We start from the raw sequence: 115,343 nt of genomic DNA on the forward strand, positions 1-115,343 counted from the left end.
CAAGTTTTTTCTTATCTCTTGCCTGCGTAGTTACTCTTAATTCCTGCAGTGACTATTTAGAGGTAGAAAACCTTTCCAATACCGCTGAGAAACAACAGTTCGACTCAGCACCGGACACTTTTGCCGCCCTTGTAGGGGTTTACAACAGTGCCATGGGTGACAATACTTACGGACAGAGAATGAATCTCATCCTTTCTCAATCCGGAGACGACCTCAGAACCTCCGGAGATTATAATGCCAATGACAGAAGAGGAGTCAGCTGTTTCGGAGCAGTTCCTACCAATACGGAATTATTAAGACCTTTCCTGGATACGTATACAGGGATTGAAAGAGCCAATCTTGTGATCAAAAATATTCCTCTTTCTCCTGTTTATCAAACCGGATCTGCAGCCGATAAGAAACTGATGGACCGCTACCTGGGAGAAGCATTGACACTAAGAGCATTGTTTTATTATGATCTTATTAAAAATTGGGGTGATGTTCCTTTTCAGGATGTCCCTTCTGCAGATCTGCCATCCGTTTATATTCCGAAAACAGACCGTGATGTCATCTATGAAAAACTTCTTGATGATTTGGCAAAAGCATCAGCACTGGTACCATGGAAATCAGAAGGAGGAACTACTGCACAAAGACTTTCCAAAGCAGCAGTAAAAGGATTAAGAGCCAGAATAGCATTGGCAAGAGCCGGATATTCTTTGAGAAGAAGTCCGCAACTCATGACGCAAGGAACAAATCCTCAGAAATATTATCAGATTGCTTATGATGAATGTAAAGACATCATCACTTCCGGGCAGCATAAGCTGAACCCAAGCTATGAAGGGCTTTTCAGATCTTTGCACACCAACACTCCGGATACGACGAACGAAATTATTTTTGCGGTCGGAGCTTTTGGCGGAAACTCTAGAACAGATTCAAAAATCGGATATTATAATGGCTTAAGGCATGATGATTCTGATTGGAAATCAGCCGGAGGGATCAGTGCTATTCCTACCTATTTCTATGAATTCAGCAAATATGATTTGAGAAGAGATGTTAATATTGCCATTTTCAGGGTAAGCACTTCAAAACAGGAAGATCTTCAGACTTCTATCAACTGGAATGACGGAAAATTCAGAAAGTCATGGACGAGCATTACCGGAACTTCTCAAAACTTAGGAATCGACTGGCCATTGCTAAGATATGCTGATATTTTATTAATGTTTGCTGAAGCGGACAATGAACTTCACAGCGCGCCTTCTCAGGAAGCCATTGATGCTGTAATGGCTGTAAGACAAAGAGCTTATACAGGTAATTTGGGTCAGATAGGAACCATTCCTACTTCCAAAACTGAATTCTTTAAATATATTGTTCAGGAAAGATTATTGGAATTCGGAGGTGAAGGGTTGAGAAAATATGATCTGATCCGCTGGAACCTTCTGGAAACAAAGATCAATGAAACCAGACAGAAACTCACAGATTTCATGAACGGTACCGGAGCTTATGCTAACGTTCCCGAGTATATTTTTTATAAAAAACCAGCTTCCACCGTTGTCAATTATGTTCCGACAAAAACGGCTCAGCAAAATGTACTGGATATGGACATTTATGTAAACGGAATCAACAAGGCTGATGTTTTTTATAATCCCAATCAAAGTGTGGCTACTCCTACAGGGTATACAAAAGTAAACTGGAGACTGGCTATGACACAACCTTACATTAGTGGAGATCCGGTGAAAAGTTATGCGTATTATTTCCAGCCTAACAAAAAGGAACTTCTTCCTATTGCACTGGATGTGATTAACTCAAATTATAACCTTACCCAGGATTACGGATACTAGATAGTTCAACATTCATATCAAAATACAGGCTGTCTTCCACCAGGATCAGTCTGTATTTTACCCAAAAACTGCTTTATGAAATATTCCATATTTTTTAAAAACACAGCTCTGTTTTCTATTGCTCTGATCGCTTTATTTTGCCTTCTTTCTTTCAAAACCAAGGATAAAACCATCGTGGTTTCGAAAGACGGAAAAGGTAATTTCACAACCGTCCAGCAGGCAATCAACGCTATTGAAAACAGTTCTTTAACGAGAACAAAAGTTTTTATTAAAAACGGAATTTATAAAGAAAAGATCACCATCCCGGAAACAAAAGGAGCCATATCGTTGGAAGGTGAAAATCCAGAAAAAACGATCATTACTTATGATGATTATGCCTCAAAAAAGAACGCTGAAGGAAAGGAAATCGGAACTACAGGTTCATCCACAATATTTATTTACTCAAATGATTTTACAGCGAAAAATATTTCATTTGAAAACAGTTCCGGAAGGGTCGGACAGGCAGTTGCCGTATTAACCTCCGGTGACAGAATTATGTTTGAAAACTGCAGATTCCTGGGAAATCAGGATACTTTATATTTAAAAGGAGCTCAGGATCTTGAAGACAAGACAAAACCGTCAAGAAATTATTTTAAAAACTGTTATATCGAAGGAACAACGGATTATATTTTTGGAGCGGGAACAGCTGTTTTTGAAAACTGCATCATTTACTCCAAAGAAACGGCAAGCTATGTGACAGCAGCTTCTACTCCACAGGGAAATGAATTTGGGTTCGTTTTTATCAATTCAAAAATTATTGGAAATGCGAAAGACCATTCCGTTTATCTGGGAAGACCATGGAGACCTTTTGCCAGGACGGTTTATATCGACTGTGAGCTTAACTCAACGATACAACCTGAAGGATGGCACAACTGGAACAAAACGGAAGCAGAAAAGACCACATTGTATGCAGAAAGCAACTCAAAAGGAGCCGGAGCTACTATTGCTCAAAGAGTTCCGTGGTCGCATCAATTAAATAAAGAAGAAAGAAAAAAATACACTCCGGAGAATATTCTTAAAGGAAATGATCACTGGAATATAAGAAAGAGCTTACAATAATTCGGACTCATTCACACGAAAACCTTCAATCATGACAAAAAACTTCATCAAACTATTCACCACAGGGCTTTTATGCAGTATTTCTACGCAAGTTAATGCGCAGGAAGTATTGAGTTTCCCCGGTGCTGAAGGTTTTGGAAGATTCACGACAGGCGGACGTGGCGGAAAGGTCTATTTTGTAACCCATCTGAAAGACGATAACTCTGAAGGAAGTTTAAGATTTGTTTTGAATCAAAAAGGTCCGAAGTATATTGTATTTAAAACCAGTGGAACCATTTACCTGCAGTCTCCATTAAAAATAAAAGAAGGCGACCTCACCATTGCCGGACAAACCGCTCCCGGAGATGGAATTACGATTGCCAATTATGAAACATTTGTAGCTGCGGACAATGTTATTATCCGTTTCCTAAGATTCAGAATGGGAGATCAGAAAAAATTTGAAGGCGATGCTTTGGGAGCAAGATTTATTAAAAATCTGATGGTAGATCATTGCTCGATGAGTTGGTCTACAGACGAAACGGTGTCCATTTATGCTAATGAAAAAACCACTCTTCAATGGTGTCTCATTGCGGAAAGTCTCAGAAATTCTTTTCATCAGAAAGGCGCACATGGCTATGGTGGAATTGCGGGAGGTAAATGGGCATCCTTCCATCATAATATCTATGCGCATCACGACAGCAGAAATCCAAGACTGGGAGAATACGCAGGAAGTCAATTCGCGCTGACAGACCTTACCGATTTCAGGAATAATCTGATCTACAACTGGGGACACAACAGCATCTATGGAGGTGAAGGAATGAACGTGAACATCATTAATAATTATTACAAACCCGGCCCTGCAACCCTAACCAGACAAAGAATTGTCGCCATCGATAAAAATGAAAACCCGAAAGCCGAAGTCTATCATATCTGGGGGAAATACTATATCAACGGAAATGTGATGGAAGGAAGTCCGGAAATCACCAAAGATAACTGGACAGAAGGTGTTTTTAGTCAGATGAAACCATCCTATAAATTAACAGAAAAGGATAAAAATTCCATTAAAATCAATCAACCTCATGATATTGAGAATAATATCAAAACCCATTCTGCGGAGGAAGCTTACAGGAAAGTACTCAAATCCAGTGGAGCAAGTCTGGTAAGAGATGCTGTTGATCGTCATGTGATAAAAGATATTGAAACCGGAAGCTTTACTTACACAGGCTCAAAAGGAAGTAAAAACGGAATCATTGATTCTCAAAATGACACAGGCGGATTCCCTCTTTTAAAACAGACACAACCTCTCCCCGATTCGGACAACGACGGAATGCCGGATGAATGGGAAGTCAAACATCATTTGAACCCAAAATCAGCCAATGCCAACGGCCGAGATCTGGATAAAAACTATGACAATATAGAAGTCTACATGAATGATATTGTCCGTACAATAACCGATGAACAAAACTAATAACCATGAAAACTCATCAACAGAAATCGGTAACCCAACAGGAAAAAGTATGAAACTCAGTTTATTTAAAATAGTCATAGCAGGCGCTTTTATCAGCACTCAACTTTCAGCGCAGACTTCTGTGATTGAAGCCATTAAGAAAAACCCGAAAGCACCATTTTCTTACGCTGAACTTTCTGTAAAAGAAGGCGGAAAATGGGAAGGCAATCAATACATAGGAGGAACTTTCAAAAACGTTCAGGAACTCACCCTTCCGGAAGCCCATACAGATCATTCTTCTTATATCAGATACGAAGGAATCGGTCTTGAAAACAATCAGGTTGGCTACAGACTTTATCTGGACTGGAGAAATGCCACCGATATTTTCGGTAAAAAAGTAACAGGAATTGTACTGCCGGAAGTAGGTCAAGACGGCTTTGAATCTTATCACCACGATGCCGCATGGGGTCAGGATATTCTGAAATCCGGACGTACTATTGGAATTGGTTCTTACGGAAGATATGATGAGCAGAATGATTACGTTGAAACCTTTAAAATAGTAAAAAGCACGAATGCAAAAGTAGTCAACGAAAAAGATCAGTCTTATGCCCTTATTACTTACAAAGGCTGGAAAACCTGGGGCAATGCTGTAGATTTGCAGTCAAAACTGACGATTTTCTCCAAAGACCGTTTCGTAAAAGTAGATTTGAATCTGAGCAATAGTCTTTCAGGTCTTTGCACCGGAATCGTTGCTTTCAAAGACGTCCCTATGAAACAGGGAATCAGTAAAAATAAAAAATGGGCTTATATTGCCACTTACGGACAACAAACTCTGGCCAAAAAAGAAGATAATCTGGGAATGGCAGTCTTCTATCCGCTTGAAAGCTTTGATAAATATGTGAAAACAAAATCTACCCATACCATCGTCTTCAAAAAAACTAAAAATGTATCCTATTACTTTATGGGCGCCTGGTCTCAGGAAACTAACGGCTTAACAACCAAAGAATCTTTTTACCAGGATCTGGATCAAAAACTGGATATTCTCGATCAAACTCATCAACTTTAAAGTTTAACATTATGAACTTTATCAACAACACTATTAAAATCTACACTGTGGCCGCTGCCTGTTCCGGATTCTTTTTTTCCTGTGCACAAAAGCCATTGCAAAATACTTCATCAGACATACAAACGGAAGCCAACGGAAAAATTTCGGCTAAGCTTCCATGGTCTCAAAGGATGCTCCTTTCTGAAATAAAAAGATTTCCGCAAGCCTGGATGCTGGATTATAACAAAGCCCCGAAATGGAGCTATCCAACAGCAATTGTTCTGGAAGGCGCAGAAAGATTATATGAAAAAACCGGGAACAAAGAATATTATCAGTATATCACAACCTTCGGTGATACCATGGTAAAAGAAGATGGAAGCATTGTTTCTTACGATCTTTCCAAATACAATATTGACATGCTGAATTGTGGAAATGTCCTTCTTTACCTTTACCAGCAAGAGAAGAAAGATAAATATTTAAGAGCTTTACAAACCCTGCGCTCTCAGATTGACGGTCAGCCAAGAACTTCAGAAGGCGGATTCTGGCACAAGAAAATTTATCCCAACCAGATGTGGCTGGACGGCTTATACATGGGCGAACCCTTTTATGTACACTACACTCACTATTTTTCAAAAGGAGAAGATGCTGAAAAAGCCTATAATGATATCATCAACCAGTTTGACCTGATTCAAAAGCATCTTTTAGACAAAAAAACAGGGTTACTCTATCATGCCTGGGACGAAAGCCGTCAACAGCAATGGGCCGACAAAGAAACAGGACTTTCACCCAATTTCTGGTCGAGAGCAATGGGCTGGTACGGAATGGCGATGGTAGATGTTTTGGACTATTTACCTCAGAATCACCCCGGAAGAGCAAAATTACTTTCCTATTTAAAATCGTACTGTGATGCTGTCATCAAAGTACAGGATTCCCAAACAGGACTTTGGTATCAGGTACTGGATAAAGGCGGAGAGAAAGGAAACTATCTGGAAGCTACTGGTTCTTCGATGTTTGTGTACACCATGATAAAATCTGTAAACAAAGGATATTTACCCCAATCCTATAAAGCTTACGCAAAAAAAGGCTATGAAGGAATTATCAAAAACCTAATCACAGTAGATGAAAATGGCATAGTAAGCTTAAATAAATGCTGTGCAGTAGCCGGACTAGGCGGAACACCTTACAGAAGCGGTTCTTATGAATATTACGTGAATGAAGAAGTCCGTTCCAATGATCCGAAAGGAACAGGTCCTTTTATCCTGGCAAGTTTAGAATTTGAAAAATAAAAAAAGATTGAGAACTCCTCATCCTTGTCAAGATAACTTTAATGTTTAATTGATTCTATGAAGACAAAAAGTATTGTAAATATCATTGCGATTACAGCGTGTTCAGTGGCTTCAACCTATCTTCAGGCACAGGAAAAAAATTATGTTTCCGAAGTCTGGACTGCTGATCAGGGAAAAAGCTACAGAAACCCTGTTTTATATGCAGACTACTCTGATCCGGACGTTATCCGCGTGGGCAGCGATTATTATATGACGGCATCCAGTTTCAATGAAACTCCGGGACTTCCTATCCTGCATTCTAAAGATATGATCAATTGGAAACTGGTTAATTACGCCATTCAGGATATCCTTCCTCTGGAACACTTCTCTACTCCAAAAAGAGGTGATGGAGTCTGGGCGCCAAGCATAAGATTTCACAAAGGAGAATTTTATATTTATTGGGGAGATCCGGATTTTGGAATTTACATGGTGAAAACCAAAGATCCGTTGGGAACCTGGGAAAAACCGGTCTTAGTAATGGAAGGAAAAGGATTAATAGATTCCTGTCCGTTCTGGGATGAAGACGGAAACGCCTATCTTATTCATGGTTGGGCGGGAAGCCGTGCAGGAGTAAAAAGTATTTTAACACTCAATAAAATGAATCCTGAAGGGACAAAAGTTCTGGATAAAGGCGTTCATGTTTTTGACGGCCATGATGCTCATCCTACTGTTGAAGGCCCTAAACTATATAAAAGAAACGGCTACTATTACATTTTTGCTCCTGCTGGCGGTGTAGCTACAGGATGGCAGTTGGTATTGAGATCAAAGAATATGTATGGCCCTTATGAAGAAAAAATAGTATTGGAACAAGGCTCAACAGCCATTAATGGACCTCATCAGGGAGCATGGGTAGATACTCCTTCCGGTGAAGATTGGTTTTATCATTTTCAGGATGTGGATGCCGGAGGAAGAATCATTCACCTGCAGCCGATGAAATGGGAAAAAGACTGGCCGGTAATGGGAATAGATTATAATAAAAACGGAATTGGTGAACCTGTTTCAACCTATAAAAAGCCTGATGTTGGACAGTACTACCCTGCTTCAACGCCTCCTGAAACCGATGAATTTGATGGTGAAAAATTAGGACTGCAATGGCAATGGAGTGCCAATGAAAATATTGTATGGTCATCCAAACTTCCCGGACAAAAATTTTTAAGGCTCTTCTCTATAAAAGTTCCGGAAGGTGAAAAAAATCTCTGGAATGTCCCCAATCTCTTAACCCAAAAATTTCCAGCTCCGAATTTTGCAGCCTCCACTAAGGTGAAGCTGACTCCGGAAGATGCCAAAGAAGGAAAAACTGCCGGATTATTAATCATGGGATTAGATCATGCATCATTAGTGATCACCAACAAACCTGACGGTTATTATCTCCAACTCAGAAAAGCCGAAAAAGCGGACAAAGGCGGGGAAGAAAAAATACTGTTTGAAGCCCCATTAAAAAGCAACGAAGTCTATTTAAAAGTCAATGTAAATGAACCTAATGGCTTATGTCAATTCAGCTACAGTGAAAATGGCAAAAATTTTATCAAAGCCGGTGAGATTTTTCAGGCAAAACCCGGAAAATGGATTGGAGCAAAAGTAGGTTTGTACAGCATCAGTATAACAAAAGCACCTCGTGGAGGATATGCAGATTTTGAATGGTTCAGGATTACTAAGAAATAAAATGGAAAACGCTCGCAGATAATACTGATAACGCAGATTTTAATGATAAATTGATACGCAATCATCTGCAAAATCAGCACAATCTGCGAGAGAGTAAAAATAAAATCATGTTGGAAATCCAATAAAAAAGTAATGAAAAAAAGCTTATACAAAACCGTTTCATTTTTATTCAGTGTAATATTGTTATCAGCATGCCAGTCGCAGGATAGTGCAAAAAAAACGATATCGAAACAGAATAAAAAAGTAACCCATATCTATCTTATCGGAGACTCTACGATGGCCGATTACACCGGAGATTATGATCCAGGGAAAGAGTATATGAAAGTACGCTATCCCATCACAGGTTGGGGGCAGGTATTTCAGCCTTTCTTTACAAAAGACAGCATTGAAACTCTGAAACCAGCTATCAACACAGATTCCGTAGTTGTTATTGACAGGGCTCATGGCGGAAGAAGTACACGAACTTTTTTTCAGGAAGGAAGATGGCGGTATGTGTATGAACATCTTCAGCCTAATGATTATGTGATCATGCAGTTTGGGCACAATGACGGTTCAGAAAAGCATCCTGAGCGTTATGTGAATATTCAGGGGTATAAAGAATTTTTAAGATTATTTGTCACCCAGACCAAACAAAAAGGCGGAAATCCAGTTATAGTAACTCCCGTAGCAAGAAATTATCCCTGGAAAGACGGAAAGCTTGAAAATGTACATGGTGAATACTGGCAGGCTCCCACTGATATCGCTAAAGAAATGAACGTTCCTTATATTGATTTAAACAAACTATCCATGGAGTATTTTACTAAAAAGGGACAGGATTTTACCACCAGTCATTATTTTATGAATCTTCCGGAAAATACTTACGAGGCTTATCCTAAAGGACAGAAAGACAATACCCATTTTCAGCCTGAGGGGGCAAAAATAGTCGCTTCACTGGTGTATCAGGAATTTAAGAATATAATTAAAACTCAAAAAAAATAACATGAAGAAGTCACTTACCATAATCAGCTTAGCAGTAGCAATGATGTTTTCCGGGCATGCCTATGCTCAGAATCTGGATATTTATAAAAACATTGAGTTTACAATGCCTCATGTTGTGGAAGCATCTTTTCCGGCCAATACCGTTTCCATCACTCAATTTGGTGGAGTTTCAGGGGGAAATGTAAAAAATACACAGGCATTCAAAAAAGCCATTGATGACCTTAGCAAAAAAGGAGGTGGAAAACTGGTTGTCCCTAGAGGAATGTGGCTCACTGGGCCTATTGAACTGAAAAGTAATATCAACCTTCATATAGAAGAAGGCGCTTTCATTATTTTCAGCAAAGATAAAAATGATTACCCATTGGTAGATGTAAGTTTTGAAGGATTAAATACTACGCGTTGCCAATCGCCTATTTCAGCAAAAAATGCAACCAATATTGCCATCACAGGCAAAGGAGTCATTGATGGAAGCGGAGATGCCTGGAGAGCCATCAAAAAAAGTAAAGTGGCAGAGTCGGAATGGAAAGAAATCATCAAATCCGGTGGAATATTATCTTCTGACGGCAAAACATGGTATCCTTCAGAAAGCTATAAAAAAGGTTTTGAAAGCAGCTCAAGCTTCAATGTTCCTGATAAAATATCCAAAGACGAACTGAACACGGTAAAAGACTTTCTGCGTCCGGTAATGGTGAGTCTGGTGGGTTGTGACAAAGTATTGTTAGATGGTCCTACCTTCCAGAATTCCCCGGCGTGGAATCTTCACCCTCTGATGTGTTCCAATCTGATTTTAAGAAACCTTACCGTAAGAAATCCATGGTTCTCTCAAAATGGGGATGGTGTAGATCTTGAATCCTGTAAAAATGTACTGATCTACGACAATACTTTTGACGTGGGCGACGATGCGATCTGTATTAAATCAGGGAAAAATGAAGACGGCAGAAAAAGAGGAATGCCTACAGAAAATGTCATTATCAAAAACAATATCGTCTATCACGGTCATGGAGGATTTGTTGTAGGAAGCGAAATGTCCGGAGGTGCCAGAAATATTCATGTTTCCGACTGTACTTTTATCGGAACAGATATCGGACTTCGTTTCAAAACGACCCGTGGAAGAGGTGGAATTGTTGAGAATATTTACATCAAAAATATTGATATGATTAATATTCCGACACAGACGATCGGTTTTAATATGTTTTACGAAGGTTCTTCCCCGGTTTTAGAAGACGGACAGAAACAGGAAGGAAACAAATCCCCTGAAAAAGTATATCCGGTAACGGAAGAAACTCCGGTTTTCAGAAATATATTCTTTAAAAACATCAATGCAGTCAACTCTTACGAAGCTATCACCCTATTTGGCCTTGCCGAAATGAACCTTAAAAATATTGTGATTGAAGATTCAAAATTCGATACCAAAAAGGCATTGACTATTGTAGATGCAGATGGAATCCAGTTAAAGAACGTAACCCTGAAATACACGGAAGGAACGGGAGCAACGGTTTATAACAGTAAAAACATCAACCTGTCTACCGTGAAATTTGAATCACCGGTAAAACCCTATATCAAAATCTTAGGAAACAAAACCGGAGCTGTAGCTGTACCAAAAGATATGCTATCTGATAAGAGTACTGTTTCCATAGGAACGGATGTAACTAAGAACTCAGTAAAATAGTTGATTATCGCAAAGATGCAAAAGATTAAATGAACAGTGCTTTTAAGACGCAAAGATTTTATCTTCGATAAAATTGGAAGCCTCTCATTTTGCTGAAAATCTTTGATTTTCTTGCGACTTATAAACAAAATAAAGGATAAAAACTTTGCGCCTTTGCGTATTCCAACGCTTCATGCATCTTAATGGCTTAAAAATTCTTAATGGTTTCAATGTAAAAATCTAACAAAATGATTTTTAATAAAAGACATACTTATATTTCTATTTTCTTCGTAGGGACGATGGCATTCGGGCAGGTAAGCAGACCGAATGCTTCTCCTTACACCAATGAAGGAACTTTTGAAAAGTTAAAGAAGAAATATCCTTTCATTACCTCTATTGATCGCCCGGTTCCTCCAAATATCAGCATAGACAGGGATATTGAATACAAAAATATAAATGGTACATCATTAAAAGCCGATGTATACTACCCTATTGATGATTCAAAAAAGCATGCAGGAATTGCAATGGTTCATGGTGGCGGATGGATTTCCGGAAGCAAGGAAAATGAGAAATATATGGCTATGGAATTAGCTTCAAAAGGATTTGTAGTGATTGCTGTAGGTTATCGTCTTGCGGATGCCGCAAAATATCCGGCCGGAATTGAAGACATAGAAAACGCTATTCAATGGTTGCAGACTCATCACAAAAAATATTTTTTAAATAAAAAGAAAATAGCCGTTTTGGGCGAATCTGCAGGAGCTCAGATGGCCACTCTGATTGGCGTACAAAAGAAAAATAATATCAAAGCGATCATCAATATTGATGGAATTGTATCCTTCATTCATCCTGATGCAGAGGAAAGTACTTACGCTTCCTATTGGCTGGATGGAGACAGGAATACCAACCTAAAAAACTGGACAGAAGCTTCACCGCTGGAATATGTGGACAAAAATACACCGCCTACTCTTTTTATCAACAGTTCTCAACCCAGATTTCATGCCGGAAGAGACGATATGATGAAAAAATTAAAGGCGTACAACATTCCTACTGCATTTCATGAAATAAAAGATTCTCCACATTCATTCTGGTCTGCAGAGCCATGGTTCACCGAAACATTGAACTATACTGTTGATTTTTTAAATAAAGTGTTGAAATAGTTTTTAACCGGAGCTTATGAAAAAATTATTTGTAATTCTGTTTTTGCCAATAGTTCAGTTTCTATGGGGACAGAGCAAACCTTACATCACCCTTACAGTGGCTCAGGACGGAAGTGGAGATTTTACCACCATTCAAAAAGCAATCAACTCTGTAAGAGATCTTGGTCCGGCAGAAGCTTTAATCAAAATCAAAACAGGAATCTATCATGAGAAAGTGATTATTCCCTCTTCAAAGCATAAAATCACGCTGGAAGGGGAAAATAAGAGCAATACGATAATTACCAACAATGATTTCTCAGGAAAACCAGATGCCTTTCATGAAAAGATGACGACTTTTAACTCGTATACTCTTCTGGTAATGGGTGATGATATTAAGATCAGCAATCTAACCATTCAAAACAGCTCATGCAACGAAGGCCAGGCGGTTTCGCTTCACGTAGAAGGAGATCGTTTCGTGATTAAGAATTCTGATATCCTTGGCTGTCAGGACACTCTTTATTCCGCTTCCAACCATAGCAGACAGTATTTTGAAAACTGTTATATAGAAGGAACGACCGATTTTATTTTCGGACAGGCCACTGCTGTTTTTAAAAATTGTACGATTAAAAGTCTAGCCGATTCTTACATCACTGCCGCTGCCACAGAAATGGACAGAAAATATGGATTTGTCTTTTTCGATTGCAAGCTTATTGCTAAAGATGAGGTGTCTAAAGTATATCTCGGAAGACCGTGGAGACCTTATGCTAAAACGGTTTTCATCAATACGGAAATGGGAAAACATATTCTTCCCGAAGGCTGGAATCCCTGGAAAGGAGACAAAATGTTTCCCGACAAAGAAAAAACAGCTTACTACGCAGAATACGGAAGTAAAAGCGAAGGGGGAAATCCTTCAAAACGGGTGAGCTGGTCACATCAACTGACAGCAAAGGACCTTAAAAATTACACCTTAGAGAAAATCTTTGACAACTGGAACCCTAATTAGATAACTGTTGGATAATCGCAAAGACGCAAGGTTTTGTTAGCATCATACTCTTTTAAGACGCAAGAAAATCTGAGATTTTCAGCAAGGTATGTTGCTACCAATTTTATCGGAGATAAAATCCTTGCGCCTTATAACATAAACTTTGAAAAAAACTTGCGCCTTTGCGCTTCCCCAACCTTTTTGCTCAACAATGTGAATCCTCGGTTTGAAAGACAAAAGAATTATAATAAGCAAAATAAAAATGAATAAAAAACTTACCCTTCTCATCATTTTCATCTCCATCCTCAGCTATGCACAGCAACCTACGTTATTCCTCATCGGTGATTCTACCATGGCCAATAAAGAAAATCCGGATAAGAATCCAGAGCATGGATGGGGACAGATGCTTCCATCCCTTTTGACAACAGGAATATCCGTTCAGAATCATGCCACCAACGGAAGAAGCTCCAAAAGTTTCAGAACGGAAGGCCGATGGAATAAAGTTTTGAACCAACTTAAGAAAGGAGATTTTGTCATCATTCAATTCGGACACAATGATCAGAAAGTGAATGACTCTGCCCGTTTTACCAATCCATACACCCAGTACAGAACCAATCTTGAAAGATATGTAAACGAAGCAAGAGCTAAAGGGGCTATTCCCATCCTTATGACGTCAATTGTGAGAAGGAATTTTAACGAAAAAGGTGTTTTGGTGGATACCCATAAAGAATATCCTCTGGTGGTAAGAATGGTTGCCAATGATCTTAAAGTACCTTTTGTTGACCTACAGCTTTTATCAGAACAGCTTGAAGTTTCTTACGGACCGGAAAACTCAAAGAAACTGCATCTGCATTATAAAAAGGGAGACGACCCTTTTTATCCGGAAGGAAAAGATGATGATACCCATTTATCAAAGCTGGGAGCAGAATCTATTGCAAAACTGGCAGCTACTTCTTTGAAAGGCTTGAAAACGGGTTTGGAGAAGTATATAAAATAAAACGGATTGCAGATCGTACAAAATTGTAATTAAAAAAAGATAAAATGGATTTCAGAAAAGAACCTTTCTTCGATGGGCATACTGCATGGGAAGATGTAGGAAATGGGATTTCCAGACAGTTTATTGGATATAATTCCCAGGTGATGATGGTTATTGTAAGGTTTGAGAAAGATGCTATAGGAGCTTTGCATCAACATTTTCATTCTCAGATCACGTATGTCGCTTCCGGAAAGTTTGAAGTTACCGTAGATGGTGAAACAAAAGTTTTAAAGGAGGGAGATGGATTTTTTGCACAGCCCAATATTTTTCATGGAGTAAAGTGTCTTGAAGAGGGAAAACTCATTGATTCATTTACACCTTTTCGGGAGGATTTTATCATTTAATTAAAAGAATGTTGGAAAAACGCAAAGGCGCTAAGTTTTTTTTTGAAATACCATCCGTTTTTAAGACGCAAAGATTTTATCTCCGATAAAATTGTAAACTACATCCTTTGCTGGAAATCTCATGTCGAGCAAAGTCAAATGTTCTTAGATCTTAAAGAGTATAATGCATACAAAACCTTGCGCCATTGCGATAATCCAACAAAGAACCAAGCATTAAAAATATAAAATACTACCATTTTTAGTGACCAATCTAAAACAACAAATAAATTTTTAAAAAAATATAAAATGCAACCGATTGATCAAACAAAATATTTAATATTATAATTATATAAATATTAATATATTAAAATATAAAATACTTTAATATTAATACTATAATTTTACACCAAGAACAAATCACAAAATATAAACTATGAAAACAACGTTCAAGGCGGCCTTATTAACAGCCGCTCTAAGCTCTGCTTTTGCCTTAACCGGATGTGGTCAGGAAGAAATCAACAATGATCTGGCACAAAGCGAACTCAATATTAAAAACTCTTTATCACAAAAGATTGTTCCTCTGGCCAATTGCGTAGCACCGGGATGGGCATCTCAAAACGGTGGAACTACCGGTGGCGGAACAGCAGCAGAAACAACAGTATCAACCTATGCTCAGTTAAAAGCAGCCATTGAAAATACTGCTGTAAAAGTGATCAAAGTAACCGGAACCATTACCATCACTACCCGTTTATCTCTTCAGGATCAAACAGGAAAAACAATCTACGGAACAGCCGGAGCGAAGCTGGTTTCTACAGATCAGACTAAAGACGGATCAGGTATTATCAATATTAAAAGATGTAACAATATCATTATCCGGAATCTGATTTTTGAAGGTCCGGGAGCTTATGACACCGATGGTTGGGATAATGCCATTCTGGATGACTGCCGAAACGTATGGATAGATCACTGTGAATTCAGAGATGGCGTTGACGGAAATTTTGACATCAAGAATAAATCCGACTATGTTACCGTTTCCTATACGAAATTCCATTATCTGAAAGCTCCCAAACCTGGAGGCTCAGGAGGAACGGATGATCACAGATTCTCCAACCTTATCGGATCCAGTGATGGTGCCACTGCTGATGCAGGAAAACTGAATGTAACTTTTGTCAGATGCTGGTGGGCACCTGGATGCAGAGAGCGTATGCCAAGAGTACGATTTGGTAAAATCCATATCCTGAACAGTTATTTCAACAGTTCTGTAAGCAATAAATGTATTGCAGCTGGAGTTCAGGCCAATATTCTGGTAGAAAGAAATGTTTTTGAAAATGTAAAAGAGCCTATCAACCTGATGAGTGGACTTACAGCGGTAACCCAATCCGGAAGCAGTTTCATCAATGTTACCGGAAATACAGCAGGAAGCGGAACAGCATTCACTCCGCCATACAGTATCACAAAACTTAATGTAGCAGATGTAAAGGCAGATGTAACAGCTAATGCAGGAGCTACTTTAGGAGGTAATGTTTGTGATCAGTTTTAACACAAGACTTCAGTATTAGTAGTCATAAAAGGAAGAGGGCGTCTCAGAAATGAGATGCTCTTTTTTTATTTGAAAAAAAATAAGCGGGCCGAAACCCGCTCCTGTTAAAGATCAATTATTCACTTAATTTATTTTTCTCAAGCCATTTCGGGTATTCCTTGGCTAAAAGCTTTTCTGCAAAATCACCAAACCAGCTGTAACCGTTTCTTCTTTCTTCTGAGACTTCATTGTAGTTATATTTTACACTTCCGTCACGGTCTCCAAACAAAGGTTTATTGGTATGAATATCATAAAACCTTGCCCAGATCACGGAATTTTTATCTTCAGCCAATACTCTTATCGCTTTTCCATTCTGTTTGGTCACATTGTAGCTATACCCTTCTATTTTATTCTGTCTGAACCATTGTATGGCAACTTTGATTGATTTCTCAATCTCAGGAGTCACCGGCTGCATCATTAAAAACCTTATAATTCCTACCGATTCTCCGGTGGCTAATGAAATGGGTTCGAAAGCTCTTGCCTTATCCGGCTGCAGTGTAATCTCATGATATTGATCTGCCCAAATGGATGGAATTCCTTTCTGCAGAACCTGCGTTTTTAAAATACACCTAATTCCTTTTTGTACGGCAACTTTTGATTTTTCTTTTAATGATGAGGAAACCACATCAAAATTATTCTTTCCTTCCGCTGCGTTATAAAGAACCGTCAAAGCGTTGATCATCGCATTATCATTATAGGTCACCTGCTTTCTGTAGAGCCCCGAATTAGGGTAATACTGAGGGAAACCTCCGTTTTCATACTGCATAAGAATGAGGTAACTGATTCCTTTTTCCGCTGCTTTTAAATAATCCGGATTTTTGGTTGTTGAATATGCTTTAATCAACGCATTGATTTCCCTTGAAGTAGCATTGTTATCAATCGTAGCGTGATCATCACCTGTTGATTTTATCTTTTTTAAAAGAGCTTTATCAATCGGCAGATTATAATTAACCACCGATTTATCCTGAAGCTGTTTTCCCCAGCCACCATTAGGAAGCTGATACATCAGCATTTTCTCCGCTAATGTATCTTTCACCTGGGATGAACAGTTAACCGCTAATATCCCTAATGCCAATGTGTATATTTTTAGATTCATTTTTATTATTTAAAATTAAATTGAGCATTTTACTCTAAAACACTTCCACCCTACAACTCTCAAACCCTCAAACCCTCTCACTTAATAACTTTCACCACCAAAGGTTTCGCAATGATTTCCGACTGTTTTTCAAGCAAATTCTCCCAATCTTTCTGTGTCTGAACCTGTCCGCTTTTCTGCCACGCAAATCCAGCATAATAGGTTAAGACTTTTGAAGGTTTGGTCACAACATACAGATTACTTTCATCTGGAATTTCAGAGGTGAAGGCAAGTGATTTTTCAACAATTCTGGGATTTATTACAATTCCTTCTCCTACAAATGCATCATCTATTTTTTCCCAGTGAAGATAGTATCCGCTTTTATCATTCAGTTGAGTTTTTCCTTCATTTTTATGCAGAGTAATTCCGACAGTAAAATTCGGAATGGGCTTTTTCGTTTCAAAAGTGGATTCAAATTTTGAGAAGTTGGAACCCAGATCTAAAGAAATTCTTTTGGTTTCTTTCACTCCATATTCGCTCCATGGTTGGTAAGTAAGTTCAAAAACAGTTCTTAAAGGACCTTCGGCGATTGTTTTGGATGATATAAAGTTTTGGGAGGTCTGAAGTTTTTCATTTTCCCATATTCCGATTCCGCCCGTTCCACGGCTGTTTCCTACATGATATGGATCGTATCCCTCACCTCTTGTATCTTTATGATAATACATAGGATCTGTAAGATAACCTTTATACCATTTGTTGATCACAGGCTGATCCGTTCTTTTCAGCCAGATGTCTACACCGCTTGAAAGGGTACTGCTTTTTATTCCCTGCAAAGCTTCCTGCTGGCCTTTCGGACCATACACTCTGAAGGCAATCTTGTCGTTTTCCCAGGCATAATCATCTACTCTTTCAGGAACCAATCTGGAATAAGTAGAAATCCTGCTTACCGGAATCTGAGCTTTTCCGTCTGCTACAATAGTATAAGTATTTGTTTTTCCTGCATCAATATTCGCCTGAAAAAGTAATTCTTCCCCCTTTCCACCCCCATCATAATCAATCCATTGAATGGGAATCCAGTTTCCTTTTGCATCTTTTATTCTAAGGTCTTTTTCAGTATGCTTCCTTAAAAATGATTTCAATAAAGTTTTGGGAACGGCTACCACTTCATTTCTGGCAAACTCCGAAGGATTTGTAACCTGAACAATATTTTGAGCAGATAAAAATCCGAAAGCAATGCAACCGATTGCACAACTTAAGCCCCGAAAGGCAGTTTTTGATATCAACATAAATTTAATCAATTAGTTAATCGATCAAAAATATAAATAATTTGCTAATATATCACTGAAGTTCATTTAAATTTTTAAGATTAAATCCATATGAACAACCATACTCCATATAACAAATTTCAATCTGTTGATTTCAAGTAAAAGCTAAAAATATCTGCTACTTTTTATTCATCATTCAATTTTTATCAAATTAAATTGTACATTTGTTTTTCTATTATGCAAAAATTTCTCAGAGTCTTTTTTGTTTTTTCTTTACTTCTGATATTTGTTTCAAATGTCAGCGGAGTAACGACATGTCTTGATCATGCCAGACACGCCAAAAGTAAAGTGATCTATAAAAAAGGTTCAAAAGAAGAGAAAATTCCTACTTTTTCTCAGGACGACGAATGTCAGTGTGCGCTTCATATGCATATGACCAATATTCTTCTCCCTGAACCTTTAAATTTGGATTTTGCTATCGACACTACTAATGATAACGAGATGCCACAACCGAAAGCCATTTCTTATCGTTGTCTTCTGGACTTTTTCAGTTCCAGAGCTCCCCCATCCCTATTTTCTGCGGTAGCGTAATTTATGCTGCCCTAATATTTCGTTTACAGATTTTTTAGTCTGTACTGTAATTCCGTGGATACCTGTGTCTTCACACCAGCAAGGATATCCTTTTATTAATGGGCACATTCACTGCCCGTACATCCCTGTTCATGACTACCAGTAATTTTAATTATTCGGGAATAATTCATTGTATTTCCCCAAATTCTATGAAACTTTTCAGCGTAAGTTTCATCACTGCATCATCATTTCTTTGTGCCCAATCCCGTTCTGAAGATTCATTATCTACAGTGGTTCAAACTGTTGAGGTCATCGGAAGAAAATCTAAAGATTACACTTCCGACTACTCCTTTGCCGCCACTAAGGTTGCGATGAAAAACAAAGATCTACCCTTAACACTCAACACCGTTACCAAGGAACTGATCACCGACCGTCAGGCTTTCCAGCTTGGAGATGTCATGAAAAATGTGAACGGAGTTTCTCCTTCCAGCTACTATAACCAATCCAACATCCGTGGGATCAGCCAGAATGAGGAAGGTCAGATCATCAATGGAATGCGGACAAGGCAATATTATTTTCTACAGCCGATGACTTCCAATATCGAACGTGTAGAGGTTTTCAAAGGTCCGGCAAGCATTACCATGTCCAGCGTAGATCCTGGAGGAACAATTAATATGGTCACGAAGAAACCATTGTCAAATCCACGTCACGAAATCAGTTTATCAGGAGGAAGTTTTGATACCTATCGTGTCACTACAGATCTTACAGGTCCTTTAAATAAGAGTAAAACTTTACTTTATCGTTTTAACGGAGCGTATCAGAATGCTCATTCATTCAGGGATCATGTTAAAAACAGTGGTATCCTGATCTCTCCTTCCATCACCTTTGTTCCGAATGAAAAAACATCCGTGAATGTGGAAATGATTTTTAATGATCTCTATGGAAACCTTGACAGAGGACAGCCGATTTTCGGGGCAGTGGCAGGAAAAACAGATTTATACAGTACTCCAAGAAGTCTGAATTTAGGGGCTCCGGATGATTTTTTTAAAACCAGAGAACTCATAATAATGGGAACGGTTGCCCATCATTTTAACCAATCCATCAGTTTCAATGCTTCCTATATGAAGCAATATTGGAGAGAAAACCTGCAGGAGCACAGAACAACCAACTCTTTTGTGCCTGATATGGATAACAAACCGGTTTCCAGCCTTGCCATGATGCAGTTTGTACAAAGAAAGCAAAACTGGGCCACGGACAACATTAATGCTTATTTTAATTTTAAATTCAAAACCGGGGCTGTGCAGCATCAGGCTTTGATAGGCTATGACAGTCAGATCTGGGAAAAACGTAAAGGCGGGCAACAGAATGCCGCAAGAGGTTTTCTTTTGAAGTACGGTTCTGTAGCTTCTTCTTACAATCCCACAAAAGCTTCGGAATATCAAACGGTTAATTATAACGGAACGATTATTCCTAAACCGAATGTTACTCCATTTGATCTGAATCCGGGAGCTGCAAATTATCAGGGTGTGGATTTTAATACGCTTAATGTGATCACGCCATTACCTTCTGCTCTTACCACAACGCATGCAGCTTATATCCAGCATCTTTTTACCTGGAAAAAGTTTAAAATCTTATCGGGAATCCGTCAGGAATGGTTTCAGGATATCACCAATTTTAAAGAAAACAATGCGACCTCTTTTACCAACAACAAACTTCTTTACAGATTCGGTATTACTTATAGTGTAACGGATCATATCAATGTGTATGGAACTTATTTAACAGGATATCAGCCTCAATCCAATACGGTAACGTTGATGCCCAATACCTCCGGTCTTACAGGATCTGCAGCAAGATTCAAACCTTTAACTTCTGATCTTAAAGAATTGGGAATCAAAGCACAGCTTTTTGGAAGAATTTCTCTTAATCTTGCGGTGTATGAGATTAACCAGAAAAATATTTTAATCAATGCCAATAATCCTTCAGAACCTGATGAGATTGTACAGCGTGGTGCAGACCGAAGCCGGGGATTTGAAGCTGAGTTTTCCGGACATATTCTTCCTCAATGGCATATTTACGGAGGCTACAGCTATATTGATGCTAAAATACTGGATGACACCAACCGTGATCTTGTAGGAAAAAGGAAAGAAAACACTTCTAAAAATTCGGTGAATATCTGGACTCGTTACAATTTTTCAACTATTGAATTCCTAAAAGACTTTGGAATTGGTGCCGGAATGCTTTATCAGAGTTCTAAAGTTCCGTGGTTCACAAGGAGTTTTGAACTTCCTGCCTATACGACAATAGATGCTGCTTTATATTACACACCGGCAAAATCTGTTCAGCTTTCTTTTAATCTGAATAATATCACCAACAAAGTCTACTGGATCGGGGCTCAGAACTATTTAAGGTTATTTCCGGGAACTCCAAGAAATTATTTACTAACTGCTACTTATAAATTTTAAACTATGGCTATTTCAAACTTACAACTGATGGTAAGAAAAACCTGGCAGGATTTGTTTAAAGGAAAACAAAATCTGCTCACCACTATTGCCGTACTCCTGTTCTGTATGCTGAGTATTGGTATAGGATATACAAAATACACAGACTCTTTTTCGAAAATAAAAGAATACCGGAAAGAAGTCAGAGAAAGCTGGGAGCACAGACCAGATAAACATCCACACCGTATGGCTCATTATGGCTATCTGGTTTTCAGAATCGGGCATCCCTTAAATATTTTTGACAACGGACTGGATGATTATTTAGGAAATGTCATATTTCTGGAGGCCCATAAACAGAATACCGCCAACCTTTCGGAAGCAGGAAGTTCCGGAACTTTGGTCCGATTTGGAGCATTTAGCAGTGCCTTTATTCTGCAGAGTATTGTGCCATTGATTATTCTTTTTCTGGGATTTGGATTAATTGTTCAGGAACGTGAGAATGCCACTTTAAAGATCATCAGTGTGCAGGGAACTTCCGGAAGAGATATTATCTGGGGTAAAATACTGGGACTCTGGCTGTTTTCTTTATGTTTCCTGATTCCGGTTATTCCTATTGTTTTCATGGCTGCATTTATGTCTGAGACTACCAATACAGCGGATATTGTATTACGATTATCATTTCTGTTACCTGCTTATATGATCTATTACTTTTTTATCTGTACGTTGACCGTAGTAGTTTCTGCAAATAGTAAAAATACCTCATCAGCGTTGATCAGCCTTATTGGTTTCTGGCTTCTTTTTATTATTGTTTTGCCTAAAGGAATTCAGTTTGCAGCACAGAATTTATATCCTGCGCCATCCCGGATTGCTTTCGAAACTACTCTTGAAAAAGATATTTTAAAATCCGGTGACAGTCATAATCCTGATGATCCGCATTTTAAAAAAATTAAAGATTCATTACTGACAAAGTATCAAGTGAAAACAACCAATGAACTTCCTTTCAACTACGGTGGATTTGTCATGAAGGAAGGAGAGAAAATAAGTTCACAGATTTACATCAGACATCAAAAGGAATTGCAGACCATATACAACAAACAGCAAGATCTGACAGATTTTTCAGGGTTGATCAATCCTGCGATTGCTATTAAAAACTTTTCCATGATTGCTACAGGCACAGATTTCTTCTCCTATAACCAGTTTCAGAAGCAGGCAGAAGAATATCGCTATCAGATGGCTCAGCATTTAAATGATTTGCAGATTGAGCAGATCAGCAATATTAAACCGGAAAACGGCGGGCCGCCCGCTGTCATCGACAAACACAACTGGGAAAAGTTCCCGGATTTTCAGTACCGGTATACTTCCGTTCTGGATAACCTGAAACAACAGCCAATACCTGCTGCTGCATTAGTTCTATGGATGGTTATCTGCGTTATTGCGATCGAAATAAGTGGAAGAAAATTAAAATTAATCTAAATGAATCGTTATTTATATACCCAATTTTACCGTAACAAAGCCTATATCATTGCACTGCTGTTTTTATTGATAGCCGGACTGATGGCCATTTATACAGGAAAAAAATTTTTAGACAGGAACGAAGATATTATCTCCAAAAGCGGAGCATTTCAAAAAGAAAGTATAGAAAGGAATACAAAATTTCACAAAGATGATCTGGGGCTGGTTCTTTATTATATTAAATTCAATCTGGTGAATGAAACACCCAAACTGGCTGCTTTAAATATCGGAATGCGTGACCTGAATCCATCTATTCAGGGAGTAACCATCCGAAACCTGGAGGAACAACGCTACAATGCTGATTTTTATAATCCTGCCAATGCAGCGGTTGGAAATTTTGATTTCAGTTTTGTTATTGTTTTCCTTTTTCCACTGGTGATTGTAGCATTCTGTTATAATCTGATTTCAGAGGAAGAAGAAAGAGGAACGTGGAAACTACTTTCCGTACAGAGTGGTAATTTGCAAAAGCTTCTGGATCAAAAGATGTTCATCCGTCTTTTGGCGGTGACAGCTGTTTATCTTGCATTAATTATCATCGCTTCGATCTGGATAAAAATACCTTTAGACTCTTCCTATATTGCTTTTCTGATCAGTGGATGGCTGTATATTCTGTTCTGGTTTGCTTTGTGCAGATGGATTGTTTCTTTCCGTAAATCATCAGCTCAGAATGCATTAATCCTTTTGATTGTATGGGTGGGGATCAATTTTATTATTCCTATGAGCAGTAATATTCTGATACAAAAGATCTATCCGGTTCATGAATCTCTTAAAGCCGTAATGGAACAGAGAGAGGGCTATCACAACAAATGGGATGAGGCCAAACACCCCACTATGGAAAAGTTTTACAAAGCCTATCCACAATACAGCAATTTTAAAGTAGAAGAAAATGATACCTTCACATGGACCTGGTATTATGCCATGCAGCATATGGGAGATCTTGAATCTGCAAAATCTTCAGAACAATACACGGAAAAAATGCAGAAACGAAATCAGGCTGCAAACTATTTAGGATATCTCCTTCCGAATCTTCATACTCAGCTTGTAGAAAGTCATCTGGCAAAATCTGATATGCAGAATCATTTGCAGTATGCTTCCTCCCTCAAGAAATTCCATGAGAAAAAAAAACTGTTCTTCTACCCTCTTATTTTCTCGGGCAAGAATGCAGAATCTATCAACTGGGCGCAGCAAACCATACAGGCTTTTAAATTCTCCGAACATATACAATGGATAAAGATCCTTCTGCCATACCTCATCTTCATTGCTTTGTTCATCATCCTTTCACAATACAAATACAGAAAACTATGTTAAAAACAGTCAACCTACATAAAAAATACAACGATTTCACCGCCCTTCATTCTCTTAATCTGGAAGTAAAAAAAGGAGAAATTTTTGCGCTGCTCGGACAAAACGGAGCTGGAAAAAGTACAACGATTAATATTCTTCTGGGACTTATTAAAGCGACTTCCGGAGATGCTTTCATTAATGATATTTCGGTAAAAGAAGAACCACAAAAGATAAAAAAGCATCTGGCTTATATTCCTGAAACCGTTCTTTTATATCCTAACCTTACAGGAATAGAAAACCTCGATTTCTTCTCTAAAATTGCAGGGTTTGATTATCAGAAAGATGAACTGGCTGCATTACTCAAACGCACAGGATTACAGGAAATAGCGCATAACAAAGCTTTGGGAGGATATTCCAAAGGGATGCGACAAAAAGTAGGAATTGCCATTGCATTGGCTAAAGATGCGAAAGTACTTCTCCTGGATGAGCCTACCAGCGGGCTGGATCCCATAGCTACAGCAGAGTTTACAGAAATTGTACGTCAGCTGGGTAAAGAAGGAAGAACGGTTTTAATGGCGACTCATGACATCTTCAACGCGGTGAGTGTAGCCACCAATATTGGCATTATGAAACAGGGAGAACTGGTACAGAATTTACCTTCCAAAGCATTTACAGCACAGGAATTACAGGAGCTGTATCTGAAAACAATCTGATGATCCTGTTACTTTAGCAAGTAACTTTTCATATTAAATATCAATTGGTTGATGCCCGGTGACGTTTTCGTTACCGGGCATTTTTCATATCACATTATTTATGTCAATGCTTTTTTATACTCTGATAAAGCTCTTTCACGGGCAAAGGTATGTTCTACGATGGGAGAAGGATATGCTGGCGTATTCCATTCCGGAAGCCATTTTTTGATGTACAGTAAATCTTTATCAAATTTTTCTGTCTGAGCCGTTGGATTAAAAACTCTGAAATAAGGAGCCGCATCACAGCCGCTTCCTGCTGCCCACTGCCAGTTTCCATTGTTTGCAGACAGATCGTAGTCGTTGAGTTTTAAGGCAAAATAAGCTTCTCCCCAACGCCAGTCGATCAGCAGATGTTTACATAAGAAACTCGCCACAATCATTCTTACCCGATTATGCATACAACCCGTCTGATTCAGTTCTCTCATTCCGGCATCTACGATTGGATACCCTGTCGTTCCTTCGCACCAGTGTTTAAACTCCTCTTCATTATTCCGCCAGTGGATATTATCATATTGTTTTTTGAAAGACTGATGAACCACCTGAGGAAAATGATATAAAATCTGCATAAAAAACTCACGCCAGATCAGCTCCGAAAGCCATACCGCATTATGTTTCAATGCAAAAGCCACACATTTCCTGATGCTGATGGTTCCAAAGCGTAAAGCAATGCCGAGCTGTGTGGTATGTTGCAGCGCTGGATAATCACGAAACTGATCATAGTTATCTATAATAGAAGCCTTCAGAACCGGCTTTTTAAAATCAAAATCCGTTTTTTTGAAACCGATTTCCTTTAAAGTCAGAATCTCAGAATATTTCTGTGGAAAAAGGTTTTTAAAATTTAATTTAACAGATTGATAATGTTCGGGTGTTAACGCTTCCTGCCATTTCTTGGCAAAAGGGGTGTAAACGGTATAAGGAGAACCGTCTTTTTTAATAATCTGGTCTTTATCAAAAATCACCTGATCTTTATAAGCTTTAAAAGGAATATTCTTTTCCTTAAAAAAATAATAGACTTCCTTATCTCTCTCAATCGCCTGAGGTTCATAATCTCTGTTACAAAAAACACCTTCAATAGTATACTCTTCAGATAGTTTTCTGAATATTTCTATGGGCTTACCATAATAGGTATTGACTTTTGAGTGGTATTTTTTTAATGAAGCATTGATATCCCTCAAGGCCTGATAGATATAATCAACCCTGCGGTCTTCTTTATCTTCCAGCTTTCCCAGAATATCAGTATCAAATATAAAAATGGGGATTACCGGAGCATCAGACTGGAGTGCATAATGAAGTCCGATATTATCCTCCAACCTCAAATCACGTCTGAACCAGAAAAGGGTGATTGTATTTTTCATACTCAAAGATAATTTGTTTATCTTATTTTATACAAAAAATAACTGCATTATCACAAACAGTTTCAAAGATATTGTAACGTTGGATGGAGTAATGAAATGTCCTAAATGATTAAAGTATTCCTCAGCAAATTTCAAGAGCAACTCTTATGACAAGTTCTTCGTTTTCAAATCAAATATCTTCGTACTCAAAATCAAATTTTATAGATGCCTCAACCATCAACATTCCATCTTCAGCATTTAGAAAACTCAATCTGGTGAGATCTACAGGATTATGACTACTTCTTACATAGACAGAGCCATCTGCATACCCTTCTTCCGGATTTACAGGAAACACAACAGATTTTCCGATGTAAGCATATAGTGGTTCCGGCAGTGGAACAAAGTCAAGTTCTATAGCGGTGTCTACAATACTGTTATCAAGAACAAATTTCGAGACAGGAATGAAAATTTTATACAAAGATTCTTCCTGAAGACGGATTATTCCGGTTTGGAATTCAAATTTTTGCACAGAAAATTCATGGGTAAAATCCTTATAATCCTCTATATTACCTACATCATTTCTTTCTTTTGAATAAAATTGCTCTACTTCAATATAGCTTTCCCCTTTTTCAAACTTATTAATAATTTCCTCTGCCCAGGGTGTGGTAGGTTGACCACCATATTTCCATAATATATACATCATTTTATAGTCATCCGCGTAAGAACTCCATTCCATACCAGGCTTATCCTGTTCTAAAAGAGTGTTAGGGTCAAAGCCCTGTTGTAAAACAGTTTCTACTTCTTCATAATTCTGAAATAAGAGTAAACGTGAAAATTCTTCTGTATTCATGAGTGCAGTTGGTTATTTTTTAATTTTCATCCTGGTGAATGAGTTAAAACGGTTACTCGCTGATGTTAAACGGTACCCATTTTTCGTTTATTTTCTTTCTTTCTGCTCCGGTATTCAATGGCATTTTATACAAATCATTAATGGTAGCATCCAAAGTAACCGCCTGCAGTAAAGAAATAACTTTGATATTATCTTCGCTATGATGATCTTCACCACATAGAAACTGCCAGTATCCATCTGAATCATGGGTCACATATAAGATCGGTTTGGATTTATTAAAAACATGCATACATACAAAACATGCCGTGTTTTTAGGGTCTTTGAATTTAAATTCGATTTCCTTAGAACTGTTTTTACTTTGTCCCGATAGACTGGCTATGCCTAAGGGAAGTAGAATTGTGGTTATTAGTTTTTTCATTGTTTTTAATTGAAACTACAAGTATAATTAAATATATCAATGTAATAATGGGGAAAAACCACATATTTGATCATAATAAATTTCTACAAACAGTTCAATTCTTCAAATAATTCTAATAATTTTCCGACATTTGTCCCGATTTTTAAATGAATAGAACTCAGCAATGGAAGAATTTGAAGTACCGGTAATGTATAAGGGTCAAGAACTGCTTTTCAATGGAAAGCTGGCTACATTCTCTTATGGGTATAAACTGTATGTAGACGTAGATGGAACTGAAGTCGTTATTGAACGTGATGATCACGGTGATTTACGGGCTCTCCTTCCGGATGCTGCTGCGGAAAAAAATATAGACAAAGGACTTATTGAAGCCATTATAGAAGTATTTAAAGAACTTCAGGTTTTATAATTGGTTCTGAATAAAAAAAGAGACTTTTCAAAAGTCTCTTTTCATTCCAATATATTGAGTTTCGTTTATTCAAAAACTACATAATTTACCTTATCTACACCTGTATTTCCGGTTTTTTCATGATAAGCATACAGAACAAGTTCATAATTTCCTGGAGAATTGATTGTGTGATTTCCTTCAAAAAGATTGGTTGAAACTAAAGACATATCAATATTCTTCACCAATTTTCCATCTTTCTTCAAAATTCCCTTCACTTCTATTTCATCAGAATTCCATACGCCTCCTTTATCAATGACACATCCGCACATCATCACAATATTTGCCTGAAACAGGAAAGGTTTATCTTTAATACTTTTCAGGGCAATATACTGATGGGTCCTTGGTTTCAGAATATCAATAATATACCCAGGAATTTCAAGGATTATTCCTTCCCCCAGAATATGTTTCCCGGGAATCAGCCATAACTCTGTACTTACCACTGCCTGCGCCTGCTTGCTGTTCAAAGGAGAAACCACTTCTATATTCACAAATGTAGGTTCATCAATATCTATGGCAGCCATAAAACCTCCTGTCTGTTCGTCTGCAATGGAGTTTCCTCTGATTTTAGGTGTTTTCATGATCAGATCTGTATTTCCGGTGCTTCCGGTAGTATTTCCTTCTGCCAGAATCCTTTGATTAAGCTTGTTTCTGATGATAATATGAGCTCCACCCAATGAAGTTCCAATAAACTTCGCATCTCTTGCTTTGGCTCTGATCATGATTTTCGTTTCTGTTGCCGAAATCAGATTCGTAGAAAAAAGAAATGCTGTAATGAAAATTAATGCTTTCATGATTGAATTGATTTTAAATATTCCTGTTTAAACCTGTGGTGAAAAGATTCATTTTTTAATTCCTGATCAATATGATCCAGATACGTGAAAATCGACAGATCTTCTGATAATACCTTCAAAATTGCTTTTTCACAACTGTCCCAGATCTGCTCGAGCTGAGGAAGCATTTCAATAGCTTTGGGAGATAATGAAATGATCTGTTTCCGTTTATCCACATTATCTTTTTTGATGATGAGATAACCGCTTTCATTCATTTTTTTAACAATAACCACCACTGAAGGATGCGAATATCCCAACGGCTCCGCAATATCGGTAATAGAAACTTCACCCTTTTTTTGCAACAGCATAAAAACCAGATACCAATTAGGTTCCACATCAATTCCAAATTCTTTATAAAATTTCCTCACATCATGAGACATCCGGTCACTGATTCTCTTCAATCTGCTATCCAACGCTTTATATCCTAGTTCTTTAATAAAGTCAAAATCCATCTGAAATATATTTGCTGTAAATATATAAAAATACAAAGTCAACTATATAGTTGACTTTGTATTTTTTGGAATTAAATTTTAACTTAGTAAAAAGCCCTCTCCTAAAAAGATATTTATTTAAAACTTTTCCTGTATTCTCCGGGAGTTACTCCTCTGTATTTCTTAAAAAGTTTGGAAAGATGGCTTTCATCACTGAACTGGAGCTCATAAGCAATCTCACTTAGCCTGACACTGCTGTATTTTAAATAGGTTTCCACCAGTTTTAGTCTATAATCCAGCAGATAATCCTGATAAGAAATACCTGTCTGCTGTTTAAAATATTCTCCGAAATAATTCCCGGAAATCCCAAAATGATCGGCAATAGTCTGAATTCCGGTTTTCTCACGGTCTTTAATATGTTGTTGAATATAAGCGATGATTTTCATGATGGAGAAAGCTTTCCGATTTTCCTGCAGATCTGAAGTTTCACTCTGAATGATATTCCGGGCAATCAGATTCAGAAGGATCGACATGCAGTTGCGGATAATTAAATAATCATCAGCTTTATTTTTGAATTCATTGGCTATCTGCAGAATAATGGTTTCTGCAAAGTTCTCATCATTTTTATTCCTGAAAACACACCCTGCTCTTGCATGATAATTATGACTGATATATTGTAATTTATACAAATTTTCACAACTTTCAATACGGTCTGCTTCCAGACGAATTTTATCAATAAACTCCACCGGACATTGAATACTGATAAGCTGAGCAGACTCACTTTCAAAACGATAGACCTCATGTTGTGGAATAATAAAGAGCTTACCCTGAGAAAAATTAATATTTCGCCCACCATAAGTAAGCGTTCCTTTTCCTTTGACAATATAAACGAATGAGAGAAAAGTGTTTGTTTTAAATACAATCTCTTCTTTCAGTTCTAATTCTCTTACATCAATCTCTTCAAGAGGCAATCCTTTCATGACACACTGTATTTTCCTCCAAAAGTACAATTTTAGCAGAACACAAAGCGGGTAATTTTGCATAAAAAAATATGAACGTACATCCGAAACGGTGGCAGGCACTCAATTTTTTGATTGCAGGTGCTTTTCTTTCACCACTGGATTATTTTATTGTCAATATGGCTCTGCCTTCCATCAAAAAAGCATTGAATGCCAGTGATCACCAACTTCAGATGGTTATAGCCATTTATGGACTTACCTATGCGGCACTTGTTGTGTGTGGCGGGCGGTTGGGTGATATTTACGGTCGCAAAAAAATTTTCATATCAGGACTATACACTTTCCTGTTTTCATCTCTTGCCTGCGCTTTCTCTCCGGATGTTACCTGGTTGATTATTTTTAGATTGTTTCAGGGAGTGGGTGCATCATTGCTTGCTCCACAGGTATTGGCTTCGATAAAAGACCTTTTCAGCAGTCAGGAACAGCCTAAAGCTGTCAGTCTCTTCAGCTCGGTATTTGGTCTTGCTTCGGTAATCGGGCAATTGTTTGGCGGAATTCTTTTAAGCTTACATTGGGGGCATTTTTCATGGGAAATGGTATTTCTTGTGAATGTACCTATTACGGTGATCTGCATTCTCGGGATCCATTTTACGATGGATAACGGTAATAAGAAAGAGCAAACAGAGATAGATTTTGTGGGAGCATTGTTATTAATCCTCGCATTACTCATGCTCATCTGCCCTCTTATTTTCGGTCAGAAATTCGGATGGGCGTGGTGGATTTTCGGAATTCTTATACTTGGAATTGTAGTATTAATTTCATTTTTACAATATGAAACGAAACAGCTTCAAAATAATCACCCGATACTGATAGATCCGGCTTTATTACAGCAGAAACCTTTTGCATTAAGTCTGCTCATTATTTTCTTTTATAATTTCACAGCAGGTTTGTTTATTTGCTATCCTTATTATCTTCAGCAGTTTCTTCATCAAAATTCAATGCAGACAGGATTTGCCATCATTCCTTATGGGCTTGCTTTTTTTCTGGCCCCACTGGTTACTTCCAGAGTCCAAATAAAACCCTCCAAAATGATCTACTTAGGACTAGGTTTATTAATGACAGGTTTTCTGATGAGTTCGGTTACTTTTTATTTTCAGCAGAAGCCCTCGTTTGTCACTCATATTCCCTTATTTATTGCCGGATTTGGACATGGTACCATTATGCCTGTTATGATGCGGACGGCTATTTCTCTGGTTTCAAAAGATAAAGCTGGGCAGGCTTCAGGGCTGGTAAGCATAGGGATTCAAATTGGGAGTGTCACCGGAGGAGCTGTTATTGGTACGCTGTTTTTTAATCTAATCCCAATTTTAGGATTCACAGAAGCCTTTGCTGTCGCTGTAGGAATGATAGGTATTTTTCAGCTGGCTGGGCTTTGGGCAGGAAACAGATTAAGGAAAATTATTGACTGAAAGATAAGTTTAAAATCAAAAAATATATACATTTAATTATGAACAATACAGAAAAGATCATTTGGGAAATAGTAGAATTTCACCGGAATATCGAAAAATGGTTTCAGGGAAAAGCCGAAAATCAGGAAAGTCTTTATCAGGAGTTATTATCCGGATTTTCACAAGATTTTAAAATGATTAATGGAAACGGAGATACTGTTACCCTATCGATGCTTGGAGAATGGCTTCCCACCGTATTTGGGAAATTTCCGGAGCGAAACATTCAGGTGGAAAATATTGAAGTCAATCATTCTGACCATCACGGACTTGCGACCTATATTGAAACACAGGTCACTGGAGAAATCATAACTAAAAGAAAATCATCTGCAGTCTTTTTGCTCGATAAAGAAAAGGCGCTATGGCTTCATCTTATCGAAAAATGGATATAAACAATAACAGCCCTGATCATCTAAGAACGTCCAGGGCTGTCTATTTTTTGAAACAGCTATTTTCCTATTCGGACCAAGGAGAATGTAAAATACAGTCGCAGAAGTTTTTTCTTTCAAAATTCGGGATCATGAAGGCACAGACATCTGCTTTTATATTTCCGAAAGTAGTTTCTGTTTTATGCTCAAAACCACCGAAAAATGTAGGAATAATCTTCTTTTTGAAATCATTTCTCGGAAATGCTCTGATAATCTCTTCCCGATGTTCTGCACTCAGGTTTTCATATCCTTCTCCCATTACATCCAATCCTACTCCTGAATACATTAAAGCAACCTCATTTTCTTTATGTTCTGCAATTCCAATGGTGGTGTGAAGCGCAATAGTATCCCAAACCAACTGAAGTTTATCCTGAGCTATCCCATGGCCTTTCAAAAAATCTCTGGCTGCATTGGCTCCGTCTACCTCAAATCTCAGATCAGGGCTGCTGTAATGAGAAACAAGTCCCAGATCATGAAATACGGATGCCACGTACAATAATTCCGAGTCATGTGCTTTGTTTTCACGCTTAGCATTTAAGGAAGAAAATAAAAAAACACGCAGAGAGTGATTGTAGATAAATTCTGTTCCGTGTTCCAGGAGAAGTTCTGTGGCTTCGGTTGCAATTTTACTGTCCGGGATGATGATTCCCGCGACTTCTTTCATACGATGTACTGACATATCTTTATATAATTTTATCCAAAGATATCCTGATTACAAAGGCCTGGAAATAGCAATAAATACCGATGAGATGTCAAAATTTCCGTCGAAACTATACTCCGATATGAATGAACTTACTGCGATAATTTGCCGGAGATATTTCTGTATTTTTTTTAAAGAAATGACTAAACTGTTCCGATGTGCCGAAATGAAGCTGATAAGCAATCTCTTTTACAGAATGGGAACTGAACTGAAGAAGTCTTTTGGCTTCCGCGATAATCTGCCCGTTGATGATTTCTTTGGCACTTTTGTCAGAACACCTCTTACACAATTCGCTTAACCTTCTTGGCGTAATATTCAATCTCTCCGAATAATCATTCACTGCATGAAGGCTGTGATACTGACTGCTCAGTAATTCCATAAACTTGCGGTAAATGATATAATCCTGGCTGTCAAAAGTTTCTTCTTTTACCATTTTCACATTCGCCAGCTTGATCATTATAATTTTTAGGTAGGCAGCCAGAACATCCATCTGGTTGGTATAAGATTCCGTTTTATACTCCGTTAGTAAGCTTTTACATAAGCTTAAAAATTCATCTGTTTCGGTTTGATCCGGGATCAACTTTTGATTGGCCGCAGCATTATTAAACAGAACTGCCTTGCAATTGCTGGCACTGGAAGGAACTCTTTCCCAAAAACAGTCGCCAAAAGAAATATGATAGCCACAGACTTCAGAATCATTTTCAAATCTGCAGATCTGGCCTTTTGACAGTAAAAAAATTTCATGATCTGCAATATCAAAAGAATGCTCATCTATCGTCAGTACTCCTTTACCCTTTTCAATGATTACAATATGATGATAATTAAGCCTCACAAAATCCACTAAATACGGTAGATCATCTTCCAATCGTTTTACGGAAAAAGACTGGTCAATAACAGATTCTGATACAATTCCAGAGACTGGTTTCATAAAAGGAAATTTTTAATAAAGATAAAAAGTATTTTAAAATGCAAGATTAGGTAACAACCATGAGCCAGAACATGTCAAAAAACGCTTAAAAGATGTCAAAAATCCCTTAAAAAGAAATTAATTATGATTTCCTGAAGACTTTCATCTGACCCGCCATAATCGCCAGTAAAATCCCAAAACAGGCAAAAAGACCATATGAATATCTAAGATCAAAACTTTCCGCAATATATCCGATAAGAGGAGGGCCCATCAGAAATCCTAAAAACGATATGCTGGAAACAAATGATAAAGCAATACTTGGAGCCACTGTACTTACCTTTCCTACTGTGCTGTAAACGGACGGTACACTCAGGGAACTTCCAAGACCAATGATCATAAAAGCAATAATGCAGATCCACAGTTCTGGGAAGAAAACACTTAGAAAAAGTCCGCTGCTCATTAATATGCCACAACACTGCAGAACGATCTTTTTCCCATATTTTTCAATGATTTTATTCCCGATAAAACGACCTAAAGTCATCATTAAGATAAAACTTGTATATCCCAATATAACAAGGTTTTCAGGTGCTTTAACTATAGTCTGAAAATAAACCCCGCTCCAGTCGAACATCGCTCCTTCAATCGCCATACTCAGAAAACCTATAATCCCCAAACCAATTAGTGTAGGATTCACCGCTTTAAAAATTGAACGGGTCTGCGGTTCTGCTTTATGAATAATATTCGTCAGATTCTTTGTGCTGTACAACCAAAGTATACCCACCAGAATGAAAATGACAGCAAAATGGTAAAAAGTTCCTACATGGAGATTAATCATTAACAAACCTATGACTGCTCCTGTAAGCCCAGCAAAACACCAGGCGCCATGGTATGAAGAAAGAAGGGTTCTTTTCGTGATAGATTCTATTTCAATAGCCTGAGTATTGATAGCAATATTGCACATGTTTCCGGAAACTCCAAAGAAGAACAATACAACCCCTAACGTCCAGTATGAAGGAGATAAACCAATCAATAAGAGAAAAAAAGGATACAGCATAAAGCATCTTTTAATAATTCCGCTGCTTCCGTAGATACTGATCAGTTTTCCGGCCAGAACCATTGTTGAAAGCTGTCCTATCGGCATCAGAAGCAAAAGTGTTCCCAATTGGGCTTCATTAATGGAAAGGGCCGTTTTTATAATAGGAATCCGGCTCGCCCAGGAAGAAAAAACAAGCCCATGGGCAAAGAAAAGTAAAAAACAGGCTGTTGGCATTTTGGCATTAAAAGATTCTTTCTCGTTCATTATGACAGTTTGATAAAAATTCCGTTTGCAAATTTAGCCACGCTCATCCATTAAAATCTAGTTCATTTTTGTCATTTTTATGTTCCATTTTAACCAATAATGGAAATGCCAGCCTCATTATGGCGGAAAATCACTTTGTTTTTTGAATACAGATTTTTATTTTCAAGTCTGTTTAAACTTAACCACAAAAGTTTTATTTTCTAAACACCCTGGTACACTTTAGAAAGTTTAAGGAAATACCGTGTAATTAAGTTCACATAAGATGAAAATTTTTGATTTTCAACAAAACTTTAGGATACTTTTATACACAAAGCATCTAACTTTAAATAGTTTAAGTGTTTAAAAAGCTTTTGTGACTTTTGTGGTTTTATAACGTTTAAATAACTTTTTCATTAATTTCGTTGTATAAATAATGAGCCATGAAAGAAAAATGGATTGCTTATCCAACTATTTTGGAAGGAGAAACCGTTGAATTAATTCCTCTTGAAAAAGAACATTTTGAAGAATTATATGCTGCGGCTGCAGATAAAGAACTTTGGGAACTGATTCCTACCGATTGTTCAAAGGAAACCCAGTTTTATAAAACATATGAATTCGCTTTATCAGAAAGAGAAACAGGAAATCAATATCCTTTTGTCATCCGTCATAAAGAAACCCGAAAACTTATTGGCTCCACACGCTTTTTTGAAATTTACCCTGCAGACCGGAAACTGGAAATCGGATGGACCTGGATCACCAAAGAATTCTGGGGAACAGCCATCAACCTTGAGTGCAAACTACTGCTCCTCACCTTCTGTTTCGACATCCTGAAAACCAACAGAGTACAATTAAAAACAAAAGACAACAACTTCAGATCCAGAAAAGCCATCGAAAAAATCGGCGGTGTATTTGAAGGTATTTTACGTAAAGACAAAGTTCTCAACGATGGTACTACAAGAAATGCAGCTTATTACAGTATTTTGGATGATGAATGGACCACCGCAAAATGCAAAATTGAAGCTTTGATCAAAGAAAAGCAAAGTGTTGACTAAAAGTATACAATAAAAAAACACCCGATATTTGAACCGGGTGTTTTTTATCTAGTTGAAAGACTGTCTGTAACTCAGAGGTGTTTTATCGGTTTTCTTTTTAAACAGCTTATTGAAAGACTGCGGATGTTCAAATCCGAGAGCATAAGCTACTTCGGATACAGAAAAACCAGTGGTGGTAAGATATTCTTTAGCCTTCTCAATCAGCTTTTCATGAATATGCTGTTGAGCATTCAATCCTGTAAGATTCCGAAGCATATCACTCAGATAATGAGGCGACAGATTGAGTGTAGAGGCCAGGAATTCTACCGTAGGAAGCCCTTTATTTAAGGTTTCCTGCTGATTAAAATAGGTTTCCAGCACAACATCCATTTTGGTCAATAAATCATTATTAACGGCTTTTCTTGTGATAAACTGTCTTTTATAAAAACGGTTGCTGTAATTGAGAAGAACATCAATATAAGAAACAATAACGTCCTGGCTCACTTCATCAATAGCGGTATTCAGTTCATTTCCAATATTGTCCAGTAACCCTGTAATGGTTGTCTTTTCCTGATCCGATAAATGCAGTGCTTCATTCGTATCATAAGAAAAGAAGCCGAAGTTTTTGATATTCTTTGCCAAAGGATAACTTCTGATAAAATCCGGATGCACCAGCAAGGTATACCCACAGTATTCTACATTCTCATCAGTAGAAAGAACCTGTCCGGGAGCCGTGAACATCATTCCTCCTTCATTAAAATCATAATATCCCTGTCCATAGCCCATTTTTCCGTTGGTAGAATATTTATAAGAAATTTTATAAAAATTCAGGATAAAACTTCGCTTCAGCATATCCTTTTTGATACTCATTTTCGTGTTATCCACAAGGCTTACCAGGGGATGAAGCGGTTTAGGGAGCTGCAGCATGCTGTGCAGTTCTGATATGGATGAAATTTTCAAAGGAGCATTATCTTTCTTTTCCATGATATAAAATTATAAATTATTTGGTGGAAAAGGCAGCATAAAGAAGATTTACTTTATACTACCTTTAAAAAATCCGGATTAAAGGAACTGTTTTCCTAACTGGTCTCTGAATACTTCATCACCCAATTCTAGGCGCTGAGCATACAAAGCTTTGGCATCTTCTCCGGCTACATATCTCAGATTTCTTTTGCCATCAGTAGCTGCTTCATATACTACTTCTGCAATCTGTTCAGGAGTAGAAGCCACTTCCATCATTCCTCCCATTTTGGAAAATAACGATCCAATCATTTCTTCATAGGCAGGACTTGATGCAGAATCTAAGGAACGGCTTACAAAATCAGTCTTAATTCCTCCGGGAGAAACGGTTTTAATATCAATACCAAACTGATTCAGCTCAAAAGCCATACTTTCGCTCCAGCCTTCCAGTGCCCATTTTGTAGCATGGTAAATAGAGTTTAAAGGGAAAGCAATCAACCCACCAATGGAAGTAGTAGAAATAAACATTCCGTTGTTTTTCTCTCTGAAGTATGGGATGAAAGCCTGTGTTACACGGATAACGCCTAATAAATTGGTGTTTAGCTGTCTTGCAATCTGATCATCTTTTAACGCTTCCAATGGTCCCATAAGACCATACCCTGCATTATTAAAAACCACATCTACATCAGTCAGTTCCAAGGTTTGCTTTACTGTAGACTGTATTTGGTCAAAATTGGTTACATCAAGAGGAAGTACTGTTACGTTTTCCAAAGCCGCAAGATCAGCCGCTACTTCAGGGTTTCTCATGGTAGCGATTACTTTCCATCCTTTGTTTTGAAATAATTGGGCAGTTGCTTTTCCTAATCCTGTAGAAGCACCTGTTATAAAAATTGTTTTCATTTTTCTTGGTTTAAAATTACAGGACAAAGTTCTGCATTAGAAGAAACGCAGGAGTTGCCAAAATGGGGTAAGCTGTAGCCAAAACGGATGGAGGATAAAATAAAAAGTATTGAATCAAAAAAAATCCTTTAGCCGACAATGCAAACTAAAGGATTTCACTTCGGAAATATATATGGCGTATTTCCGGAATTAAAAATCAATATATAATAAACGTTTCTTTACATCGTCTCAGCTGTAACCTTCTTCATCTCATATCCTTCATAATCAAAAACCTCCTGCATAGACAATCCAAGTGCCCGGCTCACTCCTTCTCCGTAGAAAGGATCAGCCCTGTAACAGTTTCTGACATGGCGGATCTGTATAAACTTCTGAGCACCTCCCACTGCTTCTGCTGTGTTCTTAAATAAAACCGCTTTTTGCTGATCAGACATCAGCCTGAAAAGATTTCCCGGTTGAGAAAAATAATCATTATCTTCACGATGATCCCAATGTCCGGCATCACCATCAAGCTTTAAAGAAGGTTCGCTAAAATCATGCTGTTCCTGCCACTGACTAAAACTATTCGGTTCATATCCTAACGTACTTCCAAAATTTCCATCCGTTCTCATAGCACCATCGCGATGATAAGAATGATATGGACATTTAGGAGCATTAACAGGAATCTGATGATGATTAACCCCTAATCGGTACCGCTGAGTGTCTCCATACGAGAATAAACGCCCCTGAAGCATTTTGTCTGGTGAAAAACTGATACCCGGAACAATAGAAGCAGGATTAAAAGCAGCCTGTTCCACTTCTGCAAAATAATTAGCCGGATTTCTGTTCAGTTCAAGTTCTCCTACCGGAATAAGAGGATAATCTCCATGAGGCCATACTTTTGTTAAATCAAATGGATTGATAGGATAACTATTGGCGTCTTTTTCTTCCATGATCTGAACATACATTGTCCATTTAGGAAAATAACCTTCCTCAATGCTTTCGTACAAATCCTTCTGATGGCTTTCCCGGTCAGTTCCGATAATTGCCTTTGCCTCTTCGTTGCTCATATTCTGAATTCCCTGCTGTGTTTTAAAATGAAATTTAACCCAAAACCGGTTATTTTTATCATCAATAAAACTGAACGTATGGCTTCCAAAACCGTCCATATGGCGGTAAGATTTGGGAATACCACGGTCACTCATGGTAATGGTAACCTGATGAAGAGATTCCGGCAGTAAAGTCCAGAAATCCCAATTATTATCTGCACTTCTCATGTTGGTTCGGGGATCTCTTTTCACGGCATGATTTAAATCCGGAAACTTTAACGGATCACGAAGAAAGAAAACAGGCGTATTATTTCCGACAAGATCCCAATTGCCCTCTTCCGTATAGAATTTTATAGCAAAACCACGGATATCCCTTTCCGCATCGGCAGCTCCTCTTTCACCTGCTACTGTAGAAAAACGGACAAATAATGGTGTTTCCTTTCCAACAGAAGAAAAGAGATTTGCTTTTGTATATTGGGTAATATCATGGGTTACCCTGAAAGTACCATAAGCACCTGATCCTTTAGCATGCATTCTTCGTTCAGGAATGACTTCACGGTCAAAATGAGCCATTTTTTCTAAAAACCAGATATCCTGTAATAAAGCTGGACCACGAAGTCCTGCGGTTTGAATGTTCTGATTGTCTGATACCGGAGCTCCGGTTCGGTTTGTTAATTTATTTTCGTTCATGTTGTATAATTTATAATTCAAAATTATAGGATTCATACCATGGCAGAGTCATCCAGTTTATACAAAAGAAAGCAGTCCAAAAACTGATCAGCCCGAGCTATCGACCGCCTCTTCATTCATTTGTTTTTTGTAAGTTTGTCTCCATCTATTTTTATGGCAGAATATATTCTTGACAACATCAATATCAGTACACTTTCCGTATATGACCTGCTGAAACATACCTCAGACAGTACATTTATCGGAATCAGGGATTTTCGTGAGATTTATCCTGTGGCTATTGAAAACAATACAGGAATATTTACAAAACAATCTTCACTGCAGGATTTTCCGATGGTCAGTATCAGCAAAATCAACAGTTCATTACTCTGTTCCTGTACCTGTGACCACGAGAAAAACCAGCTTTGTACTCATCAGGCAGAGATTATTCACTGCATTATTGAAGATAAAAATTATCGATTGTTTTTTGATGAAACGCTACGCAAGAAAATATTTCTCCCTAAAGCCAGAGGATATGGTCTGGAAAACGAGCCGGATCTGGATCAGTATTTTGAATTGGAATACAAAGATGGCCAAATTGAAATATTGCCCAAAATCAAGGAAATGCTTCCTGTAGATGATGAAATGCTGACAAGAGATCTACTTCCTCAGCATCTTTCTAAACTGGATGAACTGGCAGTATTGGAATCGGGTAAAAAGCAAATATTGGTCATAGGTAAGCACCGTTATTACAATCATATGACCTTCTCTCTGATGGAGACAGAGATAACGCAGACAGGAAAAATCAAAAATCCGGTCACTCCCGTAGATGCCATGCAGCTGATATGGAAAGCAGAGAAACCGGCAGACATTAAATTTTATACTGCCATCACCTCTTTTCAGAATAATTACAATGAAGATTACAACCCGTCAGAACTGAAAGCTTTAAAGCTCATTGTACAGAATCCTCTGGAGCTGGAAGTCTATTATCATGGCCGGGAAATCGCAGAAACCATTTCTGCAAAGTCACTTTCTCATATTGAATTAAACACTTTAGATGCGGAGGTTCAATTATCTGTATTTAAGAAAGATCCATTTTTTGAAATCAGCGGAGAATTACTGTTTAATGATATTGCTCTTCCATTTAAAAATATTGTTCTAAGAAATGACTATTTTGTCTATAACCGTAACGTTTTCAGCTTTGTAGATGATCCGGACATGCTTAAAATCATCAGGCTTTTTAAGGCTAATAATGAAATTTTACTGGTTCATTCTTCGAAATATGAAGCATTTATGCAGAATACCCTCTCCTCTTTGGAAGAGCGTATTCATATTAATTACAGCTACATACAACCCGCAACAGAAGTACAACTTGAAGACAAGAATTATCAGACTGAAAAAGTCATTTATCTCCGTCAGCAGGAAAATTATATCGGAATTACTCCCGTCATGAAATACGGTGATGTAGAAGTTCCGGTGTATTCCAGAAAGCAGATTTTTGATACAGATCAGAATGGAAATCCGTTTAAAATAGAAAGAAATGAATCAGCCGAAGCCCGCTTTACTTCATTGGTGATGCAACAGCATCCTGATTTTGAAGAACAGATGGATGGCTATCAGTATTTTTACCTTCATAGGGATAAGTTCCTGGATAACAACTGGTTTCTTGAAGCATTTGAGACCTGGAGAAATGAAGGAATCATCATACTTGGTTTTAATGAATTAAAAAACAACAAATTAAATCCACATCGGGCTAAAATCAATATTCAAATCACCAGCGGACTGGATTGGTTTAATGCTCAATTAAAAGTAGGATTTGGGCCTAAAGAAGCTTCTTTAAAGCAGCTTCACCGTGCCATCCGGAACAAGAGCAAATTCGTCCAGCTGGATGATGGAAGCATGGGAATTCTCCCTGAAGAATGGATGGAAAAAATATCTGCTTATTTTCGGGCAGGAGAAATTGATGAGGAACTTTTAAAGATTCCAAAAATCAATTTCACAGAGGTTACCTCATTGTTTGAAAAAGAAATCCTGAGCCATGAGATTCAGGAAGAGCTTACTTCTTATTCTACGAAGTTTTCAAAAGTAAAAGACATTCCGGAAACAGCTATTCCTGCTGAACTGAATGCTGAGCTGAGAGATTACCAGCATGACGGACTGAACTGGCTTAATTTTCTTGACAACTTCAACTTCGGTGGATGTCTTGCAGATGATATGGGATTGGGAAAAACGATCCAGATCATTGCTTTTATTCTTTCACAGCGGGAAAAACGAGGCCATACCACCAATCTGATTGTGGTTCCTACTTCCCTGCTTTTCAACTGGCAGGAAGAGATGAGCAGATTTGCACCTTCTATAAAAGTTCTGCTTCATTATGGTGCAGACCGACCGAAAACAATAGCTCATATGCCTGACTATGAAGTGGTTCTTACTACGTATGGGATGCTTCTTTCAGACATTAAGTTTTTGAAAAATTTCAATTTCAATTATGTATTTCTGGATGAATCACAGGTGATTAAAAATCCTAATTCAGAAAGGTACAAAGCAGCACGTCTGCTTCAGTCTAGGAACAGGATTGTACTGACCGGAACTCCTGTTGAAAACAGCACTTTTGATCTTTACAGCCAGCTTTCTTTTGCCTGTCCCGGACTGTTGGGAAGCAAACAGTATTTTAAAGATATTTATGCCATTCCTATTGATAAATTTGAGTACAGCAAACGTGCTATAGAACTTCAGCAAAAGATAAAGCCATTTATCCTCAGAAGAACAAAGAAACAGGTTGCCAAAGAACTTCCGGATAAAACGGAAACAGTAATCTACTGTGAAATGAATACGGAACAGCGTAAGATCTACGATGCTTATGAAAAAGAACTTCGTGAATTTATTGCCGCCAATGACGATGATGATCTGAATAAAAACAGTATGCACGTTCTTACAGGCCTTACAAGGCTCAGACAGATCTGTAATTCCCCCATTCTGATGAAAGAGGGATATTCCGGTGAAAATGCTGTTAAAATCGAAATTCTGATGGAGCAAATCCTTGGAAAGTCAAAAGATCATAAAATTCTTGTTTTCTCACAATTTGTCGGAATGCTTGATTTGATCAAAACTGAGCTTGAACGCCATAACATTCAGTTTGAATATTTAACGGGTCAAACGAAAGACCGAGGTGAAAAAGTAGCTCATTTTCAGAACAATGATGAGATCCGTGTATTTCTGATTAGCTTAAAGGCCGGAGGCGTTGGGCTCAATCTTACCCAGGCAGATTATATTTACCTTGTAGATCCATGGTGGAATCCCGCCGCTGAAAACCAGGCTATTGACCGCAGTTACCGTATAGGACAGACCAAAAATGTAATTGCAGTAAGGATGATCTGCTCCAATACTGTGGAAGAAAAGATTCTTACCCTTCAGAAAAAGAAAAAAGAACTGGCTCAGAATCTGTTGACCACAGACGGAAAGAAGCTTCAGGGATTGTCTAAACAGGATTTGATGAATTTACTTGGATCTGATTCCTAATACAATAAATAAAAAACCGACAGGTAAAGGACCTGTCGATTAAAAAACAAAAATTGATATGGATATGATTTAGATATGATGTGTCTATTTTTTAATAATCTTTTCTGTAAAGAATTTCTGATTCTTAGTCTTAATTTTGATCATGTAAGTTCCCGGAACAAAATTGTCCATTGAAACTGTCATAGAATTCCCTTCCAGCATCTTTTGTCCGGACATATTGTAAATTTCGTATTTCTCCAATCCTTCTTTCATCTTGATTGTTACAGAATTTGCAGTAGGATTTGGATATATTGTAACAAGAGCTGATGCCTCTTTAGAAACTTCAATGGTTGAAAGACTCTCAGGCTGAATATTTAAAGTATAATCTTCTGCCTGACCGATAAACCAATCTGAAGGACATGGAAGATTCTTCAAAGCTCCCATCCATGAATTGGATTCATAGGCTTTTACCAGTCTGAAACGGGTTTCTCCCAACTGCGCTCCTGCCGGAATGGTGATATTACCTGTTGTAACCCCAGACTCATGACCGGAAACCGGATTGGAGTTATCCAGATAGCCAAGATTAAATTGCTCATCAGCATCAAACTGATTATTATGGTTAAAATCAATATAAGCATAAGCTGATACGGTAGTTTGACCATGTGTACCTCCTGTAACGCTTATAGGATAGCTATTTCCACGGTTCACATAGAACACTGTTGCTGTAAAGTTTTCAAGGACATCAGAATTCCCATCAAGAGCACTGTTTCTAACAACTCCGGCAAATTCTACTGTACTGATCTCACTCACGGTCAAACTTGTAATATTTTCAGTTCCACAGTAAGGAGACGGGAAACTCGCTGTATTTCCAATGATATTAACAGTATAATCTTCCGTCTGCCCTGCTCTTAAACTGCTGTCACAAGCTGAACTGATAGAATTCGGAGCAGCAGGATTTGAATAGGCCTGAACATTCGTATTTTTAAGAACTCTCATTCTTGTGCTTCCACTGGCTGCAGTAGCAGGAATCATGATGGTATTGCTAATGGTAAAAGCATTGGCAGGATTAGCCGCTTCAAGCCTTCCGATATAAAAAGTTTCTCCGGCATCATCAAAATTACCATTCTGATTAAAGTCTATAAAAACGACTACATCACTTGGAAATGTACTGGAAGGGCCTTTCACAGAGATTGGGTAAGAACTTCCCGACTGCAGATCTGTTGAGATTGCCGTAAAGTTCTCATAAATTTGAGCATTTGAGGACTGAACGGGTGATGAATTATTAATCGTTCCGAAAGTTACATTACTGATCATGTTGCTGTCAGCTCCATACTGAAAGGTTGGCATACAATATTGCAGCTGTGCATTCATCAGCGAGGCAAGTACAATACCAGAAAGAGTAGTTATTTTTTTCATTTTCTTTGTTAAATTTCTTGGGACAAATTTATATTTATTTAGAATGAATAAAAATAAGAATGTAATGATATTTATCAGTTTAATAAAAATAGAGTATTTACCTTTCGTCTGTACTCATTGAATATTCTGTTTGACCCATGGATAATCAATCTGTTACCAACGCAAAAGATCTTTCTCAAATTTAACTTTAAGAAAGATCTTTTTAATATAATAATAGAAATCTAAAGTATTTTATCCCTTTTAGCCTATATTTTCGATAAGAACTGCGGAGGCGCCTCCTCCTCCATTACAGATGGCGGCAATTCCATACTTCCCTTTTTCCTGACGTAAAACATTCACTAAAGTGGTCATAATTCTTGCACCTGAAGCACCAATTGGATGTCCTAATGCAACCGCTCCTCCATAAACATTTACTTTGCTGATATCATAATCCAGAATTTTTTGATTGGATAAGATAACTGAAGAGTACGCTTCATTAATCTCGAAAAAGTCGATATCAGACAGACTAAGACCGGTTTGTTTCAACAGTTTCTGAATAGCAATGGAAGGTGAAGTAGTAAACCATTCCGGTGCCTGAGCGGCATCTGCATAGGCAATTATTTTTGCCAGTGGTTTTAAATTGTGCAGTTCTACCGCCTCAGAGGATGCTAATAATAAAGCTGCAGCACCATCATTCAGATTACTGGAATTGGCTGCTGTAAGTGTTCCGTCTGCTTCAAATGCTGGTTTCAACAAAGAAATTTTTTCCGGGATCAGCTTATCAATATCTTCGTCTTTATCAACAATTGTAGTTCCTTTTTTGCTTTCAATCGATATTTGGATCAATTCATTACCGGACTTATCATTTTTAGCAGCTTCCTGCGCCCTCTGATAGGAAAACAAGGCATATTCATCAAGCTCCTGTCTGGTAAGACCGTATTTTTTTACGCCAAGTTCCGCCGCACTTCCCATATGAAAATCATTGTAAACATCCCATAGTCCATCTTTGATCAATCCATCAGTAAGATTCATATCTCCCAATTTTGTTCCCTGTCGGATTTTGACATAATGCGGAACATTGCTCATGCTTTCCATTCCTCCTGTCATAACAATATGATCTAATCCAAGCTGAATCTGCTGAGCCCCAATCATTGCCGCTTTCATTCCGGATGCACAGACTTTATTAACTGTTGTTGCATCCTTATCTACGGGAATTTTAGCAAAAATTGATGACTGCCTTGCAGGAGACTGTCCCAATCCGGCGCTTAGTACATTTCCCATATATACACTGTCTATATGCTCTGGTGAGAGATGGATACTTTCATAAGCGTTCTGAATGGCAATAGCTCCCAACTGTGACGCTGTAAATCCGGATAAGCTTCCCATAAAACCGCCCACCGGAGTTCGTTTTGCTGCTACTATAAATACTTCTTTCATAGATTTTATTTTTACAATATACCGATCAGTATATTTTTAATTAAAAAAAATCCCTTTTTATATTGACAAAGGAATCTAACAAAGATAATCAAAATATACCAATCGGTATATTCATAAACAAGAAAAAATCTTACTTTTTTGTAAGACTTTATTATTTATGCTCTGCTTAGCTGATCAAGTTTTTTCAGCAGTGTGGGCATTCTGTAATCGCCATGCATCTGCTCTACTTTTAATTGAATATCATCTACATCTATTCCTTTCGCTGTTACAAAAAGTGGTGTTTTACTTTCTCCACGGAAAACACTTCTTCGCTGGGAATCCGGAGTTGTAAATTCATTTTTTGCTATCCCAACAATAGGATATTTTTCTTCCAGCACTTCATAAAGATGGCCGCCTAAGCCAATTTTCCCATCATTGTCTAATGTGACATATCCATCTACAATGATAATATCTTCTGGTTTTAATGTTATTTTTTTCAGCAGGCTTACAATGCAGGGCAATTCTCTTTTGTAAAAGGCTCCGCTTTCATATTCTGAACTCACAGGAATCTGTTCTATAAAAACTTCCACTTCTTTTTCAGAAGTCCAGTCTTCAAATGCAATACACACTGTATTGGCATAATCCTCATAATAATAGGTATCAAATGCGTAAATCATATTTCTCTCTTCCTTAAAAAAACTCACCAAAATGCCACAATATCCCTGACGGATCGTGAACAAAACATTCTTTCCCCCAATCCATTGTTCTTACAGGAGTGAGTCTTACATTTTCATATTTGTCCGTAAGCCCCAGAGACAGAAGCTCTTTCCAGAATTCATCTGTATTGGCAACTTCCATAAAAATCATGGTATTATCCACCCAATCTTTTGCATAGTAATCCTGAAGGTAAAAACCAATTTCTTCACGTATAAAAAGTGATAATTTAGGTTCCAGAACCATTTCTTCAAAACCCAGATCTCTGTAAAAATTTCTGCTGATCTCAAAGTTTTGTGCTCCGATAAAAGGTCTGATGGATTTCAGTTTTGGGGTCATCGTAATTTTATTTTTCCAGTTTTCATAAGTCATTTCAAACCTGATTTCTCCGTTTCCATGGGTTCCAGCTTCCTTCCAGCCAGATTTTCTGTAGAAGATCTCAGCTCTTGTTCCTGGTGAGGTCCCAAGCCATACGGTATCTTCAGTTTGTTCAAAATACCAGTTGAGCATGATATCATGAAGTTTTCTACCCAATCCCCGGTTTTCAAAATCCGGATGTACAAAAAGTGCCCAGATATTATTCTCTTTCAGGTCTGTAATGGAAAAACCTACAATTTGATCTTCTACTTCACAAACCCATCCTTTTCCTCTTTGAAACAAAAATTCCTCACAATCTTTATCAGTAACCAATCCGGGATCTGACAGCGTGTTTTCTTTCACAGCATTTCTTACCCTCTGAATCTGTGGAATGTCTTTTAGTTTTGCCTCTCGGAGTAGGGTTTTCATGTTGATGGTTTTTTGGTAAACGCAAAGGCGCAAGATATTTTTATGATGAAGTTTTTAAGGCGCAGGGATTTTATCTCCGATAAAATTTGATCATGTTAAAAGCGCTATAAATAAAAGATACTTTATGCCTTTGGGCTTACCAATGTATTTCAGTGTACTCTAAAATTAATAATTATTTCTGTCAACAACAATTCTTTCTTCTCTGTTGGCAATATCCCAGGCTGTGGTAAAAATAAGCTGGGTTCTTTTCTCCAACAACTGATAATCAATTTTTTCAGGATCATCACCCGGTTTGTGATAATCCTCATGAATACCATCAAAGAAGAATGCTACAGGAATATTATGCTTGGCAAAATTATAGTGGTCTGAACGGTAATACAATTGTTCAGGATCATTCAGATCATCGTATTTGTAATTCAATTCCAGATTGTTGGTTCTTTTGTTAGCCGCTTCGTTGATTACTTTAAGCTGAGAACTTAACATTTCAGAACCGATCACATAGACATATTGTTTTCCTCTGTTGGCAGGATCATCGCGCCCAATCATATCAATATTAAGATCAACAACGGTATTGGCTAATGGGAAAACAGGGTTTTCGGAATAATATTCTGAACCAAACAGCCCATGTTCCTCTCCTGTAACATGAAGAAACAGAATAGATCTTTTAGGACCCTTTCCTGCTTTTTTAGCCTGCTGGAATGCCTTAGCAATTTCCATTACAGCAACAGTTCCACTTCCATCATCGTCTGCTCCGTTGTATACCACACCATTTTTTGTTCCTACGTGATCATAATGAGCAGAAACAACTACAATTTCCTCCGGTTTTTCACTTCCTTCAATAAAAGCTAAAATATTTTCAGAATCCGGAAGGTTGCCTCCTCCTCTTTTCTTCATGAATTCAGACGGTACTTTCTGATAGTAAGAGCCTAATGCTTTAGGAGCTGAAATACCTAGATTCTTATAGTAATTAATCATATACTCACCCGCCTTTTTCTGTCCTTTGCTTCCGGTGTCACGCCCTTCCATATCGTCTGCCGCAATAACATACAGGTTTTTCTTTAAATCCTCTGCATTAATCTCTTTATAGGCACTGTTAAATGCTTTGTTATGTTTTGTTGAAACAGGATGTGAAGCATTCCCGTCAGATATTTTTGCCGTTCCACAACTGGTTACTACAGCCATTGTCAATAACGGAATAAGTATTTTTCTCATAAAAGATAAATTTCTTAAAAATAATAATTTTTATTGAATCCCGGCATCAATAATCAATAGGACAAAATAATATGCAACCAATTACAAATTGAACAGTACGTTATTTTTAAATACAATTCGGTATTAAAATTTTGTTATATTTGATAAAAATACAAAATAAGTGAAAGAAATTTACGGATTTACTCATTATTCCTTTTTTACGGAAATGTCCGAGCTGGCAACCAGGCACGGAAGCTTTGATCTTTCTCTGGGACTTCCAGATTTTGATATTGATGAACGCCTGAAAGTATTTTTAAAAGAAGCTGTGGAACACAATACGCATCACTATGAACCTCTTGCCGGCAATCCCTTGTTAATTGAAAGTATTATCCGTTTCAATGCAAAACGAACTCATCAAATCACTATTGCCACAAAGGAAATCACGATTATCCCCTGTGCAACCTTTGCTTTATATACTTCCCTTAAATCTATTCTGAATCAAGGTGATGAAGTCATCATTATACAACCTTCATACTACACTTATGGACCAGCTGTTGTGATGAATGGCGGAATTCCTGTTTATTACGATCTTGATGGTGATTTTACCATCAATTGGAATCTGTTTAAAGATTGTATTACTGAAAAGACAAGAGCAGTCATTGTCAACTCTCCCCAGAATCCTACTGGAAAAGTATGGAAAAAAGAAGACTGGAATCAACTCTACGAACTGATTAAAGACCGTGATATTTATTTGATTTCAGAAGAAATATATGATACTTACTGTTATGATGAAACTGAACATTACAGTTCTTTCATCAATCCTGGACTCAGGGAAAAGACTTTCTGTATTTTTTCTTTTGGTAAAATGTTTCATACTTCGGGGTGGAAAGTAAGTTATATGCTTGCTTCAGAAGCTTTAACAGCAAGATTCCAGTGTCACCAGCAGTATATTTCTTACAGTGCGAATGCTCCGGCACAATTTGCTATCGCAAAATATCTTGATGTATTTGATCCGGCTATCAATAAAAAACTCATGCAGAAAAAAAGAGATATTTTTAATGAAATGATACAGGAAACTCCTTTTCAGATTGAACAAAAATCAGAAGGAAGTGTTTTTCAGGTTGTCAATTTCAGGACTATCTCTAAAAGCATGACAGATGTGGAATTTTCGAAGTGGCTTACCATTGAGAAGAATGTTTCCTGTCTTCCACTTTCTGCATTTTATAATTCGAGGGAGAATTCTGATTATATAAGGTTTAGTTTTGCTAAAAAAGATGAATTGATTATCCAGGCTTTGGAGCATTTGAAAAGGAATCTTTGATGTTTCTGCAGTTGGCTTTCCCACAGATCGCACAGGTGCTTTTTTTAACCACAGATTGCACAGATTTTCACAGATGATTGTAGATATTTATTTGTGTGAGTTTTCGTTTTATAATCTAAAAAAGCATCGCCATAGCGATGCTTTTCTACTATTTTTACATTGATTTTAAAGAGCTAATACTCTTACATCAATTCTTCTGTTTTTCGCTTTACATTCGTCAGTATCATTAGCTTCACATACCGGATGTTGAGATCCATATCCTTCGGCTTCTATTCTGTCTCCGGAAATACCTAACTCTAAAAGTTTAAGCTTCGCTGTCTGTGCTCTCAGATTGGATAATTTGATGTTACTATCTTCATTACCGCTGTTATCTGTATATCCGCCCAGTTTTATTTTCAGATCCGGATAAGCATTTAAAATTTCTGACAAAGTAATCAATTGAAGTGCGGATTCTGCTTTCAGATCACTTGAACCTGTTTCAAAATAAAGATTTTCAATGGTGTACCATTTATTAGGATCTAACGCTGATTTATCTTTTTGTTTCACCACATTATAAAGTTGATAAAGCTGACTTCCGTCACCAATAGCAATTGTTTTTCCTCCATCCAGTTTTATTTTCTGAATATTTCCTGTTTCATATACAAAGTCTCCACTTTCATTAAGGTGCCCTTTAATTTCTCCTGGAACTACAGCAATTATTTTGGTATCTGCCCCTACACCTGTTGCAGCTGTAGTAATCCCTGTAAGACTTTCAATTTTTGCTTTTCTGTTCGCTTCAATTTTATCCTTATGTAAAACAGCCAACGTAGGTGCAATCACCAAAGAAACGATTGACATTAATTTGATCAGGATGTTCATCGATGGTCCTGATGTATCTTTAAACGGATCTCCCACTGTATCACCTGTTACAGATGCTTTGTGCGGTTCTGAACCTTTATAATAGGTCTGTCCATTGATATCAACTCCTTTTTCAAATGATTTTTTGGCATTATCCCAGGCACCTCCTGCGTTGTTCTGAAACATTCCCATTAAGACACCACATACTGTAGCTCCAGCCAGAAATCCTCCTAATACTTCAGGTCCAAAAATAAAACCGATTAATAAAGGAGAGACAATGGCAATCGCACCAGGCAGCATCATTTTTCTGATGGATGCATCTGTAGAAATGGCTACACACTTTTCATATTCCGGCTGTGCTTTCCCTTCCAGAATTCCTGGAATTTCACGGAATTGTCTTCTTACTTCCTCTACCATGGCCATGGCAGCCTGTCCTACTGCGGTAATCGCCAATGAGGAAAAGATAAACGGAATCATCCCACCTACGAAAAGTCCGGCAAGAACATCAGCTCTGTAAATATCAATACCGTCAATTCCTGCAATTCCTACAAAAGCTGCAAATAAAGCTAATGCCGTCAATGCTGCTGAAGCAATGGCAAATCCTTTTCCGGTAGCGGCAGTTGTATTTCCCACAGCATCCAGGATATCTGTTTTTTCACGTACCTCTTTGGGAAGTTCACTCATCTCAGCGATACCTCCTGCATTATCTGCGATAGGCCCGAAAGCATCGATAGCAAGCTGCATGGCTGTAGTGGCCATCATTCCCGCTGCGGCAATAGCCACTCCGTAAAGTCCGGCACAGAGATAAGAACCATAGATTCCTCCTGCCAGTACAATAATCGGAAGTAAAGTAGATTCCATGCCCACGGAAAGCCCGCCGATAATATTGGTTGCATGCCCTGTAGAAGACTGTCTCACAATACTGGAAACGGGTCTTTTCCCCATGGCAGTGTAATATTCTGTAATAATACTCATTAAAGTTCCTACGACCAGACCTACCATGATAGCTCCAAAAACGCCCATCTTAGTAAACTCATGACCTCTGAGAACCATTTTTTCAGGAAGGATATACGTTACCAGAAAATAGGAAGCAATAGCAGTAATTACAATACTTCCCCAATTTCCAAGGTTTAATGCATTCTGTACACTGGAAGTAGACGAACCTTCATTATCATTAATTTTTACGAATAAAGTTCCGATCATGGAAAATATAATTCCTGTCCCTGCAATCAGCATCGGCAAAAGAATCGGGGCAAAACCTCCGAAAGCATCATCAGAAACAGTTTCTCTACCTAATACCATCGTGGCAAGAACTGTCGCCACATACGATCCGAAAAGGTCTGCTCCCATTCCGGCAACGTCTCCTACGTTATCTCCTACGTTATCTGCAATAGTAGCTGGATTTCGGGGATCATCTTCAGGAATTCCGGCTTCTACTTTTCCTACAAGGTCAGCACCTACGTCTGCCGCTTTTGTGTAAATACCACCTCCTACTCTTGCAAAAAGGGCTATGGATTCAGCACCCAGAGAAAATCCGGTAAGAATTTCGATGGTTTTTTCCATTTCATGAGAGTCTACTGTAGCTTCAGGGGCAAAAATCTGTTTAATAATCAGAAATAAAGCTCCTAAACCTAAGACAGCAAGCCCGGCAACTCCCATTCCCATCACAGAACCTCCTGTAAAAGATACTTTAAGGGCTTTTGACAGTGAAGTTCTTGCAGCTTCTGCCGTTCTCACATTCGCTTTGGTAGCGATTTTCATTCCGATAAACCCTGCAGATGCAGAGAATACAGCGCCTACGGCAAAAGCAATTCCGATACTCCAGTGTGAGTTGGCATTACTTGACCCCATTACTGCCAATAGAATGGCTACAACAACAACGAAGTACGTTAAGATTTTGTATTCAGCCTTTAGAAAAGCCATTGCACCGTCTGCAATATGGCCGCTGATTGTTTTCATTTTTTCATTTCCCGCATTCTGTTTGTTTACCCAGTTGCTCTGAAGAAATGTATAAAGCAAAGCTATGACACCAAAAATTGGCACTAACACAAATAGATCCATAGTTTATTATTTTATATTAAAAAATTGAGATTAGTCTTATAAATATAATGAAATTATAAACACGCAGTAAAATTCACTAATAATTATCCATTATTTTGTAAATTTGTTTGTCACTATGATTTGAATTAATTATTTATGAAAAGGATATTGTACACTATTTTTTTATCTGCAAGCATAAGCAGCTGTCAAAATAAGATTCCACAAGAAAAAGCTGAAATACTTTATTTCGGAGGTCCGATTATAACAATGGAAGATTCTTCTCCACAAATTGAAGCTGTAGCAGTAAAAGACGGGAAAATACTTTTTGCGGGAACAAAATCGGATGCAGAACGTTATTCAGAGCCAGCGACCAAAATGATTAATCTTAATGGAAAAACTCTTCTTCCCGGGTTTATAGATGTTCATGGACATCTTACTTCAAGAGCCGGGATGATGGATGTTGTAGATTTATCTCCTGAACCTTATGGTACTGTAAACTCAATTAAAGATTTACAGATTACAATTAAAAACTATATCAAAGACAAAAAAATTACAGATCAACAGCCGATTATCGGAAATGGTTATGATGATGCAATTATGACAGAACACCGTCATCCTACAAAGGCTGAACTGGACGCCATCAGTAAGACCAATCCTATTATTGTTATTCATGCTTCCGGTCATGCCAGTGTAGTAAACAGTGCCATGCTACAACTTCTGGGAATAACAGAAGCATCAAAAGATCCTGAAGGCGGTCACCTTGGCAGGGATAAAAAAACAGGAAAGCTTAATGGAAAATTAGAAGAGAATGCAAGTTTCACTGCTTTATTGACCTTAACAGAAAAAATGGGTAAGGGTAAAAACACCGAAGCTCATGCTATGGAAAATCTGATGAAAGCCCAGGATGAATGGCTCAGCTATGGACAGACTACTATTTGTGACGGGAGAACAATGGGAGAAAGTGTTACGTTGTTAGAAAAAGCAGCATCTCAGCATCTTCTTAAAGCTGATGTTGTTTATTTTCCGGATTATGAATATTTCAAAAAGGATTTCAGCAGCTTCAAACCAAAGTATATGAAGTATGAAAATCATCTGAAATTAGCCGGATTCAAATTTTCTGATGACGGTTCTCCACAAGGAAAAACAGCCTGGCTTACCCAGCCTTATTTAGTTCCACCCGAAGGTCAGTCTAAAGATTATAAAGGGTTCCCTATTTTTACGGATGAAACCTTATATAACGACCTAAAAGTCCTTTTTCAAAATAATATCACTGCCCAGCTTCATGTAAATGGAGATGCAGCAATTGATCAGGCCATCCGTGTTATTAAAAGGTTAAAAGATGAAAACATTTACAAGCCGGAATTGCGGGCAACATTAATTCATGTACAGAACAGCAGACCTGATCATATTCAAAAAATAAAAGAATTAGGAGTAATCCCTTCTTACTTTTCTACTCATGTTTATTTATGGGGAGATTGGCATTATTCGAGTGTTTTTGGCCCTGAAAGAGCTTCTTTTATAAGTCCGGCAAATTCAGCATTAAAGGCAGGAATTACTTTTACCATTCATCATGATGCTCCGGCTACACCACCCGATCTGATTACAGCAGTGTACGCAGCAGTGAATAGAAAGACCCGATCTGGAATGATTTTAGGTCCTAATGAAAGAATCTCCACCCTTGAAGCTTTGAAAGCAATCACCATTAACGGAGCTTATCAATTGCAGGAAGAAAACAGAAAAGGTTCTATTAAAGCGGGTAAAATAGCTGATTTTGTTATTCTTGACCAGAATCCTTTAACCATAGCTCCTGAAAACCTCAGAAACATTAAGGTTCTGGAAACGATAAAAGAAGGAAATTCTGTATACAAAAGAAACTAGATCTTTTATACAACGATTGAATGAAAAGAGCAGATATTAAAAAAGCAGATGAAAATTCATCTGCTTTTTAGTATTTTAGGGAAGAAAATCTTATCCTCCGAATTTATCTGCATAGTCTGTTTGAGAAGCTTTGATCACTTTTCTTGCGTGTTCTGCTCCGTAAACTTCCTGGATTCTGCATTTTGCAGGCTCATCCGGTAAGTTTTTATACGTAAGGAAGTAGTGCATTAATCTTTTTACTTCTGCTTCCGGTAATTCAGTAATATCTCTGAAGTGTCCAAAAGCGTGGTCATTGATCATTACGGCAACAATTTTATCATCTGCTTCACCTCCGTCGATCATTTTGAAACCTCCGATTGGAATAGCTTCCATCAATAAACCTCCCGCATGGATGTTGTGAGAACTTAAAACACAAATATCAAGAGGGTCATGATCACCCATAGTAACGTCAGTAGCTCCTGATTCTACAGCCAGTCTCATCACTTCCTTATCACAGTATGTTCTTGGAACAAAACCATATAAAGCCGGAATAATGTTAGAGAATTTCTGTGGTCTGTCTACCTTTAAATATCCTGTTTCTTTATCTACTTCATATTTAATAGTATCTGAAGGAACAATTTCCACAAATACGTTGACAACATTTGGCGCATCTTCTCCTGCAGAAATTCCGTGCCATGGATGTGCTTTAAAATTTGGAATCATTATTTATCTGTTATTTTTTAAGTTATTATTAAAATTTCTTTTCTTAAATCTTCTATGGTTTCAGCAATATAATCGTTGCTTTCCATATAGTTCATGATGAAAATCGTTTTGAATTCATCCAACTGAACTTCTCCTTTTAGCCCGTCATAGGTTTTGTGAAGCAGTTCTATAATCGCATTCTTTGAGTCAACGATATTCTTCCATGAATTTTTTGTGATATACAACTGCTGGGAAGAGTTATACTCAAATTCTTCATTGATTGCTTTTTCTGTCAGGAAAATAAACTCGTGAACCGCCAGTCCCCTGTCGAACCTCTGTATAAGGTTGGATGGTTTCATTCTGTCCAGAAACAATGTCATTCTTTCATAGGAATGTGCTTTGTTCTCTGAATTTGATTTCACGGTGAGTAGTTTGATCTCCTGGTTTTTAAGCGTGATGTATGAGTGTACAAATTGTCTGAGCAAAACCAGAAAAGGAATTGCAATAATCAATGCAAATGCATAGGGTAGATATCCTGAGAGACTCGTCATAATTTTAGACTGCAAAATTACTAATTATTTTCCGTCTTCTAAAGAGTTTTTAAAGATATCCACTTTAGAAATTTGTATATAGACCAATGCAAGCATAATTATAAGATAAAAGCCAAGCATCATCCTGTTTACCAGAGACGGAAAAACCAAAAATCTTAATATAACAGCTCCGTAAATAATAACAAAAAACAAGAGCTGAGCCTGATTTTTTTTATTACTGAATGAAAAATGCTTAGCAAGAATAATTACAATAAAAATCAATAAAACCGGAAAATAGGAAGCATTGAACTGCAGCATTATATTACTTTTAATAAAGTGAAAATAATCTGCAAAGGAAAATGGATCAGGTTGTGACACAGGATAAATCTGAACTTTGGTAAACTGATTCATAAAAAGTGTAGACCAAGAAACCTGATTGAAAACCTGTATTAAAAAGAAAGAAACAAACAAATAGCCATATGAAATCAATAATGGACCTGTTTTAATCTGAAGAGTATTCCTGTAAAGATAAATAAAGGCATACAGGAATGAATACAATATAAAATATTCCGGTCTTGTGAGCACACATAGTATAGCCAGTATCCCTGCAAAAAAGAAATTTCTTCTTATTAAAAACACATAGAAACTCAGAAGAAGGAGCAGACATGATAAGGAATCTGCTGAAACATGTCGAGCTGCCTCCGGTAAAGGTTTGAACAGCGAAATTAAAACAGTAAGGATAAAGGCGAGAGGATAATTTTTCAGAATTTTTATCAAAAAGCTGAAAATCAGGATAAGAATCAATGCGTAAGAAATAACTGAAATCAAAGAAATAGATGTAGAAGCACTGAAACCAAGCTTAAACAATGACCAGCCGATAAAATTATAAAAAGGTTTTACCACAAAAAGCTGTAATTCTTCTTCGTAGGCTTTGGGGTTTTGTGAGATTATTTTATAGTAAGTACTCTCCCCTTTTGCCACTTCCTCAACCATTGGATTAACAGGCCCAAGTCCTGCAAAGTCAGGATTCTTTTCCCTCAGTTCGTCATATACCTTCTGATGAATTTCTTCAATTTTCATTTCAGGATATTCCGTTTTATAAATCAGCCCCATATAGGCCTCCATATCAGTGTTGTAATAATGATGGGTATACAGATAGTATGACATCATGCATACATAGATTGAAAATATAAAAACAAGAATATTCTTCTTTTTTTCCATACACTGATATTATAAGAATACAAATGTAAAAAAACTATCTTTTTAAATCCGAATTCCTATAAAAAGCTTTACGAATAGGATTTTTTTGTATTAAAGTTCAAACAGAGCCGGTCTCTGTGTCACTTCATGGTAACAAACACTATTTTCATCAAAGAAATGGTAGACAAGACTTTTTCTCGTTCTGTTTTTATCCATGTGAGGCTCTCCGCCGTGAAGAATATTGGCATGCCAGATTAATAAATCTCCTTTTTTTGCTTTAAAGATTTCTTTCTTTAAGCCTAATTCTTTTACTTTATCTTCAAGAAAGGTTTCATAGGCTCTGTAGCTTTTCTTCCCTATTTTCAAAGATGTCCCTTCATTATCGTAATCAGAATTCAGGAAGTAAGGAAGTTTGTGGCTTTTGGGAATATAATGCAATGCTCCGTTATTTTCATCCACATCCTCCAGTGCAATCCACACTCCCAGCAATCCTCCCAATGGATAAGTAGTCATGTGAATACTGTCAGAATGGGTTTTCTGCTGGCTGCCGTTAATGAAATTGATACTTTGGAAAAGTTTGGATTTTCCGTCAAGCAAAACAGATAAAAAGTCTAACAGTTCTTTATCACTTCCAATATTTTTAATGATTTCTGAATGATGGATTGCAAACATCAGTTTTCCTCCGTATATAAATTTCAAAGTCCCATCTTCCATCAATTTATCAATTTCCAGATTGATCTGATCGGCCGTTTCAGGAGTGAGGAAATTTCTCAGAATCATATACCCATTATCGTCATACTGAAGAGCACTTTCTTTATTTTCATCAGAAAGTTTCTTAAAAAAAGGAGTTTCCCTAAGTTTTGTATCATTAAGTGTTCTTTTGCTAGCCGGAAGGTGCGCAAAATCTTTACTCGAAATACTTGAAAAATAGTTCTTATTAATTCCGTATTTTTTATATAATGGAATATTATGCTTTAATTTATTCTTTTTAAACAAGTTATAAAGCATGTATGATAATTTGTACTGACGAATCTGTTGTAACATAACTGTTTTACTAAGGATTTTATAAAGTTACGGAATATTACTTAATTAGAACCGATCTAAACAATGCTTTTCATCATAAAAAAGACTTTCCTCTTATTACAAGATATCCTAATTTTTTAAAAAGGTTCTTTTTTGAATTCTCAATAATTCCGTAGGGTCTTAATTCGGGGCGAAATCCTCTGAAAAACTCTTCAATATTGGGCAGCTCTCCCCCTTCAAAATCAAAAATATGAGTTTCTATATTTTCTTTAATGAGATGATCAATCAATACAGATGCTCCTGATAATTTGACATAATCTTTATCATTAAAATTTCCTAAAAGCGCAACCATATTACCATCCGAATAAGTGGCAATTACGTTAACAATTTTGTGCTGATAGTAAAAAGCTGTAAATTTCAGATATCCGGACTTATAAAAGCTTTCGAAAATCCTCATGAATTCAAACAAATCATGGTCTTTATTCAATCCTATCGTATTGGCTTCAATAAAAGCTTTTGCTTTCTCATAAGGGATCGTTTTGATTTCTGATTCTTTTAAAACAGCTTCATCTAACCGAAGTTTTCTTTTTCTTTTGGGTGAATATTTCGAATAGACTTTCTCATAAACCTCAGGATATAATAAAAAGTTCTTTTTGATTCTGATCTTTGTGCGAAGCTGATTGACATCATTAAAAGGATACGCCCTTATCATGTAATTTTTTTCCAGATATTCTAAAAATGTCTCATTAAGATCCACATCATCTTTGCTGGAAAAAACCCCAAGCTGCTGACAAAGTTTAGGATTATGTACTATTTTCAACCCATATTTTCTTACAAAAGGTACGGGCATTACAGCTTCATAATCTTTATACACCAGGATTTCCCATGGCATTGTAGAAGTTGTATCTAAAAAATCTTTTGTTGCAGAATATTTTCTTTGTTCGGAATTTTCTAAACATTGAGCATATTTTACAAAATCAATTTCATGGTATTTCAATCTTCTAATCATAATAATCCAGCGTCTGAGAAGCTAAAATAAGAGTCCTGCGTGACAATAATATGGTCTAAAAGCTGAATACTTAATGTATTTCCCGCTTCTTTTATTTTCTGTGTGATATTGATATCTTCCCGGCTTGGTTTTAAACTTCCGGAAGGATGATTGTGGGCAATGATAATGCCTGTTGAAAAATGATCCAAAGCTGACTTATAAAGTGTTCTCACATCTACAATAGACTGACTGATCCCACCTTGGGTAAGCTGAGAAACATGAATCACTTTATTGCTATTATTAAGGAAAATTGTCCAAAACTCTTCTGTTCTCAGATCAGAAAGCTGATTTCTGAGAATCACATAAGCATCATGACTGTTTCCAATAATTGTCTTTTCAGGAATATCCTGTACAGCTCTCCTTCTGCCGATTTCTAAAGCTGAAATAATTGAAATGGCTTTTGATTCTCCAATACCTTTGAATTTCATCAGATCTTTGGCGGAAAGTAAGCTCAATTCATTCCAGCTGTTATTGACAGAAGCTAAGATTTTCCTTGCTAATTCCAAAGCATCTTCCTCTCTATTTCCACTTCCCATAATAATTGCCAGGAGTTCAGAATCAGAAAGTGAGCTTTTGCCTTTCTGCAAAAACTTTTCTCTGGGTCTGTCATCTTCGGCAAGGAGTTTTATGGCCATGGAAAAAAATTATAGATGAATATTATCAATTAATAGAAAGCATATAAAATAACAGGTTTTGTAGACCTATCAATATATTTTGCTGTTTCTTTAAGAGCATTTATGGAAAGCATAGGACATCCTAAGCTCAGACATGCAGGAGACTTTGATTCTGCGTCAGGAATACATCCGTAAGAATGAAGAACTATTGCTCTCTGCATGGCATTGCTATTGGTAGCATCCAGTCCTGCCAGACGATAAGCTTTACCAAACTTTCCTATATAGCTTTCTCCAATGGCATATTTTCCAAGAGATGACTGATAAGAGCCTTCAATATTACTGAATTTCAATGCATCTGACTTTGGAATGACAGAGCCTGAACCATGAGAAACTACAGCCTGCTGTAGAATCGTATTATTTTTCAGGTTATAGATAAAATAACGATACTTTCCGGAATGAATTTTAAAGTTGATAAAAACAGCCAGTTCCTGATTGTACTCTTTTCCTTTAATATAATTTTTAATTTCTGAAATTCTTGTCTGAGGAATACCCAATGGGTTCAACTGCTGGGATTCAGCTTTTGAACAGGAAATTACAATTAAAAAAAGAAAAATAAAGTGTTTCATCATCCGGTTTTGTATACTACTCTATGATCATTCCGTCTTTCATAACGAGCTTGCGGTCTGTAATTTCTGCCAGATTCGGGTTATGTGTTACAATGACAAAAGTTTGGTTGTATTTATCTCTAAGATCAAAAAACAATCTATGAAGATCATCCGCATTCTTGGAATCAAGGTTACCTGTAGGCTCATCTGCAAAAATAATTTTCGGAGAATTGATTAAAGCTCTGGCTACAGCCACCCTTTGCGCCTCTCCACCTGAAAGCTGGTTGGGTTTATGATTCAGTCTCTGTTCAATCTTCAGGTCTTCAAACAAAGCATAAGCCTTTTCAAGAGCTTCTCTTTCGTTAGCTCCTGCTATTTTTGTCGGAAGCAAGACATTTTCCAGCGCAGTAAACTCCGGAAGAAGCTGGTGAAACTGAAATACGAAACCGATATTCTGATTTCTGAATTTTGACAGCTGCTTATCATTCATATTAATAAATGATTCTCCTGCAATTTCAATTTCAGTATCATATTTATTAGATTGGCTAGGGTGATCCAAAGTTCCCAGAATCTGCAGCAATGTAGATTTACCAGCTCCTGATTCTCCTACAATAGAAACCACTTCTCCTGTTTTGATTTGAATATCAACTCCTTTCAGTACCTCTAAATTCCCATAAGATTTATGGATATTTCTTGCTTTAATCATGATTCAAAAGTAGTGAATTGCCTGCAAATAAAAAACCGCTTTTTGAAGCGGTTTATATTTTATTTTAGATTTATCAGAATTAGATTTCTCTGATCTATTTATATCCGTCTTTTCTATTAATTTTTTTAATTATTTCTAACTTATTTTTTTGTAAAAACTTTTTTAATAGAAGCTTTTTTCTAAACCTATAAGGTTTTTGAAACCTTATAGGTTTTGTTAGCCATCTCCATCTCCATTTCAATTTCAATTTACTAAAAACAAAAAAACCTCCCGATTTGGGAGGTTTTACTATTTTCAATTCAGAAAATTACAGTAACAATGTTAGTGGACTTTCTAAATAAGTTCTTAATGTTTGTAAGAATTGAGCCCCTGTAGCTCCATCTACCACTCTGTGGTCACATGCCAATGAAAGTTTCATAGTGTTTCCAACTACGATCTGACCATCTTTTACGATTGGTTTCTCAATAATTGCTCCTACTGAAAGGATTGCAGAGTTTGGTTGATTGATGATACTTGTAAATGTTTCGATTCCGAACATTCCTAAGTTTGAAATAGAGAATGTAGAGCCTTCCATTTCGTTAGCTTTAAGGCCTTTACTCTTAGCTCTTGAAGCCATATCTTTTACGGATGCAGAAATCTGAGTATACGTCATCTGATCTGTATTTTTCAATACCGGAACTACCAATCCGTCTGGGATAGCTACTGCTACACCGATGTTGATATTTCCTCTGTGAATGATCTTATCACCTGCCCAACTTGAATTTACCTGAGGGTGTTTTCTTAAAGCAATTGCAGTTGCTTTAATGATCATATCATTGAAAGAGATCTTAGTATCCGGAAGAGAATTGATTTCTTTTCTAGCCTCAATTGCTTTATCCATATTGATCTCAACCATCAGATAATAGTGAGGAGCAGAGAATTTACTTTCAGAAAGACGTTTTGCAATAATATTTCTTACCTGAGAGTTTGGAGTCTCTGTATCTTCACCCTGTACGAAGCTTACTGCAACAGGAGCAGCGCTTGCTGCAGGAGCTGAAGCAGCTGGTTTCGCAGCTGGCTGATAATTTTCAATATCTTTTTTAACGATTCTTCCGTTTTCACCAGAACCCTGAACACTGTTGATATCAACTCCCTTATCCTGAGCCATTTTCTTAGCCAGTGGAGAGATTGCTACTCTGTCAGAAGATGAAGAGTTCACAACCGGAGCAGCTTTTTCTTCTGTTTTAGCTTCTGCTTTCTGTTCAGCTGGTTTTTCAGTTGACTGACCGGCAGCTTTTGGAGCACCTACAGCGGAAACATCCGTTCCTGCAGGGCCAATGATTGCCAATACGGAATCAACCGGAGCAGCACCTCCTTCTTCTACACCTTGCTTCAATAATACTCCATTGAATTCAGATTCGAAATCCTGTACCGCTTTATCTGTTTCGATCTCAGCAAGAAGGTCTCCTTCTTTTACTGTATCTCCTACGTTTTTGTGCCATTTAGCTACTTTACCTTCTGTCATTGTATCAGAAAGTCTTGGCATTGTAATAATTTCTACTCCTGCCGGAACTTCTGCAGCAGGTGCAGCAGTTTCTGCTTTAGGCTGTTCTTCTGATTTTTTTTCTTCAGTTTCTGCAGCGGGAGCAGCAGCCCCACCTGTCAATCCTGAAATATCTTCTCCTTCATTCCCGATAATAGCTAAAACAGAGTCTACAGCAGCAGCACCTCCTTCTTCTACACCTACGTATAAAAGGGTACCTTCTATTTCAGATTCGAAATCCTGAACTGCTTTATCAGTTTCAATTTCAGCTAAAATATCTCCTTCTTTTACTTTATCTCCTACTTTTTTATGCCATTTTGCCACCTTACCTTCCGTCATTGTGTCGGACAGGCGGGGCATCGTAATTACTTCTGCCATAATTTATTTTAATTTGAAAATTTAGCAATCTGAAAATTTGAAAATTAAAAAAGGACATCATCTATCACATTTTTCAAATTCTCAAATTGTCAAATTAACTCATTATCTTTTAGTTTTCTAATTTGTCTAAGAATGGATAATCTTCCTGAGCATATACATACTCATAGACTTTTTCTGCATCCGGATACGGAGAGTTTTCCATAAATTCGATACACTCTTCAACAAAGTCTCTGGACTTGTTATCCATCACTTCCAATTCTGCTTCTGTAGCCCATCCGTTTTCTAAAATTCTGTGTTTTATCAATTCGATTGGGTCATCATTTTTATGAAGAGCTACTTCTTCTTTAGATCTATATGGCTCGGCATCAGACATAGAGTGTCCTCTGTAACGGTAAGTTCTTGCTTCAATGAAAGTAGGTCCGTCTCCTCTTCTTGCTCTTTCAATAGCTTCGTAAGCAACTTCTGCTACTTTTTCAGGATCCATTGCATCTACAGCAAGGCAAGGCATTTCGTATCCTAATCCTAATTTATAGATATCTTCGTGGTTGGCAGTTCTTTTTACAGAAGTTCCCATTGCATATTGGTTGTTTTCTACAACAAATACCACAGGAAGTTTCCAGTTCATTGCCATGTTGAAGGTCTCATGTAAAGAACCTTGTCTTGCAGCACCATCACCAAAGAAACAGATGTTCACTGCTTTTCTGTCGAAATATTTATCTGCGAAAGCAATACCTGCACCTAATGGAATTTGTCCTCCAACGATACCATGTCCTCCGTAAAAACGGTGTTCTTTACTGAAAATGTGCATAGATCCACCCATACCTCCGGATGTTCCGGTAGCTTTACCACAAAGTTCAGCCATGATTCTTTTAGGATCTACTCCCATCGCCATTGGATGGATGTGACATCTGTAAGCAGTAATCATACTATCTTTTGTAAGATCCATTGCATGTGTAAAACCGGCAGGGATAGCTTCCTGACCGTTATACAAATGTAAAAATCCTCTGATCTTTTGTTTTAGGTAAAGAGAACGGCATTTGTCTTCAAACCTTCTCCACATTGTCATATCTTCATACCACTTCAGGTATACCTCTTTAGAAAATTCTTTCATGTGTTAGCTCTTGCTTTTTTATGATGAAATAGTTGAGCAAAATTATGAAAAAAACTTTGTTTTTATTCTATACATAGATAACTTTTCGATTTTTCTGCAAAATCTATTTGCGGGCTGTATGGATTATTCTTAATTTCCGACCCCTTGAAAGCTTGATAAAGCTACGTTTTATCCGTTACATTCTTCCCGTCAGATTTCAGGAGTACCCCTATTCATAAGGCTTTCCCGAAACAACACATAATTCGGAGACATTATTATTCTTTATATTTTGTTCTCCTATTTCATTCCTCTTTAATTATTGTTAATATATATTTTGGTTATTTCAACAACTTCTTTTCCGGGGAAAAATCTGTAAGTTTCAGGGTTCTGTCTTCAATTTCATTGACGAAATTACCATATTGTTTTGCCGTTCTGGCTTTAATTTCCTTCCACTCTTTATCTGCCATAAATCCTTCCCACGCCATTTTCATTGTATGTTCATCTTTCCACTCGAGCAGGTAAACAAATTCTGTTTTTTCATTGAATTCCGATTCCCAGATTAACACAATGGTAAATCCATATTTCTTCATGATTCTCATTGCATGATCTCTGAAGCGATCCAGAAAAACCTGTTTATTTTCTTTTGGAATTTCATAGATTCTTAATTGATGGACAGGTTGTGGTGTAGAAATATTTTCCCCGGAAACCTTTTGACCAAAGGCTAAACAACCTGACAATATAAATAATATGAATAGATGCTTCATGATAATGATGATTAAAACTGATCAATTAAAATTAAGCATTTCCTGCAAAATTCAGTATTCATTTAAAGAAGCAAAAACATCTCACTTCATTAAAATCAACTGTTAATCAAATAACTTACCCATTAAATCACCTATTCCATCTCATGGTTTTCGTTTGATTTTTGAGGTTATAATAGTATATTTGGTTTTTAAACTTGATTATGGAAGAAAAACAATCTTCATTATTACACAAAATTTCAAAAGTCATCTCTGATTTTTTTAATCCTTTGGTTTCTCTGATCATTTTCTTTATCTACATGAGCATCAGAGAATATTCCCTTAAAGATTCTATGCTTTATTTTCTTCCTGTATTATTAATGATCATTATTCCGGTGGTGATATGGCTGGTGTGGAATGTAAAGACTGGAAGGTACACCAATATGGATGTTTCCAACCGTGTCCAAAGGAAAACCTTATATATATTTATTGCAGTCTGTGTAATCGCCTATCTTCTTTTTAATTATATCAGAAACGGATATATTGATCTTGTCATGCTATTTATTCTGGTGCTTCTTTTCGCTCTTCAGATCAGTAATCTTTTTATCAAAAGCTCGATGCATACGGCATTCAATGTATTTGTGGCAGCACTCTTTTTCTCACTGGACTGGAAAATGGGTCTTGCATGGCTGGGAATCGCTATTTTGGTCGGAATCACCCGTATTATTTTAAAAAGACATACCGTAAAAGAAGTATTTATGGGGGCTGGAATAGCTTTTCTGGTATCTTTTATCTATCTTTATTGCAATATTCAATTTCAACATTAGAATACTCTATGAAAATAAATCATCTTACTGCCGCAGAAGAAAACTTTATGAAGCTGTTTTGGAAAATGGAATCTTTCTATCTGAAGGACGTTATGGAGCAGCATCCGGAACCGAAACCACACCAGAACACGGTTTCCACTTATTTGAAAATATTAGTTGAAAAAGGCTATCTATCTACTGTAAAAGAAGGAAGAATCTTCAAATACAGCGTGCTTGTTCCTTTAGAAGGGTATAAAAAATTTCTGTTAAAAGAGCTTTCACACAACTTTTTTAATAATTCAGGGAAGGAAATTCTGGAGCTTTTATTAAGTGAAAAATTAATTTCCCAGGAAGATATGAAGGGCTATTTTGATCTAAAAATTGAAATAAAGCCAGCAAAAGTGGAAGAACCTAAGTTCGAAGTTGCTGAAGAAATCCTGAATCCTAAAAAAGAAAAGAAGACCAAAGGAAAAGAAAAAGACAAGGATAAGGACAAGGACAAGGACAAGGACAAAAAGAAAAAAAAGAAAAAAGAATAATCTAAACCTTAAAAACACCAAATCATGAAAACAAAATTCCAGGAAACTCTAAGCCGGGCCAATGAAGTCATTTTCCGATATCCAATGATTTTGGTAATGGCTTTATTAGCTGCTATTGGTACCATATGCATTGTGGAAACGGAACGTAGTGAAATTACTTCTTATATTAAATTCACCATTTGTTCATGTCTCGGAATTTCTTTGATGTTTGCATTAAAAATGTTGTCACAGAGAATCGGGAAAGAATTACTACTACACGTATCCGGTATAATTTTCCTTATAGGTTTTTATTACATTCTGCCTGATAAAAAAAACAGCTTTACAGAAGTCTATGCTTACATCATAGCTATTACAGCTCTTCTCTCCCACTTACTGGTATCATTTGTTCCGTTTCTGGAGAAAGACAGGGAGCTCAGATTCTGGCAGTACAACAAAAATCTTTTTATCAATATCTTTCTCACTGCCGTATTTACAGGAGTTCTGACAGGCGGTGTGGAATTAGCAATCTTAGCGGTTGATAAACTTTTTGACTTTAATTTCCATGACAGAATTTACAGAGATACATTCTTTGTTCTCGCTATTTTTGGAAGCAGTTTTATTTTCCTTTTATTTAATGATAAAGGATTAAATAACCTTGAAAAAGATGGCACCTACCCTGTTGTTTTGAAGTTTTTCACTCAGTTTATTTTAATTCCGTTACTGCTTATCTATGTAACAATTCTTTATTTTTATTCGGTTAAAATATTAATCAACTGGCAGCTTCCAAGAGGCTGGGTTTCTTACCTTGTTTTAGCCTATAGCATTGTTGGTATTCTTGCATTACTTCTGGTTCACCCATTGAAAGAAGAAAACGCAAAATCCTGGGTCAGAATATTTTCAAAAGCATTCTATTATACTATTGTTCCTTTGATCATTCTGCTTTTCACTGCTATTTTCACCAGAATTTTAGAATATGGTTATACAGAACCAAGGTATTTCGTTCTCCTGCTTGCTCTATGGCTGCTAAGCATTGTTGTCTACTTTATTTTCAACAAAAAAGCTACGATAAAATTCATTCCTGTCAGCTTATTTTTATTTGGCGCTTTTGCATTGGTTTTCCCTTACCTTAATGCATTCAGTGTGGCTAAGAGAAGTCAGAAAGCAGAATTGATGAATATTTTAAACCAGCATCAGCTAATGAGTGCCGGCAAGATTAATTTTCAGAAAAAAGTTACAGATACTGTTCGTAATGAAATTGCTGATAAATTTGAATTTCTGGCTGAAAGAAAGCAAAGTGAATTTCTATCAGCACTGCTGAACGAAAAAGACCAGGCTGAATTAGCCGATAATATTAAAAAAGGCACATTTTATAGTATCAATTACGATATTCAGAGTAAGTTCTCAGATGTGAATGTCACCGTAAAAAACAGAGCATACGAAATGAACAGACTCGTTCTTATTCGTAAAGGACAGGCTGTAGAAATCGGGAATTATCAATATTTAATTTCTTTCCATCGTTATAGCAGAGATCCCCAACAACTGAATAATGATCAGTTTGAGCTAACAGACCAACTGACAGAAAAATCCTCATTAAAACTCAGTTTAAATTATCAGGAAGAAATAGATTTCGGACCACAGATCATTAAATTATTTGAAGAAAATAAAAACAAGAAAGGAAATGTAGTAATCCCTGAAATTGCGATGGAATCTGATTTAGGAAAGTATCACGTTAAACTTATTTTCAGTGAAATTACAAGAGAAAAGTATTCTGACAATGACACTGCCAGTATTTATTACGAAAACGTCTACATCCTTATAAAATTAAAATAAGCATTAAAATAAAAAAAGAGACTACCTTGTGGATAGTCTCTTTTTATTTTATCTAAATAGTTTGTTATCTATTAGTACCTGAACTCCACAATGGAGTATAATCGTTATAAACTACTAAGTTTCCGTCATTTTGTACAGAAAGCTTGTTCGCTCCTCTGCGAGAAGTATTTGAGCTCCATACTGCTTTATTATAAGAATCATAAACAACAAGGTTTCCATCTGACTGGAACTCCGCTCTGCTTCCTTTATTATCTGTTCCGGATGCCCAGATAGAGTCTCCGTTATCATAGGATAAAACCAGATTTCCGTCATTTTGGAAAGTCAAATAATAGCTACCATTAGGAGAGAACACTTTTGTTCCTTTACGGAATTTGTACCCAGTACTTATATTCCCATTTCCACGGCCAAAACCATTGTCTCTTCCACTATTTTTCAAATCGCTTTTTGATGCCCACAGGGGATTGGAACCATTATAAATAACAAGATTCCCGTCATCCTGAACAGTTAATCTTTCAGCTCTTCTTCCATTAGTATTAGAACTAAAAGCCACTCCATTTCCGGAAGTATAAACGACTAAGTTCCCATCATCCTGAAAAACAGCTCTTGCTCCTCTGTTATTTGTACCTGTATCCCACATTGCAACTCCGGCTCTGTTATATAAAACCAGGTTACCATCATTCTGAAAGGTCAAATAGTATCGGTTGTTACTTGCCCAGTATTTTCTGTTCTGCTCTAAGTTCTGTCCGGTGTAAATGTTTTGTGCATTGATTAATAATCCACCAAACACCATCATTAATGCTAATAAATGTTTTTTCATTATAATTATTTTTTGATTGATTGATAATTTCTAAAATTATGCCAAAACATCATCATTTTCCAACCCAAGTTATAATTACATGATTTACTGGAAATTAAATTCCATAAAAAAAGCGGCTTAAAAGCCGCTTCATATTTTTACCAACGATTTCCGCCTCCGCCACGGTTGTTACCATAGCCTCCGCCTCTATTGTTGTTGTTACCATAACCTCCACCTCTGTTGTTATCGAAGCTTCTTCTTGGCTTCTCTTCTCTTGGCTTAGCTTCAGATACGTTTAGAGTTTTTCCGTTAAATTCTTTTTGGTTAAGAGCTTCAATAGCTTGCTTTCCTTCTTCATCACCCATTTCTACGAAACCGAAACCTCTGGAACGACCAGTTTCTCTGTCTGTAACGATTTTAGCTGATGATACATCACCAAATTCTGCGAATAGATCGTGCAACTCATACTCTTTAGTTGCGTAATTGATGTTTGAAACAAAAATGTTCATTTTAAATAAATTAAAAAATTAATAAAAATTTGGTATATAAAAGAAAAACAACATAAATTAATGAACAAATATTGATTCCAAATATAAACGTATGCAAGATACAATTAAAAATTTCAAATCAAAGCTTTTTTTAAATATTTCTCACATTATGTTGAATCTAAAAACAAAAAAAACATATAAAATAAGTTTAAATAATTGACTATCAAATAATTAATCAAAAATATATTTTATTATAAAATTAGTTAAAGATTTAAAACAAATGCCAACGCTGAGTCCTCAAAATCAAGTTAATATGACACGCAACATTCTATTGATCAACTTCCTTACCGCCCTATTCTTCATAAAATTTTAAATACTGAACCAAAATATGAAATCTTACACCACAAATTATACCAACACACTCATTGAAGCTGCCGAAGATTGTCCTGTTTTCCATGCACAGATTCCTCCGGAAAAAAAGGAAAAAACACTTGCCAATCTCCAATATGAGAAACTTATAAAAAGTCCTTATCAATATTCTTCCGATGATCTAATTTTTGAATGCTATGCCATTAAAAATGAAATTTCAGAAAACGAGAAAGAGGATGAAAGGAAAAAATTCTTTTCCAAAGGCCAGCCTTGTCTCCGGTGTTCTCCTTTAGCGAAAAAATATGGATTTGGGTTCCATCATAATATAGAAGGAAAAGTCGCCCTGATTGCCATAGAAAGTGAAGAATATCAAACATTGCTGAATGATCCTTCTGTAGCAAAAACGAAAGCCATGCGTTCCAAAAGAAAATGATTGAGAAAATGAATGATTCTTTTCAGATCAATAAATACTATTCTTTTGAAAAGATCAGCTTTTAACACTAAATTTGTACTGCAAATTATTAAAAGATATGAACTACCATACCAGAAAATGGGTGAAACCCGAAGACTTAAACCCCAATCATTCACTTTTCGGAGGAAGACTTCTTCAATGGATTGATGAAGAAGCTGCACTTTATGCTATCATTCAGTTGGAAAACACAAAAGTAGTCACAAAATTTATTTCTGAAATCAACTTTGTCAGTTCAGCTAAGCAAGGAGATATTATAGAAATAGGAATTGAAGCTACTCATTTCGGATCATCTTCTATTACTTTAAGATGTGATGTTAGAAATAAAATGACTCATCAAACCATCATTACTGTAGAAAGAATTGTCATGGTAAATCTTAACGAAGAAGGCAATCCTGCTCCTCATGGCAAAACCCAGATAGAATTCGTAAAAGACAGGTTAAACAACAGCCTATGAAGATTTTCATAAAGAATATGGTCTGCAACAGATGCATTGCGGCAGTAGAAAATATTTTCCGTAATACAGATGTAAAGACCACTAATATCTTACTGGGAGAAGTAGAAACGGAAGCTGATGTTTCTCCTGAAAAAATGCAGATCATAGAAAAAGAACTGCTCGATACAGGTTTTGAAAGGATTATGGATTCTGCTCATCAGACTGTAGAAAAAATCAAAAACCTGATCATTGTAAAAATAAGCGACCTTGATATCTCGGAAGACTTTCTGCTTTCCGAATTTTTAAGTTCAAAACTTCACAAGGATTACAGTGCTCTTTCCAAAACGTTTTCTCAAAACGAAAATATCACATTAGAGCAATTCTTCATTCTTCAGAAAATAGAAAAGGTAAAAGAACTTCTTTTATACAACGAATTCAACCTTACTGAAATTGCAGGAAAGCTTGGTTATAAAAGTGTCCAACACCTTTCTTCCCAGTTCAGGAATACAACCGGATTCACTCCTACTGAATTCAAAAAACTCAAAGAACACAATCGCAAGGCGCTTGATAATCTATAAGATTGAGGGTTTGAGCGTTTAGGGGTAAAGGAGTTAAATATTCCTATCACACTTACAAACGCTCAGACGCTCACACCCTCAAACTCTCAAACACTCTTACTCTCAAACTCTCCCACTCCACCTAATTTTATAACTATTATCCTTAAATTTATAACAACCTTAGGTTTCCATTTTGGAAATTTGTACTATAAATTTAAGAATCATGGAACAACAGTATAAAATACTCGGAATGACCTGTTCCGGCTGCCAGAAAAAAATTTCCAATCAACTTAATAGTGTTGATGGTGTTACAGCCGATGTAAATCTGGAAAACAATACCGCCACCATCACTTCTGATCATGGAGTGAAACTTTCGGTATTAAATGATGCACTGGCAGAAATAGGAAAATACAGACTTGAAGATCCCAGTCATCCTGAAATAGCCTTTGTAAAGCCTCAGGACCGCGTATCTCCGTCTTCGGTATACTATTGTCCAATGGAATGCGAAGGAGATAAAGTATATTTCAAGCAGGGCGAAAGATGTCCTGTCTGCAAAATGTATCTGGTTCCTATTGAAGAAAAGCTTGCTAAAGATCCTAATCATAAACCAACCTATTCATCAACCAACCTTCCTGAAAACTTTAAAGATAGTATCGGGAAGCATTATTGTCCGATGTTTTGCGAAGGGGACAAAGTATATGATGAAAAAGGCAGTTGCCCTGTTTGTCATATGGATTTAGAGCCAATTACTGAAGAACTCGCTCAAAAAGCAAACTCACATCAACATCACGCTCATTCCCATTCTCACCATCATCATGATCATGACCACCATGGCCATCATCATGAGGCCCCTAAAGTGACTGATGAAATGGCAGGCAGGTATTACTGTCCAATGTATTGTGAAGGTGACAAAACCTACGATTCCAATGTGGGATGTCCGGTTTGCGGAATGGATCTTGTAAAATACCCAGAAAAGAAAACCGCAAAATACACCTGTCCTATGCACCCGGAAATCATTCGTGACGAACCGGGAGACTGCCCGATTTGCGGAATGGATCTCGTAAGAATGCCTGACAGCGGTGATGATGATGAAGATGAAACCTATACTCTATTAAAAAGGAAATTCATTACTTCATTAGCATTTACCATTCCTGTTTTTATTCTTTCAATGGGTGGAATGTTTATCAACTTCCCTTTCTCTCATCAGATTCAGGGATTTATTGAGCTTGCTTTAACACTTCCCGTGATGTTTTATTCAGGATGGTTTCTCTTGAAAAGAGGCTGGGTTTCCTTCAAAACATGGAACCTCAACATGTTCAGTCTTATTGCTCTGGGGGTTGCTGCAGCATTTATTTTCAGTATTGTTGCCCTGATATTTCCAGACATTATTCCACATGAAATCCGTGGACATAATCATGAAATTCCGTTGTATTTTGAGGCAGTCTGTGTGATTTTGACCCTTGTTATTTTAGGTCAGCTGATGGAAGCAGCAGCTCATAAAAAAACAGGAAATGCCATCAAAGAATTAATGAACCTTTCACCAGATGAAGCCAACCTTATGGTAAACGGTGAAGAAAAGAAAGTCCTACTTTCTCAGGTAAAAATAGGAGATTTATTAAAAGTAAAACCTGGTGAAAAAATTCCCGTGGATGGAAAAATCACTGAAGGTAATTCTATTGTAGACGAAAGTATGATTACAGGAGAACCTGTTCCTGTTGAAAAAAATGTAGATGATAAGGTATCTTCCGGAACCATCAACGGTAATCAGGTATTTATTATGAAGGCGGAAAAAGTAGGTGACGAAACCTTGCTTTCCCAAATCATTAAAATGGTGAATGAAGCCAGCCGCAGCAAGGCTCCTATCCAGAAACTTACAGATAAGGTTTCAAAGGTATTTGTCCCTGTGGTAATTCTTATTGCAGTCCTCACTTTTGTATTGTGGCAGTTTTTCGGTCCGGAAGGAAAAAGAACCTTATTTGCTTTCGTAAATGCGGTTGCCGTTTTGATTGTGGCCTGTCCTTGTGCCCTTGGACTAGCAACTCCAATGTCCTTAATGGTAGGAATAGGGAAAGGTGCTAAAAACGGAATCCTCATCAAAAATGCAGAAGCTCTTGAGCAGATGAATAAAGTAAATGTTTTGATTACCGATAAAACAGGAACTTTAACAGAAGGAAAACCTTCCATAGAACATATTGAAACAGTAAACGGAGATCAGCATCAGATTTTAAAACTGGCTTTTTCTTTGAATCAAAATTCTGAACACCCACTTTCCAATGCCGTAATAAAAAGAGCAAAAGAAGAGAATCTGACGGCTGAAAAAGTAGACCAGTTTGAGAACATCTCCGGAAAAGGAGTGAAAGGAAATATCAACGGAAAAACAGCTTATCTTGGAAATGAAAGTCTCCTGACCTCGCATCAGATCATGATTCCTGACAGCTTACAACAGAAAGCAGTAGAAGTTCAGTCTAAAGCCCATACGATTTCCTATATCGCACAGGATCAGCAGGTGCTGGGATTTGTAAGTTTTACGGATAAAATCAAAGAGAGTTCCAAAAAAGCTGTTAAACAGCTAATGAGTGAAGGAATAGACGTCATCATGATGACAGGAGATAATGAACATACTGCCAAAGCTGTTGCTGATGAATTAGGAATCAAACATTTCAAAGCCAACTGCCTTCCTGAAGATAAGTTGAATGAGGTAAAAAAACTCCAGCAGCAGGGTAAAATCGTAGCAATGACCGGAGACGGGATCAATGACTCTCCTGCCCTTGCTCAATCTGATGTGGGCATTGCCATGGGAACAGGAACAGATGTTGCGATTGAAAGTGCTGAGATAACTTTATTGAAAGGAGATATCTTAGGCGTTGCAAAAGCAAAGTTACTGAGTGAAAAACTTCTCAAAAACATTAAAGAGAACCTGTTCTTTGCTTTCATTTATAATGTTTTAGGAGTTCCGGTAGCTGCAGGATTATTGTATCCGTTCTTTGGAATCCTACTTTCACCAATGATTGCAGCCGCAGCAATGAGCTTCAGTTCATTATCTGTAATTCTGAATTCATTAAGATTAAATTCCGTGGATCTGAATATTAAATAATAGAAATCTTTACAAATAAAGAATAAAAGCAGCCCGTTCATCAGGCTGCTTTTTTATATGTTTAAAGAAAGTAAAGTCTCAAATATCCCAAAAACACTCTTGTCAAAAAAAGATTGTATTAAAATAAAAATAATTCCCCGTAAAAGGAAATTACAATCATTTCAAAGAAAATAGAGAAAAACAATCGGTTTTACATTTATAAATGTTAAAATATAAAGAAAACAAAATCATAAATTAACAATCCTTCAGGTGATGGAAATAAGCTTTAAAATAAAGTTCTTAAAATAAACTTAAAAAGAAAAATAACTGTACAGCTTGGCATATAATTTGTTAATTTTCATCTGTTATTTTTAACGATTTTTAACAATTCAAATTCCATTATTTTTATGAGAAAAATTTTTGCGGGAAAGTCAAAAAATATGACTTTTCTCGGGATGGTTGTATTGATGAGTACAACTTCGGCTTTATTGAACAGCTGTAATTTCAAGAATGAAGTGAATAATGACCCCGTCGTCAGTTCACAGGAACATCCTTCCGCAGAAATAGTCTCCAATAATATGGATGATGAAAGCGTAGATCCGGATAAAAGAGTGATCTACCTTACCTTTGATGACGGCCCCAATCAGGGGACCGAAAATCTTTTAAAAATCCTGGACAAGAGAAATGTTTGCGCCACTGCCTTTCTGGTAGGGAAACATGCTTATGGAAGTAAAAAACAGAAGGATGATCTGCTGTTGCTTAAGCAAAACCCGTTGGTTGAGCTGGCCAATCACAGTTTCTCTCATGCCCACAACAAATACACAGATTTTTATAAAAATGCTGATGCTGTAGTTCACGATTTTGACATCGCCAAAGACAGCCTGAAGCTTACCGATAAAATAGCAAGAACTCCTGGAAGAAATATCTGGAGGCTCAACAATATTAATGTAACGGATATCAAAAGTTCTACTGTAGCAGCAGATGGCCTTAAAAAAGCCGGATATAAAGTAATTGGCTGGGATCTTGAATGGAGACCTTCTCAAAAAATGACTTTAAAAGGAAGTCATGAAGCCATGATCAAGAAAGTAGACAGTATTTTCCTGAACGACCTTGAGAAGACTTCAAGACACCTGGTATTCCTTACCCACGATCAGTATCTGAGAGATGCAGACTCTATCAATGAACTGGATATGTTTATTGAAAAATTGCAGAAGAGCAACAAGTTTGTCTTCAGAAAAATCTCTCAGTATCCAAAGATCAATGAGGTTCTGAATTAATTTTACAGTAAAAGTACCGTGTAAAATGCATTCATAACTGGCAACTGTCAGGGAATTTTCGGAAATTTGCATCTATGAGTATTAAAGAAAATTATAAAGCTATAAAAGACCAGCTGCCATCAAATGTTCAGCTGGTTGCTGTTTCAAAAACACACCCGGCTTCTGCAGTACAGGAAGTATATGATCTCGGGCAAAAGGTTTTTGGAGAAAATAAAGTACAGGAACTGATGGAAAAAGCTCCTCTTCTTCCTCAGGAGATCCAATGGCATTTGATTGGTCACTTACAGACCAACAAAGTGAAGTACATTGCTTCTTTCATAGATACCATACAAAGTGTGGATTCTGAAAAATTATTGACAGAAATCAATAAAGAAGCAGGAAAGCACAACAGGAAGATTAAAGTTCTTATGCAAGTAAAAATCGCGGCAGAAGAAAGTAAGTTCGGACTTGAAATTTCTGAAGCGAAAGATCTTTTTCAACAATCTATCGAAGGCAATTTTCCCAATGTGGAAATAACTGGTTTAATGGGAATGGCAACATTCACAGATGATGAGCAGCAGGTTAGAAATGAATTTTTAATCCTGGAAAAGCTTTTTGATGAATTAAATCAATTAAAAACATTAAATACCTTATCAATGGGGATGAGTGACGATTTCCCGATAGCGATCGAGTGTGGAGCTAACTCTGTGAGGGTTGGATCTGCCATTTTTGGGAAAAGAGACTATTCCAAATAGAATATTTAGGTACAGTTTTTGCTAATAATTGAAACAAAAAATTTAAATTTGCAACTATGCAAAAAATCCTTATAGTAGAAGACGAAAAAGCAATCTCGGGAGTACTTCACAGTATTCTTTCGGATGAACTAACCGATTATGAATTTGTTATCGCCGAAGACGGCCTTGAAGGTTACAAACAGGTAGAAAAAGAAGATTTCGCTCTAGTGATTTCTGATATTAAAATGCCTAAGCTTTCAGGAACTGAGCTTTTGAAACAAAGTCTTGCATTAAAACCAGAAACTACTTTTATCATGATCTCAGGACACGCAGACATTGATTCCGCTGTTTCCTGTTTGAAAGAGGGAGCATATGATTTTATCTCCAAACCCATTGATATCAACAGACTTATTACAAGTGTGAAAAATGCATTGGTGAAAGAAACCCTGAAAAAAGAAAACAAAAATCTCCAGACTGAAAATAAAACTTTAAAGAGAAAAGTAAGCAAAAAATACCAGATGATCGGTACCTCTCCTGCTCTTCAAAAGATCCAGGATATGATTGAAAAGGTAGCTGCTTCTGATGCCAGAGTTCTGATCACAGGACCTAACGGCGCAGGAAAAGAGCTGGTAGCTCATGCAATCCACAATCAGAGTGAGCGTGCAAGAGGCCCTATGATAGAGGTAAACTGTGCTGCTATTCCATCTGAACTTATTGAGTCTGAACTTTTCGGACACGTAAAAGGATCTTTTACAGGTGCTATTAAAGATAAGCAGGGAAAATTTGAGCAGGCCAATGGCGGTACGATCTTCCTTGACGAGATTGGAGATATGAGCCTTATTGCTCAGGCTAAAGTATTGAGAGCACTACAGGAAAGTAAAGTTTCTCCTGTAGGAAGTGATAAAGAAATCAAAGTTGACGTAAGAGTAATTGCGGCAACCAATAAAAATATGCAGAAAGAAATTGAGGAAGGAAAATTCAGAGAAGACCTTTACCACAGACTTTCTGTTATTGAAATCTATGTTCCACCGTTGGATGAAAGAAAAGAGGATATCAAATTATTGGTTGAGCATTTTTCTGGTATGATTGCTGATGAGCATGGTACTTCTGCGAAAAAGTTTGAGGATAAAGCTATTGACGCTTTAAAAGCACTTTCATGGACTGGGAATATCAGAGAATTAAGGAATGTTGTAGAGAGGTTGATTATTCTTGGTGGAAACACTGTTTCTGAAGGTGACGTTGCAAGTTTTGTAAGGAAATAATAACGCTATTATTTACAATATATAAAAATTTGCAGTGTTCCACTGCAAATTTTTTTTTTGACCCAATTTGAATTATAAACTATATGAATCTTAAAATATTATGAACTTTTTAAACAAAAATTACACAAAAGAATGCCTGACTTTGGCTCTGCCTGTAATGCTTACTCAGGTGGGGCAAGTTTCAGTCAACTTATTCGATAATATTATTGTCGGAAAACTTTTGGGTGCCGATGCACTGGCATCTGTTTCATTGGGAAATGCTGTATTTTTCTCCATATTTGTATTGGCATTAGGCTTTTCATTTGCTATCCCTCCGTTGGTTTCGGAAGCACATTCCAGAGAGGATCATGCTACGATCAATTCTGTATTCAGTCACGGTTTTATTATCAATATGTCTGTCGGAGTTATCCTGATGGTCATTCTCCTTTTGGGAATGCCACTCCTCTATCATTCCGGACAGCCCGCCAAGATTATTCCTGATACAGTAAGCTTCTTAAGCATAATGGTAGTCAGCATGATACCAATTATGGCATTTCAGACGCTTCGTGAAGTTTCTGAAGGTTTATCCTATACCATTGGAGTTACCAAAGCAACCATTATAGCCAATATCATCAATATTGCTTTAAACTATGTCTTTATCAAAGGACTTTGGGGAATTCCGGCAATGGGCGTACAGGGATCTGCATTAGCAACTTTGATTTCCAGAATTTTCATGGTGGTTTTCCTTTATTTTGTTTTGGTGAAAGAAGAAAGAACAAGACGTTATATCAAAGATTTCTCTTTAAAAATTCAGGATTTTTCAAAGCAGATGTTTGATAAAATGGTGAGACTTGGATTACCTACAGCTTTACAGATGTTTTTTGAAGTTACCGCTTTTGCCGGAGCTGCATTTATCTGTGGACTGATTTCTGCTCACGATATTGCTTCTCACCAGATTGCATTAAGCATGGCTTCATTTACCTTCAATTTATGTGTAGGCTTCAGTGTTGCCTCTACGGTAATGATTGGTAGAAAACTGGGTGAACAGAATTTTGTGGAACTGAGAAAGGTAGGAATCAACAACCTGAAAATTGCCTTCATTTTCATGTGTATCTGCGGATTGGTGTTTATTTTAGGAAGAAATATACTCCCGACTTTCTTCACCAAAAAAGAAGAAGTGGAAGTTATTACCCTGGCTGCAAAACTGATGATCATCGCCGCTTTATTCCAGCTTTCTGATGGAATTCAGGTGACCGCGTTAGGAATGCTGAGAGGGTTGCAGGATGTAAAAATCCCTTCTATTTATACCTTCATTGCCTATTGGGTAATTACTATTCCTTTAGGATATTTCTTCTGTGTCACTTTGGAAATGGGCGCATTCGGAATGTGGATCGCACTTGGACTAGGATTAACGGTCTCCGCTATTTTCCTGGTGAAACGATTCCTGAATATGTCTGCGAAAAGAATTAAGCAGAATTCATAAAAATAAAAAGGCTGTTTCAATATTTGAGACAGCCTTTTTTATATTCGTTAATTCACAACAGAACGGTGAGCTATGTTTTTTCTATATCTATATAATTGTGCATATTTTCTAAACACAAATAGCACAAATTACATTCACAAATAGACACAAGCTTATGCTTTTCTACTCAATTTAATCTATCTTCTTCCCTAAGATCTTCAGGCTTCTTTCAACACCATCCAGAATGGCTACATTAGGAAGACTTCCCCAATCTTCAAATCCAAAGTGTCTGAACAGCTTCAAACTTGGTTCATTATGAAGGAAAATAAGGGCTACAAGGTTTTTTACTCCAAATTTCCCAGCGTTATCAATGCAATACTGAAGAATGATTTTCCCATACCCTTTTCCTCTGGAAGTTTCGTCCAGATAAATGCTCACTTCTACCGTACCACTGTATGCAGCTCTTTCATGGAATGAGCTGAAACTTACCCAACCAACGGTTTGCTCCTGGTCATCTTCAACTACCCAAAGAGGTCTTGTCTGAGGATTGTGTTCTTCAAACCACTTTAGTTTGCTTTCTACAGAAACTTCTTCCATATCAGCAGTCACCATTCTTGAAGCAATGGTTGAGTTGTATATGGCTACGATTTTATTTAAATCTGCCAACTCAGCATTTCTGAATTTTAATTTTCCCATGAATATTGTAATTCAACTTATTCTAATACAAAAATACTAAATTTTAAAAATACCCCTATAAAAACATACTTAATTTATTATATTTTAATATTTAAAGCAAATGCACCCCTAAAAACATAATTATTTTTTTAGAATACGCAAAGGTGCAATAAGATTGAAGGTTAGAGTATTTTTAAGACGCAAGGATTTTATCTCCGATAAAATTAAATTCTGATGATTTTATTGCTAGCGGATTATGCTAATTAAGCAGATTGTTATGGAAAAATCTGCACAATCTCCTCAATCTGCAAGAAAACTAGCCGTAATTCCATGAACATATTCAACAAAATTATTTCAAATCTTTTAAAATTCTATTTAAACTTCTTACTGCAATTCCGAGGTACGCCGCCATATCTTCTTTTGATAGTTGAATTCCTTGTTTTGACTGCATATTCAGGAGTTGCATCACAGTATGTTCTACTGTATATAACTGTTGATAAGAGGCTCTGCTGGAAGTATTAATAATCCGTTCAGCAAATGAATCCAATAATAAATGATTCAGAGCAAGATCATTTTTGATTAAAGATCTAAAATAAGAAATCGTTGTTTCATAAACTGTTAGTTCTGATACAGCTTTTACTCCGCATAGACAGCTGATATTTTTAATCAGTTCTACCTCTCCCAGAATTTCACCGTTTCCCAGAAATTCTACAATATATTCTTTTCCGTTTTCTTCAGTGAGATAACATTTGGCAATACCTTCTTTGATCAACATAACCTTTGACAGCGGCTGATCCTGTATCAATACATTTTCATCCCGGGAATAAGACTTTAATACCACTTCTTCTCTTCCCTCCTGCTTATGGTAGAGCTTTTCAAAATAACTTAGAAATTCCTGATTTGTTCGTAACATATGAATCCGGGACAAATGTCCTTTGCTTATTGAGTTTTTATACTGAATTTTGACACCAGAAAATTACAAAACAAAAATGAATAATCATATTACTACGATTGCCTTTGATGCAGATGACACACTTTGGATCAACGAACCTTATTTTCAGGAAGCAGAAAAAGAATTCTGTATGCTCCTTGAAGATTACCTTCCACAACATTCGGTATCACAGGAATTGTTTACAACAGAAATGCAGAATCTCCATTTGTACGGTTATGGCGTAAAAGGATTTATGCTGTGTATGATTGAAACCATCACTAGAGTTTCTAATAATACAGCTTCATTGGAATTAGTCAACAAAGCTATTCATCTGGGTCAGGAGCTTCTTCAGAAACCTATAGAATTATTGGATGGTGTTACCGAAACCCTTGAAAGTTTAAAAGGAAAATACAGACTGGTTGTTGCCACAAAAGGCGATTTGCTGGATCAGGAACGTAAACTGAAAAATTCAGGGTTACAGGATTATTTCCATCATATTGAGATCATGAGTGATAAAAAAGACAATGATTACAAAAAACTGCTGAAACATCTGGACTGTCAGCCCGAAAACTTTCTGATGCTTGGAAATTCTATCAAATCTGATATTCTGCCGGTATTGGAAATTGGAGGTTCTGCCGCACATATTCCTTATCATGTCACCTGGAGTCATGAACAGCATGATGTTAATCTGGAACATCCAAATTTTATGGAGCTTAAAAGTATTAATGAAATTCTGAAGCATCTTTAATTTTTAAAACCATTAAGTTTTATTAAGAGGATAAGATCATTAAGATGAGCTTCGCTTTAAGTTTTAATACAACTTCCTTATTATATTTTTTAATCAAAAAAAGAGACTGTTTCCTATAAACAGTCTCTTTTATTATTTATTTCTTCAGGCACTTTTCAAGGAACTGATCCTGTTCCCATAAAAGGTGGAAGATATTTTCTTTGGCCTGGTATCCGTGGGCTTCTTTTGGAAGAAGAACCATTTTTACCGGAGCACCAAGGTTTTTCAGTGCCTGGAAGTATCTTTCCGTCTGCAATGTAAATGTTCCAGGGTTATTATCTGCATCCCCATGAATCAGAAGAAGCGGCGTCTTCATTTTGTCTGCATGCATAAACGGAGACATTGTGTTGTAGATTTCCGGAACATCCCAATAGTTTCTCTGCTCACTCTGGAACCCGAATGGTGTCAAAGTTCTGTTATAAGCACCACTTCTTGCAATTCCACATGCAAAAAGGTTAGAATGAGTCAGAAGGTTTGCCGTCATAAAAGCCCCGTAAGAATGCCCTCCTACAGCCACTTTCTTCTTGTCGATATATCCTAAATGATCCACTGCATCAATAGCAGCAGCAGCATTGGCTACCAACTGAGGAATAAAGGTATCATTAGGTTCTGTTTTTCCTTCGCCAACAATTGGGAAAGCAGCATTATCTAAGACAGCATATCCTTTGGCTGTCCAATATACAAAAGAACCATACGTTGGAAATGTAAAGTCATTATCATTTTGAGTACTCTGTCCTGCAGTATCCTTATCTTTATATTCTCTGGGATAAGCCCAGATTAATAAAGGTAGTTTTTCTTTCTTTGCCTTTCTATCATAGTTTGCAGGTAAATAAAGGGTTCCGGTCAGGGTAACACCATCATTTCTCTTGTAGGTAATCACTTCTTTATAAACGTCTTTGATACTTTCAAAAGGGTTGGCAAAGTTAGTTACAGCTTCTGCTTTATTAGATTTAATATTCTTTTTAAAATAATTCGGATATTGGCTTGGCGACTGCTGAGTTGTCAGAATTTCTCCTTTTGAAGGATTTAAAATATCCACAATCCCTTCTTTAGCATTTTTAAGATTAGAGGTATAAAGTCTTTTCTTTTTTAATGATTTAATATCCATTTCGTCGATAAATGGATGCTGGCCATCTTTGGTAAATCCATCCCCGATAAGATAGGCTTTTCCACCTTTCATATCGATTACATATCTTCCATATTGGTTTTTCGTTGTGTTAAAATGTCCAGGATCACTGTAAACATCCTGATAATTCCGGTCATCGAAAACTTTAGATTCTCCACTGTTAAGATCCAGCAGGTAAGATTTTGTATTTCTTGTGTCATACCAGCCTTCAGAAACAATAGCATAATGATCATTAGTCCAGACTACATCCTTATATCTCTGCTTGGTTTTGAAGAAAGATTTCGGAGCCACTGTAAACGGAGCTTCCCATGTAAATATCTCGTCTCTGAACTCAGCTGTTTTAGACTGATCTCCTCCATCCAGAGCTTCAGCATAGGTAAGGGTAGCAGGAGCATCACTTCTCCATGCCATTTCTCTTTTTCCGGTTCTTACGGAGGAGAATCCTTTTGGCATGATTTCATTCAAAGGAACGTCATTTACTGCTTTTACAGTATTTCCTTTCATATCATACACCTCCGTTGTTGATGGAAATCTGCTCAGTGGCACAATATATGAGAATGGTTTTTTAATAACTGTAGCCAATAGATAGTTTCCGTCCGGAGAAAAACTTAAGCCGGCATACATATCCTGATCTTTCAGTTTCTTAAGATTTCCTGTAAGATCTACATTATAGATTTCAGAAGCAGTAAGGGTCTCAAAGTTTTTTTCGTCCTGAGGGTTCTTCAAAAGGTCCTGATAAGTCCTGTTCTGGGAAACCTTACCATCTGCTGTTGAAACAATCGGGCCTGTCGGAAGATCTTGGTTTGCATCTATAAGAGCAGCTCTGTTTTGTGGAAGTGTTCTGATCAGGAAACTTTGAGAGTCATTATACCATATATAAGGCATTCCTAAATTGGCATTCAGATTATCTGCTGTAATTTTTTTGGCAGACGCTGTTTCCATATCCACTATCCAAAGTTCTACCCCTTTAGCGGTTGTATTGGTAAAAGCCAGTTTCTTTTCATCCGGTGAAAACGAAACATAGCCAATTTTTGAATTGGAAGGTAAATTTTTAACCTGAATCTCATTTTTATCATTAAGCTTTCTGATCTTCAGATTATTGGAGTAGATCATGCTGCTTGAAATATTGGTAACCGGATTGATTCTAAGTCCGCCAAGCTTCATTTCATTCTGACTTAGGTCTTCCAATGTTTTATATGTAGGGCGATATGTAAAGACTACCCAGTCTTTTTTGCTGTTCATCAGAACACTTGGAGGTCTTTCATAATCTGCGAGTTTTAAAATCTCAGCAGAAGGTTTCTGATAGGTAATATTTTCCTGTGCATCATAAAAATTGAGAAATGCCAGAAGGCAAATAGTCAGTTTTATCTTCATATAAATTCATTTTCTACGAATGTAGTGAATTTTAAAAGAATTTTAACATTAAAAAATAAGACTCCTTTTGGTGTCATATTTATTTTTTTGTTACATTTATCTTACAAATTAAAATAATATGAAAAATTTAAAAAAATTATCAAAAGGAAATTTAAAAATGATTAACGGAGGAAGTGCTCCATTATGTGATGCAGGTTTTATGGCTTGCAGAGTAAGAGATGAAAACGGAGCCCTGATCTGGGAATGCTTACCTAACTGTAATTATTAGTAACAGAAAAGGCACTTCATTTCCTGAAGTGCCTTCTTTATTTTGTATGGTTGTAAAATTACCAGTCTGAAGCTCTTTTTCTTCTTTCAATCATATGATCTACTGAAACTTTTCCAGCTCCTATTACCATCAATAAAAGATAAACTGAAAGATAAATAAGGCTCATTTCTCTTTTTTCAAATGGATCTGCTCCATGAACTACAAAACCTGCAATGATCATTGTAAAGATTAAAAATCCCAGAGCAACTCTTGTAAAAAGCCCTAATATCAGGAGTATTGAACATACAAATTCAGCAAAAACCGTAAGAATCAATGACACCTGCGGTCCCAATCCCATAAAATCAAAAAATTCGATTTTACCACCAGCCAATAGCATCTGAAGCTTTGGAAAACCATGAGAAAGCATGGCAAAACCAACAAACACTCTTACTACCAGTAAAACAATATCTTTAGGTATTGAGCTGAAATTTGAATTATTATAGTTCATGTACTAAAAAATTTATACTAAGGTAGTAAAAAATCTTTTAATACAACGGGATTACAAGCTATTTTAGTCTATCTGTAACCGAAATTTTTAAGATCTCTATCGTTCTTTCTCCAATCTTTTTTCACCTTTACAAAAAGGTTTAAATGAATTTTTTTGGTGAAAAACTTCTCAAGGTCTAATCTGGCTTCAGTTCCAACTTTTTTAATCGCTTCTCCTTTGTGCCCGATAATAATTCCTTTTTGGGTATCTCTTTCTACATAAATAATAGAGTCTATAAAGATAATCCCTTCTTTCTCCTTGAATTGTTCAGTCACAACTTCTACAGAATATGGAATTTCTTTATCATAGTTCAAAAGAATTTTCTCACGAATTGCCTCATTAACGAAAAATCTTTCAGGTTTATCCGTGTACTGATCTTTATCGTAGTAAGGCGGATTCTCAGGAAGCAAAGATTTTATTTTAGGTAAAATAACTTCTGTATTGAAAGCATTCAATGCAGAGATAGGTAAAATCTCAGCCTTTGGAATTCTGGCATGCCAATCTTCTACCAATTTTTCAAGACCTGCCTGATCTGTCTGGTCTACTTTATTTAATAAAAGAAGTACAGGAACAGGGATTTTATTCAATTTATCAATTAAAAATTCTGATGGTTCTGCTTTATCAGTAACATCTACAATAAACAGGAAAACGTCAGCATCCTGCAAAGAGTCCTTTACAAAATCCATCATTTTCTCCTGCAGTCCGTATTTTGGATCCAATACTCCCGGAGTATCAGAAAATACAATCTGAAGATCATCTTCATTATAAATACCAAAAATTCTGTGGCGGGTTGTCTGAGCTTTCTGCGTTACAATCGCCAATTTCTCTCCCATCAATTGGTTAAGCAAGGTCGATTTTCCCGCATTGGGCTTTCCAACTATATTTACAAATCCAGCTTTGTGCATAAAAATAATATTACGAACTGCAAAGTTAGTAAAACAAAATTGGTCTTTACAGTTAATCTTGATTTTTAAAGAAAAAAGAGAGTTATATTGTGAAATACAGGATTGTAAAAGCTCAAACCACCCCGTCAAAAATTCTTTGAATTTTCGCCACCCCTCCAGAGGAGGGGAATTTTGCTCTTTCTTTGGTAATTTTGACGATACACTAAGTTGAATTCGGAATAATTTTATTACAATATTTCTGATAAAAAATATCTGATAATTTTGTATTGCATTACTTAAAACTGATATTTTTGACTATTAGAATTCATCTTTATGAATATAGACCAGATTCTTGATAAGGTTTACCTTCTTCCTGAGACCTCAAAAAACAGTTTAAAAGAGCATATCACCGAAGTTTCCCATCCTAAAGGCTTTTGTCTGATGGAAGCTGATAAAGTGATTCCTTATCTGTATTTTATAAGAAAAGGGATCGCACGTGCTTATTCTTCAACAGCTGACAATGATATTACTTTCTGGTTCGGAAGCGAGGGACAATGCATTCTCTCGATGAAAAGCTATGTGGAGGACAAACCCGGCTATGAAAGCATCGAACTTCTGGAAGACTGTGATCTGTACAGAATGGAAACAGAAAATCTGAGAAAACTGTTCAATGAAGATATCCATATTGCCAACTGGGGACGAAAGCTGGCAGAAGCAGAGATGATAAAATCTGAAGAACTGATTATTTCCAGACAGTTCAAAACTTCTCTGGAACGTTATAAAGATATTATTAATTATCAGCCGGACTTGCTTAAAAGAGTTCAGCTGGGGTATATTGCGTCTTATCTTGGGATTACGCAGGTGAGTTTAAGTAGAATTCGGGCAGAGATTAAATAAATTTCAATATTTAAAGATTTAAGAATTGAAATATTTAAATATTCTTATGTTTTGGCTAAAGCCTGAGGTATGATTTTTTATATAGAACGAGCGGACTAAAGTCCGCCCCTATTGATATTGATACATCTGCTGTTTTTCATCCATCATCCAGCTCCCATCTTCCCTCCTTTAAAAACTATTCTCAATTTCATTTTTTAACAATTGTAAAATTTTTTCTCCTGTCAAATTCTGAAATTTGCAGTAGTAAAATTTTAAAAAATGAATTGGTTAATATTAGTTATCGCAGGATTATTTGAAGTTGCCTTCGCATCATGTCTGGGAAAGGCAAAAGAAACATCAGGAACTGAAATGTACCTGTGGTATGCGGGTTTCCTGGTAACAATGACAATCAGTATGCTTTTACTGATCAAAGCTACTCAAACCTTGCCTATCGGTACTGCTTATGCGGTATGGACGGGAATCGGAGCAGTAGGAACTGCCTTAATGGGAATTATATTCTTTAAAGATCCTGTAAGTTTCTGGAGAGTATTTTTTATTGTAACCCTTATCGGTTCTGTGGTAGGATTAAAGGCTGTATCTTCCTCACATTAAAAAGCGCATAAACTTCTATCTATATTTAAAAATGGGAACCGTCTTCGTATTGAAGGCGGTTTTTTTTATCATTTTCAGGTTTTGATTTCTTTGACAAGAAAAAGAAATTCTTTTATATCTTTATCGGAAACTTTTAACCTATGAAAAAAATTCTATTCCTTTTAGCAGGTGGTTTACTGACTGCCCAGCAAACCTCCGAATTACTTTCCAATAACTGGTATATTTCCAAAATGGTAACAAGCAGTGGGCAAACCACCAACACCCCTTTAATAGATAACGGAGTTCCTGCCACGACCTTCAACTCAGCGGGAGGAACAAGCTATGTTATGAATTCCAGATATTACAATACTTCTATGATGGGTTTCGGGGTTATGCCCGGAAGCAACAATCTTATCAAAACATCAAGCGCATGTACTCTTTTGTTTTATAACGGAGGAAATGCAGCGCCTGTTCGTGCTTATGATCAGAAAAACTGTGACATTTATGGATTAGGAGCTTATGCATCCATATACAGTTACCAGATTACAACCAACGGAATTGTAAAGACTTTGGTGATTACAGATCCTTCGGGAAATAAGGTCTACTATAACAATACTGACCAATTGAGCACTAAAGAAACTGCCGCAGTAACGAAAACCTTTAAAGCATATCCCAATCCTGTAAAAGAGGTTTTGCATCTTGAAAATATTAAGACAAACCTTCTCCTTAAGATCTATGATTTGTCAGGAAAACTGGTATTTGAAACAACAACCAACAGCAACAAAACATCAATTGATACAAGCGGTTTACAGAAAGGGCAATATATTGTAACGATAGAAAATTATAGGTCCTATCCTTTTGTCAAAGAATAAAAACAGAACATTTCATGTATATAAAAAAACCGTTTCAGCAAGTGAAACGGTTTTTATTTTATTTTTTATAAACTACAGGTAAGATTTCATTATGTCTTAACCCGAATTTTTTTATTTCTTCTTCGGAGAATTTCTGTGAATAGAAATTCTGTTCTACTTCGAAGCCTGCCTTTCTTAAACGGTCAAAATAATCCATTCCGTACCAACGAACATGATCGTACTGTCCGAAATGTTTCTGACGTTCTTTTGGGTCTTTAATCGTGAAGTCTTCGTAGGTTTTCTCCAATGAATTTTTCATCGGAACCTGAAGAATTCCCCATCCGCCAGGTTTCATTACCCTGTACAGCTCACTCATTGCTTTGGCATCGTCTTCAATATGTTCCAGAACGTGGTTACAGAAAACGATATCAAAACTGTCATTTTCAAAAGGTAAATCCAGAATATCAGCCTTAACATCTACAATGGGAGAATACAGGTCTGCTGAAATATAATTCAGATTACTCATTCTCTTGAATTTTCTTAAAAATTCCTGTTCGGGAGCAATATGGAGGACTTTATAATTCTTAATGAAAAAATCGGTTTCATTCTGAAGATACAGCCACATCTGGCGATGTCTTTCCAAACTTAACGTTCCTGGAGAAAGAGCATTTTCTCTTTGTTTTCCATATCCATATGGAAGGAATTTTCTATAAGATCTTCCATCAATAGGATCAAAGAACTGATCTCCTTTGAAAAACTGATAAATAAGCGGTCTTGCCCAAATGCTCATTTTAATAAGCATAGGACGTGGAATTTTATTCAGTAAAAGCTTAGTTACCTTTTTCATTAAAAATCCAGTTGGAACTGCTTTTCTTCATCACTTACAATCCCTAAAGCTTCGTATACATAATCAAATGTAGAAAGCAATACCGGCTTACCATTGATCACAGCTACATCATGCTCGAAGTGAGCAGATGGCATATTATCTAAAGTAGTTACTGTCCAACCGTCATTATGGAACTTCACTTTTTCAGTTCCCATGTTAACCATCGGCTCGATTGCAATTGCCAAACCGTCTTTAATTACTTTTCCGCTTCCTTGTCTTCCATAGTTAGGAACTTGTGGATCTTCATGCATTTTTCTACCCAATCCGTGTCCTACAAGCTCTCTTACTACTCCATACCCTTCTTTTTCACAATGTGTCTGGATGGCATGGGAGATATCTCCAATTCTTTTTCCTCGGACAACCTGCTCAATTCCTTTGTATAAAGATTCCTTGGTAACCTGCAGTAATTTTTTAACCTCAGGCTTCACTTCCCCGATTTCAAAAGTATAGGCATGATCTCCTACGAAACCGTTCAAAATAACTCCACAGTCTACAGAAAGAACATCTCCTTCTTTTACTACATCATTGTTTGGGAAACCATGAACTACCTGTTCATTCGGAGAAATACAAAGAGAGTTTGGAAATCCTCCATATCCTAAGAATGCAGGTTCAGCACCATGATCTTTAATAAAATCATGAGCCAGTTTATCTAAATATAAGGTAGTAATCCCCGGTTTAATTTCTTTTGCCAACATTCCCAATGTTTTAGAAACCAGTCGGGCACTCTCCTTCATCAGACGCAATTCGTCTATCGTTTTTAATTGAATCATTGTTGTATAGATGTTAGATATTAGATGTTAGAAGCTAGATTACAGCGTTATGTGTATTTCTATATTATAACAATCTATAAACTCTTTTTGATAAAAAACAGAAGCTTTGATTGGCCGTTAAAAACTAACGTCTAATATCTAGCTTCTAATTTCTATTTTACCAAAAAAGTCCTTTTTTCTTTTCTTTTTTAAGTTTTGAATAGGCAAGAACTTCTTTTCCTTCAACACGGAATTCTATTCTTTCCTGAATAATATTGTAGATCTCACCCCATCCCGGAAATCCTCCTAAGTTTCTGTCATCAATAAACCAATCTGCATCTAATTTCCTGGACTGATTTTCAGGGTCAAAAACTTCTCCTTCAAAGCTTGAGTTCACAGAATAAAATTCTATTCCGTTTTTTTTACAGAATTCTACCGCTTCATCTAATGTTTTTCCGTGTCTGTATGTCCAAAGTATAAGTCTGAATCCTTCAGACTGAAGTCTTTTCAAAGTTTCGAATGCAAAAGTTTTCGGTTTTCCAATTGCCGGGTAAGCGTCGTCAACAATAGTCCCGTCAAAGTCAACAGCAATCTTTTTATTATTTAACATTTTGTTCTTTTTTTAGCTTTGCAAAGATAAGAAATAAAAAGAGTGCCAAAAAGAAAGGCACTCAATACTTTTATATTTTAAATAATAATATAGATCTTATTAGCTTTTTACCCAGCTAAACTGGAACTGAAGATCCGGAGTAGAAACTCTGTCTGTGATCTTCTGTAGCCTTGCAGGAAGCTTCATCAGGTATTCCTGAGCTTTTTCTGCTTTTTCTGTAAGTCCTTTTACATGCTCAATTTTCCATTCATCTAAAAGGTCTTTCATAATATTGATATAATCCTGACCTGTGTAAACCATGCATCTTTGTGCAGCATCTGAGAAATGTCCCCAAAGTTCACCAGCTTTCTGTCCTGACTGTCTCATTAAGTGAGCAGGCATTACAATTTTCTTACGCATCATATCTTCGAATGCAAGAATCATTTCTGAAGGGTCCACTTCAAGAATTTTTGCTACGAAATGTTTGTATGCTTTAGCGTGTCTTGCTTCATCTGCAGCAATAACCCCACACATTTTTGCTAATTTTCCGTTTCCGGATTGTTTTGCCAATGTTCCTACTCTTCTGTGAGAGATATTGGTAGCGGTTTCCTGGAAGCTTGTATAAATGAAGTTTCTGTATGGGTCCATACTTGTTCCCAAATCGAATCCGTCATTGATAAGGTATTGAGTTGTGATTTCCACTTCTCTCATGTTTACTCTTCCGCACAGATAAAGATATTTGTTTAATAAATCTCCGTGTCTGTTTTCCTCGGCAGTCCATGCTCTTACCCAGTTGGCCCAGCCTACTTTTTCTTCCTGATTGATTCCGTCAACTCCCATCAACCAAGACTCATAGGAAGGAAGTGCTTCTTCTGTGATACAGTCACCGATCAATGTTACAAAAAGATCATAAGGCATTTCGCGGGCAAAAGTCTGAATTTCTTCTAAGTCATGTTTAAACTCATCGCTTGAAGGATCTGGTAAATAATCGGAAGGCTGCCAGATTTTTTCAATTGGCGTTAAAAATTTATCAAGAAAAGAACCTACTTCCTTTTCCAATAATCCCATTACTTCTTTCCTAACAAGCTTTTGATACATTTTACTATTCAGTTTTAATTTACAAAGATAAGATTTATTTATTATTTAACGCATAATAAAGTATGCAAGTCATACCTTATCTGACATAAATCATAAAAAAAATGCCGCTGCAAAAGCATAACGGCATTTTTTTAACAATATTATTGAATATTAATTAACCAAAACTTCTCCAGTCATTGCATCTGGTATTTCAACGCCCATTACTTTAAGAATGGTAGGCGCTACATCCCCCAGTTTTCCTGGTTTTAAATTCCACGTGTGGTCTTTATCCATAACGATAAAAGGAACAAGATTGGTAGAATGTTGAGTATTAGGAGTTCCGTCTGCATTGATCATAACATCGGAATTCCCGTGATCAGCAAGAATGAAAACAGCATATCCGTTTTCATAGGCAGCTGTAGCTACTTTTTCAATGCACTGATCTACCACCTCAGCGGCTTTTACAGCAGCCTCAAAAACACCTGTATGCCCAACCATATCTGTATTGGCGAAATTCAAACACACAAAATCAGCAGTTCCCTGCTCCAGTTCCGGCACGATAGCATTGGTGATATCATAGGCTGACATTTCAGGCTTCAGGTCGTAAGTAGGAACGTCTTTCGGACTTGGGCAAAGAAGTCTTTTCTCTCCTGCAAATTCCTCCTCTCTTCCTCCTGAGAAGAAAAAAGTAACGTGCGGATACTTCTCTGTTTCAGCTATTCTGATCTGGGTTTTTCCATTTTTTTCAAGAATTTCACCCATTGTTTCCGTCAGTACGTTTTCATCAAAAACTACCTGTACATTCTGGAAGGTTTTATCATAGTTCGTTAATGTGATATAATAAAGGTTAAGCTTTTTCATATCATATTCCGGGAAATCTTTCTGAGAAAGAACTTCTGTAATCTCTCTACCTCTGTCTGTACGGAAGTTGAAGCAGATTACTACGTCATTATCGATGATTTTTGCCACCGGCACTACATTTCCTGTAGCCGTAGTATTCATGAGAATAATTGGTTTCAGGAATTCATCAGTAACGTTGTTATCATAAGAAGCTTTGATAGAAGCCAATGCGTCTGTTGATGGCTCTCCTACTCCTTCTACTAAGGCATCATAAGCCAATTTTACACGCTCCCATCTTTTGTCTCTGTCCATCGCATAGTATCTTCCTACCACTGTTGCCAGTTTTCCTGTAGTAGCCTCCATATGCTTCTGAAGCTCATCAATAAATCCTAACCCTGAATGCGGATCACAGTCTCTACCGTCGGTAAATGCATGAACAAAAACGTTCTCATTCAATCCGGACTCTTTTGCAGCAGTCAGTAATCCTTTTAAGTGATTGATATGGGAGTGCACACCTCCATTGGAAACCAACCCTATGAAGTGTACTTTTTTATTTTCTCTTTTAGCATATTCAAAAGCATCCTGGATCACTTTTTCCTGCCCCAGTGTTCCGTTTTCAACGGCCATGTTCAGTTTTACCAGGTTCTGGTAAACTACTCTTCCGGCTCCCAGGTTCATGTGTCCTACTTCAGAATTTCCCATCTGCCCAGCTGGTAAACCTACAGCCAATCCACTTGCTTCAAGCGTTGTATGTGGAAATTTTTGGTAACAGCTGTCTATGAATGGTGTGTTTGCTTTATCTATTGCAGAAACGTTAGGGTTTGTTCCCAATCCCCATCCGTCAAGAATTGCCAGTATTGCTTTTTTCGACATTTTGTAAAACTTTTGTTAGACAAATTTACCTAATTTCCTATGAATAGAAGAATTTAAAGGCTCGAATTTTATGGATTGCTGATGATCAATTGATTGCCTTAAAAATTAACCGTGTCAAGGTTTAAAACCTTGACACGGTTAGAAAAATTGAAATTTCGTTGATTATTACTCTTCATTAATCCGTAAATCTTTTTAATTTTGCGGTATGGATTTACGAGATCAATTGAAGAATCTTTTTCCTGATCATGAAGAGCAGGATTTTGAGATGCCTGAAGAGCAATTCAAGCAGAAAGAGCCTTTGGTATGCAAATTTGAGAAAAAAGGGAGAAACGGTAAGCCTGTAACGATTGTTGAAGGCTGGGAAGGCAGCGAAGAAGACCTGAAAAAAATCTCAAAGAAAATAAAAACCACCCTGGGTATAGGCGGCTCTGAGAAGGATGGAACGATTATCATTCAAGGTGATAACCGTGATAAAATCATGAATATCCTTAAAGAAATGGGATATAAAACCAAACGTGTTGGCGGATAGTTCTAGAAATAGATCTGGGTCTCCGGCAGTAAGGTTTTTAAGTTTTCAATTATAGATTTTTCTATAGGATTTCCTGTAAGAATCAATGTTTTCAGATTTTTAAGCTGTTTGATTTCTACAGGAATATCTTTCAGATTATTGTTGGCCAGATTCATGCTGACGATATTTTTCAACCCTTTTACTTTGGGTGATAACACTGTGATATTATTTCCGCTTACATTCAAAAATTCCAGATTCTTTGATTTGAAAAGATTTTCCGGAAGTTTCGTAATAGCATTCTGCTGCAGTTCAAGATATTTTAAATTTTCAGGAAAGGATAAATTCCCAAGATCATTGATCTGATTGTCTGAAAGGTTCAGGAATTTCAGGTTTTTGATCTGATTAAGTCTATCTGCAATAAAGCTGATCTGGTTTCCCTGGAGGTTTATTTCTTCCAGAGCCGGAATTTCCATTAAGGCTTCGGGAAAAGTGTTCAGATTATTGGCATCAAAATGTACAACTTTTAGGTTCTGAAGTTTTGCAAGATTAGGATTAATGCTTGTCAGGCTGTTCAGATTCATTGAAAAAGTAGTCAGTTTCTTCAGATTGCTTACCTCATCCGGAATATATTTAATGCTGTTTTCATTCACATTTAATATTTCCAGTTCTTTTAAGGCAAAGAGTTCCTGATCCATTTTCTCAAGCTTATTGGCCATAATATTCAAAAAGAATAATGAATTCAGTCTTACGATCTGAGGAGGAAGATTAAAAAGTCCTTTCTCTCTGAAACTCATACTGTAAACTGTTTTTTCACTCTTTAGAGCCTCTTCGATATTGGTAAAAGTAGGATACTTCACCGAATCAATCTGTGCTTTGATCTGAGAAAGTGAGATGATGGAAATCAATAAGAAAAGCTTTTTCATAAAAATAAAAGGTCTGCCAGCAACCAAAGCTGCCGACAGACAAGAATTATAAATAATTTATTTCTTTACAAGTTTAACTGTTTTCTGGAATCCTCCTTCAGCTTCAATATTTAAAACTAAAACTCGTGATCCTTCCAACTGCTGTGTGAAATCAAGGTCCAATACTTTATTCGTTCCGTTGAATTTCTTAGTGTAAACGATTTTCCCGTCCATGCTGTAAGCTGTTACAGAAATATCTTTCAATCCTTTTACAGAATTGATTTTCACCATTCCTGAAGTTGGGTTAGGTGCTACCGTTACTGTATTTTCTGCAGTTTTGGTATCAATAGTTCCTAAAGTACCTTCAGTCCCAAGGTTATTTTTAAGTGCAATGACAATCGTTGCTGATTTTCCTCTGTAATCAATTGTGTTCCCTGTTGCATCTACGTCTGTTGAGATTGTTGAATCTGGGTGCTGAATAGAGAAGAAACCGAATTTATGATCTGGCGTGAAAGTAAGACCTGTAGGTTCTGAACCAGCCGGCATAGAAGCAAATAATCTTACTTTAGGGTTGGCCTGTGTATGATCCGGAGCAATTACCCAGATATAGTTTTTACCTCCATCCTGAAGCACCCAAAGGTTTCCAAGTTCATCAAAAGTAAGGTTGTCATTTCCATCTCCCCAAGCTTCAGATTTCATTCCCTGAGCTGTATTGAAAGAATATACAGAAGAACCACCTCCTACAAATGTTTCTACCTGAGAAGCCGTAGTTCCGTTATCCTGTAAACGGTATACTCTGTCTAATCCTTTTGCCGTAAAATAGATTTTACCATCCAGCGGACTGATATCCACATCTTCTACTCCGTTGAATTTCGTTCCACCTAATGACAGCGCATTGGTATTGGTATTATTCTGGTCAACTTTAGTTTTGTTCGGAACCTGAATCCATGTTGCTGTAGTTCCTGCCGGATCTCCTGCAGCAGTTAATCCCTGATCCAGTTTCAACACATAAAGGTTTCCTGAAGAAAGATCATTTGGAGTATCCATTACATATTTGTATACCATGTGAGTTCCGCCGTCTTCCCCGTAGTAAGCTATAGTTCCTGCATTATTGATCACTACGTTTTCATGGTTCATGATTCCCATCTGCCAAAGTTTTCCTTTGGAACCGTCAGTATTCTTAGAAATTACCTGTGCTGTTGCAGGATCAATTTCTACTAACCAACCGTAATCTTTGTACCCATCATTGTTCACATCATTGGACGTAACAGATTCTTCTGCTGTTACTACAGTTCCCCAAGGCGTAATTCCTCCTGAACAGTTTCTGATTGTTTGAACCAAACTTGGATCTGAAAAACTTACGGCTCTTGATTTTGTCAGCTGCCAAAGCTTTGAAGTAGCGTTATAGTTGATCTCTGCCATGGTAACTCCTCCTGGATTCGTCTCATGGTTTACAGAAAGATATCCGTTTGTACTGCTTCCTGTTTTTGGAACATAAGCGGTAAAGTCATTCTGACCTCCTACCAATCCTCCGCCTTCAGTATAGCTGTCCCCTTCTTTTAAAATAAGCTGGTATTTGTGTTCAGCCGGGATCATTAATTTATTGGTCTGTGCTGTAGGAACAATGGAAGTAAAACAGCTGATATGAGTTCCGTTACAAGCTACAGGGATAGTTGTATTGGTGGTTGTTTTCAGATAAGCATCAATTCTTAAATCTGAACTGGTTGTACTTCTGTTGTGTAATTCAATAGAAAATCTGTTAACACCATTTACAAACTTGGATTTTGGAATGGAGAAAATGTTATAAACACTCTCTGCTGCCCCGTCAATAGTAGTACTGGAGAAAGTATTGAATGTAACAGCACCTGCAGGCATATTGTCTCTTACAACTTCTTCTCCGTTAAGGTATACAATAATACCATCGTCTCTCATCACCCCAAGTTCCATTGTATCGGAAAGCGTTGAAAGATCTACTGTAAAATCTTTAGCAAAATAAGCGGTTGTAAGCCCTGAATTGATGGTAGTAGTTACAGGATCTCCGTATCCTAACGGACCATTTCCTACTGCCCATGTTGAAATGTCATACGTCTGAGCATTCCATCCGGCTGGCTGTGCCTGGTTGTTATCTTTGTAGCTCCATGACGCATTCTTATTGAATATCAGAGTCTGCGCCTGAAGACCAGAACTGGCCAGTATAGCCAAAGCTCCCACTGTTAGTAGTTTTTTCTTCATTTTTTATTTGATTTATTAGACCTTGCAAAACTATTTTTTTAGAGCTTTTTCTCTGTTAATAGGATTTTAAATCTAAATCACCCAATATTAACTTATCAAAAACCTAATGTTAAGGGGATTAATTTTTTGTTAAATGATGCAGGGATCGAGGGTTGGAGAGTTTGAGAGTTTGAGTGTGGGAGTGTTGAAGTTGCAGAGTACAAGGTGCGAGGTGCGGGATTCGAGATTCGGGATTCGGGATTCGTACGGAAAGGATAGGATAGGATAAAAAAATACTTTAAAATCATATGTATGAATAGAAGTAATCCATCTCCAACTCTCCATCATAAAGCTCAAATCACACACGCCCTAACCCGAAACCCGAATCTCTACCCTCTCACTCTCAAACTCTCCCACACTCGAACCCCGTAACCCGCCTATTTCGCTTTACTCACATCCGTAAGAGCATTCAGAAAGGCAATGATCTGTTTTATTTCTGTTTCGGTAAGGTTTAATTTATCGGGTGCCAAAGTTTGGTTTTTCATTTTCAGTCCTAATCCTTCTCCTCCACCTTCATTATAAAAATCCAGGACTTCTTCTAAGGTATTGAAAGCTCCGTTATGGAAATAAGGTTTGGTAAGGGCAATATTTCTAACGGTTACTGTTTTGAAAGAATAATCATAAATCCATGATTTTTCCTTTTTTACAGGGCTGTTTCCTCTTCCTAAATCCTGGTCAAGTTCTACAGGAAGCTGTTTAATCGGTCTGGTAGTTATTCCCAATACTTCAGATTCATTTTCATTAAAAAATGGAGGCACCAATCCGGAAAAAGTGGGTGCAAAATGACAGGTTGCGCAGTTGGCTTTTCCCATAAAGAGGTTGAATCCTTTTTTCACATCATCGGAAACATTTTTTTCATTCCTCATAAAACGGTCGAAATCACTGTCAAATGAGTACAGGGATGCCACATAAGAACTTAATGCTTTCGAGAAATTTTCTTTACTGATTTTCCCGTCCTTGAAGGCATTTCGGAACGCTTTTTTATATTCAGGCTTGGTTTTTAATTTCTCGATAATGCTTTCATAGCTCGTGTTAAACTCCTGCTCATTATAAATAACGTGTTCTGCCTGCTGTTCAAGATAGAATGCACGAAGATCATAGAAAAATCTTTTGGCAAAAACAGCATTATATAAAGACGGAGAATTTCTCAACACTGTTTTCCCTTCCACATTGCTTTGTGATTTTGCCTTCAAGTCTGTAAAGGCATTTTCCTGAAGGTGGCAAGTCGCACAGCTCATTTTCCCGTTACCACTTAAGTTCTGATCGTAGAAAATGGATTTTCCAAGATTTCGGAGTTCCGGATTATCTTCTGATGATTTTAATAAGGTATAAAAATAAGGATCTAAAAAATCGCTGCTGAAAAAATTTTTGTTGCCCACATTCCAGCCTGAGAATTCTTTAAGGTCATCCGGTCTGCCATCCCATTTCCCCAACTCTTCGTATAAAGGCTGTATGTATTTTTTATAAAACTCAATCCTGTCGAAAGTTTCAAAATCGGTATTTTTTGAAAGATAGCTGATAGCTTCTGTTAAAATCTGGTCTGCCTTTTCAGTATTATAATTTTTAAAATAAAGATCATCATTGATGTACTTCTGTATTCCTGCAAGAGCATGGCTTGTTTCCTCAGAAATATTCAGAGAACCCGGTGTATCAAAACCAGAAACCCCAAGTGAATAGATCCTGATCAGCTCTATACGCAAAGGCAATGTTTTGTTATTTCCTTTGCTCAGCCCATTTTTTAAAGCACTTAAATAAAACCCTGAATAGCTGTTGTACAAAAAGGTCGTAATCGTTTTGATCTTTTCTTTTTCCTTTTCTGCCTCATCTGAAAATATAAGTTCATCAAGCACCTGCAATCCTTCAGGAGGAAGTGTGTATGATGATGTACCTGCAGCTTCGATGTGAAACAAAGGTGCTGCGTTAAGATGGGTTTTGGTAAATTCAGGATAATGATAAGCGATATAGAATTCAACTTCTTTGAATGAATTTCTTGTACTGCTTAGTGATTTTTGCAGTTCTTCCAGGGAAATACGGTCTTCGGAGAAATTATCAACATCTGATTTCAGCTGTTCAAGCTTGGTTTTAAAGTCAGACAACCCTTTATTGACAAATGTATTTTCGCTTTCTTTTCCTTTATAAACAGGATTAAAAGACATTACTGCAAATCCTATCAGAAGGACGATTACAAGCAGTGGATAAGATCTCATGAATTTTTAGCGGCAAAAGTATTCATCTGATGTTATCTCAGTTTTAATAGCAGATTAAATAATGTTTATATTTCTGGTACAATATTTTTCACTAATTTTAAACCCCGAAATCAAATTCATTATTCTAAAGAGAACGGTTCTTCGAAATACCGGAAAAAATAATGGCGGGAGATTATTGGGAGAGGATTTTTTTAAATTAAATTCAACACATCAAAAAAACTAAATAGGAGTATGAAAACAAAACTATGGTTTGCTGTTATGGCAAGTTTCCTTTCTATGATGGCATTTTCTCAGAAAAAGAAGCAGCCGGAAAAGTCATACGGAAAGCCTCAGGAAATGGCTGTATATGCAGAGAAAAGAGGGTCTGATTATTATTTGGTCCGCCTGGAAAAAGATAAAAATATTCCCAATGTCTATGTACATTCCAATGGAGTAACCAAGCCTTATAAAAATTATTCTGATCTGAAAGATATTGTTACAGAGTTCCCCGGAATGATGACTTCCAACAATTCAACAAAGGAAGAACTGATTTCTATTCTTAAAAAAGATGATCACTTCTACGAAATCACTTCACAGAGGAAAGACCCTAAAAACATTGAAAAGACGGTTATTACTGTATATGAGGTAATGAACGGTCAGAAAAGGATTGTAGAAGAATACAATGACATCTACGAGGTTATGGCATCTCCTTATAAAGAAGCCATTATGATTAATTAAAAAACAAAAAATATACATATTATGCTAAACAAACTTGCAGCCTCAGAACTTGTTCTGAATGAAGACGGAAGTGTATACCACCTGAATCTTTTACCTGAAGATATTGCTGACAAAATCATCCTTGTAGGTGATCCTGACAGAGTGGCAAAAGTTTCAAAATACTTTGATACTGTAGAAATCAAAAAAAATAAAAGAGAATTCTATACCCATACAGGAACGCTTCGTGGAGAAAGAATTACCGTAATGTCTACCGGGATCGGAACTGAAAACATCGATATCGTGATGAACGAACTGGATGCTTTGGTAAACATTGATCTTCAAAACAAAGAATTCAAGACTGAGCACAAAGCCCTTGAGCTATTCCGTATGGGAACTTGCGGAAGTGTAAACCCTGATGTACAGGTAGACAATATGCTGGTAACGCAGAATGTAGTAGGTCTGGACGGACTGATGCACTTCTACCAGGATTACAACTTCGAAAATGAGTTTTCTAAGAGCTTCTTAGAAAAATTCCCTTACGAAAGAATCAAGCCAATGCTTTATTTCTCAGACTGGGCAGAAGAGATGGGCGACTATTATAAAGATGCCAAATACCACGGAAATACAGCAACATTCCCGGGATTCTATGCTCCACAGGGTAGACAGCTTCGTTTGAAAGCGGTAGATGATCAATTCTTAGAAACGCTGAATGATCTTGGAATTACCAATTTTGAGATGGAAACTTCTGCGATCTATGCTCTTTCAAAATTATTAGGACACAAAGCTATTACCGTAAATAACGTTATTGCCAACAGAAGACGTGGAGAATTCTCTGCAGACCACCATGCTTCTGAGAAAAACCTTATTGAATGGGTATTGGAAAGAATTATTAAGTAATTATTTTATTGATAATACAAATAAAACCTCCGGAAAATATTTCCGGAGGTTTTTTATTAGGTTTTGGCTAAAGCCAATGGAATCTGATTTATTTTGAAAACGGGCTAAAGCCCGTTCATATTGAATTTGTATTGTAGAATCCTGTTCATTTCATGACGAATAAAGCTTATTACTTACTCTGTCATTCCGTAGGAATCTAAATACTGATTTTTAAAAGCTACATAGAGATTCCTACGGAATGACAAAGGCGGTAAAGGAAATTCTGTAATTAAAATGAAACAAATACCATAGTTATAAATGAAACATCCTCGGATCCGGATATTGAAATACATAATCCAGTTCTGAAACCAATTTTGAAGACAGAACCTTCTTCCCTTTTACCTCAAACACTTCAACATCTTCAATATTTTTCTGGGCATTAATTACCTGGCTTTTTGCCGGATGAATCGGAGCTGTAACATTATATAGTTTTGATTGGGTTTTCTTTTCAATCATTTCCGAAATAATCCCACTGATATCAGCATAATGAATATGATTTACAGCGTGATCCAGATTGCTCACATTATAGTTTTTCAGCAGTCTGTTATCTCCCATCAGCCCGCCAAGTCTTAAAATATTAAGTTGAGGATACTTATTTCTCAACATTCTTTCGCCTGATATTTTTTCCAAAAGAATGTCTTCTTCTGTAAAATCCTGGGGCAGATCAGGATAAACTCCTGTAGAACTCATCAGGAACATCTGTCCTTTAAAGTCTCCTATAAAGGCTGACAAATTTTGAATTCTATTATATAAAGAACTTACACAACAGCTTTTTTCAGAAACAGGAATTGTGATAATCAAAACATCCATGTTTTTAACTTCTTCCCATTGGGAAAGAGGTTCTGCCAGCTGATAGTCTGGGAAAGAAGCCATTACAGCATGAATTCCTTTATTATTCAGTTGATTTACTTTGCTTTCTGTTGTGGTCGTAGTTGCCAGCGTATATTTTCCGGATAAGGAAGATGCGAGTCTTTCTCCCAGCCATCCATAGCCTATAATTCCTATTTTCTTCATTGTTTGGACACGGTTTGAATTGATAATATTTCGTCTAAAGAAGTCATCAATTGAGTTTTTACTTCATCACTCAAATTCATACAGCTCTGAACGGCTTTAGGAATATCTTTTGCTTTTTCTTTAAGCTTTACTCCCTGCTCTGTAAGGTTGATCAGTACTACTCTTTCATCTTCTGAGCTACGGGTTCTGATAATCAGTCCGTTTTTCTCCATACGTTTCAATAATGGGGTAAGTGTTCCGTTGTCAAGATGAAGATATTCACCAATCTTTCCGATATTCATTCCGCCATGTTCCCATAAAACAGTCATTACCAGATATTGGGGATAGGTCAGTAAAATTTCATCAAGATAGGGTTTATACAACCCTGTAATATACCGCGAAACCGCATACGTTTTAAAACATAAATGTTCTGATAAAGGGATCATTGTTTTCTTTTAAGAGACAAAGATAATCTATTTACTTTGTGCACAATATTTTTGTTTAAAATATTTTTTATTCAATTAAATAAAAGGAAACATCTTAGTTTCAGGCTGTGATTATTTTATTATTTTAGCAAAAACTAACCATTGATTGAACATGAAAAACTCACCTCAAACAGAAAACAATAAACTTTCAGAACTCTCCACTGAGGAACTGACAAAAGAAGAAAAAAAACGTTCTGCTGCTCATATTTCCTTTTGTATTATTATGGGAATGCTGATAGGTGCCTGCATCTATGTTACCATTAAAAAAGGATTCAATGGTATCACTCCGCTTCCTCTGGCTTTTTTCCCTTTATACCTTATTATTAGAAAAAGCTGGCAAAATGCCCGAAAGGAACTTCAGTCCCGAAAATTTAATTGAAATTGACAGTCAATAAAAAAAGGACTTCCACTCCGGAAGTCCTTCACACCATATCAACTATAATAAAAAATCTATTATTTAAAACTCATTGATCATCACATAAAAGTGTCCGGAGTACAAACTGTTAGCTGTTCCCGAAATATTAGTGAGATTAATTGTAATACTGGAAGCAGAAGTCAACCTTGGATTCGAGATGGAAAATGAGGAATTTCCTGAAAAATCTCCTGCCGGAGAAACTACGACTACAGCTCTTGTAGAACCAGGCTGATATTCTGCCGGAACAGAAATATCGATGGTTGTAGATTTTCCCGGAGGCAAATTATTGATCGAAATTCCAGGCCATGCTTCAAAACTGATCTGACTTTTCTGGACACTGCCCTTTTCTCCCAATTTAAACTGTCCGCTTACATCCAGTTTTGCAGAGACATGCGGAGTTCCAGTACCAATGCCTACATTTGCATTGTTATTTCCTAAAACAATGGCATTGGCCTGTGAAGTAGCAGCTCCATATCCTACTGCTGTCGAAAATTGTCCCAAAGCATTGGCTTCTGAACCTAAAGCTGTTGAATTCTGACTATTTGTTACCGCATTATATCCTAAGGCAGTTTCACTATTCGTATTCGTTTTTGCGTTGTATCCTAATGCAATGGACTGAAACCCATCTGCTGAGGAGTTGTTTCCTACTGCAACAGATTCATTGCTGCTGGTTTGGGCGTAAAAACCTATGGCTGTAGATCTGAATCCTGCTGCCGTCGTTTTATTTCCTACTGCTAAAGCTTCATTACCAGAAACTGCTGTTGCACTCCCAATAGCAATTCCCATAAATGCCGAACTGGCGCTTCCAAGGGCAATCCCATTCTGACCGGCCGCAGATCCTATTCCAAGGCTTACAGAATTGTCAACGCCCAGTTTTCCGGCTGTTAAAGCGTTGACTTTAAAGATCAGATCATCGTAGGTTTTTGTTCCTAAAGCCAGCGTTGTATTCGCTCCTCCATAATTTCCTACGTTCGTACCTGTAAGATTCCAGTTGGTTCCATCCTCTGTTTTAGTGGGGTTACCTCCATTTGCCAGAATTTTATTCCATTTAGATTCAAACCAATAATAAAATCCAATATCTGTAAGGGTGGAACTTCCGTTATTCCATACGATAAGTCCGTCTGCCGGTGAAGGCACTGTGACGTTATCCGTTGTAGCAGTTAAAGCAACACTTGGAAGAAGTACTCCTTTATTATTGGCGTTAATGTGGAGCATCGCTGACGAATCCGGATTCGGTAATCCAATCCCAACTTGTGCATATGTAAAAATACTTATTAGAAATAAGAGAAGTGTGTACTGAGGTTTATAGTCTTTTTGCATTACTTGCATTTTTTTGCAGGTGCAAATATACAAATTTTTAACAAAATCATAATTACATTAAAAATATCATAATTAAAAACACATTATAGTGATTAAAACAAATCTTAATCACAAAACAATGAAAAATGTTTAATATCAAGCAATTAACCAATGTAACATTCATTAGGCTTTTCAGATATCTCCCATTTTGCGTTTAATTTTTTAAATTATAAAATCAACAATAAACTTCACTAAATATTGAATAAAAATCAACAGCTATTTTCTAAGAAAACAACTTTTTAAGTGATCATTGACCATTCCGGTAGCTTGCATATGAGCATAAATGACTGTAGAACCTACGAATTTGAATCCTCTTTTTTTAAGTTCTTTGGAAATAAGATCAGAAATCTCTGTTGTGGCCGGAACGTCGGATAATGTTTCGGGACTGTTGTCGATTGGTTTTCCATCAATAAAATCCCAGATATAGTTGGAAAAGCTTCCAAATTCTTTTTGTACTTCCATAAATTTCTGAGCATTGGTGACAGCTGACAGAATTTTAAGCCTATTTCTGATAATTCCGGGGTTGTTCATCAATTCCTCAATCTTTTTTTCAGAATAAGCTGCCACTTTTTTATAATCAAAATGATCAAAAGCTCTTCTGAAATTTTCTCTTTTAGACAAAATGGTATACCAACTCAAGCCAGCCTGAAAACTCTCAAGAATCAGGAACTCAAATATTGTTTCATCATCATACACGGGTCTTCCCCACTCTTCATCATGATATTTTCTGTAGAGATCATCTTTTTCACACCAACCACAACGTATTTTTTCCATAATTATCAATTTTTCTACTTTAAAGTTACTACTGATTTAGAAAAATATAACAAAATATTATGAAAAGTTTAACAGAGAGGTTCTGTTTTAGGAATGGTTATTGTTTAATTACTGATACCAAACTAAAATTTATACTATTATGAACAATTCAGAGTACAACAAAGCGGAAAATGCAGTAAACAATGTAGAAAATTCTTTACAGAATGCAACGGACAAAGCCAAATGGAAAATCAATGAATTGGCAGACAAGGCTAAAGATTATATCAATGAGAAAAGGAATAATGATCAGGAAGCCAGCCAGGAAGACTGGCTAGACAGGGTAAAAGCTAATGTATCCGATGCCTGGGAGGATATCAAGGATAAAGCAGATGAAGCATGGGAAAAAACCAAAGATGCGGCAGAAGATGTAAAGGCAGAATGGAATAAGAAAACCAATTAGTATTTCAGTCATATAAATATTTTCAATAAAATGGAGTCTTAAATTGATAAGGCTCCATTTTTTATTATGCCATAAGCACAATTATTGTTACATTTGTATTATAATAAACATTAAAAAATTATGTCATACGGTTTACTTAAAGGCAAAAAGGGAATTATTTTTGGAGCCCTTAATGAACAATCTATCGCATGGAAAGTTGCTGAAAGATGCCATGAGGAAGGTGCTGAATTCATTTTATCTAACGCTCCTATTGCTTTGAGAATGGGAGAACTTAATGGTTTAGCAGAAAAAACAGGTTCTGAAGTAATAGGTGCTGATGCTACTTCTATAGAAGATCTTGAAAAACTTTTTGATGCCGCTGTTGCAAAATTTGGAAAAATCGACTTTATCCTTCACTCTATCGGAATGTCTATCAACGTAAGAAAAGGAAAACACTATACAGAAATGAATTACGACTGGTTGGAAAAAGGCTGGGATATTTCCGCTGTTTCTTTCCATAAAGTAATGCGTGTAGCTTGGGAAAAAGACTGTATGAACGAATGGGGAAGTATTTTGGCCCTTACTTATATTGCCGCTCAGAGAACATTCCCGGATTACAATGATATGTCTGATAACAAAGCGTATCTGGAAAGTATCGCAAGAACTTTCGGAAACTATTGGGGAGAAAGAAAAGTACGTGTAAATACAGTTTCTCAGTCTCCAACAATGACTACTGCCGGTAGCGGTGTGAAAGGTTTCGGAGGATTCCTTGGATATGCAGAAGATATGTCTCCACTAGGAAATGCTACAGCTCTTGAATGTGCAGATTATTGTGTAACTTTATTCTCTGATCTTACTAAAAAAGTAACTATGCAGAATCTTTTCCATGACGGAGGTTTCAGCAGCTCAGGGGTTACTCAGAAAGTAATCAGTAAATATGATGCTGAATAATCATTCATTAAAAAAATAGCGGACTAATAAAGTTCCGTTCAAAATAAATAAAAACCATGAAGAAACTTCATGGTTTTTTTGTTGTAATCACCGGAAATCTCCTTTATTTTATCATAATTAAAATAAATCCGGCGGCCTCTTCGAGGCCGCCGGATCTGTCAAAAATAATATTAAATTAATATGAAATTATAAAATTACGGTCTGTATAGAGTGTGCAGGAGCATTCAGCCTGGCAGCCATTCCTTCTATCCATAGATTGGTTTCAATATCATTGTCTGAATCGTTCATGATAACCGTTACCAGCTGTCCGTTTTCATTCATAAATGCAGAAGACGTCAGGGCAGCTCTGTTGGAAGAGCTTCCGATTCTCTGGGCATTCGGTTTGATATATTTTGAAACATGTCCTATATAATAGTATTCATAGGTATAGAACACCTCTCCTGTTTTGGTATCAGCAATAATTGGGGCAAAGCAGAAATTTCCTTTGTGATTAGGTCCTCCGGTTTCATCCAATAAAATATTCCAGTCAGTCCATAAAGCATTTCCTTTATTGAAGTCGTTCAGCATATTTTTGCTGTACAGTTCTCCCAGGCTTACATCATAGATTTTATCCATATTGAACTGTTCTTTACATCCTTCGGTAAAAGCCAGGAATTTATCAGGAAAAGCCCTGTGTGTTTCTGCTAAATTGTCAAAAAGCTGCGTTTTGTTATTCCATGTTTCATACCAGTGATAACCGATACCATGGGCATATTTTGAGGTTTCAGGATCACTTAAAGTAGTCGTTGCTCTCTGATAGATCAAGTCTCTGTTGTGATCCCAGATCATTACTTTTTTATCTTTATATCCGTTTTTCCAAAGGGTTGGTCCAAGGTTCTTTTTCAGGAACTCTCCTTCTTCTTCAGCAGTATAAATACATGATTCCCAGCTTTGGGTAGCCATTGGTTCGTTCTGCACCGTTAATCCCCAGATATTAATTCCTCTCTTTTCATATTCTTTGATGAATTTGATATAATAATCTGCCCAGGTCTGGTAATACTGATTTTCCAATCTTCCGCCTTTATACAAACTTTTATTTGATTTCATCCATGCTGGCGGGCTCCATGGAGAGAAATAAAATGTAAAATTATTACCAATGGCTTTCTGAGCTTCTTTAATCATCGGGATTTTATACTTTTCATCGTGAGCCACATTAAAGGTCTTTAACGAAGTATCATTATCCTCTACATACGTATAAGAATCACTGGAAAAGTCACAGGAATTCATATTGGTACGAACAACAGTGTATCCCAATCCGTTTTTTCCGAAATAAGCATCCAGAATTTCTTTCTGCTTATTCTTTGGCATTTTATAAAAAGTTTCTGCTGAGGCGTCTGTAATGGCACCTCCTATTCCTATCAGTTTCTGATATTTAAAATGGGGAGCTACAAAAATGCAGGCATCCGTTTCTTTAGGCTGTCCGAACTGTTCAAATGTAACTGCTCCTTTATCCACCATCTTCTCATTTGCTTTTGAGTTGGTAAGGACCACTTTAGCTGTTTTTCCTGCATTTTTTTTCCAATAATTCTGAGCATTGATATTGATGGCAATGCCTACTACAAAACAACTTACAATTAGTTTTCTCATGATTGTTTTTCTGTTTCCGGACCCATCCGGTCCTCATTTTCATTATTTATTTTGATAAACTCTTACGTAATCTATATAATACTTCTGTGGAAAAATCGCATCATCAATGCCTTCTTTTCCGCCCCAAAATCCTCCTACAGCAAGATTCAGAATGATAAAGTAAGGTCTGTCGAAAGGCCATGCTTCATTGTTTCTCTCTTTATTTTCGTAGGTGAAAAATTTCTTATCATCTATATAAACATCGATCTTTTCGGGAGTCCAGTCTGCTTTATAGACATGGAACTTTTCGCTTGCATCCTTCACAAACAATGTATCTGTTTTCTGTGTTCCCTGGATATGATTGTATTTTTTGGTATGAACGGAAGCATGGATATAGCCTTGGTGATAGCCCACATGTTCCATGATATCCAGTTCACCATCATCCGGCCATTTCTTCATATTTTCACTCATCATCCAGATGGCAGGCCACGTTCCACGTCCTTTGGGAAGTTTTGCCCTGACTTCTACTGTACCATACTGAAAAGCAAATTTCCCTTTGGTTAAAAGTCTTGCAGAAGTATACTTACTGTTTTCCCGATTTTCTTTTCTGGCTTCAATGATGAGATTTCCTTTTTCCATTCTGGCATTCTCAAGTCTGTTTTTGGTATAAAACTGAGCTTCTTCATTGCCAAAACCGCTTCCTCCGGTATCATAATTCCATTTTAATGAATCCGGAAGCCCTTTTCCGTTAAATTCATCACTCCAAATCAGCGTCCTATTGGAATCAGGTTTGTGTGAAGCACAGCTGAGAACAGAAAGGAAGAATGTTCCAGCTGCACAAATTCTGATGAGATTTTTAGCGTTGAGATTCATATGTATTAGGTTTTAAGTTTTGGCTAAAGCCATTTTTCTGACATTTTAATGAGCGGGTTAAAACCCGCTTCTATTGAATTCAATTTATTTCGTCCAGGTGATTCTTTTGGCCTGAACATGTTGAGAATCCGTCCCGACCATAATGTCAAATTCTCCGCTTTCCCAATCAAAATTCAAGTTATCATCAAAGAATTTCAAATCTTCCGGTGTCAATTTAAAATCGATCTTTTTACTTTCTCCTTTTTTGATGAATACTTTCTGGAAGCCTTTCAGTTCTTTTACGGGTCTTACTACTTTTCCAAAAAGATCTTTGATATAAAGCTGTACCACTTCTTCCCCATCATATTTTCCTGTATTGGAAACAGTAACGCTGATATTCAGTGTCTGATTTCCTGTAAGACTTGTGGAGCTTAGAACCATATCAGAATATTTAAAATCTGTATAGCTTAATCCATATCCAAACGGATATTTCGGATCATTATCAAGGTCTATATAAGCTGAAACATAGTTTCTGTCTGTATTATTTTTTGCCGGTCTTCCTGTATTATAATGATTGTAATACACAGGAATCTGACCTACAGTTCTTGGAAAAGTCATTGGAAGTTTCCCACCAGGATTCACTGTACCGAAAATAACATCTGCAATAGAGTTTCCTGCTTCTGTTCCCAGCCACCATGTGTACATAATGGCAGGAATATTGTCTGATGCCCAGTTGAAAATCAGAGGTCTTCCGGCATTGATCATCAGAATGATGGGTTTACCAGTTTTGGCAATTTCTTTTAACAAATCTTCCTGAACACCTGTAAATCCAATATTACTTCGGCTTTTGGCTTCTCCGCTCATCGCATGGCCTTCTCCCAATGTCATAATGACAACATCAGCTTTTTTTGCCGTTTCAATGGCTTCAGCAAACTGACTTTTATCCTGATCGTCAACATTGCACCCTTTTGCATATAATAAAGTGGAGTTTTTATCCAGCTGGTTTTTTATTCCGTCAAATTGTGAAACGATTCTTTGATTATCATCTTTGAACGCAACAGACCAGAAACCATGATTAGCTACTGTTTCTTTGCCGAAAGGGCCAATCAGAGCCACTGTTTTTGTAGTTTTTGAAAGCGGAAGAATATTTCCCTGGTTTTTAAGAAGAACGATACTTTTTGAACCGAATTCTCTTCCGAATTTTCTGTTTTCCTGATTATCGGTCTGCTCTTTCTGTCTTTTCTCATTACTGAACCTGTAAGGATCATCGAAAAGTCCCATTTCAAATTTCTTGGTTAAAATTCTTCCCGTTGCATCATCTACCAGCTTAGGATCTACTTTTCCTTCTTTAACCAATTTAGGAAGTTCTACCATGTAGACACGGCTTTCCATATCCATATCGCTTCCACCTTGTATTGCTTTTTCAGCGGCTTCAGCACCATCTTTAGCATAACCGTGGGGCACCATTTCTCCGATGCTTCCCCAGTCTGACACTACAAAACCTTTATAATTCCATTTTCCTTTTAAAAGGTTTCTCTGAATATACTGATTGGCTGTTGCAGGAATTCCGTTAATATCATTGAAGGAATTCATGAAAGTGGCCACTCCTGCTTCCGCTGCAGCTTTGAATGGTGGAAGATAAGTTTCATTCAATTGTCTGAGACTCATATCTACAGAATTGTAATCTCTTCCACCTACAGCAGCTCCGTAGGCTGCAAAGTGTTTTGCACAGGCCATTACAGCATCAAGACTTCCTAAACCTCGGCCCTGAAATCCTTTAATTCTTGCCAGTCCTATTTTTGTTCCAAGATAAGTATCTTCTCCTGAACCTTCCATTACTCTTCCCCATCTAGGATCTCTGGCAATATCCACCATTGGCGCAAACGTCCAGTGGATACCATAAGCCGCCGCTTCTGTTGCTGCAATCCTTTCTGATTTTTCTATCATGGCCAGATCCCAACTTGCTGCCTGTCCAAGATTGACAGGGAATGTGGTACGATAGCCATGGATAACATCCTGCCCAAACAATAAAGGAATTTTCAGTCTGGACTGCATCGCCAGCTTCTGAAAAGCTCTGGTTTCTTCAGAGCCTGCTACATTCAGCATGGAACCTACTTTTCCTTTTTTAATTTCTTCTAAAACAGCCGCTGAATTGGAGTGCTGCGGTCCTGTGGCATATTCAAAACCACTGTACTGAACCATCTGCCCTACCTTTTCTTCCAAAGTCATTTTAGACAATAGCTCTGCTACTTTCTGATCAATGGTCTTTTGTCCGTAAGCATTCAATCCAAAGGCGGAAAATGCCAGTAAGAAATAAACTCTTTTCATAGTATCAAATTAAAAAATATAGGTTGCTGTAGAACGTCCTGAAATTGTTACTGCAGCGGTTTTGCCGGCAAATTTAATATTAAAATTCTCATCTGCCTGATTATCGTTCTGTACAATTAAAACTATTTTCCCAAATTGAGTCTTAAAAGCAACTGTTGAGAGTTTATCCGTCTGCGTGGAAGCGATGCGCTGAGAACCTGCAGGAATAAATTTTGAAGCGTGTGCAATAATATAATAGGACACATTTCTGGTGAAATTCTCATTGTCAGAAACCGTTATCGCTCCTTTACATTCTGTACATCCGCCATCTGTATGAGGGGCAAATTTTGGATCGTTGGCAAGATTCCACTCCAAAGCTGTTTTGCTCCAGTTTCTCATAGAGCCTATGATTACATTTTTTGTATGCCAGTTCAGATCTTCGGTAAAAGTTCCTTTTGAACCTGTCCACTGCTCGGTAAAATATAAGTTTTTATCAGGGAAAGCATCATGTACTGTACTTAAAGCAGAAATATCTCCTTCGTACAAATGAAAAGCAGATCCATCTATATACTGATTGGCTTTGGCATCTTTTAAAATATCAATCGCATACTCAGGTTTGTTGCAATTGTGATCATACACCACAATTTTAGTAGAGATTCCGTTGGCTTTAAAAACCGGACCAAGATGGTTCTTAATAAAATCTCCCTGCTGCTCAGATGGCATATACAAACTTGGATTATTTCCCGGATGTAAAGGTTCATTCTGAGGAGTTACAGCATCAATGGTGATGCCTTCTTTTTTCATTCCCTGGATGTATTTTACAAAATATTGAGCGTACGTTCCATAGAATTCGGGTTTTAAACTTCCTCCTTTTGACTTTCCATTGTCCTTCATCCAAACCGGAGCAGACCATGGAGCAGCAATGATTTTAATAGAGGGATTGATCGCCAAAATCTCTTTCAGCATTCCAATCAAAGCTTTGTCTTTTGCCAGACTGAATTTTGAAAGAGAAGGATCAGTAAGCCCTTCAGGAAGATCATCATATGAAAACACTTCACCATCAAGATCAGATGCGCCTATGCTTAATCTTAAATAACTGATGGAGATCGAATTTTTATTTTTTCCAAAAAGTTCGTGAAGCAGTGCTTTTCTTTTGGAAGGTGACAACCGGTTGATTACCTCAACACTTCCTCCTGTTAATGTATATCCAAAGCCATCAACATATTGAAACTTTTGAGTATCGTCAATTTCAATATTCTGAAAGCTGTTGGTGTTATTTACAAATTTAACGGAAGTCTGCTGCTGTAATTTTACGCTTGCATCACCTTTTGTAAGCCAGTACTGCACTTCGTTTCCTTTATTGGACGCCACTGAAGTACATGATAAAGGAAAAAGGGCCACACCACTAAGTAGTGCGGCACCTCTAAAGAAACTATATAAGTTGTGAAACTTCATATTTTAGTAACCAGGATTTTGTTTTAAAGCTGTATTCGGCAATTCATTGAACGGAATGGGAAGAATTTCATTTTTATTGGCCTTAAATCCTTTGAATGCAAGTACTGATGGAGCATCTCCCCATCTCACAAGGTCAAACCATCTATGCCCTTCTCCTGCAAGCTCTCTTCTTCTTTCATCTTTAATAGCCTGTAAAGAAACAGGAACTGATGCTAATCCGACTCTTGCCCTTACTGCATCTAATAATGCCTGAGCTCTTGCTCCTGAAGCCCCTAAAGCTTCAGCTTCCATCAGATAAGTATCTGCTAATCTTATTGCAATATAATTCTGTCTGAAATTAAGCTCTGCCGGACCTGGAAGCGAGGTTTTTAAAGCATTTGTAGGCAAATATTTATTAAGGAAATATCCGGTATCTGCAAAAGCAGGGGCATAAGTAATCTTCCCATCAGTCACCAGTTTTTTCGCATTGAAAACAGTGACGTCCAGCCTTGGATCGCCCTGCATAAAATTGACATAATTCTCTGTCACAGTATTAAATGCCCAACCGGAATAAATATCCGGAGCATTATTATTTGGAATATTTTTTAATGAATAAGAACGAGGCCCTACCATAACATTGATAGAATTTCCTTCATCCTTTCCCTGTCCCCAAAATCCCCAATCGGAGCTTCCCTTGTTGGTATGCATTATCTCAAGAATAGATTCTGACAAAAATTTGTATTTATTTGGATCCGGATCAGTTTCCAAAGCAACTTTAAATAAATCTGCATAGTTTGCCACAAGCTTGTATCCATACTGACTGGTTCCTCCAGGTGTCCCATTTACTTGGGCAAATTGTGCAGCAGCTTCTGGCATTTTTTTATCATAAAGATAAATTTTACCTAATATAGCTCTGGCTGTTCCTTGTGTAATTCGTCCTTTATCACCGCTGGCAGGTGTCATCATCAGATCCGGAATAGCAACAACCACATCATTTTCTATTTGTGCATAAACATCACTTGGTTTTGCCTGTGGTATATGCCAATAATCATCTGAAACAGTGATGCTTTTAAGAATCAAAGGGATATTTCCAAACATTCTTACGAGCTCAAAATAATATAAAGAACGAAGAACTCTGGCTTCTGCAATATATCTCTTCTTAAGATCTTCATTCATTGAAGCACCCGGAACTTTTTCTATTACAAGATTGGCACGTGCAATTCCCTGATAGTAATCTTTCCAGTAGCTGGCTGGCATTGTATTCGGGTTGATCATATAATTATTCATTCCCTGAATACCTGCTCCATCATTAGAGCTTCCTCCACCGGAATAAAAGTCATCAGATCCTGCATTAAAGAAAGTAACGGTATTTTCAAATCCTGCAGAATATTTTCTTAAAACATCGTATACGGAAATCAGTGCACTAAAAGACTGCTGTTCATTTTTAAAATATGAATCAGTACTAAATGCCCCGGAATTCTCTACTTCATCCAGATAGGAATTACTACAACCTATATTGGTAAAACTCAGACCTGTCAGAAACGCAACGGCAAGTCCTTTATATATAAAATTCTTATTTTTCATTTTGTTGGTCATTAAAATTGAATATTAGCTCCTATAAGGAATGTTCTTGCTTGTGGATAATATGCTCTGTCTACACCGATAATATCCTGCTCAGAATTATTTCTTCCCGCAATTTCAGGGTCATATCCCGTATATTTTGTGAAAGTAAGCAGGTTTTCTCCTGTGATATAGAGTCTCACTTTACTCATTCCAAAACGTTTGGTAACATCCTGAGGAATGGTATACCCTAACTGAACAATTTTCAGACGTACATAATCTCCTTTCTGAAGGTAGTAATTGGACATCCATGAATAGTTGTGGTTAGGATCATTACGGGTAATTCTTGGGTTATCATTGGTAGATCCCTCACCGGTCCATCTGTCTAAGATTCTTGTCTGGTAATTGGCATCAGGCAAATCCAATCTTCTTAGCCCCTGGAAAATTTTGTTACCAGCCTGTCCTTGTGCAAACATCATCAGATCAAAATTCTTATAGCTCATATTCACAGTAAGTCCAAAAGTATATTTTGGTATAGAGCTTCCTAAGTTTACCTTATCATTGTCATCAATTTTACCATCTCCATTATTATCCTGCCAGATAAAGTCTCCTGGTTTTGCATCCGGTAATAATTTTACACCATTGGCATTTACATAATTATCAATTTGTGCCTGATTCTGGAAAACGCCACTATATGTTTGTCCGTAAAATGATCCATAAGGCTGCCCTACTGCTACTCTGGATACTGCTCCCATAGTCTGGAAAGAAGCCAAGTTGAAGTATTCAATATCATCTTCTAGTCTAAGAACTTTATTTTTTATGGTTGCGAAGTTACCATTCACCGAGATGCTGAAATCCTGCCAATTCTTTTTGTACCCCAATTCAAGCTCTATCCCGGTATTCTCCATATCCCCTACGTTTGACCAAGGTAAATTAGGAACTCCTACATAACCTGGGATATTGATTTGTCTAAGAATGTCTGTTGTTTTCTTTTTGTACCAGTCTGCTGTAAGGGTAAAATTGTTGAATAATTTCAAATCCGCAGCAATATTCAGCTGGCTGGTTTGCTCCCATTTCAGGTTTGGATTTTCAAGCGTACTTGGTGCATAACCAATGATGATATTATTACTGGAGTTGGTATAATTACTTCCGGAAACCATGAAACTTGCATATCTGAAGTTATCCATTTCATCATTTCCTAATACTCCGTAACCTCCTCTTAATTTTAAGTTATTTACTACTTTATTCTCCGGCCAGAAGTTTTCCTTATGTACATTCCATCCCAGGGACATCGATGGGAAAGTTCCCCAATGCTGATTGGTAGCAAATTTTGAAGAACCATCTCTACGAATCGTTCCTGTGAATAAATATTTGTCTGCGTAATCGTAAATAATTCTACCGAAATAAGATGCTTTACGGGTTTCAATTCCATCCCATCCTTTCGCAACAATATTATCCTGAGAAATATCGAAGTTGAAGGAAGCATCCTGCCAGTTATCAATAGGTAGGTTACTATAAGTCAAACTGGTCCCCCCTGCAATATTATATCGGTAAACTCCCTGACCCACCATAATGTTGATATTATGATCACCAAATTTATTCTGGTATGTCAGCGTATTTTCCATACTCCACTCGAATTTATTTTCCTCCACCTTATTCAAACTGTTGAAGTTGGTATTATTGAAGTTAGGACTTAAATAATATTTCGGTGTGAAAGTACGGCTTCCCCAATAGGATTTCTTACCATTTAAACTTGTTTTGAAAGTGAAGTGATCAAGAAACTTAAGTTCTGCAAAAACGTTCCCCACAAAATCATCAGACCAGTTATTATTCCCCTGCTGTATGTGACGGAAAGCCTGAGGATTGGTCATCTCGTTATTTACATATCGGGAAATTCCAT

The 115,343-nt window shown here is 37.0% G+C and carries 103 protein-coding genes (2 of these 103 only partly in view); 47 read left to right on the forward strand and 56 right to left on the reverse strand.

The features are described from left to right. The 13 genes from ACMA47_RS01305 to ACMA47_RS01365 all read left to right on the forward strand — a co-directional run. Window positions 1-1,817: the 3' portion of a RagB/SusD family nutrient uptake outer membrane protein gene (locus ACMA47_RS01305; protein WP_413928342.1), read on the forward strand. It extends 19 nt beyond the left edge of the window; the window shows 1,817 of its 1,836 coding nt (coding positions 20-1,836); its start codon lies beyond the left edge, outside the window; it ends in the stop codon at window positions 1,815-1,817. 75 nt (window positions 1,818-1,892) lie between these two features. Continuing rightward, window positions 1,893-2,915: a pectinesterase family protein gene (locus tag ACMA47_RS01310; protein WP_413928343.1), complete on the forward strand. Its 1,023-nt coding sequence runs from the start codon at window positions 1,893-1,895 to the stop codon at window positions 2,913-2,915. Between the two features lie 31 nt (window positions 2,916-2,946). Further along, on the forward strand, window positions 2,947-4,362 hold the full coding sequence (locus tag ACMA47_RS01315; RefSeq protein WP_413928344.1) for a pectate lyase: 1,416 nt from the start codon (window positions 2,947-2,949) through the stop codon (window positions 4,360-4,362). Next, window positions 4,349-5,407 carry a DUF4861 family protein gene (locus ACMA47_RS01320; RefSeq protein WP_413928345.1) on the forward strand — a complete coding sequence of 353 codons (1,059 nt, stop codon included), beginning with the start codon at window positions 4,349-4,351 and terminating at the stop codon, window positions 5,405-5,407. Before ACMA47_RS01315 ends, ACMA47_RS01320 begins: the two co-directional genes overlap by 14 nt. 11 nt (window positions 5,408-5,418) lie before the next feature. Then, a complete protein-coding gene (locus ACMA47_RS01325) occupies window positions 5,419-6,672 on the forward strand; it encodes a glycoside hydrolase family 88/105 protein (RefSeq protein ID WP_413928346.1) in 1,254 nt (417 codons plus the stop codon). A gap of 57 nt (window positions 6,673-6,729) precedes the next feature. Continuing rightward, a complete protein-coding gene (locus ACMA47_RS01330) occupies window positions 6,730-8,373 on the forward strand; it encodes a glycoside hydrolase 43 family protein (protein ID WP_413928347.1) in 1,644 nt (547 codons plus the stop codon). 132 nt (window positions 8,374-8,505) lie between these two features. Continuing rightward, window positions 8,506-9,351, forward strand: a complete 846-nt coding sequence (locus ACMA47_RS01335) for a rhamnogalacturonan acetylesterase (RefSeq protein ID WP_413928348.1) — start codon at window positions 8,506-8,508, stop codon at window positions 9,349-9,351. 1 nt (window position 9,352) lies between these two features. Continuing rightward, window positions 9,353-11,020, forward strand: a complete 1,668-nt coding sequence (locus ACMA47_RS01340) for a glycoside hydrolase family 28 protein (RefSeq protein WP_413928349.1) — start codon at window positions 9,353-9,355, stop codon at window positions 11,018-11,020. Window positions 11,021-11,247: 227 nt separating this feature from the next. Then, window positions 11,248-12,156 (forward strand): alpha/beta hydrolase, encoded by a 909-nt coding sequence (locus ACMA47_RS01345; protein ID WP_413928350.1) that lies wholly within the window; start codon window positions 11,248-11,250, stop codon window positions 12,154-12,156. Window positions 12,157-12,172: 16 nt separating this feature from the next. After that, complete coding sequence (locus tag ACMA47_RS01350) at window positions 12,173-13,138, forward strand: pectinesterase family protein (RefSeq protein WP_413928351.1); 966 nt, start codon at window positions 12,173-12,175, stop codon at window positions 13,136-13,138. Between the two features lie 241 nt (window positions 13,139-13,379). Then, window positions 13,380-14,114, forward strand: a complete 735-nt coding sequence (locus ACMA47_RS01355; protein WP_413928352.1) for a rhamnogalacturonan acetylesterase — start codon at window positions 13,380-13,382, stop codon at window positions 14,112-14,114. 44 nt (window positions 14,115-14,158) lie between these two features. Continuing rightward, window positions 14,159-14,497, forward strand: a complete 339-nt coding sequence (locus tag ACMA47_RS01360) for a cupin domain-containing protein (RefSeq protein WP_413928353.1) — start codon at window positions 14,159-14,161, stop codon at window positions 14,495-14,497. Window positions 14,498-14,909: 412 nt separating this feature from the next. Beyond that, window positions 14,910-16,016, forward strand: a complete 1,107-nt coding sequence (locus ACMA47_RS01365) for a pectate lyase family protein (protein WP_413928354.1) — start codon at window positions 14,910-14,912, stop codon at window positions 16,014-16,016. A gap of 115 nt (window positions 16,017-16,131) precedes the next feature. Here ACMA47_RS01365 and pelA read toward each other — a convergent pair whose 3' ends face one another. Both pelA and ACMA47_RS01375 read right to left on the reverse strand, forming a co-directional pair. Continuing rightward, window positions 16,132-17,151, reverse strand: a complete 1,020-nt coding sequence (gene pelA / locus ACMA47_RS01370) for a pectate lyase (RefSeq protein WP_413928355.1) — start codon at window positions 17,149-17,151, stop codon at window positions 16,132-16,134. 77 nt (window positions 17,152-17,228) lie between these two features. Next, window positions 17,229-18,416: a DUF4861 domain-containing protein gene (locus ACMA47_RS01375; protein WP_413928356.1), complete on the reverse strand. Its 1,188-nt coding sequence runs from the start codon at window positions 18,414-18,416 to the stop codon at window positions 17,229-17,231. 216 nt (window positions 18,417-18,632) lie between these two features. Between ACMA47_RS01375 and ACMA47_RS01380 the strand changes: the two genes are divergently transcribed. The 5 genes from ACMA47_RS01380 (at window position 18,633) to ACMA47_RS01400 (ending at window position 24,912) form a co-directional block, all read left to right on the forward strand. Further along, entirely contained in the window at window positions 18,633-18,986 is a 354-nt protein-coding gene (locus tag ACMA47_RS01380; RefSeq protein WP_413928357.1) for a hypothetical protein, read from the forward strand. A 188-nt stretch (window positions 18,987-19,174) separates the two neighbouring features. After that, window positions 19,175-21,427, forward strand: a complete 2,253-nt coding sequence (locus ACMA47_RS01385; protein ID WP_413928358.1) for a TonB-dependent siderophore receptor — start codon at window positions 19,175-19,177, stop codon at window positions 21,425-21,427. Between the two features lie 3 nt (window positions 21,428-21,430). Next, complete coding sequence (locus ACMA47_RS01390; RefSeq protein WP_413928359.1) at window positions 21,431-22,876, forward strand: ABC transporter permease; 1,446 nt, start codon at window positions 21,431-21,433, stop codon at window positions 22,874-22,876. Continuing rightward, window positions 22,877-24,223, forward strand: coding sequence for a DUF3526 domain-containing protein (locus ACMA47_RS01395; protein WP_413928360.1), 1,347 nt, complete (start codon window positions 22,877-22,879; stop codon window positions 24,221-24,223). After that, the gene (locus tag ACMA47_RS01400) at window positions 24,217-24,912 is read left to right on the forward strand and encodes an ABC transporter ATP-binding protein (RefSeq protein ID WP_413928361.1); all 696 of its coding nucleotides are present in this window, start codon (window positions 24,217-24,219) and stop codon (window positions 24,910-24,912) included. The genes ACMA47_RS01395 and ACMA47_RS01400 overlap by 7 nt, the downstream gene beginning before the upstream one ends. A 98-nt stretch (window positions 24,913-25,010) precedes the next feature. Here ACMA47_RS01400 and ACMA47_RS01405 read toward each other — a convergent pair whose 3' ends face one another. From ACMA47_RS01405 to ACMA47_RS01415, 3 genes are all read right to left on the reverse strand, one after another. Then, window positions 25,011-26,306, reverse strand: a complete 1,296-nt coding sequence (locus ACMA47_RS01405) for a cryptochrome/photolyase family protein (protein ID WP_413928362.1) — start codon at window positions 26,304-26,306, stop codon at window positions 25,011-25,013. A gap of 169 nt (window positions 26,307-26,475) precedes the next feature. Then, window positions 26,476-27,135 carry a hypothetical protein gene (locus ACMA47_RS01410; protein ID WP_413928363.1) on the reverse strand — a complete coding sequence of 220 codons (660 nt, stop codon included), beginning with the start codon at window positions 27,133-27,135 and terminating at the stop codon, window positions 26,476-26,478. 52 nt (window positions 27,136-27,187) lie between these two features. Then, window positions 27,188-27,553 carry a hypothetical protein gene (locus ACMA47_RS01415; RefSeq protein WP_413928364.1) on the reverse strand — a complete coding sequence of 122 codons (366 nt, stop codon included), beginning with the start codon at window positions 27,551-27,553 and terminating at the stop codon, window positions 27,188-27,190. 163 nt (window positions 27,554-27,716) lie between these two features. Between ACMA47_RS01415 and ACMA47_RS01420 the strand changes: the two genes are divergently transcribed. Further along, a complete protein-coding gene (locus ACMA47_RS01420) occupies window positions 27,717-27,959 on the forward strand; it encodes a hypothetical protein (RefSeq protein WP_114821848.1) in 243 nt (80 codons plus the stop codon). Window positions 27,960-28,024: 65 nt separating this feature from the next. On the opposite strand, the gene ACMA47_RS01425 is transcribed toward ACMA47_RS01420, so the two are convergent. The 3 genes from ACMA47_RS01425 to ACMA47_RS01435 all read right to left on the reverse strand — a co-directional run bounded on the left by ACMA47_RS01425 (window position 28,025) and on the right by ACMA47_RS01435 (window position 30,239). Beyond that, the gene (locus tag ACMA47_RS01425) at window positions 28,025-28,789 is read right to left on the reverse strand and encodes a hypothetical protein (RefSeq protein WP_413928365.1); all 765 of its coding nucleotides are present in this window, start codon (window positions 28,787-28,789) and stop codon (window positions 28,025-28,027) included. Further along, on the reverse strand, window positions 28,786-29,280 hold the full coding sequence (locus ACMA47_RS01430) for a MarR family winged helix-turn-helix transcriptional regulator (RefSeq protein ID WP_413928366.1): 495 nt from the start codon (window positions 29,278-29,280) through the stop codon (window positions 28,786-28,788). The genes ACMA47_RS01425 and ACMA47_RS01430 overlap by 4 nt, the downstream gene beginning before the upstream one ends. A gap of 113 nt (window positions 29,281-29,393) precedes the next feature. Beyond that, a complete protein-coding gene (locus ACMA47_RS01435) occupies window positions 29,394-30,239 on the reverse strand; it encodes a helix-turn-helix domain-containing protein (RefSeq protein ID WP_413928367.1) in 846 nt (281 codons plus the stop codon). A gap of 71 nt (window positions 30,240-30,310) precedes the next feature. On the opposite strand from ACMA47_RS01435, the gene ACMA47_RS01440 reads away from it, so the two are divergent. Further along, the gene (locus ACMA47_RS01440) at window positions 30,311-31,687 is read left to right on the forward strand and encodes an MFS transporter (protein ID WP_413928368.1); all 1,377 of its coding nucleotides are present in this window, start codon (window positions 30,311-30,313) and stop codon (window positions 31,685-31,687) included. A 38-nt stretch (window positions 31,688-31,725) separates the two neighbouring features. Beyond that, window positions 31,726-32,115 carry a hypothetical protein gene (locus ACMA47_RS01445; protein WP_413928369.1) on the forward strand — a complete coding sequence of 130 codons (390 nt, stop codon included), beginning with the start codon at window positions 31,726-31,728 and terminating at the stop codon, window positions 32,113-32,115. A gap of 64 nt (window positions 32,116-32,179) precedes the next feature. Here the strand turns inward: ACMA47_RS01445 and ACMA47_RS01450 are convergent, their stop codons facing one another. From ACMA47_RS01450 to ACMA47_RS01460, 3 genes are all read right to left on the reverse strand, one after another. Continuing rightward, a complete protein-coding gene (locus ACMA47_RS01450) occupies window positions 32,180-32,830 on the reverse strand; it encodes an HD domain-containing protein (protein WP_306596285.1) in 651 nt (216 codons plus the stop codon). Window positions 32,831-32,921: 91 nt separating this feature from the next. Beyond that, window positions 32,922-33,779 (reverse strand): AraC family transcriptional regulator, encoded by an 858-nt coding sequence (locus tag ACMA47_RS01455; RefSeq protein WP_413928370.1) that lies wholly within the window; start codon window positions 33,777-33,779, stop codon window positions 32,922-32,924. Between the two features lie 121 nt (window positions 33,780-33,900). Beyond that, window positions 33,901-35,058: an MFS transporter gene (locus ACMA47_RS01460; protein WP_413928371.1), complete on the reverse strand. Its 1,158-nt coding sequence runs from the start codon at window positions 35,056-35,058 to the stop codon at window positions 33,901-33,903. Between the two features lie 419 nt (window positions 35,059-35,477). Here ACMA47_RS01460 and ACMA47_RS01465 point away from each other — a divergent pair, with 419 nt between their 5' ends. Further along, window positions 35,478-36,089 (forward strand): GNAT family N-acetyltransferase, encoded by a 612-nt coding sequence (locus ACMA47_RS01465; protein ID WP_413928372.1) that lies wholly within the window; start codon window positions 35,478-35,480, stop codon window positions 36,087-36,089. Window positions 36,090-36,137: 48 nt separating this feature from the next. On the opposite strand, the gene ACMA47_RS01470 is transcribed toward ACMA47_RS01465, so the two are convergent. From ACMA47_RS01470 to ACMA47_RS01480, 3 genes are all read right to left on the reverse strand, one after another. Then, entirely contained in the window at window positions 36,138-37,052 is a 915-nt protein-coding gene (locus ACMA47_RS01470) for a helix-turn-helix domain-containing protein (protein ID WP_413928373.1), read from the reverse strand. A gap of 78 nt (window positions 37,053-37,130) precedes the next feature. Then, window positions 37,131-37,928: an SDR family oxidoreductase gene (locus ACMA47_RS01475; RefSeq protein WP_413928374.1), complete on the reverse strand. Its 798-nt coding sequence runs from the start codon at window positions 37,926-37,928 to the stop codon at window positions 37,131-37,133. Window positions 37,929-38,146: 218 nt separating this feature from the next. Further along, window positions 38,147-39,643: a catalase gene (locus tag ACMA47_RS01480; protein WP_413928375.1), complete on the reverse strand. Its 1,497-nt coding sequence runs from the start codon at window positions 39,641-39,643 to the stop codon at window positions 38,147-38,149. 153 nt (window positions 39,644-39,796) lie between these two features. Between ACMA47_RS01480 and ACMA47_RS01485 the strand changes: the two genes are divergently transcribed. After that, window positions 39,797-43,138: a DEAD/DEAH box helicase gene (locus ACMA47_RS01485; protein ID WP_413928376.1), complete on the forward strand. Its 3,342-nt coding sequence runs from the start codon at window positions 39,797-39,799 to the stop codon at window positions 43,136-43,138. Window positions 43,139-43,222: 84 nt separating this feature from the next. Here the strand turns inward: ACMA47_RS01485 and ACMA47_RS01490 are convergent, their stop codons facing one another. From ACMA47_RS01490 to ACMA47_RS01510, 5 genes are all read right to left on the reverse strand, one after another. Continuing rightward, window positions 43,223-44,533 (reverse strand): T9SS type A sorting domain-containing protein, encoded by a 1,311-nt coding sequence (locus tag ACMA47_RS01490; RefSeq protein WP_413928377.1) that lies wholly within the window; start codon window positions 44,531-44,533, stop codon window positions 43,223-43,225. Between the two features lie 240 nt (window positions 44,534-44,773). Then, entirely contained in the window at window positions 44,774-45,949 is a 1,176-nt protein-coding gene (locus ACMA47_RS01495; protein ID WP_413928378.1) for an acetyl-CoA C-acyltransferase, read from the reverse strand. Window positions 45,950-46,104: 155 nt separating this feature from the next. After that, window positions 46,105-46,632, reverse strand: a complete 528-nt coding sequence (locus ACMA47_RS01500; protein ID WP_413928379.1) for an endonuclease V — start codon at window positions 46,630-46,632, stop codon at window positions 46,105-46,107. Beyond that, complete coding sequence (locus tag ACMA47_RS01505) at window positions 46,619-47,428, reverse strand: GNAT family N-acetyltransferase (RefSeq protein WP_413928380.1); 810 nt, start codon at window positions 47,426-47,428, stop codon at window positions 46,619-46,621. The genes ACMA47_RS01500 and ACMA47_RS01505 overlap by 14 nt, the downstream gene beginning before the upstream one ends. 165 nt (window positions 47,429-47,593) lie before the next feature. Further along, the gene (locus ACMA47_RS01510) at window positions 47,594-48,640 is read right to left on the reverse strand and encodes a M28 family metallopeptidase (RefSeq protein ID WP_413928381.1); all 1,047 of its coding nucleotides are present in this window, start codon (window positions 48,638-48,640) and stop codon (window positions 47,594-47,596) included. A 160-nt stretch (window positions 48,641-48,800) separates the two neighbouring features. On the opposite strand from ACMA47_RS01510, the gene ACMA47_RS01515 reads away from it, so the two are divergent. Beyond that, window positions 48,801-49,940, forward strand: coding sequence for an aminotransferase class I/II-fold pyridoxal phosphate-dependent enzyme (locus tag ACMA47_RS01515; RefSeq protein ID WP_413928382.1), 1,140 nt, complete (start codon window positions 48,801-48,803; stop codon window positions 49,938-49,940). A 165-nt stretch (window positions 49,941-50,105) separates the two neighbouring features. Here ACMA47_RS01515 and ACMA47_RS01520 read toward each other — a convergent pair whose 3' ends face one another. Further along, on the reverse strand, window positions 50,106-52,838 hold the full coding sequence (locus ACMA47_RS01520) for a sodium-translocating pyrophosphatase (RefSeq protein WP_413928383.1): 2,733 nt from the start codon (window positions 52,836-52,838) through the stop codon (window positions 50,106-50,108). A gap of 135 nt (window positions 52,839-52,973) precedes the next feature. On the opposite strand from ACMA47_RS01520, the gene ACMA47_RS01525 reads away from it, so the two are divergent. Further along, window positions 52,974-54,695: an amidohydrolase gene (locus ACMA47_RS01525; protein WP_413928384.1), complete on the forward strand. Its 1,722-nt coding sequence runs from the start codon at window positions 52,974-52,976 to the stop codon at window positions 54,693-54,695. Between the two features lie 90 nt (window positions 54,696-54,785). Here the strand turns inward: ACMA47_RS01525 and ACMA47_RS01530 are convergent, their stop codons facing one another. The 11 genes from ACMA47_RS01530 to ACMA47_RS01580 form a co-directional block, all read right to left on the reverse strand. Beyond that, window positions 54,786-55,397, reverse strand: a complete 612-nt coding sequence (locus ACMA47_RS01530) for an inorganic pyrophosphatase (protein WP_034696699.1) — start codon at window positions 55,395-55,397, stop codon at window positions 54,786-54,788. A 17-nt stretch (window positions 55,398-55,414) separates the two neighbouring features. Continuing rightward, complete coding sequence (locus ACMA47_RS01535; RefSeq protein ID WP_062670185.1) at window positions 55,415-55,927, reverse strand: hypothetical protein; 513 nt, start codon at window positions 55,925-55,927, stop codon at window positions 55,415-55,417. A 24-nt stretch (window positions 55,928-55,951) separates the two neighbouring features. Continuing rightward, a complete protein-coding gene (locus ACMA47_RS01540) occupies window positions 55,952-57,127 on the reverse strand; it encodes a hypothetical protein (RefSeq protein WP_413928385.1) in 1,176 nt (391 codons plus the stop codon). 90 nt (window positions 57,128-57,217) lie between these two features. Further along, complete coding sequence (locus ACMA47_RS01545; RefSeq protein ID WP_413928386.1) at window positions 57,218-58,150, reverse strand: phytanoyl-CoA dioxygenase family protein; 933 nt, start codon at window positions 58,148-58,150, stop codon at window positions 57,218-57,220. A 73-nt stretch (window positions 58,151-58,223) separates the two neighbouring features. After that, entirely contained in the window at window positions 58,224-59,138 is a 915-nt protein-coding gene (locus tag ACMA47_RS01550) for a hypothetical protein (RefSeq protein ID WP_413928387.1), read from the reverse strand. Beyond that, window positions 59,135-59,812 carry a RadC family protein gene (gene radC, locus ACMA47_RS01555; RefSeq protein ID WP_413928388.1) on the reverse strand — a complete coding sequence of 226 codons (678 nt, stop codon included), beginning with the start codon at window positions 59,810-59,812 and terminating at the stop codon, window positions 59,135-59,137. The genes ACMA47_RS01550 and radC overlap by 4 nt, the downstream gene beginning before the upstream one ends. Window positions 59,813-59,841: 29 nt before the next feature. Continuing rightward, a complete protein-coding gene (locus tag ACMA47_RS01560; protein WP_413928389.1) occupies window positions 59,842-60,420 on the reverse strand; it encodes a murein L,D-transpeptidase catalytic domain-containing protein in 579 nt (192 codons plus the stop codon). Between the two features lie 13 nt (window positions 60,421-60,433). Beyond that, window positions 60,434-61,102 (reverse strand): ABC transporter ATP-binding protein, encoded by a 669-nt coding sequence (locus ACMA47_RS01565; protein WP_034696709.1) that lies wholly within the window; start codon window positions 61,100-61,102, stop codon window positions 60,434-60,436. A gap of 307 nt (window positions 61,103-61,409) precedes the next feature. Continuing rightward, window positions 61,410-63,002 (reverse strand): 2-oxo acid dehydrogenase subunit E2, encoded by a 1,593-nt coding sequence (locus ACMA47_RS01570; RefSeq protein WP_413928390.1) that lies wholly within the window; start codon window positions 63,000-63,002, stop codon window positions 61,410-61,412. Between the two features lie 109 nt (window positions 63,003-63,111). Then, window positions 63,112-64,113 carry a pyruvate dehydrogenase (acetyl-transferring) E1 component subunit alpha gene (gene pdhA / locus ACMA47_RS01575; RefSeq protein ID WP_413928391.1) on the reverse strand — a complete coding sequence of 334 codons (1,002 nt, stop codon included), beginning with the start codon at window positions 64,111-64,113 and terminating at the stop codon, window positions 63,112-63,114. A 317-nt stretch (window positions 64,114-64,430) separates the two neighbouring features. After that, window positions 64,431-64,856 carry an NIPSNAP family protein gene (locus ACMA47_RS01580; protein ID WP_413928392.1) on the reverse strand — a complete coding sequence of 142 codons (426 nt, stop codon included), beginning with the start codon at window positions 64,854-64,856 and terminating at the stop codon, window positions 64,431-64,433. Between the two features lie 200 nt (window positions 64,857-65,056). Here ACMA47_RS01580 and ACMA47_RS01585 point away from each other — a divergent pair, with 200 nt between their 5' ends. Genes ACMA47_RS01585 through ACMA47_RS01595 form a run of 3 tightly spaced genes read left to right on the forward strand, consistent with a single transcriptional unit; the run spans window position 65,057 to window position 67,986 of the window. Beyond that, the gene (locus ACMA47_RS01585) at window positions 65,057-65,659 is read left to right on the forward strand and encodes a phosphatase PAP2 family protein (protein WP_034696715.1); all 603 of its coding nucleotides are present in this window, start codon (window positions 65,057-65,059) and stop codon (window positions 65,657-65,659) included. Between the two features lie 8 nt (window positions 65,660-65,667). Beyond that, a complete protein-coding gene (locus ACMA47_RS01590) occupies window positions 65,668-66,177 on the forward strand; it encodes a BlaI/MecI/CopY family transcriptional regulator (RefSeq protein ID WP_413928393.1) in 510 nt (169 codons plus the stop codon). A gap of 24 nt (window positions 66,178-66,201) precedes the next feature. Beyond that, window positions 66,202-67,986 (forward strand): DUF4153 domain-containing protein, encoded by a 1,785-nt coding sequence (locus tag ACMA47_RS01595; RefSeq protein WP_413928394.1) that lies wholly within the window; start codon window positions 66,202-66,204, stop codon window positions 67,984-67,986. Window positions 67,987-68,050: 64 nt separating this feature from the next. Here the strand turns inward: ACMA47_RS01595 and ACMA47_RS01600 are convergent, their stop codons facing one another. After that, entirely contained in the window at window positions 68,051-68,803 is a 753-nt protein-coding gene (locus ACMA47_RS01600) for a hypothetical protein (protein WP_413928395.1), read from the reverse strand. 137 nt (window positions 68,804-68,940) lie between these two features. Then, window positions 68,941-69,291 (reverse strand): RNA recognition motif domain-containing protein, encoded by a 351-nt coding sequence (locus ACMA47_RS01605; RefSeq protein WP_034696719.1) that lies wholly within the window; start codon window positions 69,289-69,291, stop codon window positions 68,941-68,943. 367 nt (window positions 69,292-69,658) lie between these two features. Here ACMA47_RS01605 and ACMA47_RS01610 point away from each other — a divergent pair, with 367 nt between their 5' ends. From ACMA47_RS01610 to ACMA47_RS01645, 8 genes are all read left to right on the forward strand, one after another. Then, a complete protein-coding gene (locus tag ACMA47_RS01610; RefSeq protein ID WP_413928396.1) occupies window positions 69,659-70,072 on the forward strand; it encodes a DUF6157 family protein in 414 nt (137 codons plus the stop codon). 97 nt (window positions 70,073-70,169) lie between these two features. Then, window positions 70,170-70,565 (forward strand): acyl-CoA thioesterase, encoded by a 396-nt coding sequence (locus ACMA47_RS01615; protein ID WP_034696721.1) that lies wholly within the window; start codon window positions 70,170-70,172, stop codon window positions 70,563-70,565. Next, a complete protein-coding gene (locus tag ACMA47_RS01620; protein ID WP_413928397.1) occupies window positions 70,562-71,122 on the forward strand; it encodes a helix-turn-helix domain-containing protein in 561 nt (186 codons plus the stop codon). Before ACMA47_RS01615 ends, ACMA47_RS01620 begins: the two co-directional genes overlap by 4 nt. A gap of 202 nt (window positions 71,123-71,324) precedes the next feature. Continuing rightward, window positions 71,325-74,195 carry a heavy metal translocating P-type ATPase gene (locus ACMA47_RS01625; RefSeq protein WP_413928398.1) on the forward strand — a complete coding sequence of 957 codons (2,871 nt, stop codon included), beginning with the start codon at window positions 71,325-71,327 and terminating at the stop codon, window positions 74,193-74,195. 386 nt (window positions 74,196-74,581) lie between these two features. After that, window positions 74,582-75,451, forward strand: a complete 870-nt coding sequence (locus tag ACMA47_RS01630) for a polysaccharide deacetylase family protein (RefSeq protein ID WP_413928399.1) — start codon at window positions 74,582-74,584, stop codon at window positions 75,449-75,451. 74 nt (window positions 75,452-75,525) lie between these two features. Further along, entirely contained in the window at window positions 75,526-76,185 is a 660-nt protein-coding gene (locus ACMA47_RS01635) for a YggS family pyridoxal phosphate-dependent enzyme (RefSeq protein ID WP_413928400.1), read from the forward strand. Between the two features lie 56 nt (window positions 76,186-76,241). After that, a complete protein-coding gene (locus tag ACMA47_RS01640; protein WP_034696726.1) occupies window positions 76,242-77,426 on the forward strand; it encodes a sigma-54-dependent transcriptional regulator in 1,185 nt (394 codons plus the stop codon). Between the two features lie 100 nt (window positions 77,427-77,526). Further along, the gene (locus ACMA47_RS01645) at window positions 77,527-78,888 is read left to right on the forward strand and encodes an MATE family efflux transporter (RefSeq protein WP_413928401.1); all 1,362 of its coding nucleotides are present in this window, start codon (window positions 77,527-77,529) and stop codon (window positions 78,886-78,888) included. A 171-nt stretch (window positions 78,889-79,059) separates the two neighbouring features. Here the strand turns inward: ACMA47_RS01645 and ACMA47_RS01650 are convergent, their stop codons facing one another. Next, window positions 79,060-79,563 carry an N-acetyltransferase family protein gene (locus ACMA47_RS01650; protein WP_413928402.1) on the reverse strand — a complete coding sequence of 168 codons (504 nt, stop codon included), beginning with the start codon at window positions 79,561-79,563 and terminating at the stop codon, window positions 79,060-79,062. A 328-nt stretch (window positions 79,564-79,891) separates the two neighbouring features. Then, window positions 79,892-80,455, reverse strand: coding sequence for a Crp/Fnr family transcriptional regulator (locus ACMA47_RS01655; RefSeq protein WP_413928403.1), 564 nt, complete (start codon window positions 80,453-80,455; stop codon window positions 79,892-79,894). Between the two features lie 76 nt (window positions 80,456-80,531). On the opposite strand from ACMA47_RS01655, the gene ACMA47_RS01660 reads away from it, so the two are divergent. After that, window positions 80,532-81,221 carry an HAD family hydrolase gene (locus ACMA47_RS01660; protein ID WP_413928404.1) on the forward strand — a complete coding sequence of 230 codons (690 nt, stop codon included), beginning with the start codon at window positions 80,532-80,534 and terminating at the stop codon, window positions 81,219-81,221. 136 nt (window positions 81,222-81,357) lie between these two features. On the opposite strand, the gene ACMA47_RS01665 is transcribed toward ACMA47_RS01660, so the two are convergent. Then, window positions 81,358-83,760 carry a prolyl oligopeptidase family serine peptidase gene (locus ACMA47_RS01665; RefSeq protein ID WP_413928405.1) on the reverse strand — a complete coding sequence of 801 codons (2,403 nt, stop codon included), beginning with the start codon at window positions 83,758-83,760 and terminating at the stop codon, window positions 81,358-81,360. A gap of 118 nt (window positions 83,761-83,878) precedes the next feature. Between ACMA47_RS01665 and ACMA47_RS01670 the strand changes: the two genes are divergently transcribed. After that, entirely contained in the window at window positions 83,879-84,028 is a 150-nt protein-coding gene (locus tag ACMA47_RS01670) for a bacteriocin-like protein (protein WP_156106471.1), read from the forward strand. A 58-nt stretch (window positions 84,029-84,086) separates the two neighbouring features. Here the strand turns inward: ACMA47_RS01670 and ACMA47_RS01675 are convergent, their stop codons facing one another. Both ACMA47_RS01675 and era read right to left on the reverse strand, forming a co-directional pair. Next, window positions 84,087-84,515, reverse strand: coding sequence for a DoxX family protein (locus ACMA47_RS01675; RefSeq protein WP_413928406.1), 429 nt, complete (start codon window positions 84,513-84,515; stop codon window positions 84,087-84,089). 68 nt (window positions 84,516-84,583) lie between these two features. Further along, window positions 84,584-85,459 (reverse strand): GTPase Era, encoded by an 876-nt coding sequence (gene era / locus ACMA47_RS01680; RefSeq protein WP_062670247.1) that lies wholly within the window; start codon window positions 85,457-85,459, stop codon window positions 84,584-84,586. A 312-nt stretch (window positions 85,460-85,771) separates the two neighbouring features. On the opposite strand from era, the gene ACMA47_RS01685 reads away from it, so the two are divergent. From ACMA47_RS01685 to ACMA47_RS01695, 3 genes are all read left to right on the forward strand, one after another. Next, window positions 85,772-86,335, forward strand: a complete 564-nt coding sequence (locus tag ACMA47_RS01685) for a Crp/Fnr family transcriptional regulator (protein WP_079241435.1) — start codon at window positions 85,772-85,774, stop codon at window positions 86,333-86,335. A 258-nt stretch (window positions 86,336-86,593) separates the two neighbouring features. Continuing rightward, window positions 86,594-86,926: a DMT family transporter gene (locus tag ACMA47_RS01690; RefSeq protein ID WP_034696733.1), complete on the forward strand. Its 333-nt coding sequence runs from the start codon at window positions 86,594-86,596 to the stop codon at window positions 86,924-86,926. Between the two features lie 140 nt (window positions 86,927-87,066). Further along, window positions 87,067-87,777 carry a T9SS type A sorting domain-containing protein gene (locus ACMA47_RS01695; RefSeq protein WP_413928407.1) on the forward strand — a complete coding sequence of 237 codons (711 nt, stop codon included), beginning with the start codon at window positions 87,067-87,069 and terminating at the stop codon, window positions 87,775-87,777. A gap of 58 nt (window positions 87,778-87,835) precedes the next feature. On the opposite strand, the gene ACMA47_RS01700 is transcribed toward ACMA47_RS01695, so the two are convergent. The 5 genes from ACMA47_RS01700 to gpmI all read right to left on the reverse strand — a co-directional run bounded on the left by ACMA47_RS01700 (window position 87,836) and on the right by gpmI (window position 92,770). Next, complete coding sequence (locus ACMA47_RS01700) at window positions 87,836-88,603, reverse strand: class I SAM-dependent methyltransferase (RefSeq protein WP_413928408.1); 768 nt, start codon at window positions 88,601-88,603, stop codon at window positions 87,836-87,838. After that, on the reverse strand, window positions 88,603-89,412 hold the full coding sequence (gene map, locus ACMA47_RS01705; RefSeq protein WP_129036563.1) for a type I methionyl aminopeptidase: 810 nt from the start codon (window positions 89,410-89,412) through the stop codon (window positions 88,603-88,605). The genes ACMA47_RS01700 and map overlap by 1 nt, the downstream gene beginning before the upstream one ends. 157 nt (window positions 89,413-89,569) lie before the next feature. Continuing rightward, window positions 89,570-90,001, reverse strand: a complete 432-nt coding sequence (locus ACMA47_RS01710) for a BT0820 family HAD-type phosphatase (protein ID WP_034696738.1) — start codon at window positions 89,999-90,001, stop codon at window positions 89,570-89,572. A gap of 99 nt (window positions 90,002-90,100) precedes the next feature. Beyond that, window positions 90,101-91,078 carry an acyl-ACP desaturase gene (locus tag ACMA47_RS01715; protein ID WP_034696739.1) on the reverse strand — a complete coding sequence of 326 codons (978 nt, stop codon included), beginning with the start codon at window positions 91,076-91,078 and terminating at the stop codon, window positions 90,101-90,103. A 150-nt stretch (window positions 91,079-91,228) separates the two neighbouring features. Beyond that, window positions 91,229-92,770, reverse strand: a complete 1,542-nt coding sequence (gpmI, locus tag ACMA47_RS01720; protein WP_413928409.1) for a 2,3-bisphosphoglycerate-independent phosphoglycerate mutase — start codon at window positions 92,768-92,770, stop codon at window positions 91,229-91,231. A gap of 205 nt (window positions 92,771-92,975) precedes the next feature. Between gpmI and ACMA47_RS01725 the strand changes: the two genes are divergently transcribed. Continuing rightward, window positions 92,976-93,299 carry a translation initiation factor gene (locus tag ACMA47_RS01725; protein ID WP_034696743.1) on the forward strand — a complete coding sequence of 108 codons (324 nt, stop codon included), beginning with the start codon at window positions 92,976-92,978 and terminating at the stop codon, window positions 93,297-93,299. A gap of 2 nt (window positions 93,300-93,301) precedes the next feature. On the opposite strand, the gene ACMA47_RS01730 is transcribed toward ACMA47_RS01725, so the two are convergent. The 3 genes from ACMA47_RS01730 to ACMA47_RS01740 form a co-directional block, all read right to left on the reverse strand. After that, complete coding sequence (locus tag ACMA47_RS01730; RefSeq protein ID WP_413928410.1) at window positions 93,302-94,201, reverse strand: leucine-rich repeat domain-containing protein; 900 nt, start codon at window positions 94,199-94,201, stop codon at window positions 93,302-93,304. A gap of 57 nt (window positions 94,202-94,258) precedes the next feature. Continuing rightward, window positions 94,259-96,412: an alkaline phosphatase PhoX gene (locus tag ACMA47_RS01735; protein WP_413928411.1), complete on the reverse strand. Its 2,154-nt coding sequence runs from the start codon at window positions 96,410-96,412 to the stop codon at window positions 94,259-94,261. Window positions 96,413-96,828: 416 nt separating this feature from the next. Further along, a complete protein-coding gene (locus ACMA47_RS01740) occupies window positions 96,829-98,658 on the reverse strand; it encodes a cytochrome-c peroxidase (protein ID WP_413928412.1) in 1,830 nt (609 codons plus the stop codon). A gap of 231 nt (window positions 98,659-98,889) precedes the next feature. Between ACMA47_RS01740 and ACMA47_RS01745 the strand changes: the two genes are divergently transcribed. Both ACMA47_RS01745 and ACMA47_RS01750 read left to right on the forward strand, forming a co-directional pair. Beyond that, window positions 98,890-99,375, forward strand: coding sequence for a hypothetical protein (locus tag ACMA47_RS01745; protein ID WP_413928413.1), 486 nt, complete (start codon window positions 98,890-98,892; stop codon window positions 99,373-99,375). 21 nt (window positions 99,376-99,396) lie between these two features. Next, window positions 99,397-100,251, forward strand: a complete 855-nt coding sequence (locus tag ACMA47_RS01750) for a nucleoside phosphorylase (RefSeq protein WP_413928414.1) — start codon at window positions 99,397-99,399, stop codon at window positions 100,249-100,251. 291 nt (window positions 100,252-100,542) lie between these two features. Here the strand turns inward: ACMA47_RS01750 and ACMA47_RS01755 are convergent, their stop codons facing one another. Further along, a complete protein-coding gene (locus ACMA47_RS01755) occupies window positions 100,543-101,304 on the reverse strand; it encodes an NAD-binding protein (protein WP_413928415.1) in 762 nt (253 codons plus the stop codon). Then, window positions 101,301-101,729 carry a MarR family winged helix-turn-helix transcriptional regulator gene (locus tag ACMA47_RS01760; RefSeq protein WP_413928416.1) on the reverse strand — a complete coding sequence of 143 codons (429 nt, stop codon included), beginning with the start codon at window positions 101,727-101,729 and terminating at the stop codon, window positions 101,301-101,303. The genes ACMA47_RS01755 and ACMA47_RS01760 overlap by 4 nt, the downstream gene beginning before the upstream one ends. Window positions 101,730-101,880: 151 nt before the next feature. Here ACMA47_RS01760 and ACMA47_RS01765 point away from each other — a divergent pair, with 151 nt between their 5' ends. Continuing rightward, window positions 101,881-102,147, forward strand: coding sequence for a hypothetical protein (locus ACMA47_RS01765; RefSeq protein WP_413928417.1), 267 nt, complete (start codon window positions 101,881-101,883; stop codon window positions 102,145-102,147). 78 nt (window positions 102,148-102,225) lie between these two features. Here the strand turns inward: ACMA47_RS01765 and ACMA47_RS01770 are convergent, their stop codons facing one another. After that, complete coding sequence (locus ACMA47_RS01770; protein WP_413928418.1) at window positions 102,226-103,503, reverse strand: hypothetical protein; 1,278 nt, start codon at window positions 103,501-103,503, stop codon at window positions 102,226-102,228. Window positions 103,504-103,758: 255 nt separating this feature from the next. Beyond that, window positions 103,759-104,316, reverse strand: coding sequence for a DNA-3-methyladenine glycosylase I (locus ACMA47_RS01775; protein WP_413928419.1), 558 nt, complete (start codon window positions 104,314-104,316; stop codon window positions 103,759-103,761). Between the two features lie 139 nt (window positions 104,317-104,455). Between ACMA47_RS01775 and ACMA47_RS01780 the strand changes: the two genes are divergently transcribed. Beyond that, the gene (locus ACMA47_RS01780; protein WP_034697596.1) at window positions 104,456-104,755 is read left to right on the forward strand and encodes a hypothetical protein; all 300 of its coding nucleotides are present in this window, start codon (window positions 104,456-104,458) and stop codon (window positions 104,753-104,755) included. Window positions 104,756-104,875: 120 nt separating this feature from the next. Continuing rightward, complete coding sequence (locus ACMA47_RS01785) at window positions 104,876-105,685, forward strand: enoyl-ACP reductase (RefSeq protein WP_034697597.1); 810 nt, start codon at window positions 104,876-104,878, stop codon at window positions 105,683-105,685. A 186-nt stretch (window positions 105,686-105,871) separates the two neighbouring features. On the opposite strand, the gene ACMA47_RS01790 is transcribed toward ACMA47_RS01785, so the two are convergent. From ACMA47_RS01790 to ACMA47_RS01815, 6 genes are all read right to left on the reverse strand, one after another. Beyond that, a complete protein-coding gene (locus ACMA47_RS01790; protein ID WP_413928420.1) occupies window positions 105,872-107,311 on the reverse strand; it encodes a glycoside hydrolase family 30 protein in 1,440 nt (479 codons plus the stop codon). Between the two features lie 42 nt (window positions 107,312-107,353). After that, complete coding sequence (locus ACMA47_RS01795; protein WP_413928421.1) at window positions 107,354-108,163, reverse strand: family 16 glycosylhydrolase; 810 nt, start codon at window positions 108,161-108,163, stop codon at window positions 107,354-107,356. Window positions 108,164-108,247: 84 nt separating this feature from the next. Continuing rightward, window positions 108,248-110,470, reverse strand: a complete 2,223-nt coding sequence (gene bglX / locus ACMA47_RS01800; protein WP_413928422.1) for a beta-glucosidase BglX — start codon at window positions 110,468-110,470, stop codon at window positions 108,248-108,250. 9 nt (window positions 110,471-110,479) lie between these two features. Beyond that, a complete protein-coding gene (locus ACMA47_RS01805) occupies window positions 110,480-111,904 on the reverse strand; it encodes a glycoside hydrolase family 30 protein (RefSeq protein ID WP_413928423.1) in 1,425 nt (474 codons plus the stop codon). A 3-nt stretch (window positions 111,905-111,907) separates the two neighbouring features. Next, window positions 111,908-113,467 (reverse strand): RagB/SusD family nutrient uptake outer membrane protein, encoded by a 1,560-nt coding sequence (locus ACMA47_RS01810; protein WP_413928424.1) that lies wholly within the window; start codon window positions 113,465-113,467, stop codon window positions 111,908-111,910. Between the two features lie 11 nt (window positions 113,468-113,478). Next, window positions 113,479-115,343 carry the 3' portion of a SusC/RagA family TonB-linked outer membrane protein gene (locus ACMA47_RS01815; protein WP_413928425.1) on the reverse strand. It continues 1,057 nt past the right edge of the window, so only the last 1,865 of its 2,922 coding nucleotides appear in the window; its start codon lies beyond the right edge, outside the window; the stop codon is at window positions 113,479-113,481.

It is taken from the genome of Chryseobacterium sp. T20, from assembly GCF_047345655.1.
Lineage (GTDB): Bacteria > Bacteroidota > Bacteroidia > Flavobacteriales > Weeksellaceae > Chryseobacterium.

What these genes read in the sequence shown, in the direction of transcription:
- ACMA47_RS01310 (WP_413928343.1), top strand. Translation starts at nt 1,893, where the DNA reads ATGAAATATTCCATATTTTTTAAAAACACAGCTCTGTTTTCTATTGCT.
- ACMA47_RS01315 (WP_413928344.1), top strand. Translation starts at nt 2,947, where the DNA reads ATGACAAAAAACTTCATCAAACTATTCACCACAGGGCTTTTATGCAGT.
- ACMA47_RS01320 (WP_413928345.1), top strand. Translation starts at nt 4,349, where the DNA reads ATGAACAAAACTAATAACCATGAAAACTCATCAACAGAAATCGGTAAC.
- ACMA47_RS01325 (WP_413928346.1), top strand. Translation starts at nt 5,419, where the DNA reads ATGAACTTTATCAACAACACTATTAAAATCTACACTGTGGCCGCTGCC.
- ACMA47_RS01330 (WP_413928347.1), top strand. Translation starts at nt 6,730, where the DNA reads ATGAAGACAAAAAGTATTGTAAATATCATTGCGATTACAGCGTGTTCA.
- ACMA47_RS01335 (WP_413928348.1), top strand. Translation starts at nt 8,506, where the DNA reads ATGAAAAAAAGCTTATACAAAACCGTTTCATTTTTATTCAGTGTAATA.
- ACMA47_RS01340 (WP_413928349.1), top strand. Translation starts at nt 9,353, where the DNA reads ATGAAGAAGTCACTTACCATAATCAGCTTAGCAGTAGCAATGATGTTT.
- ACMA47_RS01345 (WP_413928350.1), top strand. Translation starts at nt 11,248, where the DNA reads ATGATTTTTAATAAAAGACATACTTATATTTCTATTTTCTTCGTAGGG.
- ACMA47_RS01350 (WP_413928351.1), top strand. Translation starts at nt 12,173, where the DNA reads ATGAAAAAATTATTTGTAATTCTGTTTTTGCCAATAGTTCAGTTTCTA.
- ACMA47_RS01355 (WP_413928352.1), top strand. Translation starts at nt 13,380, where the DNA reads ATGAATAAAAAACTTACCCTTCTCATCATTTTCATCTCCATCCTCAGC.
- ACMA47_RS01360 (WP_413928353.1), top strand. Translation starts at nt 14,159, where the DNA reads ATGGATTTCAGAAAAGAACCTTTCTTCGATGGGCATACTGCATGGGAA.
- ACMA47_RS01365 (WP_413928354.1), top strand. Translation starts at nt 14,910, where the DNA reads ATGAAAACAACGTTCAAGGCGGCCTTATTAACAGCCGCTCTAAGCTCT.
- pelA (WP_413928355.1), bottom strand. Translation starts at nt 17,151, where the DNA reads ATGAATCTAAAAATATACACATTGGCATTAGGGATATTAGCGGTTAAC.
- ACMA47_RS01375 (WP_413928356.1), bottom strand. Translation starts at nt 18,416, where the DNA reads ATGTTGATATCAAAAACTGCCTTTCGGGGCTTAAGTTGTGCAATCGGT.
- ACMA47_RS01380 (WP_413928357.1), top strand. Translation starts at nt 18,633, where the DNA reads ATGCAAAAATTTCTCAGAGTCTTTTTTGTTTTTTCTTTACTTCTGATA.
- ACMA47_RS01385 (WP_413928358.1), top strand. Translation starts at nt 19,175, where the DNA reads ATGAAACTTTTCAGCGTAAGTTTCATCACTGCATCATCATTTCTTTGT.
- ACMA47_RS01390 (WP_413928359.1), top strand. Translation starts at nt 21,431, where the DNA reads ATGGCTATTTCAAACTTACAACTGATGGTAAGAAAAACCTGGCAGGAT.
- ACMA47_RS01395 (WP_413928360.1), top strand. Translation starts at nt 22,877, where the DNA reads ATGAATCGTTATTTATATACCCAATTTTACCGTAACAAAGCCTATATC.
- ACMA47_RS01400 (WP_413928361.1), top strand. Translation starts at nt 24,217, where the DNA reads ATGTTAAAAACAGTCAACCTACATAAAAAATACAACGATTTCACCGCC.
- ACMA47_RS01405 (WP_413928362.1), bottom strand. Translation starts at nt 26,306, where the DNA reads ATGAAAAATACAATCACCCTTTTCTGGTTCAGACGTGATTTGAGGTTG.
- ACMA47_RS01410 (WP_413928363.1), bottom strand. Translation starts at nt 27,135, where the DNA reads ATGAATACAGAAGAATTTTCACGTTTACTCTTATTTCAGAATTATGAA.
- ACMA47_RS01415 (WP_413928364.1), bottom strand. Translation starts at nt 27,553, where the DNA reads ATGAAAAAACTAATAACCACAATTCTACTTCCCTTAGGCATAGCCAGT.
- ACMA47_RS01420 (WP_114821848.1), top strand. Translation starts at nt 27,717, where the DNA reads ATGGAAGAATTTGAAGTACCGGTAATGTATAAGGGTCAAGAACTGCTT.
- ACMA47_RS01425 (WP_413928365.1), bottom strand. Translation starts at nt 28,789, where the DNA reads ATGAAAGCATTAATTTTCATTACAGCATTTCTTTTTTCTACGAATCTG.
- ACMA47_RS01430 (WP_413928366.1), bottom strand. Translation starts at nt 29,280, where the DNA reads ATGGATTTTGACTTTATTAAAGAACTAGGATATAAAGCGTTGGATAGC.
- ACMA47_RS01435 (WP_413928367.1), bottom strand. Translation starts at nt 30,239, where the DNA reads ATGAAAGGATTGCCTCTTGAAGAGATTGATGTAAGAGAATTAGAACTG.
- ACMA47_RS01440 (WP_413928368.1), top strand. Translation starts at nt 30,311, where the DNA reads ATGAACGTACATCCGAAACGGTGGCAGGCACTCAATTTTTTGATTGCA.
- ACMA47_RS01445 (WP_413928369.1), top strand. Translation starts at nt 31,726, where the DNA reads ATGAACAATACAGAAAAGATCATTTGGGAAATAGTAGAATTTCACCGG.
- ACMA47_RS01450 (WP_306596285.1), bottom strand. Translation starts at nt 32,830, where the DNA reads ATGTCAGTACATCGTATGAAAGAAGTCGCGGGAATCATCATCCCGGAC.
- ACMA47_RS01455 (WP_413928370.1), bottom strand. Translation starts at nt 33,779, where the DNA reads ATGAAACCAGTCTCTGGAATTGTATCAGAATCTGTTATTGACCAGTCT.
- ACMA47_RS01460 (WP_413928371.1), bottom strand. Translation starts at nt 35,058, where the DNA reads ATGAACGAGAAAGAATCTTTTAATGCCAAAATGCCAACAGCCTGTTTT.
- ACMA47_RS01465 (WP_413928372.1), top strand. Translation starts at nt 35,478, where the DNA reads ATGAAAGAAAAATGGATTGCTTATCCAACTATTTTGGAAGGAGAAACC.
- ACMA47_RS01470 (WP_413928373.1), bottom strand. Translation starts at nt 37,052, where the DNA reads ATGGAAAAGAAAGATAATGCTCCTTTGAAAATTTCATCCATATCAGAA.
- ACMA47_RS01475 (WP_413928374.1), bottom strand. Translation starts at nt 37,928, where the DNA reads ATGAAAACAATTTTTATAACAGGTGCTTCTACAGGATTAGGAAAAGCA.
- ACMA47_RS01480 (WP_413928375.1), bottom strand. Translation starts at nt 39,643, where the DNA reads ATGAACGAAAATAAATTAACAAACCGAACCGGAGCTCCGGTATCAGAC.
- ACMA47_RS01485 (WP_413928376.1), top strand. Translation starts at nt 39,797, where the DNA reads ATGGCAGAATATATTCTTGACAACATCAATATCAGTACACTTTCCGTA.
- ACMA47_RS01490 (WP_413928377.1), bottom strand. Translation starts at nt 44,533, where the DNA reads ATGAAAAAAATAACTACTCTTTCTGGTATTGTACTTGCCTCGCTGATG.
- ACMA47_RS01495 (WP_413928378.1), bottom strand. Translation starts at nt 45,949, where the DNA reads ATGAAAGAAGTATTTATAGTAGCAGCAAAACGAACTCCGGTGGGCGGT.
- ACMA47_RS01505 (WP_413928380.1), bottom strand. Translation starts at nt 47,428, where the DNA reads ATGAAAACCCTACTCCGAGAGGCAAAACTAAAAGACATTCCACAGATT.
- ACMA47_RS01510 (WP_413928381.1), bottom strand. Translation starts at nt 48,640, where the DNA reads ATGAGAAAAATACTTATTCCGTTATTGACAATGGCTGTAGTAACCAGT.
- ACMA47_RS01520 (WP_413928383.1), bottom strand. Translation starts at nt 52,838, where the DNA reads ATGGATCTATTTGTGTTAGTGCCAATTTTTGGTGTCATAGCTTTGCTT.
- ACMA47_RS01525 (WP_413928384.1), top strand. Translation starts at nt 52,974, where the DNA reads ATGAAAAGGATATTGTACACTATTTTTTTATCTGCAAGCATAAGCAGC.
- ACMA47_RS01530 (WP_034696699.1), bottom strand. Translation starts at nt 55,397, where the DNA reads ATGATTCCAAATTTTAAAGCACATCCATGGCACGGAATTTCTGCAGGA.
- ACMA47_RS01535 (WP_062670185.1), bottom strand. Translation starts at nt 55,927, where the DNA reads ATGACGAGTCTCTCAGGATATCTACCCTATGCATTTGCATTGATTATT.
- ACMA47_RS01540 (WP_413928385.1), bottom strand. Translation starts at nt 57,127, where the DNA reads ATGGAAAAAAAGAAGAATATTCTTGTTTTTATATTTTCAATCTATGTA.
- ACMA47_RS01545 (WP_413928386.1), bottom strand. Translation starts at nt 58,150, where the DNA reads ATGTTACAACAGATTCGTCAGTACAAATTATCATACATGCTTTATAAC.
- ACMA47_RS01550 (WP_413928387.1), bottom strand. Translation starts at nt 59,138, where the DNA reads ATGATTAGAAGATTGAAATACCATGAAATTGATTTTGTAAAATATGCT.
- radC (WP_413928388.1), bottom strand. Translation starts at nt 59,812, where the DNA reads ATGGCCATAAAACTCCTTGCCGAAGATGACAGACCCAGAGAAAAGTTT.
- ACMA47_RS01560 (WP_413928389.1), bottom strand. Translation starts at nt 60,420, where the DNA reads ATGATGAAACACTTTATTTTTCTTTTTTTAATTGTAATTTCCTGTTCA.
- ACMA47_RS01565 (WP_034696709.1), bottom strand. Translation starts at nt 61,102, where the DNA reads ATGATTAAAGCAAGAAATATCCATAAATCTTATGGGAATTTAGAGGTA.
- ACMA47_RS01570 (WP_413928390.1), bottom strand. Translation starts at nt 63,002, where the DNA reads ATGGCAGAAGTAATTACGATGCCCCGCCTGTCCGACACAATGACGGAA.
- pdhA (WP_413928391.1), bottom strand. Translation starts at nt 64,113, where the DNA reads ATGAAAGAATTTTCTAAAGAGGTATACCTGAAGTGGTATGAAGATATG.
- ACMA47_RS01580 (WP_413928392.1), bottom strand. Translation starts at nt 64,856, where the DNA reads ATGAAGCATCTATTCATATTATTTATATTGTCAGGTTGTTTAGCCTTT.
- ACMA47_RS01585 (WP_034696715.1), top strand. Translation starts at nt 65,057, where the DNA reads ATGGAAGAAAAACAATCTTCATTATTACACAAAATTTCAAAAGTCATC.
- ACMA47_RS01590 (WP_413928393.1), top strand. Translation starts at nt 65,668, where the DNA reads ATGAAAATAAATCATCTTACTGCCGCAGAAGAAAACTTTATGAAGCTG.
- ACMA47_RS01595 (WP_413928394.1), top strand. Translation starts at nt 66,202, where the DNA reads ATGAAAACAAAATTCCAGGAAACTCTAAGCCGGGCCAATGAAGTCATT.
- ACMA47_RS01600 (WP_413928395.1), bottom strand. Translation starts at nt 68,803, where the DNA reads ATGAAAAAACATTTATTAGCATTAATGATGGTGTTTGGTGGATTATTA.
- ACMA47_RS01605 (WP_034696719.1), bottom strand. Translation starts at nt 69,291, where the DNA reads ATGAACATTTTTGTTTCAAACATCAATTACGCAACTAAAGAGTATGAG.
- ACMA47_RS01610 (WP_413928396.1), top strand. Translation starts at nt 69,659, where the DNA reads ATGAAATCTTACACCACAAATTATACCAACACACTCATTGAAGCTGCC.
- ACMA47_RS01615 (WP_034696721.1), top strand. Translation starts at nt 70,170, where the DNA reads ATGAACTACCATACCAGAAAATGGGTGAAACCCGAAGACTTAAACCCC.
- ACMA47_RS01620 (WP_413928397.1), top strand. Translation starts at nt 70,562, where the DNA reads ATGAAGATTTTCATAAAGAATATGGTCTGCAACAGATGCATTGCGGCA.
- ACMA47_RS01625 (WP_413928398.1), top strand. Translation starts at nt 71,325, where the DNA reads ATGGAACAACAGTATAAAATACTCGGAATGACCTGTTCCGGCTGCCAG.
- ACMA47_RS01630 (WP_413928399.1), top strand. Translation starts at nt 74,582, where the DNA reads ATGAGAAAAATTTTTGCGGGAAAGTCAAAAAATATGACTTTTCTCGGG.
- ACMA47_RS01635 (WP_413928400.1), top strand. Translation starts at nt 75,526, where the DNA reads ATGAGTATTAAAGAAAATTATAAAGCTATAAAAGACCAGCTGCCATCA.
- ACMA47_RS01640 (WP_034696726.1), top strand. Translation starts at nt 76,242, where the DNA reads ATGCAAAAAATCCTTATAGTAGAAGACGAAAAAGCAATCTCGGGAGTA.
- ACMA47_RS01645 (WP_413928401.1), top strand. Translation starts at nt 77,527, where the DNA reads ATGAACTTTTTAAACAAAAATTACACAAAAGAATGCCTGACTTTGGCT.
- ACMA47_RS01650 (WP_413928402.1), bottom strand. Translation starts at nt 79,563, where the DNA reads ATGGGAAAATTAAAATTCAGAAATGCTGAGTTGGCAGATTTAAATAAA.
- ACMA47_RS01655 (WP_413928403.1), bottom strand. Translation starts at nt 80,455, where the DNA reads ATGTTACGAACAAATCAGGAATTTCTAAGTTATTTTGAAAAGCTCTAC.
- ACMA47_RS01660 (WP_413928404.1), top strand. Translation starts at nt 80,532, where the DNA reads ATGAATAATCATATTACTACGATTGCCTTTGATGCAGATGACACACTT.
- ACMA47_RS01665 (WP_413928405.1), bottom strand. Translation starts at nt 83,760, where the DNA reads ATGAAGATAAAACTGACTATTTGCCTTCTGGCATTTCTCAATTTTTAT.
- ACMA47_RS01670 (WP_156106471.1), top strand. Translation starts at nt 83,879, where the DNA reads ATGAAAAATTTAAAAAAATTATCAAAAGGAAATTTAAAAATGATTAAC.
- ACMA47_RS01675 (WP_413928406.1), bottom strand. Translation starts at nt 84,515, where the DNA reads ATGAACTATAATAATTCAAATTTCAGCTCAATACCTAAAGATATTGTT.
- era (WP_062670247.1), bottom strand. Translation starts at nt 85,459, where the DNA reads ATGCACAAAGCTGGATTTGTAAATATAGTTGGAAAGCCCAATGCGGGA.
- ACMA47_RS01685 (WP_079241435.1), top strand. Translation starts at nt 85,772, where the DNA reads ATGAATATAGACCAGATTCTTGATAAGGTTTACCTTCTTCCTGAGACC.
- ACMA47_RS01690 (WP_034696733.1), top strand. Translation starts at nt 86,594, where the DNA reads ATGAATTGGTTAATATTAGTTATCGCAGGATTATTTGAAGTTGCCTTC.
- ACMA47_RS01695 (WP_413928407.1), top strand. Translation starts at nt 87,067, where the DNA reads ATGAAAAAAATTCTATTCCTTTTAGCAGGTGGTTTACTGACTGCCCAG.
- ACMA47_RS01700 (WP_413928408.1), bottom strand. Translation starts at nt 88,603, where the DNA reads ATGAAAAAGGTAACTAAGCTTTTACTGAATAAAATTCCACGTCCTATG.
- map (WP_129036563.1), bottom strand. Translation starts at nt 89,412, where the DNA reads ATGATTCAATTAAAAACGATAGACGAATTGCGTCTGATGAAGGAGAGT.
- ACMA47_RS01710 (WP_034696738.1), bottom strand. Translation starts at nt 90,001, where the DNA reads ATGTTAAATAATAAAAAGATTGCTGTTGACTTTGACGGGACTATTGTT.
- ACMA47_RS01715 (WP_034696739.1), bottom strand. Translation starts at nt 91,078, where the DNA reads ATGTATCAAAAGCTTGTTAGGAAAGAAGTAATGGGATTATTGGAAAAG.
- gpmI (WP_413928409.1), bottom strand. Translation starts at nt 92,770, where the DNA reads ATGTCGAAAAAAGCAATACTGGCAATTCTTGACGGATGGGGATTGGGA.
- ACMA47_RS01725 (WP_034696743.1), top strand. Translation starts at nt 92,976, where the DNA reads ATGGATTTACGAGATCAATTGAAGAATCTTTTTCCTGATCATGAAGAG.
- ACMA47_RS01730 (WP_413928410.1), bottom strand. Translation starts at nt 94,201, where the DNA reads ATGAAAAAGCTTTTCTTATTGATTTCCATCATCTCACTTTCTCAGATC.
- ACMA47_RS01735 (WP_413928411.1), bottom strand. Translation starts at nt 96,412, where the DNA reads ATGAAGAAAAAACTACTAACAGTGGGAGCTTTGGCTATACTGGCCAGT.
- ACMA47_RS01740 (WP_413928412.1), bottom strand. Translation starts at nt 98,658, where the DNA reads ATGAGATCTTATCCACTGCTTGTAATCGTCCTTCTGATAGGATTTGCA.
- ACMA47_RS01745 (WP_413928413.1), top strand. Translation starts at nt 98,890, where the DNA reads ATGAAAACAAAACTATGGTTTGCTGTTATGGCAAGTTTCCTTTCTATG.
- ACMA47_RS01750 (WP_413928414.1), top strand. Translation starts at nt 99,397, where the DNA reads ATGCTAAACAAACTTGCAGCCTCAGAACTTGTTCTGAATGAAGACGGA.
- ACMA47_RS01755 (WP_413928415.1), bottom strand. Translation starts at nt 101,304, where the DNA reads ATGAAGAAAATAGGAATTATAGGCTATGGATGGCTGGGAGAAAGACTC.
- ACMA47_RS01760 (WP_413928416.1), bottom strand. Translation starts at nt 101,729, where the DNA reads ATGATCCCTTTATCAGAACATTTATGTTTTAAAACGTATGCGGTTTCG.
- ACMA47_RS01765 (WP_413928417.1), top strand. Translation starts at nt 101,881, where the DNA reads ATGAAAAACTCACCTCAAACAGAAAACAATAAACTTTCAGAACTCTCC.
- ACMA47_RS01770 (WP_413928418.1), bottom strand. Translation starts at nt 103,503, where the DNA reads ATGCAAAAAGACTATAAACCTCAGTACACACTTCTCTTATTTCTAATA.
- ACMA47_RS01775 (WP_413928419.1), bottom strand. Translation starts at nt 104,316, where the DNA reads ATGGAAAAAATACGTTGTGGTTGGTGTGAAAAAGATGATCTCTACAGA.
- ACMA47_RS01780 (WP_034697596.1), top strand. Translation starts at nt 104,456, where the DNA reads ATGAACAATTCAGAGTACAACAAAGCGGAAAATGCAGTAAACAATGTA.
- ACMA47_RS01785 (WP_034697597.1), top strand. Translation starts at nt 104,876, where the DNA reads ATGTCATACGGTTTACTTAAAGGCAAAAAGGGAATTATTTTTGGAGCC.
- ACMA47_RS01790 (WP_413928420.1), bottom strand. Translation starts at nt 107,311, where the DNA reads ATGAGAAAACTAATTGTAAGTTGTTTTGTAGTAGGCATTGCCATCAAT.
- ACMA47_RS01795 (WP_413928421.1), bottom strand. Translation starts at nt 108,163, where the DNA reads ATGAATCTCAACGCTAAAAATCTCATCAGAATTTGTGCAGCTGGAACA.
- bglX (WP_413928422.1), bottom strand. Translation starts at nt 110,470, where the DNA reads ATGAAAAGAGTTTATTTCTTACTGGCATTTTCCGCCTTTGGATTGAAT.
- ACMA47_RS01805 (WP_413928423.1), bottom strand. Translation starts at nt 111,904, where the DNA reads ATGAAGTTTCACAACTTATATAGTTTCTTTAGAGGTGCCGCACTACTT.
- ACMA47_RS01810 (WP_413928424.1), bottom strand. Translation starts at nt 113,467, where the DNA reads ATGAAAAATAAGAATTTTATATATAAAGGACTTGCCGTTGCGTTTCTG.